Here is a 108,352-nt window from a genome sequence, read left to right on the forward strand (position 1 = left end):
AACATCAATGGCCAGGTTTACCGTGGAGAGCTCCGCCAAGGGCGTCTGGCTCGGGCACAAGGTAATCAGCGAGGCACCGCTTTCACGCACCAGATTGGCGGTGATCAACAGGTCTTTGGAACGTCCGGACTGGGAAATGCAGATTGCCACGTCGGTCGGCTTCAACGTGACGGCTGACATGGCCTGCATGTGCGGGTCGGAATAAGCCGCTGCCGTAAGCAACAATCGGAAGAACTTGTGCTGGGCATCGGCTGCCACCGCGCCCGAGGCACCGAAGCCATAGAACTCGACGCGCTGGGCCTGGGACATGGCCGTAACGGCTTTCTGCAACGCCACCGGGTCGAGCTTTTCACGAACCTCCATCAACGTGTGCAGGGTCGTATCGAAGATTTTCAGGCTGTAGTCGGCGACCGAATCGTCTTCATGAATTGCGAACTGGCCAAAGCTCGCACCGGCCGCCAGGCTTTGCGCCAACTTGAGTTTCAGGTCCTGGAAACCCGAACAACCAATGGCCCGGCAAAAGCGCACGATGGTCGGTTCGCTGATGCCAACGCTGTGGGCAAGATCGGCCATGGAACTGTGCATCACGGCCGCAGGATCGAGCAGTACATGATCGGCGACTTTCAGCTCCGACTTGCGCAGCAGGTGGCGTGACTGGGCGATGTGTTGCAACAGGTTCAAAGGGCTGGACTCTTGTTATGGGCAGGTGCCGGGATGTAGCAATCTTGTAGTTATACTACAAGAAGTGTCTTTATGCCTGTCCAATACGTAACTGATTTAGCCCTGCCAACCTTTGTTTTGGCGGGGAACGCTTCATGTAGCCGCGCCGCGAGGCAAGCGGGGAAAGTTTGAAACGATTCCTCGATCCAAACCGGCGTGCTGTCCTATTTTTGCGCCCCCAACAAGCGAGCCAAGCCTTCAGCGCCGACCGGCCGACTGATGAGATACCCCTGGACTTCATCGCATTGTTCGTTTTTCAGGAAATCGAGCTGCCCTTGCCGCTCCACGCCCTCGGCCACTACCTTGAGTGAAAGCCCATGGGCCATCGCAATGATCGCGCGGGTAATGGCCGCGTCCTCGCCGCCCTCCTCCAGGCCGCGAATGAAGGCTTGGTCGATTTTCACGTAGTCCACCGGAATACGCTTGAGGTAGCTCAGGGAAGAATAGCCGGTGCCAAAATCGTCGATGGCCAGCTTGACCCCCAAATCCCGTAGCTGCTGGAAGGTCGCGATAATGTGTTCAACGCTGTCCAGCAGTTGGCTCTCGGTTAATTCCAGCTCAAGAAATTGCGGCTCCAGGCCGGTTTCTTCCAGCACTTGCCGCACAAGGCTGACTAGCTTGCCCTGGCGCAATTGATGCACCGACAAATTGACCGACACCCTGATCGGCGCGAGCCCCTGGCGCTGCCATTCACACGCCTGCCAGCAGGCCTGGCGCAATACGAACTCACCAATCGGACCGATCAACCCGGTCTCTTCGGCCAGGCCAATGAAATCTCCCGGAGGGACTTGGCCCATGCTTGGGTGGTCCCAGCGCACCAGGGCCTCAGCGGCATTCAGACGACCGGTCGCCAGGCACAATTTGGGTTGGTAAAACACCTTCAATTGCTGTTCTTCCAATGCCTTGCGCAATTGGTTTTCCAACTGCAAGCGCTCTAGTGTGCTGGCCTGCAGGCTATCGGTATAAAACTGAAAGTTATTTCCGCCCAAGTGTTTTGCATGCTGCATGGCCATGTTGGCCTGGCTGACCAGCATGGAAATTTCCCGCGCGTTATCGGGCAACAGGCTGATGCCAATGGATGCGCTGACCACCAGTTCGTGGCCATCGATGGTCACCGGCACGCGGAGTTTGGTTGCCAGCCGGGTCGCAACGCGCGCCAGGCTCGAAAGATTGCCGTAGGCGTCGAACAGCACCGCGAACTCGTCTCCGGACAGCCGGGCGATGGTATCGGCCTCCGGCAGTGCATTGATCAGGCGCCGAGCCATTTTTTGCAGCAACTGGTCGGCGATGTCATGACCGAGGCTGTCGTTGAGCAGCTTGAAACGATCCAGATTGATATGCAGCAGCGCCAGGCTCCGTCGTCCACCCTGACGCACCCGCTGATGGGCTTCTTGCAGGCGCTCGCGGAACAGTGAACGGTTCGCCAGACCGGTCAGTTCGTCGTAATGCGTGAGATAGCGCATCCGCTCCTCGGACTCGCGTCGGGCCGAGAGATCCGCGAAGAAGCCGACGATATGGCTGACGTTGCCCCGCAGATCGCGGACCACGTTCAGCTGCAGCCACTGCGGATAAAGCTCGCCGTTGGCGCGAGCCTCCACCAGTTCGCCCTGCCAGGTGCCGTGTTGCTTGAGCGCTTGGCGAATGATCGAATAGTGTCGGCGGGCATCGCGGCTGCATGGCAGGTCAACCACATTGCGCCCCAGCATGTCGGCGATATTGAACCCGGTCACCCGCGTGAACGCCTGGTTGGCAGCCAGCAACGCGTAGTTCGGGTCGAAGATCACGATGCCTTCGCTGGCCGCCTCGAACACCGTGGCCGCCAGTTGCCGCTGCTGTTCAAGTTCTTTGCTTGCGCTGATGTTTCGCCGGGTGCCGACCATGCGTAGAACCCGACCGCCAGCGCTACGCTCCACGGCTCGACCGCGATCTTCGATCCAGACCCAATGGCCATCGCCGTGACGGACACGGTATTCGATCTGGTAATCCTCGCTACGGCCCTTCAGGTGCTCGACAAGCGCACGCTTGAGCGCAGGAAGGTCTTGCGGATGCAGCCGCGGGGTCAGATGGCTGAGCATCGCCGTGACGTATTCGGGCTCCAGGCCAAACAGTTCCTTGAGTTGGGTGTGGTGGACTTCGTCAGTCTGCAGGTTCCAATCCCAGAGCCCCAGCTCGCTGGCTTTCAGGGCCAGGGCCAGGCGCGCCTCGCTTTTACTCAGGGCTTGGCTGGCCGCGTCCAGCTCCAGGCTGCGTTGCGCCACGCGTTCTTCCAGGCCAACCTGGGCCGCACGCAGCCGGGCTTCGGCAGAACGGCGCTGTTCGACCTCACGCGCCAAGGCCTCGTTAAGCTGCGCGCCACGGGCTTGCGCCTGCTGCAAATGCTCGATCAGGGCCTGGTTCTGAAACCGTCGCAGCATGCCGTTGCGTATCAGCCGGTTGACCTGCCAGGCCACCACACTGAGGAAAACCAGCAGGACCAGCCCAAGCCAGCCCCAACCGAGCTGCTGTTCATCACCGCCCCAGAAAAGATAACCGATTGCCGGCAACAGGCACGGCAAGGTGAAGGACAGGTACGCTGAAAGGCTGACGGCGTAGGCAACGCTGGCCGACAACGTAGCCGCGCCGATCAGGCCAAACGCCCAGGCCTGTTGTTGGAAGCTGTCCGCCGGAACCAGCGCAATGCCGGCCCCGGCCAGCGTCAGGCCGGTCATGGCCGAGCCCAGCAAAAACATGCGCAACCAGATCGGGTGCGCCTGGCGGCTTGGCATCGCCGAATCGAACGCTGCCACCTGGATCACCCGCAGCGCTACCAGCGACAACAACCAGACCAGCCATACGCTGACCAGGAAATAGCGCGATGGCTGCCACAACAGTGCGGCACAGACCAGACCGTTGATCAGCATGAACAGCGTGGGCAGCAGTGAGCCCTGATACAGCAGCCTTGTGCGTTCGACCGCCATTTCCGTGGCGTACTGCTTGTAAATGACCCGCGGCTCAACACAAGGGCCAGCCAGATCGGAATTGAAGGTCATAGTCGATGTTCTTGTTCTTATTCAGGGGCGCATGGTGCACCCGAAACGAGAACCGAGCATACACAAGCCAAAGGCCATCCCACACTGCTCTCGCTCATAAAAATGCTGAAAAAATGGCCATTCCACTGGGCATTGGTGACGCCAGGCGAGCGCCATCCATGCCTGTAGAGGCTGACCAACCGGTCGTCACCAAGCGGTGTTTTGTCGGTTGATGCAAAGCTCGGTTTGCCCGGGGTGGCGCCGCACCCTAGAATGCGCCGATGCGCGATGATCTCTCCCTTCTGCTGAACTCCCTTAACGATGCCCAACGCCAGGCAGTTGCTGCCTCCGTTGGCCGTCAGTTGGTCCTGGCCGGTGCCGGCTCCGGCAAGACCCGAGTGCTGGTGCACCGTATCGCCTGGTTGATCCAGGTCGAGAACGCCTCGCCCCATTCGATCCTGTCGGTGACCTTTACCAACAAGGCTGCCGCCGAGATGCGTCATCGCATCGAACAGCTGATGGGCATCAATCCCGCCGGCATGTGGGTCGGTACGTTCCACGGTCTGGCGCATCGCCTTCTGCGAGCCCACTGGCAGGAAGCCGGCTTGAGCCAGACTTTCCAGATCCTGGATAGCGATGACCAGCAACGCCTGGTCAAGCGGGTCATCCGCGAGCTGGGCCTGGACGAACAACGCTGGCCGGCCCGTCAGGCCCAATGGTTCATCAACGGCCAGAAAGACGAGGGCCTGCGCCCACAACATATCCAGGCCAGCGGCGACCTTTTCCTGGCGACCATGCGCAGCATCTATGAAGCCTACGAGGCGGCGTGCCAGCGTGCCGGCGTCATCGACTTCTCCGAGCTGCTGCTACGGGCCCTGGATCTCTGGCGTGACCACCCTGGCCTGCTGGCTCATTACCAGAAGCGCTTCCGGCATGTCCTGGTGGACGAATTCCAGGACACCAACGCCGTTCAATATGCATGGTTGCGCCTGCTCGCCAAGGGCGGCGACAGCCTGATGGTGGTGGGTGACGACGACCAGTCGATTTATGGCTGGCGTGGCGCGAAGATCGAGAACATCCACCAGTACTCGGCGGACTTTCCCGACGCCGAGGTCATTCGCCTCGAACAGAACTATCGCTCCACCGCCGGCATCCTCAAGGCTGCCAACGCCCTGATCGCCAACAATACCGGGCGCCTGGGCAAGGAACTGTGGACCGACGGCAGCGAAGGCGAGGCGATCAATCTCTACGCCGCCTTCAACGAACACGATGAGGCCCGCTATGTAGTGGAAACCATCGAGAGCGCCTTGAAGACCGGCCTGGCCCGCAGCGACATCGCCATCCTGTATCGCTCCAACGCCCAGTCGCGGGTGCTTGAAGAGGCCTTGTTGCGCGAACGGATCCCTTACCGGATCTATGGTGGACAGCGCTTCTTCGAGCGCGCCGAAATCAAGAACGCCATGGCCTACCTGCGCCTGATCGAAGGCCGTGGCAACGACGCGGCCCTGGAGCGGGTAATCAACGTGCCGACGCGGGGCATCGGCGAGAAAACCGTCGAGGCGATTCGCGAACATGCCCGTCACAGCCATGTGTCGATGTGGGAAGCCATGCGCCTGCTGGTCGACAACAAGGGCGTGACCGGTCGCGCCGCCGGCGCCCTGAAGGCCTTCATGGATTTGATAGAAGACCTGGCTGCCAAGTGCGGGGAAATGCCGCTGCACCTGATGACCCAGACCGTCATCGAGCAATCCGGCTTGATCGCTTATCACGAAGCGGAAAAAGGCGAGAAAGGCCAGGCCCGGGTGGAGAACCTTGAGGAACTGGTCAGCGCCGCGCGCAACTTCGAAACGACCGAAGAAGACGAAGACCTGTCGCCCTTGTCGGCCTTCCTCGGCCATGCCTCCCTGGAGGCGGGCGACACCCAGGCTGACGAGCATGAAGACAGCATCCAGCTGATGACCCTGCACAGCGCCAAGGGCCTGGAATTCCCGTATGTGTTCCTGGTGGGCATGGAGGAAGGCCTGTTTCCGCACAAGATGAGCCTGGAAGAACCCGGACGCCTGGAAGAAGAACGCCGCCTCGCCTACGTTGGCATCACCCGCGCCATGCAGAACCTGGTGATGACTTACGCGGAAACCCGACGTTTATATGGCAGCGAGACCTACAACAAGGTGTCGCGCTTCGTACGAGAAGTGCCGAAAGGTCTTATCCAGGAAGTACGGCTTTCCAACAGCGTCAGCCGTCCGTTCGGCGGCAGCCAGCAGCAAGGCACCAGCAGCCTGTTCGGCGGAAGTGATATTCCGGAAACCGGCTTCAGCCTTGGCCAGGCGGTACGGCATTCGGTGTTCGGCGACGGTGTGATCCTCAACTTTGAAGGCGCCGGTGCCCAGGCTCGGGTGCAGGTCAACTTCAGCGAAGGCAGCAAATGGCTGATGCTGGGGTACGCCAAGCTCGAGGCGATCTAGCGATCTGCATAGAACCTGTGGGAGCGAGCTTGCTCGCGATAGCGGTAGATCAGCCACTATTGATGCTGACTGACACGCCGCCATCGCGAGCAAGCTCGCTCCCACAGTTCGTTCTGGGGAAGCCAGAACATTTCCGATAGAACTTGTCCCTCTTTCCTACAGCCCAAAGCGAACTGGCCTGCTTGCACAGCCGAACCTGAACCTCAGCTGTCACGCAAAAGCCCGAAACACTCTGCCGCTAGCCAGCAACAGTTCAGCTGTGCAACATGGCGCGCGTGCTATCCACAAATGGGAATGCCTTTATATGAAACGTTTTCTTAGCATCGCCATGGCCTTGTGCATCGGCCTGACGATGGCCATCGACGCCAATGCCGCCAAGCGTTTTGGCGGTGGTAAAAGTTCGGGCGCAGCCCCGACTCACCAGACCAGCCAGATGGCGCCGTCCTCTGCCGCCGGGTCCACTGCCGCCACCGCAGGCGCGGCCGGTGCTGCTGGCGCCGCTACCAAGGCCAGCGGTGCTTCGCGTTGGCTCGGCCCCCTGGCCGGTATCGCCGCCGGTGGCCTGCTCGCTTCCATGTTCATGGGCGACGGTTTCCAGGGCATGCAGATCTTCGACATCCTGATCATGGCGGTCATCGCCTTCCTGGTTTTCCGTTTCATCGCAGCCCGTCGTCGCAAGCAGCAGGAGCAGTTCGCTCCGGCCGGTCATGCGCCGATGCAGCGTGAAGTGTTCAACCAGCAGCCTGCCGGCGGTTCGATCTTCGGTGGCGCGGCCGCTCCAGTGGCGCGTCCAGTGATCAATGCGCCCGCCTGGTTCAACGAGCAGCGCTTCATCGAAGCGGCGCGCAGCCACTTCATGTCGTTGCAGCAGCACTGGGACGCGAACGAAATGGACAAGATCGCCGAGTTCGTAACCCCGCAACTGCTGGAGTTCCTCAAGCGCGAGCGGACCGAGCTGGGGGACGGCTACCAGTCCACCCACATCGAGAACCTGCAGGTGCAACTGGACGGCGTCGACGACCGCGCCGATAAGACCATCGCCACCCTGACCTTTATCGGTGTGTCGAAAGATTCCCGCTTCGACCAGGGTGAGGCGTTCAGCGAAAGCTGGAACATGGAACGTGCCCAAGGCGAGAACCAGCCTTGGCTGGTGGCTGGTATCCGCCAGAACGGTTGAACCTTTCCGCGTTTCGCATGTTGAAATAAAAGAACCCCGGCACTTGCCGGGGTTTTCTATTTCGCAGTTGCATCTACGGCGGGCTACTGTATAAACCGCCCATATAAAACCGCGCCATCGAGAAAGAGGATCCCGGACGTGGAAGAAATCATCGAACAATTACGCGAAGCCAACGAACCCGTACCGGTTCCGCTGGAGTTACCTGATGAAGATCTGCTGGTAGAAATCGAAGAGCAGCTATTCATCGATATCCCATTCGTGTTCAGGGAGTTTTTGCTGACCGTCAGCGATGTCGTCTATGGCAGCCTGGAGCCGGTGACCGTTACCGATCCGCAATCCCATACCTACCTGCCGGATGTCGCGGCCAACGCATGGGACGCTGGCGTCGATCGGAGCCTGATTCCGATTTGCCAGGACGGCGACGATTATTATTGCGTCGAAGAAGACGGCACCGTGGTGCTGTGGCAGGCCGAGGAAGAGCTGATCGCCGAGGAGACCTGGGAGTCGGTCTGGCATTGGGCTCGGGACGTCTGGTTGGAAAGCTGATCCGCCAGCCCGTCGCTGGTCAATGCCCGGACGATTCCTTGTGATTGTCCAGCGTATCGAGCAACGCCACCTGCATCCGCGTGTGCAGGCGGACGAACCAGCGCGAGAGCAACGCCGCCACGGCAGTCGCTACCACGGCAATCAGCAACAGCAACTTGTTGGTCGGCAAGATACTGGCCGACAAGGCTGCCAATAGCAGGAAGATCACCAGCAGCGACAGGATCGGGATCACTTCGGCAATCACCCGACGCACGCGCTGGGTGTGGCGGCCGGCCATCTCCGGCTTTACACCCATCTCCGCCAACAACATCGACAATGCCTTGAGCTTGCGGTACGCCGCGATCAGGAACGGCAGCGACAGCAGCAGCGCTGCGCCCCAAATCAGCGCCTTTTGCCAGCTCGGGTCGCTGATCCACGCTTGCAGATAAGCAGCCATCCGCTCGGCGAAGTACCCTCCCGAAACAAAAATAGCGATGACCAACGCCAAGTTGACGCCGACTTGCAGCAGGATTCGCCTGATCATGGAAGCCAGCATGGCGCCCTCGCCCTGGGGCTGGATACTGCGCAACCACTCGCCATACATGCCCAGCACGCGCGCCAGACGTTGCGGTATTACCGATGCCAGCCTGACGGACAACGGATCAGCGGCCCGTATCAGATAAGGCGTCAACAGCGTGGTCAGCACCGAGACAGCCACCGCCACCGGATAAAGGAAATCGCTGGTGACCTGCAAGGTCATCCCCAGCGACGCGATGATGAAGGAAAATTCGCCAATCTGTGAAAGCCCCATCCCAACGCGCAGTGAGGTGCGTCCATCATTGCCGGCGATAAAAGCACCGAGACCACACGAAAGCACCTTACCCAGCACCACCGCACAGGTGATCACGGCGATCGGCCAGGCGTACTGAAGCACTATGGCCGGATCGAGCATCAGCCCGATGGCCACGAAAAAGATTGCGCTGAACAGGTCGCGCACCGGCTCTACCAGCCGCTCGATTTTCAACAGCTGTTGGGACTCGGCCATGATCGCGCCGATCAGGAATGCCCCGAGCACCATGCTGTATTCCAGCTTCACCACCAACAGGCAAAAGCCGAAACAAAGCCCCAATACCGTAATCAACAGCATCTCGTTACTGTCGAATTTCCCCACATAAGCGAGCAACCGCGGTACCAACAGGATGCCGATGACCAACGCCACGACCATGAACAGCGACAGCTTGCCGACCGTCGATAACACCTCGCCCGAACTCACCGTACCGCTGACCGCGATGCTTGAGAGCAATGCGATGATGCCGATGCCAAGGATGTCCTCGACAATGAGGACTCCGAATATCAACTGCGCAAAGCGCTCGTTCTTCATCTTCAGGTCATTCAGCGCCTTGACGATAATCGTGGTCGAGGAAATGGCAAGGATGGCACCGAGGAACAGCGAGTCCATGGCATTCCAGCCGAACCAGCGCCCAATCTCATAGCCGATCCAGATCATCAAGACGATTTCCAGGAACGCCGCGATAAACGCTGTGGCCCCCACCTTGAACAATTTGCGCAGGCTGAATTCCAGGCCCAGGCAGAACATCAGGAAGATCACCCCGAGCTCGGCCAGGGTCTTGATCGTTTCTTCGTCATGGATAAAGCCGAACGGCGGCGTATGCGGGCCGATGATGAAGCCGGCGACAATGTAGCCAAGCACCACCGGTTGCTTGAAACGATGAAACAGTACCGTCACCAACCCCGCCGCCAGCATGATGATCGCCAGGTCTTGTATGAAACTGATGGCATGCATGGCAGCGGCTCCTTGCTGAACACGACTCCATGCGGAGTCGGATAGGTCCGTTTCTCTTGTAGGAAATACCTAGGTGATGGGCGTTTGCAGGTTAACACCAGGACTTCTGGCAAAAAGACGGTGCAATATATGGAAACAGATCCACCGGAGCGTGACGGCTTGCAGCGGCGCAGCGTCCCGATATGAGTGGTTTGTTGTGTCACCACAACCCAACGCCCGCAGAGGCGCCCATCCTGAAATGCTGCCTTGAACCGTGAGAACGTTATGGAACCCGGAAACGCCCAGCTGTCGATGACGGTGTTGATGACCCCCGACATGGCCAACTTCTCTGGCAATGTCCATGGCGGCACCCTGCTCAAATACCTCGATGAAGTGGCCTACGCTTGTGCCAGCCGTTACGCCGGCCGCTACGTGGTGACGCTGTCGGTCGACCAGGTGATTTTCCGCGAGCCGATTCATGTCGGCGAGTTGGTGACTTTCCTGGCTTCGGTGAACTACACCGGCAACACTTCGATGGAAGTGGGCATCAAGGTCGTGACTGAGAACATCCGTGAGCGCTCGGTGCGCCACACCAATAGCTGCTTCTTCACCATGGTCGCGGTGGATGACCAGCGCAAGCCGGCCCCCGTCCCGCCGTTGCAACCGCAGAACAGCGAAGAAAAACGTCGCTATGAACAAGCCCAGCAACGCCGGCAGATTCGCCAGGAGCTGGAGAAGCGCTATCAGGAAATCAAGGCGGACGGGCCTTAACCAGCCAGAAATCCCTGTGGGAGCGAGCTTGCTCGCGATGACGATGTCACAGCAACTCTATGTTGAACGTGAGACCCTCATCGCGAGCAAGCTCGCTCCCACAACGGCTAGCATCGATCAGAGGCTGATCGGCACCGCCTCGAACCGTACGCGGGGGTGGGCGATACGGTCCTGGGCGCGGATCAACTGCAGCTCGTAACTTACGCACGCTTGGGTTTCCAACAGCACCTCATGCACGGCCGCAGCGGTGAATTCGAACGCCGCCACCAAGCTATCCCCCAACAATATCCGCGCCAGGAACAACCCCGACGTGAGGTCGCCCACCCCCACTGGTTGGCGCGGGAACGCCAGCAGCGGACGGCGCAAATGCCAACTGCCATCAGCCGTGACCAGCAGCATCTCGAAGCTGTCTTCGGGCTTGCCGGGGTAGGCCAGATGCTTGACCAGCACGACCTTCGGACCGCGGGCCAGCAGCGCACGGGCCATGGCCAGACAGTCGAGCAATGATTGCGCCTTGCGCCCAGAGAAACTGTCCAGTTCCAGTTGGTTCGGGCACATGATATCGGCCACTGCGGCGGCCTCCTCCAACAGGAACTCGCTGACCTCGGGCGCCACGATACAACCCTTCTCCGCATGTCCCATGACCGGATCACACAGATACAACGCCTTGGGATTGCAACGTTTTATCCGCGCCACACCCGCCAGAATTGCCTGCCCCTGGGCGGCGCTGCCCAGATAACCGGAGAGCACCGCGTCGCAATTGCCCAGCTCGCCTATGGCGGCGATGCCTTCAACCAACAGCGGTATCTGAGCGGGCGCAAGCACTTCACCGGCCCATTGTCCGTATTGGGTGTGATTGGAAAACTGCACGGTATTGAGCGGCCATACGTTTACGCCGACCCGCTGCATGGGAAACACGGCAGCGCTGTTGCCGGCATGGCCAAATATCACATGGGACTGGATGGCAAGCAGATGAGGCGTACGTTTCATGCGGGAAGTTTCCGTAAAACGATTGAAATTCAAGCCGCGCAGTATGCGACTAAACGCAGCCTGTACGACAGACCGGCGACACAGTTAAGCTGATGGCAACTTGTTGGAGCTTTTCGTTCATGCTGACCCTTGGAAATATTTTCGTGCTGATGCTGCTGGCTACCGGTGGCGCCTGGCTGTGGCACAACCATGGCTTGCGCGAGCGCGCCTTGGCGAGGGTTATGCAACATTGCGCCAACCTGAAGATCGAGCTGCTGGACGGCAACGTGGCGCTGCGAAAGATTGGATTCGTAAAGGACGCCAGCGGACGACGGCGCCTGGCACGTGTCTACAACTTCGAGTTCACAGTGACGGGCGAGACCCGTCATTCAGGTACGATCACTCAGTTTGGCGCCCATAGCGCACACATCGAATTGGCGCCTTACCCGATGCCATTCGAAGAAACCCCGCCTACGCCGATTGAATCGGTCCAGACCCGCCCCAGGGCTGAGGTCATCGAGCTCAGCCAATGGCGTCAGGAGCACAATAAATGGAAGCCTTGAAACGCGACTGACTCACGGGAGCCGGCAATTTGCCAAGCTCGTTTGCAGCGCCACCACGTCCTGCGGTTCAGCGAAGATCAATTCGATCCTTGAATCCTGTCGCCACTCGCTGACCTGCCACGTCAACGGCCCACCCTCCATCGCATTGGCCGAGACCCAACCGTCAGCGCTGTGGATAACCATCTTCGCCCGTTTCCATTGCTCGCCGTTGAGCCAGCGCGTCATCGCGGCCGCATCGAAACGCTGGGTGGGATGCCAGCGCCAACCAATACTCCAACCTTCCCCCTGCTGTTGATACAGGCAAATCGGCACCGTCGGATCGGTCCAGATAGCCGGGATTTGCCCTAGCGCTTCAGGTAAGCGCAAGTTATCCACAGCACCATCGCCCCGAGCAGCAATGCCCGGCAATTGATTAATCGGCAATGCAGCCTTGTGCGTCCAATACAAGCCAAGCGCAGGCAACTGGGCGATAACGCGCGCCCGATCGTTGTCGGTGAGGCCTTCGGATTTGTTCAGCACCAGCAATCCGGCATCAACCAACGCCTGTCGTTGTGTATCCGGCAGTGACTTGCCGTCCGCCATCGCTCGGGCATCCAATACCATCACGCAGGGCTGGACAGCCAGCACGCCGAGCCAAGGCGCCGCGTTCAATTGACGCAATAGTTGCGCCGGATGGCCCAGCCCGGAAGGTTCGATGAACAGCCTGTGGGGCCTGGCCTTTTGCAGCAAGCGACCCAGGCCGATCTGAAACGGTGCGCCGTTGACGCAACATAGGCAGCCCCCGGCCACTTCGCCCAATGCGATACCATCGGCGGCCTGGGTCAGCAGCGCGGCATCCAGGCCGACCTGGCCGAACTCATTGATCAGCACCGCCCAGCGCTCATCCGCCGGGCGCTGGGCCATCAGCTGCCTGATCAGGCTGGTCTTGCCGGCACCCAATGGACCGGCGATGACATGGGTGGGGATGTCCTGCAGCATAATGAATGGCTTTGAGTGGAGGTGAAGATGCGAATGATCGGCTGGCTGTTACTGGCTTTGACTTCGAGCCAGGCCATGGCCCAGGCGTGTATCGTACACAGCCAGGCGGAACGGCTCGACGTGAAGGTCTGCCAACAGAACCGCAACATTCCGCAAAAACTGTTCGCCGACGGTTTCTGCCAGCCGAGCCTGGCCGGGCAAAAAGTCGACGTGCAATACGTGGATCAATGCCCTGGCGGCGCATTTGGCATCTGCAGCAACGCCCAAGTCGCCAATATGCCTTATCACCAGGATATTCACTATTACGGCGTGGCAACCGATGCGGCCTATCTCAAGCCGTTTTGCGAAGAGAAAAGCCAGGGCACCTGGCTCAAGCCTTGAGCCAGGTTATCCAGCCTGACGACAATTGGCGCGGCCCGGAACAGAGCCCAGGGAAGCAACGAATCAAGCCGCGACCTCGTCATGCCACGAACCGAACGGGTCCGGTAACAGACGCCAGGCCTCCATGCCCAGCGCCATTTCCGCATCGGTAAGCAGGCAGGCGTCCAGCTCTTCGGTGAGTTGGTCAAAGTCTACATTTTGGCCGATGAACACTAGCTCCTGACGGCAATCGCCTGTCGCCGCCAGCCAGTTCTTCATGATCGTGGTGGTACTGTCCTCATCCTGCGGCCATTGATGTTTCGGCACAAACCGCCACCAACGTCCGGCGAACCCATAACGCATCAAACCGCCGGCCTGGGACCAATTCCCTGCTTCTTCAGGTTTGCTCGCCAACCAGAAAAAACCCTTCGAGCGCAGGAGCCTGCCATTAGGCCAAGGGCGGTCGATAAACGTGAAAAAGCGCTCGGGATGAAACGGCCGACGTGCCCGGTACGCTGTCGAGGCGATGCCATACTCCTCGGTCTCCGGTACAGCCTCGCCTCGCAAAGCTTGCAGCCAACCGGGTGCCTGGGCGGCGCGTTGAAAGTCGAAAAGGCCGGTGTCGAGGATGCTGGCCAGCGGCACCTGGCCCATTACCATGGGGACAATTCGCGCGTGGGTGTTGAGACGCTCCAGGATCGCGATAAGCTCCTCTCGCTCCTGTTGGCTGATCAAGTCGATCTTGCTGATCAGAATCACGTCGGCAAATTCGATCTGTTCAATCAGCAGCTCAGTGATTGAGCGCTCGTCCTCTTCCCCCAGGGTTTCGCCCCGGGACGCAAGGCTCTCGGCGGCGTGGTAATCCAACAGAAAATTAACACCGTCGACCACCGTCACCATTGTGTCCAGACGTGCGACATCGGCAAGGCTCCGGCCTTCGTCATCGCGAAACGTGAAGGTTTCCGCCACCGGCAGCGGCTCGGATATGCCTGTGGATTCGATCAACAGGTAATCAAAACGCCCTTCCCTGGCAAGTTGCCCGACTTCTTCAAGCAAGTCCTCGCGCAATGTACAACAGATGCAGCCGTTGCTCATTTCCACCAGCTTCTCTTCGGCACGATTCAGGGAGACATCTCGCTGGACTTCGGTGCCATCGATGTTGATCTCGCTCATATCGTTGACGATCACCGCTACACGCAAATTGTCCCGGTTGCGCAGGATGTGGTTGAGCAACGTGCTCTTACCGGCACCGAGGAAGCCGGAAAGCACGGTTACGGGAAGGCGATTGGGCATTGGGTATATCCTCATCGATGGCCGTTCCGGCTCGACATGTTGGGGCAGGCTTATTTACGTTATACTATAACAACTATTCCATACCTACCTGCAAACCTTATTGACCGAGATGATCCATGCGCAGCTCTGTGAGATTAATGACAGTAGGTTCGTTATTGCTTTGGACCGTCTACGCGTCAGCTCAAAATCCCCTCTTGGCGAATTGCACCCGCAGCGCGAACTTGCTGGCGTGTGTCGATGGATATGGCAATGCCTACAGCGTCCAGACGAGCGGAAACACTATCTATACGCGCGGATTTGAAGCTGTGAGCCACCGCTATTGGTCCCAAACGAATAGCCGTTATGGCCAGCTCACATTTTTTACTGGCCTGGCATCGGACGGAGAAAGTTGGGTTGGATATAACCGTCGAGTTGGTTGGACGACGATCAACCGCTTTTCAAGCTCTGGCGGGAGCAAAGGCGCGTTCGTGTGCGGTCGCCTCAACGGCTGTCAGGACTCGCCGCGCTGACGTTTCACGTGGAACAGGATTGACAAGTAAAACTCCTTTCATGGGAAAGCTATTCACAAAGATGACGTTATACTATAACGTCGAGTTTTGAATTCTTTGCGGATCACTCATGAATGCGTTAACGCTGCCCGACGTCGCTGCGCAGATTTCACGCCAAGCTCTTCCCCTCGATTGGGTCGGTATGTGTGGAGTTGCTATTCCCGTACTGATTGGCGGCCATCGTCTTCAGGCAAGGGCCGATGCGGGTGTCAGCCTGGATGATCGTGAGGCTCGCGGTATCCACATGTCGCGCTTGTACCTGGCGCTGGAAACGCTCGAAGGTATTGAGCTTTCACCCAGGCTGCTACGCCGCATCCTGCAGCAGTTCCTTGATAGCCACGAAGGCTTGTCCCAGGCGGCGTCATTGAGTATCCACACGGATCTAATGCTCAAACGCCCGGCAATGGTTAGCCCTCTCAGCGGCTGGAAGCGATATCCGGTGAGCTTGGAAGCTAGCTTGAAAGACGCTATGTTCCACGTGGAACTTCGAATTCAGATTCCCTACTCCTCCACCTGTCCGTGCTCGGCGGCACTCGCTCGGCAACTGATTCAGCAGCAATTCGTCGACGACTTCGCAAACAAAACGCTGAAGCACGCCGAGATTCTCGCCTGGCTGGGCTCGTCAAATGGCATCGTTGCCACTCCCCATAGCCAGCGCAGCACGGCAACGCTGACCCTGCGGTTGAACAATGAGATCGAGGAATTACCGCTCCAATCATTCATCGACGCAGCGGAAGCAGCCCTCGGCACCGCGGTACAAACCGCCGTCAAGCGCGCCGACGAACAGGCATTCTCGCTAGCCAACGGCCAAAACCTGATGTTCTGCGAAGACGCCGCGCGGCGGCTCACCACAGCCTTGGCAAAGCCTTCTCTAATCGATGCGCTGACTGTAAGGGTCGTTCACGCCGAAAGCCTGCACGCCCATGACGCCGTGGCCGAATGTAGCTGGACGCGAGGCGCATCATGATTAGCTGCCAAGCCCTGAGCTGGGGCGCTCCCGGACAACCGCTGACACCCCCGCTCACAATGGAGCGACCGGCAGGGAGCCTCACGGCGATCATCGGTGCCAACGGCTCAGGCAAAACCAGTCTTTTGAAGGTATTGGCGGGCCTGCAAAAACCTTTAGCCGGCAAAGCCACCATCAACGTACCCAAGCGCGGCGGCGTTTCATTCCTGCCGCAACAGCAACATCTGGACCGACAATTCCCCATCAGCCTGCAGGAGTTGGTTGCCGCCGGCGCTTGGGGGAGCTCACACACACCGGCGATGCGGCGTCTTCGATTGAAGACCGCGCTAGAAGACTGGGCCCTGAGCGGACTCGAGCAACGCCCCTTGATGGCATTGTCTGGAGGCGAATTGCAGCGCGCTCTGCTCGCCCGACTGAGTCTGGCTGATGCACCGCTGCTGTTGCTGGATGAACCTCATGCTGCCCTGGATGAACAGGGCCAAGCGCTGCTGTGGAAACACCTCCACCGTTGGCATGCCGAGGGCAAGACCGTGGTGCTGGTGTGTCATGACCTGGGCGCCGTACGCGAACATATTCCCCATACCCTGCTGGTGAGCAATTCACGCTGCGTACTGGGCCGAAGTGTCGACTTGATTGCGCAGCAACCCCGCGCTTGGGTGGCCTGATGCTTGCGGCCACTCATTTTTGGCAACCCTTTCAGGAATTCGTCTTCATGCGCCGGGCCTTGCTTGGCGGCCTGGTGTTGGCATGCAGTACAGCGCCGCTGGGCGTATTCCTGATTCTGCGGCGCATGAGTTTGATTGGTGATGCGGTGGCTCACGGCATTTTGCCCGGCGCCGCGCTGGGTTTCTGGATCGCGGGCCTGAGCCTGCCGGCTTTGACGTTAGGCGGCTTGGGCGCGGGTTTGAGCATGGCAGGGCTCGCCGCTTGGATTACCCGACGTACGGGTCTGCGGGAAGACGCCAGCCTCGCAGCGATTTATCCGATTTCCCTGGCGGCCGGCGTGTTGATTCTTGGCTTGGCCGGTAAACGCCTGGACCTGCTGCACTTATTGTTCGGCTCCGCATTGGCGGTGGACGGCCCGACCTTGACCGGCATGCTCTGGGTCTGCGGGGTCAGTCTTGTAACCATGGCATTGATTTATCGACCGCTGCTGCTCGACACCCTGGATCCCCTGTTCCTACAAACAGTCAGCCGCCTGGGTCCGTTGGCCCATGGTGTGTTTCTGACCCTAGTAGTGTTGAACCTGGTGATAGGTTTCCAGGCCATCGGCGCGCTGATGGTAGTCGGCTTGATGATGTTGCCGGCGGCCGCTTCACGGTTCTGGAGCCGACGCCTGCCCGTTCTGATGATGATCTCGGCACTGCTCGGTTGCGTCTCGGTGTGGCTGGGGTTGCTGTTGTCTTTCAATTTCTCGCTTCCAAGCGGGCCGGCCATCGTCCTGGTGGCCGGCGCGTCCTACCTGCTGTCCGTGGTATTCGGTCCGGTGCACGGTCTCCTGCGCCGCCCGCCCATGCTCACATCCCAATGAGGTGTTTCTCGATGCGCGCCCTGCTCCTGCTCTTCAGCTTGATGCTTTCAATGTCCCTGTCTGCCGCCGAAAAACTCAAGGTAGTGACCAGCTTCAGCATCCTTGCCGACATGACCCAACAAGTCGGCGGCGAACACGTCCAGATCATCAACATGGTTGGACCGGACGCCGATGCGCACACCTACGAACCCACGCCCGACGATGCCAAGTCGCTGCTCGGGGCCAAGTTGATTATCAAGAATGGGCTGGGCTTCGAGCCGTGGCTCGATCGCCTGGTGACCAGCACGGAAACCAAGGCTGCGCTGATCAGCGCCAGTCGAGGCGTGATTCCGCGATCACTGAACGAAGATGGCGAGACAGTCCCCGATCCCCACGCCTGGCACAACCTCGCCAACGCGCAGCTGTACGTCAGCAATATCACCAAGGCACTCGAAGCGGCGGATCCAGACAACAAGGCTGATTACGAACGTAACAGCCAGGCGTACCTGAAAACGATCTATGCGCTGCTTGCCGAAGCGAAGGCAAAGTTCGGCGCGCTGCCACCAGGTAATCGCAAGATCGTTACCTCTCACGATGCGTTCGGTTACCTGGGCCAGGCCTATGGCATCGAGTTCATGGCGCCGCAGGGCCTGTCCACCGAACGTGAGCCCTCGGCTGCTGAAGTCGCGGCGCTGATTACCCAGATCCGCCAGGCGAAAGTCAAAGCAGTATTCATGGAGAACATCAAGGACGCGCGCCTGCTCAAACAAATCGCCGATGAAAGCGGCGCGCACATCGGCGGCACGTTGTACTCGGACGCCCTGGCGGCCAGCGGCCCTGCCAGTACGTTTACCGGGTTGTTCGAGTACAACCTCAACACGCTGTACGAGGCGTTGAGCCGGCCGTGAGAGCTCGCAGTTTTCTGAACTGCTAAACACCCAGCGGGAGCCAGCTCCCTCGCAAACAACTCATTACGTCCAACCCGGGTCAGGCCCTCGGCTTGACCGTCCCGCAATCCTGCCCCAGCCAAACGGCACGGGTGTCCAGGCTACCGTTCTGCTGGATACCCGTGGCGTTGAACGTGCCGTTGACCTTGGTGGTGAATTCGCGATCGCTTTGGAAGGTCGCAATACCATTGCCCTGGGCTTTCGGGCAACTGAAGCGAAACTTCCATTGATTGCCGGTGCGCTCGGTGATCTGTTGCTTGCACCCGGATTGCGGATCCTGCAGCGGAATATCATTGGTCTGCACTTGAGCAGGCGTCAGGCAGACCCGAATGCCCTTTCCGCCCATGGTAATGCCTTGTTTCTCGAGCATCGCCCGTTGCTCCGGGGTCATCTGGGTTTGTAGCTGCCCGAGGATCAATTGCAGATCCGGCAGATTCTGGTTATCGACTTTCATATTGCTGGTGGTCAATTCCCACAGTCCCGGTTGAAGCATCTGCGCCTGAGCCACCAGAGGAACCGACAAGCCAACCGCCAAGGCCAAACCCAGCAGACGAACATTCATTGCAAACACTCCAGAGGACAAGTGGCCGTTAGACGCCGCCCGCAGGCTTCGGTTCAGGCCTGCGGCGAGTGAATTAAATAGCGACAATCGTCATGGAACATGGTCTGTTAAGCATTGAAACTTCAGGAGCACGGCTGCCCTATGGATTATTTCGGCCCGCATGTTTTCGGTTATTTGATCGCGCTGCTTCACACCCTGGGTTCAATTGCCGCCGTCCATGCGGTGCTGACAGTGCGAACCGCCCAAGGCTCGATCGCCTGGGCCCTTTCGTTGGTGTTCATTCCCTACCTGACGTTGATTCCATATTTGGTATTTGGCCGCAGTACATTCGATGGCTACATCAAGGCACGCCGGCAAGCCAACGAAGAAATGCGCAAGGCCATCTCCGAGCTGAACTGGCGGCCATGGGTTGAAGAAGCGCTCACCGCGCGCGCCTCCCAGGCTTACGCGTCACTCAGGGCGATGCCGAAACTGGGGCGAGCGCCATGTCTGGCGAACAATCAGGTGCGCCTGCTGGTGAATGGACAAGCCACGTTCGAGGCGATTTTCCAGGCCATCGATAACGCTCGGGAAGCGGTCCTGGTGCAGTTCTTTATCGTCCACGACGACCGACTCGGCCAGCGCCTGCAAGCGTTGCTCCTGAAGAAGGCTGCCGAAGGCGTGGCGGTGTACCTGCTCTATGACCGTATCGGCAGTCATTCCCTACCCCACCGTTATGTCCAGGCGCTGCGCGACGGCGGCGTACACGTCAAGGCTTTCGCCACCCGCAGCGGCTGGCTCAACCGCTTTCAAGTCAACTTCCGCAACCATCGCAAGATCGTCGCCGTGGATGGTGTCTTGGGGTTTGTCGGTGGCCACAACGTGGGCGATGAATACCTGGGCGAGAAACCGCCCTTGGCTCCTTGGCGCGACACTCATGTCGAAGTCCGCGGTCCCGTGGTGGCAAGCATGCAGGAATCGTTCGCCGAAGACTGGTTCTGGGCGGCCCGTTCATTGCCACCGCTGATCCTGCCCGACACCTACCCGGACGGCGGCGTGCTCTGCCAACTGCTAGCCAGCGGACCGGCCGACGCCTACGAAACCTGTTCGCTATTTTTCGTCGAGGCCATCCACGCGGCCAACGAGCGAATCTGGATCACCACACCGTACTTCATTCCCGATGAAGCGGTGTTCGCCGCGCTGCGCCTGGCCGTGCTGCGCGGAGTGGATGTGCGCATCCTGTTGCCGTCGCGACCCGACCATAAGATTGTCTACGCAGCATCCAGCCTTTATGCGTTCGAAGCCGTGCGCGCCGGCGTGCGGGTGTTTCGTTATGAGCCGGGATTCCTGCACCAGAAAGTCGTGCTGATCGATCAAGAGATCAGCGCCATCGGCAGCGCGAACCTGGATAACCGCTCGTTCCGACTGAATTTCGAAGTAATGTTGCTGACTGTCGACATCGGCTTTGCCAGCGAAGTGCAGCAGATGCTCGAGCAAGATTTCGCCCAGGCCCACGAAGTCGCCAAACAAGAAAGCCGGGAGACCCACCGCCTGCAGAAGATTGGCATGCGGATCGCCCGGCTTATTTCCCCGATTCTCTAAGGCGTATAGATATCGTCACGGGTCCAAGGCAAGTCATGGCTTCCATCGGCGTGGGCCTTGACCGCGAGAATCTGGTGCAGATTGATCCAGCCCTTGGCAAAGGCATAGGCGCAACCGGCGAGATAAAGCCGCCAGATCCGCAGGGCCTGTTCCGGCACTTCCTTGGAAGCAGCTTCGAGGTTGTCTTCCAGACGCTCGCTCCAATGATCGAGTGTCCGTGCATAGTGCATGCGCAGGCTTTCCACATCGACAATCTCCAGCCCCGCTTCACTGATCTCGGCAGAGATCATCGACAGGTGCGGCAGCTCGCCGTTGGGGAAGACATATTTCTCGATGAAGTCGCCAGCGCCGCGACCTACCGGGCGGCCGTCGGTGTGCTTGGCCGTGATCCCATGATTCATCACCAAGCCACCTTCGCGCACGGCCCCGAACAGCGTCTTGCAGTACTGCGTCAAATTCGCGTGCCCCACGTGTTCGAACATGCCGACACTGACGACTTTGTCGAATCGACCGTCCTGAGGCAAATCCCGGTAGTCCAACAGCTGCAGCTCGACCTGGTTTTCCAGGCCTTCAGCCTTGACCCGCTCGCGAGCCAAATCCAGTTGAGCTTGGCTCAAGGTAATGCCGAACACCTTGGCACCGAACTCTCGAGCCGCATAACGCGCCAACCCACCCCACCCGCAGCCAACGTCCAGCAGATAATCGCCGGGTTGCAGGCGCAGCTTGCGACAGAGGTGGCGAAACTTGGCCTGCTGCGCCTGTTCGAGGGTTTCGCTGCCGGTCTCGAAATAGGCGCATGAATACGCCATGTCGCTGTCGAGCCAGAGCTGATAGAACGCGTTGGATAAATCGTAATGGTAGGAGATCGCCTTGGCGTCGGTTTCCTTGTCATGGACCGTGCGCACCGGCAGGTTACTGTCGTCTTCGTCCACCAGGGCCTGGCTCAGCTCGTCACAGACTCGAATGACTTCGTGGATCGAGCCTTCAAGTTCGAGCTTGCCTTCGACAAACGCCGCTCCCAATGCATCCAGGCTGGGATGGTTGAATTGCGCAACCATTTGTGGGTCCTTGACCACAATCGTCACGCTGGGGTCATCACCCAGCGCGAATTCATGGCCATCCCAGAGCCGCAGCCGAAGCGGTAGATGCAGATTCTGTAAGGCCGGTGGAAGTTGAGCGAGCATGAAAAATCCCCCTTGTTTCAGACGTCTGAAATGAGGGTAGCCCATCGTAGAAAAATAGCTGGCTATCGAATTTATAGCCTTTTTCTATCGTTCTTCTAAATCTACTGTTTTGAGCAGTAACTGCCTGAAGTGGTGCTACCTCTCGTAGTGACTGCACGCGCCTTCAACAGTTCGCTTAAATGCACAGCCTAGATTTTTGGCAGCGGCTCCTGGAAGCGTAGCAGTCGCCCGGCATTGCCCAGTACCAACAGCGTGCTCAAGTTATGCAGCAACGCCGCGATCATCGCCCCCGCCGCCCCAAGCCAGCCGAATGCGGCGAAAGCAACGATGGCCAGCGTCCAGCCTAGACCAATGATTACGTTGACTTGCAATGTCCGCCGGCACTGCCGACTCAGGCGCACGCAAGTCCCGAGGCGCCGCAGGTCGCTGCCGATCAACACGATGTCCGCCGACGCGAGAGCGATATCCGCGCCACCCGCGCCCATCGCCACGCCGACCACGCCAGCCTTGAGAGCCAATGAGTCATTGATTCCGTCCCCCACCACCATGGGCCGGAAGCCGTGGTCAATCTCGGCCATGACCCGTTGGAGTTTATCTTCCGGCAAAGCCTGCGCTTGCAACTCCTGAATACCAACCTCTTGGGCCAACGCGTTGGCCACGCTCTGGCGATCACCCGTCAACAGCAATTGGCGTCCGAGGCCAAGCGTGCGCAACTCAGTCATTGCCAGCCGCGCTTCCGGCTTGACGCTGTCGGCCAGCAACAGCCAAGCGAGGAATTGTCCGTCCAGGGCCAAGCCGGCGATCGGGCCGTCATGGTTGGGTACGGTCGTGGTCTGAATGCCCAGCCGGGCAAACAACTCGGGACGGCCGAGCGCAGCTTCGCCCTCTCCAGTCATGGCGACCACACCCAAGCCCTGGCGCTCATGAATGTCCGTGAGCGGCAAATATTGATGTTGCTCCACCAGGCCGGCCAGCGCGCGGCTGACCGGATGGCTACTGGCCGATCCAAGACTGGCGGCCAAGGGCAACCACACCTCTGGATCATCTTGGGCCCCTTCGATCGATTGCAAGCGCAAGGTGCCATAGGTCAGGGTGCCGGTCTTATCGATCACCAGCGAAGTCAGATCCGCCAGCTCTTCGAGGAACGCCGAGCTACGGATCAGGATTCCATGGCGAGCTGCAACCGCGATGCCGGCGATCGCCGTGGCCGGCGCCGACAGCACCAAGGCGCAGGGGCACGCCGCCACCAGAACCGCGAGCATCGCCTGGGCATCGTTGGTGACAAACCAGGTCACCGCCGCCAGCAACAACACCAGCACCAGATAGCTGCCGGCGTAGCGCTCCAGCAAGCGAGTGATTGGCGGTTTGGAACGCTCCGCGTTTTGCATCAGCGCGATGACCTTGCCCAGCGTCGACTCATCGCCGATGCGGGTCACCTCAAGGCGCAGCAGACCGTCGAGGTTGATCGCGCCACCAAAGACTTCGACCCCCACCCCCGCCTCCAAGGGCACCGACTCGCCAGTGATGGGCGCGGTGTCGAGGCTCGCCTGGCCGGACAAGACCCGACCGTCCGCCGGCACTCGGTCACCGGCGCGCACCTCCACCACATCGCCGGGCCGCAACGTGCCGTTATCGACTTCGATGATCGAGCCGTCCGCCTGCACTTTGCGGCCCTGGCTGCGGGTCAGTTGACCGAGGGCGTGAATCGCTTCTTGGGAGCCGATGACGCTGCGCTCTTCCAGCACGTGGCCGAAGATCATGATGATCGGCAACAACGCAGCCGTCAGCAGATCGCCAGTGGCCCAGGCACCGAGCATCGCAAGAGCGATCAACTGATCAGTGATGCCATGCAGGCTCGGATAACGCAGGCTGTACCAGGCGGACCGCATTACCGGAACCGCCACCAATAGCGAGGCTGCGCCCAACAGCAACTGACTGACGCCGCTCTGCTCCGGCGACCAGCCGCGCCAGGCCAGACCCAACGCGAGCAAACCGAGGGCGAGCATCGCCAGGGTCAGTTGCCGAGCGGCTGAACGCTGCTCGGCTGAAGACAACATGGGTGAAGCAGCGGCTTGAGCGGTCATTGTCCGGCTCCCTGAATGATCAGACGGGAATCGTCCTTTGGGTCGACCGTGGTCACTGAGTCGGCCTGACGAAGAATGCCCGGCATGCGTTCACGGTACAGGCGCAGCAGCATTTGCGGATCGCTGCCTTGGGCCTTCGCCAACCCCGACACCGAGGCTGTGTCAGCCGACGCCTTGGCGAGCCGTTCGCTGGCCTGGGCATGAGCGACTTGTATCGCACGATCGGCCTCTTGGCGGGATGCCTGGCTTTGCTTCTCGGCTTCAGTGCGGGCATTGGCGACCGCTTTGTCGGCCTGCTGGCTGGCGGTGAGCACGGCGTTGAATGCGTTGACCGCCGGCCCCGGCAGGCTCGATTGCACATCGACCCGGACCACTTCGATGCCCAGGCCCTGCCCTGTCGCGGCAAGTTCAGCCAGCCGTCGGTTGATGCCTTGTACCAAATCGCCGCGCAAGCGTTCACGACGTTCGGCGGCCTGACTGTCGCTGCCCATCAGTTCAGGGCGAGCCACCAGAATGGTGTCCAGGTCCCGCGCGGCAGCAAGCGCCAAGGCACTGCGGGTCGCCAGGCGGTCGAGTGCCGGCAAGACATGCTCGCCCTGCAGAACGAAGGCATAAGGCTCAGTGATCTTGTAGAACACCCGAACATCCAGTTGCACCACGCCCGAATCGCCGGTCAATAAATAACCGGAACCCGCCAGGGCATCACTGACAGGAGAGGCAAAACTGGCCACACGATCCGCTTGCAACGCCGCATCCGAACGCAGCAGATTCTCTACCCTGCGCTCCAGGACTCGGTCCGCTGCCGGGAGCAAGATGACTTGTTCCACGGGACGCGGCCACGCCAATAAAAGTCCCGCATTCTGGATGCGATCAAGCGCACCGAAATGCAGGATCACCGCACGATCCTGCGGGTCGATTTGCCGAACATTCGAAAAGATCCAGGCCAACGCGGCCAGCACCGTGACGGCATAAAGAGCGAGATAAGCCAAGCGCCCCGCCTGGATCCATGGACTCGACAACTCATTTGTTCCACGTGGAACCAAACTCATGGTCGCTTACCGTCTTTCAATTCCTCGGTGGGAGGACCGTCCACCAAGACTCGGAATGGCGCCGCGTCGGTGCGCAGGATCAGCTTGCTACTCGGGCTGACGATCGTGCCCAAGGTGTCCAGCGAGCGCAGCAGATTGTAGAGCTGCGGAGATCCCGCGTAGGCCTTGCCGTAGATTTCGGCCGCTTCGACTCGTGATTGCGCTTCTATGGCAGCGGCCTTGACGGTCGCGTCGGCCTGCAGGACCCGCGCGTCACGTTCAGCCGCTGAGCGAATCTGCGCCGCTTCGCGCTTACCGATGGCCGTGCGCTCCGTGGCGATGGTCTCGCGCTCGGCGCGCATACGGTCCACCGTCGCGTTGAGCGTCACCGAGGGCAAGGTCAGGCGTTCGATGCCAACCTGCAGCACCCGCACGCCGTAGGTCGTGAGCAATTGCTGTTCGATCTGCCGGCGCAGTTGGGTTTCGAAATCGGCTATGCGGACTTTGTTCGCATCGGTATTGACCAGGTTCGCCAAGTCGAAACTGGCGGCCGTGGTTTCCAGGGCTGAGCCGACAAACGTGCGAATCTGCCGCGCGGCTTCATCCGGCTGATTCTGCACTGCACGCATGAAACGCTGCACATTGTCAGGGTCGCCCTGCACCTGCCATGTCACATAAGCCTGGATGATGATTCGCAGACCGTCCCGCGTACCGACATCCTGCAATCCGCTGGAGGTGGTACGCAGCCGCAAGTCCACCGGGATCGCCGCTTCGAACGGTGCCGGCCAGCGCCAGCCAAGGCCCGGCTGCAGCAATACCCGCGCGGGGTTGCCAAAACGCGTAATCACCGTGGCCTCGCCCGAGCGCACTTGCACCAGGCTCGCCGCCGCGATGGCAAACGCCACGAGCAGCCCCGCCCACCCCATCCGTCTCCAGGGAAATGGCCCGGCGGGCTGCGGATCGCCATGATGATGGTGGTGGTGTCCATGGTGATGGCCGGCATGGGCGTGATCGGTATGGTCGTGATGGCCGTGTGAAGAAGACTGGCTCAATGGGCAGCTCCTGGCTGGACAGGGTTACGTGGCGATACGGGGTCTGTCGGCAATGTGAAGGTTCGCAAATCAATGGTCGGCAGGCTGCCGTTGTCGCCGAGGCGGTGGTCGAGGATCAGCAGGCTCGCCTTGCCCAGCCCTTGGCTCAGTTGCCCGAGGTATTGCTCCAGCACAAAGGCATGGCCCGCTGTTGCGTAGGCTTTGCGTTCCGCCTCAAAGCGCAAGTCCGCAGCCTGCGCGGCAGCGTTGATTTCGCGGGCGGCGGCCTCGGCCTGGTCGTGTGCATTGCTGGCCTGCAGTTGCGCCTGGTTGGTTTGCTCCGCAGCGGCGCCGCGCTCCCGGGCGATGAGCGCCTGGGCACCGATCTGCGCGGCTTGTACGCCGTGGTAGGCATTGGCCGCGCCAGCCGGAGGGTGAATCGCCTCGACCACGGTTGCCAGGATTTCCACGCCGCTATCGAGTGACTGCAAGTCGGCCTGCACTGCCTTGCCGATTTCCTCGGCCAGGCTGACCCGGTCGGCACCCAACAATCCGTCCAATGTCCGCGACGCAAACTCATGAACGAGGATGCGGCTGGCGGTGCTGCGGATCAGCGTTGGCACATCGGTGCTGTTATAAGTCGCGGCCAGCGCCGCCGCATCCGTCAGGCCGATGCGGTAGACGAAACGTACATCCATGTTGACGATCTGGAAGCTCTGTTGATCGGCGCGCTGGCTGGCAATGACCTGAGATTTGTCGTTCACGTGGCTAGCGTCCCACAACCTATTGGCAATGGCCGGAGCCGGTCCTTCCGCTGGCGCGGCCTCGGTAGTGACGCGAGCATCGCCGACGCTGGTTGCCAGTTCATGCACGACGCCGTTCTCGACACTCAATACCCTGCCCCACGGCCAAGGCAACCCGACGTGCAAACCCGGGCCGAAAACCTGCGCCGGTTCGCCGAAACGCTCATAAATGCCGCGCGCTTGCAGCGGCACTTCATGCACGCCCGTCAGCAACCAGCCGACCAGCGACACCACCGCCAATACTGGCCAGAACGCCCGGCGCATGTAGCTGAACGCCCAGATCTGGCGCAGGTCGATGCCAAAGCGATTGTGCAACTCATGCTGCAGGGCCAATAGCGGCTGCGGTGGCCAGCGCAGCAGGTCGGCGAGCACACTTCGCCCCAACAATGTTGGCTCCAACGTATCGCGCCGCGGGCTGAATAACGCCAACGCTGCACGAAGCAACAACTCCACCGCCACCAGCCCCGGCAATATGCCCATCAGCACCGCAAGGCGCGCCGGCCAGATCGACGTTTCCCCGGCGAAGAGCAGGCAAAAGGCACCAAGCACGAGGACGATGATCGCCACTCGTGCCAGTTGCGCCAGCGGCCGTGCTTCTGGCCATTCGATCACGGGTTGTTGCGCCAGGTGACGTTCAAACACCAACAAGCCAAACGCCACTGACAACGACAGCACCGCGCCAACACTGGCCGCGACACCGAGGGAAGCAGCCGGTAAAGCCAGGCTCCAGACTTGCTCCAGACTCAGCAGGATCAGCAGCGCCCAGCCACCAAGCCATAAGACAGGCGCGCCGATTTGCTTCAACAAACCGCTCCACCGGGTGCTGATTCGCTCAAGCAGTCGCTCGTAAGCGCCCAGGTTATCAACAGGCTCGCGGGGTATAGGCGAGATATCCACAGCCGGCTGCAATGTCGTGCGGCGCCACTGCGTCACCCACCACGCCGATTGCAGGCCCGCCACCAGTACCCATAGGCCGGCGGTTTGACCGACCAACAAGGCCGGCCACACCGATTGTGGTGAGAACACGCCGATGAAAAACGCCAGCACCAGTGCGAAACCCGCCAGACCGCCCAACGCAAAAGCAATCCGCCTCAAGCGGCGCGCTTGGAAGGCGGCCTGCTGGAAGCGCGGCCATTCGGCCACCTGTGCGTCTTCAACCTCAAGATCGACTTGCATACCACCCCAGCTCGTGGCGACCAAAATCCGGACTGTGGTCTACGCCACCGCCGTTCCGTTACGTGTCGTTACCTTATAACTATTGCTGTGAAATTTCTGTTTTGAATTCTTCACGATAGGCGTTGAGCCTTGACCGTGATCGTTCGACGCGCTCATATTATGATCATAATTTTTTCAGCCATGCGGGAGATCGGTGATGAGCAATTACGACGTGATCATTCTGGGCGGTGGACCCGGCGGCTATAACGCGGCCATTCGAGCCGGACAACTGGGGTTGAAAGCCGCCTGCGTCGAAGGTCGCGCCACCCTGGGTGGCACCTGCCTGAACGTCGGCTGCATGCCCTCCAAGGCGCTGCTCCACGCGTCCGAACTCTACGACGCGGCCAAGGGCAACGAATTCGCTCATCTGGGCATCAACGTCAGCCCTACCCTCGACCTCGCACAGATGATGAAGCAGAAGGACGAAAGCGTGGCAGGCCTGACCAAGGGCATCGAGTTTCTGTTTCGCAAGAACAAGGTCGACTGGATCAAGGGCTGGGGCCATATCGATGGGCCCGGCAAAGTGACTGTGACCGGCGAAGACGGCAACAAGGTTGAGCTAAGCGCCAAGGACATCATTATCGCCACCGGCTCGGAGCCGACGCCGCTGCCGGGCGTGGATATCGATAACCGCCGCATCCTGGATTCCACCGGCGCGTTGTCCTTGGCCGAGGTGCCCCGGCATTTGGTGGTGATTGGCGCAGGCGTCATCGGCCTCGAGCTGGGTTCGGTCTGGCGACGCCTGGGTGCCCAAGTGACCGTGGTGGAATACCTCGATCGCATTTGCCCGGGGACGGATGGCGAGACCGCCAAGACCCTGCAACGGGCCTTGGCCAAACAGGGCATCGAATTCAAATTGAGCACCAAGGTCACTCGCGCGGAGTCCTCCGAAAACGGCGTGCAATTGCAGTTCGAACCCGCGTCAGGTGGCGAGGCACAGACCCTGGATGCCGACTACGTGCTGGTCGCCATCGGCCGTCGGCCTTATACCCAAGGGCTGGGCCTGGAGAACGTCGGCCTGGCGACGGACAAACGCGGCATGCTCGCCAACCAGCGCCACCGCACCGAAGCCCTCGGCGTTTGGGTCATTGGCGACGTGACTTCCGGACCGATGCTGGCCCATAAGGCCGAGGATGAGGCCATGGCCTGCCTCGAACAGATCGTCGGTAAGGCCGGCGAGGTCAATTACGACCTGATCCCGAACGTCATCTACACCCGTCCGGAACTGGCCAGCGTCGGCAGGACCGAAGAGCAGCTCAAGGCCGAAGGCCGCGCCTACAAGGTTGGAAAATTTCCTTTTACCGCCAACAGCCGGGCGAAGATCAACCATGAGACCGAAGGGTTCGCCAAGGTCCTGGCCGATGAACACACTGACGAAATTCTCGGCGTGCATCTGGTCGGGCCGAGTGTCAGCGAGATGATCGGCGAATACTGCGTGGCCATGGAGTTTGGCGCCTCAGCCGAAGACATCGCGCTGATTTGCCACCCGCACCCCACACGCTCGGAGGCGTTGCGCCAGGCGGCGATGAATGTGGAGGGGATGGCGACGCAGATGTAGCACGCGACGATCTCATGGGAGCTTGCTCCCGCTGGGTCTGTAGGAGCTGCGGAGCGAAGCGAGGCTGCGATCTTTCCCCAGCCACTTGAATCTCAAGCGAAAGATCAAAAGATCGCAGCCTCGCTTCGCTCGGCAGCTCCTACACAGTTCCTACAAAGCCCAGCGGGAGCAAGCTCCCTCGCCAAAGGGCCTGTGTTTTTTCTTCAATAAGCGGCGTTACCCCGCCATCCGCGCCTTGCGCTTGCGACGACTGATCAAGGCCAGCGCAACGGCGACCACCAGCACTGCGCCTCCCACTTCCAACCAGATTTTGAATGGCCGCAACGCCGAGCGAACAGGCGCCAGCGCCTGGGTCACGTAGCGCTTGTTGGCCTGGTCGAACGCCGGTTCCGGGCATTGGTGGCCGAAATCCCACGCCCACTCCACATAAGGCCCCTCCTTCACATAACGCTGGTACAGCGCGCTTTGTTCTTCGAGGCTGGAGTTGTAGCCCACTGCCCTGCACAACACCGCCGCGAACGCCTGGCTGGTATGTGGCAAGTGATCGGCGGCCTGGCTCGCCAGCGCCGTGGCGACGAAACGATAGTGGTAGCGCACGTCCGGTTGGGCGGCGCTGGCCTGTTGCCGTTGCACTTCGCCTTCGGCCACCAGCGGACCGACCTTGAGCTCCACCGGTTCAAAACTGTAGTTGCCTTCCAGGCTGGCGTAATCCGGCGCCATTTCGTAGCCCAGCAGCTGCATGCCGGACCGGCGCGCGATGACGGACGCATTGAAATACGCCTCGGCTCGGCGGGTCGGCAACCATTTGGACTCGGCATCCTCACGCAGTTGTCCGTAGGCGCGGGCCTTGGCCTGCAGCTCGGGATTATCGAAATAAGCCGGGGCTTCATCGTAGCGACCTTCGCGCAGCAAACGACGACCCAAGAGGTTGCGCAGATTCGCCGCCACCGACAACGGTACGTAATTGTCTCGATCTTGCTGGCTCAACGGCGGTGGTGCCGGGACCTGGCCATCGACATATTGCTTGAGTTCATCGACGGTCAGCACCCGCTCGGCGACGGTCGCCGCGTCGTACCAATAATTGTACTGGCCGCGATAGAGCTGATCGAAAGCTTGCAGGTAGTCGCCCCGTTGCAGCGCCAGGATCGCGCTTTCGCCGTCGACCCGGCACTTGGGTTGTACTGTTTCGTAGTCCCAGTCCGGTGTGCGTCGGCCGCCCCACGATTCGTCCTTGGGAAATGCCTGGGCGGCTTTGGCATAAGCCGCCGCCGCGGCAGCCTTGTCACCGTCGCGCAGGGCGAGCTTGGCTCGTACCCACCAGGCCAACCCGGTGTCGGCGGCCTTTTCCACAAAGGCTTTGGCACTGGCGTAGTCACCGTGTTGATAACTCACGGCGGCCAAGCGGTCGGCATCCTCCAGGTTGCCTTGGGCACTGGCTTGCAACAGCTTGACGAGGGTTTTCTCCCCGGACGGCTCTTCACCGTCCCACCAGCCAACGCGACTGAGCAGATAAGCCGTCACCAGGCGCTGGACGGCTTTGGCCTTGAGCAACGTGCGCAGGCGTTCTTCCGGCTCGACGCTCAAGCCACCCGCCAACTGCAGCAACGAGCTGTAGCCCACCGGGGAGCCTTGCAGGTTTTGACTCGCGTACAGCCCGATGGCGCTGTCCCAGTCGTCGGCGGTATAGGCCACCCGGGCTTCCTCGCCAAGGCTGGCGACGCCCAACTCCAGCGGGTCGCTGAAACCGGCAATGCTCAGCTCGCGGACCTGGCGGAACGCCTGCCGCGCCTGATCCAGCAACACGGCGGGTTCGCCACTGCCGGCCTCGGCACTCATGGCAAACAATGCGCGGCCCAAGGAATACGCTGCCCAGGTGCTGCGCAGGCGACGCTCGTCGGCCGGCAACGCCAGCAATTGCTGGAATGCCTCGACGGCGCGCTGATGATCGCCCGCATTGAAGGCCGCCGCGCCAACGGCGTACAAGCGCAGCTCGGCGGGCAGATTCGCCGCTTCGGTGGCGACCTGTTCGACATCCCCCAACGCCCGCAGACGCTCGACCACGGCTTGTTGCGGTGGGGTCAGGCCAAGCTGTTCAGCCTTGGTGCGCTGTTCTATGTAGGAAGAGACGTCGTCGTAGCTGTAATCAGGATTGCTCGTTGCCTCCGTGGTCGGCTTCAACCCTGCAATGGCCTGGCCAAGACGGCTGATCTCGAAACGAAAGCTGCCTTCGGGCAGCTCCGCCAAGGATTGGGCGCGGTTATCCAGCAGGCGCAACGGGAATTCCGGTCCGCAGGCCCACGCGTGACCCAACGGCAAACTGAGGCTCAGGCACAGCAGGCGACGAGGCCACTTACGGGTAGACATTGAATCCTCCTTGGTCAATTTTCGTACAGCGCGCCCAGCCGATCGCCCGCTGGGCACCGGCAGCCAAGCGGCCTTCCTGAATGCGGGTGAAGGTAAGCAGTCCGGGGGTTTGTTGCAACGTATAACCGGCCAGGGCATCGACCCCGTCACACGCGCTCACCGCCAGGGTCAGGCGCTGGGGCCAAGGCAGGTCGAGATTGCCTTGGTTCACCAGGCGGATATCGTAGAGGCCATCACGCTCCTCCAGCTGCACGGCCAGGCGGCTTTCCAGGCTGTCGCCACGGGCCACCGCGCCCAGGGTGGTCAGGCTCCAGACCCGCCGGTCCCCCACCAGCGGCAGGCGAAACCAGATCAACCCGCTCAAATGCCTGGGCGGTTCGGCGCGGAGCTTCATCACAAGCCCGGCCACTTGCTGCGGATCGGCCAGCAACTCCCGACGCTCGCCGCCCCGGTCGATCGGCACTTCGCTCTCCACCACAGGCACGCCGCTTTCCTGAGTCAGCAACGCCACGCCGTAGGCCGGCAGCGCCAAGTAGAACGGTCGCGCCGTGACATCGCCCCAGCGCTCGGCCCAGCGCCTGGCCTGTTCAGCGTCAAACAGGCCTTGGCGCGGATCGCTGACCGCATGCACCTGCAGGACACTGCTGTCCACGATCTTCAACAGTTCGGGCAGTTCAGGGCTGCTGAGCCAGGCCGGCAACGCGGTAATGCTCAGTTGCAAGGTCGCTGGCAAGGTTTGCCGGAGCCGGGCGAGGAAGGTCCGATAGGCTGGCAGCCGTGCGTTGCCGGCGTCGTGGTCGATTTCAATCCCCACCGGCGCCAGGCCCTGGGCTTGCCAATCGCCGAGCAATTGCTGGATCTGTGCGATGACATCGTCCTGGTCGAGGGATTTGAGTTGGCCGTCCAGGCGAATCACCGCAATCAGCGGTCGACCGTCAGCCTTGAGCAGCGCCGCATCGATACGCGCGCGACTCCAGCCGGCACCGGGAAACGCCTGCAACGCCAGCACCCGCAGGCTGGAGAAATCGCCACGGCTCTGCCGCAACGCGCCTTCGTGGGCCGGCGTCCATTGGCGTTGCCAGACATAGAGTTGTTGATCGAGTACGGTCGGCGCGGGCTGATCACAGCCGCTCAGAAGCAACGCGGCGAAAGCCAGCGAGAGCCTGTGGATAAAAGTCATGAAGCGTAGCCACCCCGGGAAAGGCTGGCAGATTAACGCTTCCGTGGTCTTACAGAAACCAGCGGCGAAGGCGATTGCACCCTCGCCGCAACCGGGTCGATGCTCAAGCGTCTTTTTGCAAGCCCACCGCGGTACGTGGCATGCCCACGAACCCTGGCAAGGCCTCGATTCGCGCCAGCCATGCGCGCACGTTGGCGTAGTCTTGCAGCGAAACATTGCCCTCGGGCGCGTGGGCGATATAGGTGTAGCCCGCGATGTCGGCAATGGTCGGCGCGTCGCCTGCCAGGTAGGCGCTGTTGCTCAGTTCCTGATCGATGACTTTGAGCAGATTGTGGGACCGGGCAATCACATCCTCGGCGTTGTTCGAAGCACCGAATACCGTAATCAGGCGCGCCGTGGCCGGACCGGCATGCAAAGGACCGGCAGCAACCGACAACCAACGCTGGACGCGGGCGGCGCCGACCGGATCCGTCGGCAGCCAGCGACCGTGGCCGTATTTGTTTGCCAGGTACACCAGAATGGCGTTGGAGTCCGCCAGCACCACACCGTTATCGTCCAGGACCGGCACCTGGCCGAACGAGTTGATCGCAAGGAACTCCGGTTGTTTGTGCGCACCCTTGGCCAAGTCTACGAAGACAATCTCGGTAGGCAGCTCGAGCAGCGAAAGCATCAACTGGACACGGTGTGCGTGGCCGGAGAGTGGGAAGTGATAGAGCTTGATTGGGTTCATGGGTCGACTCCGCTGAGAAATGACGCCATCGTTATGCGGCGTCGATGGAGTCATCTTCTGCTCATGCCCGGCCCTATAGAATCACCTGTAAACGCAATCCATTATTTCTATCAGCGGAACAATGCCTCAACCTTTCAGGGCCGGATGTTCTCGCAGCGCGCTCACCATGAAATCCACGAAACTGCGAACCCGCGCCGGCGCATTGCGCCCGCCCTGGTACACCACATGGATCGGCAGGGGCGACAGCTCGAAGTCCGCCAGGACGATTTCCAGCTCGCCAGCGGCAATGTTGCTCGCCACTTGGTAAGACAGGACCCGCGTCATCCCCAACCCTTGGCACGCCGCGCCAATGGCAGCCTGGTTGGCCGTGACCACCAGTCGAGGCAAGGGCCGGACCGACAGTGGCTGGCCGGCCTCGACGAAGGTCCAGTTCCTGACCTGGCCAATGGCCGAGGACGACACCACGGGCATCCGCTCCAAGTCCTGCGGGTGCTCAGGTCGGCCATGACGGGCGAAAAATTCGGGAGAGCCACACACCACCCGTCGCACCTCACCGACACGGACGGCGTGCAGGCTGCTATCGGGCAACTCGCCGATGCGCACCGCAACGTCGATGCCCTCTTCCACCATGCTGACCGTGCGATCCAACAGCAAGGCGTTGACGCAAACCTCGGAAAAGCGCCCCAGGTAATCCACCAGCACTGGCGTGACGAACAATTGCCCGAACAGCACCGGCGCGGTAATGGTCAGTTGCCCACGAGGCTGGGCGTGACTCCCCGCTGCCGAGTCCTCGGCTTCCTGCAAATCCCCGAGGATCCGTCGACAGTCATCGAGAAAGCGCTGGCCAGCTTCGCTCAGGTAGACATTGCGCGTGGTCCGCACCAGCAGCGGCGTACCGATGCGTTGTTCCAGCGCCGCCACCGCCCGCGTCACGCTGGCGGCCGACAGGCCCAAGCGTCGCGCGGCCGCTGAAAATCCGGAATCCTGGGCCACGGCGACAAACACCTGCATCTCCTGGAACCTGTCCATCCACCCTCCGATGAGAAATCTTGAAACAAGATTAAACACGCCTGAAAGCCGCGCAGTACCGCCATTGTAGAGGTGTTGGCCAGCGAACCGCAGCCAACCGGAGGGTCATGGGCCAAAAATGGCTGCTGCGCTTGGTACCATCCCTCACAGTTTTGTGACTCTTTAATGACCAAATGCAAAATCCTGTGGGAGCGAGCCTGCTCGCGAAAAGTTGTATGGGCCGATATCGATGTTGGCTGATACGACGTTTTCGCGAGCAGGCTCGCTCCCACAGGGTTTGTGTGTTTGCTGGATTGGTTTGAACAAAAGGCCCGTTTCCGTGAAAGTTTTTTATCGAGCGCTGACTCATCCACTCGCGACCCTCCTCGCGCTGGCCGGATGCGTGCTCTTCGTCCCCATGGGGCTGCGCCTGGTTCTTGGCTGGTCCGACCTGCTGGGCTATCTGTCCGACATCGCCATCGGCACCTTGCTGATCGTATTGCTGCATCGACGCCCGTGGTGGCTGGCGTTACCACTATTGTTGGCCTGGACCACGCTGATGTTGGCCAGCAGCGAGCTGGTCAGCGCGGTCGGACGGATGCCAACGCCGTCGGACATCCAATACCTGACCGACCCGCAATTCGTCGAGAACTCCACCAGCGGGGGCTTCGCTCATCCCTGGCTCGCCGCCGTCCAACTGGTCGCGTTGGCGCTCTGGCTGGCGGTCCACTGGATCAATCGGAGCCGCCGGGCGCCCGGCTTGTCGCGCCATGCCTGGGCTCTGCCAGTGGTGTTTTTGCTGGCCCACGGCACGGTGCAAACCTGGCGGCCCAGCGAGGCGGACCAGTGGAACCTGTTCAACCTGCCCCACCAGCTCATGACGGCAGGCCTCGCCACCGGCCAGGCGCACATTCAACAATGGGTCGCTGGCGATACCGAGGAACCGCTTCCCCCCATGGAAGGGCTGACCCGACTGGATCTTGAAGGGCAAAAGCTGCTCGCCGCGCCGGGCCGCGCGCGCAACGTCCTGGTCATCACCCTGGAAGGCATTCCCGGCGCTTATCTGGAAACCAATCGCCTGGCCTTGAAAAGCAGCTATCAGGAAAACCTGATGCCACGCCTCAGCGCCTGGGCCGAGCGCGGAATGAATACGCCCGACTACGTGTTGCACAGCCACCAGACCATCCGCGGCCTGTACGCCATGCTGTGCGGCGACTACGACAAGCTCGACAACGGCACGCCCAAGGGCGTCGAAATGCTCAACCAGAGCCTGCGCAACCAGGCCTGCTTGCCTGCCCAATTGCGCCAGAACGGATTCTCGACCCACTTCCTGCAGGGCGCCGGCCTGCGGTTCATGGCCAAGGACCGGATCATGCCGCACATCGGCTTCGACACGACCCTGGGCATGGAATGGTTCACCCGGCCTGCCTACCTGGAGTTTCCCTGGGGCAAGGACGACAAGACCTTCTTCGAAGGCGCGCTGGATTACGTCGGGCAACTGCAACAGGCGGATAAACCCTGGATGCTCACGCTGCTGACGGTAGGCACGCACCAACCCTATTCAGCGCCAGAGGATTACCTGGAGCGCTACGACACCGCCAAGCAGGCCGCCGTGGGCTATCTGGACGACGCGTTGGATAGCTTCCTCGCCGGCCTGGAACGCCAGGGCATCCTGGAAAACACCCTGGTGGTCATCACCTCGGATGAATCCCACGGCATCGACGACGTACGCCTGGCATCGTCCTGGGGCTTCAATCTCATGTTGGCGCCCGAGCCAATGCCGCGCCTCAAGCAAGGGGTTCACGGCCATGTCGACCTGACGGCTTCGGTGCTCGATTATTTCGGTTTCGAAGTGCCGGCTGCGCTGTCCGGTCGCTCGATGTTCAGGGACTACGCGACGGGCCGGGAAATCATGTCGTTCACCAACGGCAAGCTGCGCTATCACGATGGCAAGGGCACCTTCACCGAGTGTGACTTCCAACAACACTGCCTCGACTACAGCAGCGAAGGTTTCATCGCCGACAGCGCCACCTACCTGGGGCAATACAGCGGCCAGCGCGCGAGACTGGTCAGTGCGCGAGCGACAGCCCTGGACCAGACGCTGTTCACCACACCCTTGAACCAACGCTACCAGTTCGGCAGCGCGGAAAAGATCCCATTGCCGGCCCAGGTGTCCAACGACTGGACCGACAATCTGATCGGCGCCCAGTACCTGGAAATGCCCAAGGGCACCCGCACGCGCGTCAGCCTGAGCATCCGCGCGGTAGACGCGGACCACGCCGCGTACATATCCCTCAAGGCCAAGGAGTTCGAGCGGGACGTGCCGATGGATTTGCCCAACGATGTCCAGGTGACCACCGATCAGCCGCTGGTGATGGACATCCATTTCGATAACCCGCAGCCACGCAAGGCGTTCTCCTTCCATCTGCTCGGTCATGGGACAGGCGCCATCGAAATCAGTGATTTCAGTGTCGTGACTGAACTGCCGGAACAGTTGGACCAGCCGGAATACCTGGACGATATGCGGGACGACAGCGAGGCCCAATCCAGTTGAGTAAACGCGCCGCCAAGACAGCAACGCGTTTGGGTCAATCGCTGATCAATTGCATAATCTCGAAAGCGTTCAACGCCGCACCGCGCAGCAACTGGTCGCCGCTGATGAACAAATCCAGCCCATGCTCGCCGTAGACCAGGTTGTAGCGAATCCGCCCGACCTCCACCGCGTGCTTGTAGGTCGAAGTCATGGGCATCGGATAAGCACCGAACTCGGGTTCGTCCACCACTTCTACCCCCGGCGCGTTGCGCAGCAGCGCTCGCACCGCGTCCAGCGACGGGATGGGTTTGTTGAACCGCAGGCTGAGACTCTCCGCATGGGAGCGCAAGGTCGGCACCCGCACTGCGGTGGTGCTGATCGTCAGATCCGGTTCGTCCAGGACCTTGCGCAACTCCCACACCACTTTCATTTCTTCGCGGGTATAGCCATTAGCTTCGAACGAATCGACCTGGGGAATCACGTTGAATGCCAAGTTATGGGCGAAGTGCTCGCTGTCATCGCGGTCGCCGTAGTCGCTGAAGGATTTGGCCTTCTCGCGCAGTTCCAGCATTGCCGGCTGCCCGGCACCGCTGGCGGCCTGATACGTGGAGATGATCGCGCTCTGCAACCCGAACGCGTCATGCAGCGGCCCCAGCACCATCAATGCGATGGCCGAAGAGCAATTGGGATTGGCGATCAGTTTCTCACCCCCGTAACGCCGCCCATTGATTGGCGGTACGAGCAGTGGAATCTCGTTGTGGTAACGGAACGCCGAGGAGTTATCAATCACATGAGAGTTTTCAGCCAGGCGCTCACCGTATTCCAAGGCAAAGGTACCGGAAACACACAGGAAAACGACATCGCATGAGGCGCAACCTTCAATCGAGAAAGGCTCGATCAGATGGCATGTCTTACCCACCGCCAAGCTCTTTCCGGCCGAACGTCCCGACGCCATGCAGACCACTTCATAATCGGTATCTTCGAGCAATTGCAGCAGGGTCATGCCCACTGCACCCGTGCAGCCCACCACAGCGACTTTCTTCAATTTCGTTCTCCTTGCCTTCTTTGCGAGGTTCCACCGTCGAGGTTTCGCCGATTTCCTGGCGACGATTGTAGGAAGGCAAAGCTGTCCGCTACAGTGCAGCGCAAGACAATAAACGGTGGAATTTCGCCAAATGCACGCTCATCCCGGAACCGTGGCGATCCTCGTTTACGAAGGCCTGTGCGTATTCGAGTTTGGCATCGCCCTGGAGATATTCGGCCTGCCTCGTCCGGAGCTGGACGTCCCGTGGTACGACCATCAGATCGTTGCCGTCGACCCAGGACCGATGCATGCGCTGGGAGGCCTTCGAATAGCCGTCGATGCCGGGCTCGAAGCCCTCGATCAAGCGCACACCATCATCATCCCGGGCTGGCGCAGCCACCACGAGCCGCCTCCCGAAGCGCTGTTGCAGGCACTGCTCCGCGCCCATGCCCGCGGCGCTCGCTTACTGTCCATCTGCTCAGGCGTGTTCGCACTGGCCGCTACCGGGCTGCTCGATGGACAGACCGCGACCACGCATTGGCAATTTTCATCCGTGCTGGCCGAGCGATTTCCCCGGATCACCGTTGACCCGAACGTGCTTTACGTCGATGCCGGGCAGTTGATCACTTCAGCTGGCAGCGCCGCAGGCATTGACGCCTGCCTGCATCTGATCGCCCGGGATTTCGGTACGCATGTCGCCAACTCGGTGGCCCGGCGCCTGGTCATGGCACCGCAACGAACCGGTGGCCAATCGCAATTCATCTTGGCACCTGTGGATAAGTCACCGCGCAACGAACTGACACGCATCCTGCAATGGGTCCGCGAGCATCTGGACCAGCCTCTGAACGTGTCCGACCTGGCTGCTCGCGTCGCCATGAGCGAGCGGACCTTCTCGCGGCGCTTTGTTGAAATCACCGGCCTGCCGCCCAAGGTCTGGCTGCAACAAGAGCGTTTGAACCGGGCAAGGGAGCTGCTGGAGAACACTGATCAGCGCACAGCCTGCATCGCCCAGGCCTGTGGGTATCGGTCGGTGGAGAGCTTCCGGGCGGCGTTCCGCAATGCGGTGGGTTTACCGCCCTCAGCCTATCGCGAGAGATTCGGTACCGCTGAGGCCCGCCGATTCAGTCCAGCAACCGATGCAACTTGGCGTACTGCAATAACATGATGGTCTTGCCGTCACAGATTTCACCGGTCTCGATCATGCCCAGGGCCTGATCGAGTGGCATTTCCAGCACTTCGATCTCCTCCCCCTCGGCCTCAAGCCCGCCACCTTCGTGTTGCTTGTCTTCGTCGAAGTATTCCCCGACAAAAAAATGGATCCGCTCGGTCACCGAGCCCGGGCTCATGAACGCCTCGAATACCTTGCGCACGTCCTGGACGACATAGCCGGTTTCTTCCTGGGTTTCCTTGCGGACGCAGGTCTGCGGATCATCGTTGTCCAGCAGGCCGGCGCAGGTTTCGATCAACAGGTCGTCGTGCCCATTGACGAACGCCGGGAAGCGGAATTGCCGGGTCAACACCACGGTCTGCTTGGCTTTGCTGTAAAGCAGGATGGTGGCGCCGTTGCCGCGGTCGTAGGTTTCGCGCGTCAGTTCGCGCCATTGGCCGTTACGGCCCAGGTAATCGTAGGTGGTCTTGCGCAGGATGTACCAATTGTCCGAGAGGACCTCGACGTGCTTGATGCGTACGCGGTCCTTGATGCTGCTTGCCTGGGTCATTTTCCACTCCGTTCGAGACCAAAGCCCCATTTAAACCTATTACAACGATACCGGAACGCGGGGCAGTGCTCGCTTGTGGGCGGTCTTGAGGTAAGCGCGCTCAATGATCTGTCGCGCCTTAGGCGACACCTCTTCGCCCATCAGGTACGCATCGATTTCCTCGTAGTTGCAGCCATACGCCACTTCATCCAACTTGCCGGGCGCCAGGTCCTCCAGATCAGCGGTCGGCGCCTTGCGCACCAGGTACGCCGGAGCGCCCATCGCGTCAGCCAATAATCTCACCTGGGTCTTGGTCAGCCCGGACAACGGCGCCAGGTCGCACGCGCCGTCGCCAAATTTGGTGAAAAAGCCCATCACCGCCTCTGCCCCATGATCGGTGCCGACCACCAATCCGTTGCTCAAATTGGCAATGGCGTATTGCGCCAGCATCCGGGCCCGGGCCTTGGCGTTGCCTTTGGCAAAGTCGGTGAGTTCGGCCGAAGGCTGCAGGCCATCGATGGCAACGCTGTCCATCAAGCCGTCGACACACGCGGCGATGTTGCTGGTGGTGATCAAGTCCGGCCGGATGAAATCCAGGGATGCCTGGGCGTCCTGCTCGTCGGCCTGGGCCTTGTACGGCAGCCGGACGGCGATGAATCGCGCCGCGTAGTCTTCACTGCGCAATTGCTCCACCGCCAACTGGCACAGGCGGCCAGCGGTGAGCGAGTCGACGCCGCCACTGATCCCCAGGACTAGGGATTGGCAACCCGATTCGCGCAGGATCTGCTTGATGAACTCGACGCGGCGGGCGATTTCAGTGGCTTCGCCGCCCGGTCTGAGCTGGCGATCGATGCCCAGTTCCCGGGCAATGCGTTCTTGCTGAAACGAAGTCATATCAGGCTCCCAACTGTGGATTGATCAGGGCGACGTTGAACACTTGAGCGGCGTACCGCAGGAACGAGGCGTCCTCGCAGACGTTCTTGATCGGATCATCGGAGAACTTCACCACCGGCTCGCCGTGGACCCGCACCAGTTTCATGACGATGCTCAGCGGTTCGACACCGTCGACATCGCAGGCCAGGCTGGTGCCCATGCCGAAACCGAACCTGGCCTTGCCGCGAACGTGACGCAGGATCGGCAGGCATTTTTCAAAATTGAGGCCATCGGAAAACATCAGGTCCTTGGTCCGCGGGTCGATGCCCAATTCCTGGTAGCGCCCCAGCACCTTGTCAGCCCAGACGATCGGGTCACCGGAATCCTGGCGCAGGCCGTCATAGAGCTTGGCAAAGTACAGGTCGAAATCCTTGAGGAAAAAATCGGTGCTGATGCAGTCCGTCAGGGCGATACCGAGGCGGCCGCGATACTCGTGCACCCAGTTTTCCAACGCCGCGTTCTGGCTCTCGCGCAACCGCCCGAGTTGCTGGTGCACCATCAACCACTGGTGAGCCATGGTGCCGATCAGGGGCAGATCGAATTCGTAAGCCAAGTGAGCGTTACTGGTGCCGACGAAGACCCCGGGAAAGTCGCTGCGCATGACGTTCACCACTTCACGCTGGGCCCTGAACGACAGCCGCCGCCGGGTGGAGAAGTCTGAAACCCGAAACTCGGCGAGTTCTTCACGGCTGGCATTCTTCTCCAGCCATTCAAACTTCTGATACAGCTTGCGGGTCACGTCGTCCAGCTCGACTTCAGGGTATTTCTCGCGGTTGCGCAGCTCGCTGACCATCGCCAATACCGGCTGCTCGAACATGATGCAGTGCAGCATCGGACCACGGACGCGGATGTGCAGTTGGCCGTCGACCTCCGAAACGTGGATGTAGCGCAGATTGAAGCGAAACAGTCCGAGAAACTGTTCGAAGTCCGGGGTCAGGTATTCACGGAAGCGCTTGTTGAACAGAAACCGCTGCTCGCCCTCGCGCAGTTGCAACCCGGCCAGTTTCTCCAATTCGACACGAATATCCGGAATCAGGTGACCGAGCCGCTCCTTGGAACGGACGATGAATTGGTATTCCACCTCGACATTCGGGTGCTGGTGCAAGACCGCCTGCATCATGGTGAAGGTGTAGTAGTCGGTATCCAGAAGACTCTGGATGGTGCCGCTGTTTGTATCGAATGCACTGTCCATGTCTCTTCCTTATGCGTTTGCCTGGCGGAGGGTTTCTTCACGCGTCGCGGCCACCGCGACGCCCGCTTGCTGCATGCCCTGAATGGCTTGAATGGCGCCCTCCTCACTGATCGCTCGGCAGGCCGGGAGGTGAATGATCACCTTGAAGCCAGCGGCGGCCAGTTGCAGCGCGGTGGTCTTGACGCAGAAATCCAGCGCCAGCCCGCCGACAATCACCTGCTCCACGCGCTGAACTCTGAGGTACTCGATCACCCCGGTGGACAGCTTGCCGTGCAGGTCGTGGTAGCAGGCGCCGTACGGGTGCAATTCCGGCTCGACGCCCTTCCAGACGAAATAGTCGTAGTCGTAAGGGGTCGGCAGTTGATCCAGCAAGGCGAAACCTTCGGTGCCTGGAACGCAGTGGCTGACCCAGGTGATGTCGGCGTGTTCAAGCCCGGTCGGCACGAACATCTTTGAATGATCGGCGACCACCCAAGGGGCCATGGGCGAATGGGCGTCCTTGCTACCGATGCGGAGGCTGGCCAGGGATGCGATGAAATTCAGCTCACCGGCAATCTGGTCACCGCCCGGCACCGGAAGTTCGTCAGGGCATAGCGGTGTGAAGCTCTTTTGCGCGTCGACGTCGAAGGAAGCTGTTTTCCGGGTCAGGCTGTTCATGCTGGGTCTCTCCTCTTCATGGGCACGAGAGTATATGTGATGTACTTTCATGACAAGCCAGTCGCGTAAATATTTTTGATTAACCGTACCAACCCTTCTACAGATAACAGGGTAAATCAGGTTTACATCAAAAAGATTTTGCTTGTAGAGTACACGTCATGTACCAGAAGAGGATAAGCCATGCTCGAGATTGCGCTTTATGGCGGCGCCTTCAATCCCCCGCACGCCGGCCATGCCCAGGTGATGATCGAGGCTTCACGCATGGCCAGGCGCGTGCTGGTGGTCCCCAGCTTTCGGCATCCCCACGGCAAGCAAATGGTCGACTATGAGGTTCGCCTGAAGTGGCTGGAATCGATCGTGGAAAACGTTCAGCCGCTGTGCTGCGCCGAAGTGCGCGCAAGCCGGGTGGAACAGGTCGTGGCCCGTGGCGTTGAAGGCGCCATCTACAGCTACACCCTGCTGGCCCATCTCGCCGACAGCCTGGCCCTGGACGGCAAGCGGATCGCGTTGGTGGTAGGTCGGGATGTCGCGGATCAGCTGACGACCTTCTATCGCGGCCAGGAATTGCTGGAGCGCTTTTCCATTCTTTGCGTCGAGGAAAAGATCCATGTGCGCAGCACGGTGGTTCGCGAACGACTGGCCTTGGGCAAGCCGCTGCCCAGCGACTGGATAGCTCCGGGCATGAACCCGTTAAACTATGACCTTTACGCTACTCACGGAAATCGACATGCCCACTAGCACAGCCCCCGCGCGCGGTTATCTGCACACCATCGACCTTTGTGTGCTGCGCTTCTGCCGGGAGACCCAGGCGCTGGAAATCCTCCTGAACCGACGGGAAGCCGAGCCGTTCGCCGGTCATTGGGCGTTGCCCGGGATCGTGGTCAATGGGGACGTCGAAGATCTCACGCTGAATGACGCTGTGGAGCGCCTGCGCAATTCAAGCAAGGTTGGCATGCCGCTGGCCTGGATCGAACAGGTCGGCACCGTCGGCGATGCGTTCCGCGATCCACGCTGCTGGTCGTCCTCGACGTTCTACCTGGCGATTGCCAGTGAGGCGGTCCAGCTCGCCGAACACCAGGGATTTTTTCCCCTCACGGACGTCGCTGACGCCTCGATCAAACTCCCTTTCGATCACAACAGCCTGGTGGCGGCGGTTCAGGAACGATTGTTGTCCAAAGCCCTCTACAGCAGCCTGCCGCTGATGTTCCTGGGCCCTGAATTCAGCGCGCCGGAAGCGGTGGATATTTTCTCCGTGGTGCTCGGCCGTCCGGTGCTCAAGACCAGCATGCGCCAGCGTCTGCTGAAAATGACCGAGGCAGGTTATCTGCAGGAAACCGGCCGCAAGAAAAGCGGCGACGGCGGGCGGCCGCAACGCACGGTGGAGAATCTCAAGCCGGCCAGCGTTTACCTTTTTGATCGGTGTTTTCTGGAGTAGGGATTAGCGGGCTAGCGTGAATGCTGGCGCCATCCGCTCCTGCTCATTGCCTGAGATTCCAAGATAACGCGCAATCCTGGGCCATTTACTGATGACGCCCCGGAACCTATCTATGGTTTGTCTGGCATCGTCAGCAGAGACGCGGAAGTAGCCAGCCACACTCATTGCCAAATCAAGGTCCATGGCGTTATCCACCTCTGAAACGTTTAGTCTCAAGCCAGTGTCGCCAGGGACAGGGTTCATGTCATATGCAGGCGAAAGACGCCAACCGCGTCCTGGCTCCAACAGGAAACCATGGTTGCGTAGATGGTCGTCAGTATTCGAAACCAGCATGTTGAAGACAATTCTTCGCCAAAGCTCGGGAAGATCTACGTTGGGGGCTGCTCCCTCCCTCACCAACACCTCTGCAATTTCCAGATAGCTCGCCCCTGTCTCATGCCCGTCACCATCCTGGTGGTCCGTCAGGGTCATCGCTGAAGAAAAATGAAGTCGCCCACCCTTGGCTGTTCTGTCAAAGCGCTTGACCATGAAACAGTGATGCTCGCTCCCATACCGTTGCGCTTTTCCTTCAGCAACATTTAGCCCACACCCCTGGCCCAATGTATTGACGACCATCTCCCAGCCGCCCACGTCGTGAGTGTCCTTATTGCTGGGAAATTTCCCTATCCAGAGTGCTTGATCATCGTCTACCACACTTGCCTTGGGTCTTGCCCCACCCAACGAGCCACCAGGGGCAATGAGCATTCGAATCCAGTCCTGACCATGGGCCCCCCGATCCTCTCCAGCTTCAAATCGACGTGAAGCCTCTTCAAGCTCACGCATACGGGCCATTGGTGGCGCGGCTTGCTCCACATGGTCGTCAAGAAACGCTCCTTCTTCCTCAACTTTGTAACGCAGCCCCCCTACCCGGTAAGCGTCATGAACGCCGATAAGGTAGTCCGAGTCAAATAGCCGCGCGTCCTGCGATACAAAGCCGGCTCTCTTATCTCGCTCCAAGCGACGATCCATCAGCAGCCGTCCCCATCGATCAGGCGAGGAATCCGATACGCACCCAAAGCAATTTCGCGCTGGATACTGCCGCCCTTCGTAAGGTTGAATTCGAGGGTCGATCGCAACCTGGGTATGAATCGTTTGAAGAGCAGCCTGCGCGTATTCGAACTCCATACGCTCGGATCCAGCCAATCTTCGAGAGTGGAGAGTCCCAAGCAGTACCGGTGCCGTGTCATTCCAGTCTGCGTAGACGAAAATCCTTTCAGGCATCATCGTCCCCTAGAAGCTTCTTAGCCAGTTCCGAGCTTGTCTGGCTCCGACTGACAACCGCACTCGACATAGCGAGGTTTTCTTGCGCTGAGACGCTGATAAGGTTATCTCGATGAAATTGACCAGGTAGCTGTCCTTTCGGCTTGATGTGCTCGACTGTGGAGCGCCTCTTCAATTCAGAATCTTGCAGATCACGGCCTAACTCATCCGTGTGTGCGAGTAACTCAAAGTCCTTCTCCAACCCCAGGACTACTAACACCGACATGTAAGCCCCGATGGTCACAGCAGGGCTGCCACTCTCCAAGGCCCTCAACGTAGGCGCGCTCATACCTGCCCGCGCAGCCATTTGCGCCGCAGTGATCTTACGGCGCTTACGAGCCAGCTCGATCCGTTCGCCAAACTGGCGCAGGAGCCGCTCAGCTGACGGCATGAGAGGTGCTGTTTTTTTTGGCATGTCAGTATTTTTTCAATTTCTTCGTTAATTTGAAAAAATACTAGCACAGCTATCGTCGAAGTACGCTGGATGAAGCTAAATATGAAAGTATTTTTTCACAACCCATAGAATAATCGATAAATACTTTCAGACCTCTGCATGTCTTTACTCGACCAGGAAGCCAGCAGCGACCGTCTGAATCACTTCAGCCCGGCAGTAAAGACCTTGCCCGGATTCATCAGCCCCGCCGGGTCCAATGTGCGCTTGATGGCCCGCATCAACTCGATCTCCAGTGGATCCTTGAAGCGAGCCGCCGCCTCAGGCTTGGCTTGTCCCAGGCCATGCTCGGCGCTGATGCTGCCGTTGAAGGCACTCGTCATCCGGTAGATGACCTGCATGATCGCCTGGTCCCGCGCCTTGAACGAGGCGTCTGCGTCGCCGATCGGCTTGCTGATGTTGTAGTGCAAATTGCCGTCGCCCATGTGGCCATAGGAAACGATGCGCACGCCCGGAAAGTCCTGTTGCAGCGCGCGATCGGTGCGCTCGATGAATTCCGGTATGCGGCTCACGGGTACGCTGATGTCATGCTTGAGGCTGGGGCCTTCATGGTTCTGCGCCTCGGAAATACCTTCGCGCAGCGCCCACAGCGCGGCGGCCTGCGCCTGGCTGCTGGCCAATACCGCGTCGATAACCCAACCGCGCTCGAAGGCATGGGCCAGGCCGTTTTCCAGCAACAGCGCCAAAGGCGCATCGGGGACCGTGTCGCGCAGTTCGATCAAGGCGTACCAAGGGTGCTTCGCTTCCAGGGGATCCGTGCAGCCGGCCACATGGTCCAGGACGAAATCCAGGCTCTGGCGCGACATCATTTCGAAGCCCGTCAGGCGATCGGCGCAAAGGCTGCGGATATGACCGATCAAGTCCACCGCCGCTTGCGGCGAAGGCAGCGCGACCCAGGCTGTCGCCGTGCTGTGGGTTGCCGGAAACAGTTTCAGCACCGCCGCGGTGATGATGCCCAGCGTCCCCTCCGAGCCGATGAATAAATGCTTGAGATCGTATCCGGTGTTGTCCTTGCGCAAGCCCCGCAAACCGTTCCAGACGCGGCCGTCCGGCAGCACCACTTCCAGGCCGAGGGTCAACTCACGCATGTTGCCGTAGCGCAGCACCGCCGTGCCGCCGGCGTTGGTCGCCAGATTGCCGCCCACCGAGCAACTGCCCTCCGCGCCCAACGACAGCGGGAACAGACGATCGGCCTGGCTGGCGGCCTCTTGCAGTTGCTGCAGGATTACCCCGGCCTCGACCGTAATGGTTTCATTGGCCAGGTCGATTTCACGGATGCGCTTCATCCGGGTCAAGGACAACACCACTTGGCTGCCTGAGGCATCGGGGATCGAGCCGCCACACAAGCCGGTGTTGCCGCCCTGGGGCACCAAGGCAACCTGGGCGTCATGGCAGATGCGCACAACCTCGGCCACTTCTTCAGTCGTGGCCGGGCGCACCACCAGCGCGGCCTGGCCTTGATAGGCGTTACGCCAGTCCGTCAGATAGCTGTGCATCAATTCAGGGTCGCGCACCAATCCCGCTTGCCCGACCACTTGCTCGATGCGCTGGAGCACTTGATCGCTCAACGATGACATCTCTTCCCCCCGGTTATGGACGCTGCCCGAACTCGGCCTGACCAGCCGTCCAGCCCGCCACGCGCTCGCTCAAGGACAGTCCAAGGCCAGGCCGGGTGGGCACCAACATGCGCCCATCACGGGTTTCCATACGTTCGTTGAACAGCGGCTCCAGCCATTCGAAATGTTCCACCCAAGGCTCGCGGCTGTAGGTGGCGGCCAGGTGGATATGCAGTTCCATGGCAAAGTGCGGGGCGATCATCAGCCCCGCTTGCTCGGCCAATGCCTGGACCTTGAGATAAGGGGTGATGCCGCCGACACGGGGCGCGTCGGGCATCAGGTAATCGGCCGCGCGCAGCTTGATGAACTCCCAGTGCTCGGCCACGCTGGTGAGCATTTCACCGGTGGCGATCGGCGTGTCGAATTGCTGGGCCAGCGCGGCATGACCTTCGGCATCGTAGCAATCCAGCGGTTCCTCGATCCAGACCAGGTTGAACGGCTCGAGGCGTCGGCACATGCGCTGCGCGGTAGGTCGGTCCCATTGCTGGTTGGCATCGACCATCAAGGGGAAGTCATCCCCCAAATGTTTGCGGATGCTGCTGACGCGGTGCAGATCCAGCGCCTGGTCAGGCTGGCCGACCTTGAGCTTGATCCCGCCGATGCCTTTTTCCCTGGAGATGTCGGTGTTGAGCATGAGTTGATCAAGCGGTGTATGGAGGAATCCACCCGACGTGTTGTAGCACTGGACAGAATCGCGATGAGCGCCGAGCAAGCGCGCCAGCGAAAGATTGGCCCGCTTGGCTTTCAAGTCCCACAAGGCAACATCAAATGCACCGATCGCCTGGGTCGCCAGGCCGCTGCGCCCCACCGAGGCACCCGCCCAGCAGAGTTTGTCCCACAGTTTGGAGATGTCGCTGGGGTTTTCGCCGATGAGGCTGGGGGCGACTTCCTGGGCGTGGGCGAATTGCCCCGGGCCGCCAGCGCGCTTGGAGTAGCTGAATCCCAGGCCATGGTGGCCGTCCCTGGTTTCGATTTCCACAAACAGAATGGCGATTTCGGTCATTGGCTTTTGCCGGCCGGTCAGCACCTTGGCGTCGCTGATGGGGTTGGCCAACGGCAGGTAAACCGAGGCCACGCGCACCCAGGCAATGCGGTCGTCGTCGGCGGACAGTTGAGGCGTGTCTTGCATGGCTATGCTCCGAACGTTTGGGTTTGGCTGCTGCAACACGGGCGTGTTGCAGCAGCCAATGCGGTGGGCTAGCTGCGCATCAGTTCAATCGCAGCACTCTTGCGGTTGCGAATGACCGTCACCAAATGCCAGGAAATGGAGGCGGCGGCCAGGATGAGGAAGCCTGCCGAAATGGGGTTGGTCAGGAAGCCGCCGAAATTGCCATCGGACAGCATCAGGCCTCGGCGCAAGTTGGTTTCGGCCATCGGCCCGAGGATGAAACCGATGATGAACGGTGCGATCGGCAAACCACTTTTGACGAACCCGTACCCCAACAAGCCAAACAGCAGCACCGCCCAGACATCGAAGATCCGGCTGTTCAGGCCAAAGGCACCGACCACGCAAAGCACCAGGATAATCGGCAGCAGGATGTGCTTGGGCACCGCCAACAGCTTGATGAACATGCGCAGGCCGTAGAACTCGAGCACCAGCATCAGCACGGAAGCGAGGATCAGCGCGGCGAAGATCGTGTAGACCAACGGTGCCTGGCTGATGAACAGCAGGGGGCCGGGCTGGATGCCATGGATCATGAAGCCACCGAGCATGACCGCCGTGGTGGTATCGCCGGGAATGCCCAGCGTCAGCAGAGGAATCATCGCGCCGCCGATACCCGCATTGTTTGCCGTTTCGCTGGCGACCACGCCGTCGATCTTGCCTTTGCCGAACTCCTCCGGCGTCTTGGAACGTTTCTTCGCCACAATGTAAGAGACGATATTCGACGTGCCGGCACCGATGCCGGGCAAGATGCCGATGCCCAGGCCGATCAACGAAGAACGGGTGGCATTAGGCAATTGGCCGACAAACTCTTTCATCGAGAAACCAAAACCTTTCACGCCTTTCATGCTGACGTGCTGGGGTTTGGCCCGGTGGCTCAAGCGCGCGCTCTCGGCGAACTTCAGCACTTCGGCGACGGCGAACATACCGATCATCACGGTCAGCATGGCGAAGCCGCCATTGAGGCTTGGCAAGTCAAAGGTGAAACGACGGATCGCCTCGACCGGGGCGATACCCACGGTGGAGAAGGCGAAACCCAAGGCACCGGCAAACAAGCCTTTGACCAGCGAGCCGGTGGACAGCGTAGCGATCAACGTCAGCGAGAAGATCGCGATGGAGAAGTATTCGTGCGGCCCAAAGCTCAGGGCCAGTTCCGCCAGGATCGGAGCGATAAACATCAGCGCCGCAATACTGAAGATCGTGCCGAGGAACGAGAACACCACGCCAATCCCAAGGGCCTTGACGCCATGGCCTTGTTTCATCAGCGGCCAGCCATCGAACGTCGTCGCGATGGAGGCCGGCGTACCCGGTATGTTGAGCAATATCGCCGATATCAGCCCTCCCGAGGTGGCGCCGACGAACAGCGCCACCAACAACGCCAGGCCAGGGCCTGGTCCCATCGAATAAGTCAGTGGCAAGCACAACGCGATTGCCATGGTGGCCGACAGCCCGGGCACCGCACCAAAAACGATCCCCACCGCGACGCCGAGGGTGATCAGGAGAAAGACGTAGGGTGTCAGTACGGCTGCGAAGCCTGTTTGCATGAGCTCAATCATGGCCGTCCCCTAGAAATCCAATAGACCGACTGGCAGGAGCAAGTCGAAACCATGACGAAAGATGTAAAAGATCAGGACCGCCGAGACGACGGCGATCAGCACGTATCGCAGGTGCTTGACCTTCTGATCCGCCGGGGTCAGCACGATGAACTGGACATACAGATAAAGCGCGGTCGTGATCAGGAAACCCACCGGCTCCATCAGCGCCGTGTAGAGCAGCACCAATGCCAAGGTCTTGAAGACGGTTGGATAGTCGATCGCCTCGGTTTTTTCCGAAGGTTCGGCGCGTTTATCCGGCAGCTTTCGCCACATCCACAACTGCAATGCGCCCAGCAGGCACAACGAGACGGCGAGCACCCACGGCACAAACGCGGCATCGATCGATCCGCGACGCGGCAGGTTCATGGTCAGGACCAGATAAGCCACGCCGGCGCCAAGCATCGCCAGGCCGGCGATCAGCTCGTTTCTTTTGTAGGAATCCATACAGGCTCCTGTCATTGATAAGGACGGGGATCGGACGCCTGCCAGCGCGGCACGCGCCCGAACCGTTACGCAAAATTATTTGGCTTTACGCATCTCGTCCTTGAACTGCATGAAGTTGTCGCGGGTCTTGTTCAACGTGGCGATGGCTTCTTCGGTGCCCTGGAAGCTGACCGGCTGCTTGAACGACTTCTTCAGCTCCTCGGCGTATTCCGGCTCTTCGGTGATTTTTTTCATGGTGTCGGCCATTTTCTTGACGATGGCCGGGTCAGTGCCTTTCGGGAAAGCGACAACGTAAGGCTTGTCCAGGACCAGGTCGACGCCTTGCTCCTTGAAGGTCTTGACGTCGCCCAGCAGCGCGTTGCGTTCGGCGTTGGGCTGGCCCAGGGCGCTCATCTTGCCGCTGGAGATATAGTCCTGGACCGAGCCATAGCTGATGGCGCCCAGATCGATGCGCTTGCCCAGCAAGGCGACGATTTTTTCGGACACGGTGCCGCTGTCGACCATTTTCAGTTTCACGCCGGCGAGCTTCTCGAACATCAGGCCTTGCAGGTGCGAGAAGTTGCCCATCTCGGTGCCGTAAGTGATGGTGCCGGGCTTGGCCTTGGCCTTCTCGATCAACTGGTCGAGGGTGTCGATGCCCGAGCTTTTCGCCGAGACGAACACCGCGCCTTTGTCGACGCCGGCGATGCAGGAGATATCGAACGCATCGAAGCGGTCTTCGGACAGTCCAGCCACCTCGTTGACGATCAACTGGCCAGTGTGGGTAAACAGAATGGTGTTGCCATCCGGCGCCGCGCTCTTGACCGCATCGGCAGCAATCGTCCCGCCCCCGCCGGCCATGTTGGTGACAACCATGGTCTTGCCAGTGACCTTGGTGAAGTATTTGGCCATCATCCTTGCGTTGAAATCGGTGTCACCGCCGGCGTTGGCGATCACCACCACTTGCACCGGACGGCTTGGCCAGTTGCTGGCGTCGGCGGCCATTGCGGTGCCGGCGGTGAGGCTCAGAAACGAGGCGATCAAAGAGGCGCAGAGTGTTTTCTTCATTATTGTTCTCCGGGTGCTGCCATTCATTGGGGGATTGAAGCTGAACGAGAAACGGACACGCCTGGTGGTAACGCCTGAAGGGACAGGCGAAGGCGCTTGGGTGTGTAAATCGAGAAGTTTGGCAGTAGCTGCGAGCCCGCTCGGGGCTCCTGGGATAGGAAAGAAAGCGTCCGGCGCACGGCGTTAAAGCGTGAGACCGATGGACTGCGCCCTCTCTGGGCGGCAAATGCAGAAGACATGGCTGCACCTTTTGGTTTTTATTATTTTTTGATGTCATACGTTGTCGTATGACTGGATATCATCACCTCTACCCCATGTTGTCAACGCAGTTGTTCCGCGACTCCCCGGGAATACGACGAACAGGGTTGGGTAAAAAGCTCGAATTCGGATTTCCTTGCTGATCCAAACGGCGAGACCCTTTTAATCGCGGCAATAAAAAACCCCCTGGATTCAGGGGGTTAGTTCGGTCAGCGGGCCAGGCTCCAACCGTCAGGCTGGAAGACTACTGTGCCGCCGCGCCACGCAGTTATTCAACCGTTACCGATTTTGCCAGGTTACGCGGCTGGTCCACGTCGGTGCCCTTGAGCACGGCCACGTAGTAGGACAACAACTGCAGCGGGATCGTGTAAAGGATCGGCGACAGGATGTCGTGGATATGTGGCATGTGCACCACGTGGGTACCTTCGCCATTAGTCATGCCAGCCTTCTCGTCCGCGAAAACCACCAACTGGCCGCCACGGGCGCGCACTTCCTGCAGGTTGGACTTGAGCTTTTCCAACAGCTCGTTGTTCGGCGCCACGGTGACGACTGGCATGTCGTTATCCACAAGCGCGAGCGGGCCGTGCTTGAGTTCACCCGCCGGGTAGGCCTCGGCGTGAATGTAGGAGATTTCCTTGAGCTTCAAGGCCCCCTCCATCGCCACCGGGAATTGGGCGCCACGACCCAGGAACAGGGTGTGGTTCTTCTCGGCGAACAGCTCGGCGATTTTCTCGACGGTGCTGTCCATCGCCAAGGCTTCGCCCAGGCGAGCCGGCAAGCGGCGCAGCTCTTCTACAAGCTTGGCCTCGACGCCTTCCGCCAACGTGCCGCGCACCTGGCCCAGGGACAGGGTCAGCAACAGCAGGCCCACCAGTTGCGTGGTGAACGCCTTGGTCGACGCCACGCCGATTTCACGACCGGCCTGGGTCAGCAGCGTCAGGTCGGACTCACGCACCAGCGAGCTGATGCCGACGTTGCAGATTGCGAGGCTGGCGAGGAAACCCAACTCCTTGGCGTTGCGCAGGGCGGCCAGGGTGTCAGCGGTTTCGCCCGATTGAGAGATGGTCACGAACAGGGTGTCGGGCTGCACGACCACCTTGCGGTAGCGGAACTCACTGGCGACCTCGACCTGGCACGGGATACCGGCCAGCTCTTCCAGCCAGTAACGCGCAACCATGCCGGCGTGGTAACTGGTGCCGCAAGCAACGATCTGTACATTGCGAACCTTGGCGAAGAGCTCGGCTGCCTGGGGGCCAAAGGCCTGGACCAGCACTTGTTCCTGGCTCAGGCGACCTTCGAGGGTGCGCTGCACAACGGCCGGTTGCTCATGGATTTCCTTGAGCATGTAATGGCGGAACTCGCCTTTGTCGGCGGCTTCGGCGCCGTCGCGGTACTGCACGGTTTCACGCTCGACGCTTTTGCCATTGAGGTCCCAGATCTGCACGCTGTCGCGGCGAATCTCGGCGATATCGCCCTCTTCCAGGTACATAAAGCGGTCAGTGACCTGGCGCAGCGCCAGTTGGTCGGACGCCAGGAAGTTTTCGCCAAGACCCAGGCCGATGACCAACGGGCTGCCGCTGCGCGCCGCGACCAGGCGATCCGGTTGTTTGGCGCTGATCACCGCCAGGCCATAAGCACCATGGAGTTCCTTGACCGTGGCCTTGAGCGCCACGGTCAGGTCCGCCAGATCCTTGAGCTTGTGGCTGAGCAAATGGGCGATGACTTCGGTGTCGGTGTCCGAGGTGAACACATAGCCGAGTGCCTTGAGCTGTTCGCGCAAGGCTTCATAGTTCTCGATGATGCCGTTGTGCACCACCGCCAGGTCGCCGGAAAAATGCGGATGGGCGTTACGCTCACACGGCGCGCCATGGGTGGCCCAGCGGGTGTGGGCGATGCCTAGGCGACCGATCAACGGCTCAGCGTCCAGCGCTCGTTCCAGCTCGCTGACCTTGCCCGGACGACGCATGCGTTCGAGCGTCTCATCATTGGTGAACACCGCCACGCCGGCACTGTCGTAGCCGCGATATTCGAGACGCTTGAGGCCTTCAAGCAGGATGGCCGTGATGTTGCGTTCAGCAACGGCGCCGACAATTCCACACATGCTATTTCTCCTGGCTGACAGACGCGCAGATGACATTGATGCCGCGGGCCTGGATCTGATCGCGTGCCTCCACGGGCAAGCGTTCATCGGTAATTAAGGTATGGACGCTGCTCCACGGCAGTTCCAGATTGGGGATCTTGCGGCCGATCTTGTCGGCCTCCACCATCACGATCACTTCGCGGGCGACCTCAGCCATTACCCGGCTCAGGCCCAGCAGTTCGTTGAAAGTGGTTGTGCCACGCGCCAGATCGATACCGTCGGCACCGATGAACAACTGGTCGAAGTCATAGGAACGCAGCACTTGCTCGGCGACTTGGCCCTGAAAAGACTCGGAATGCGGATCCCAGGTACCGCCGGTCATCAACAACACCGGCTCATGCTCCAGCTCGCTCAAGGCATTGGCGACATGCAGGGAATTGGTCATCACCACCAGCCCCGGCTGATTGCCAAGTTGAGGGATCATGGCGGCAGTGGTGCTGCCACTGTCGATGATGATGCGCGCATGTTCGCGGATCCGCTTCACGGCGGCCCGGGCAATGGCTTGTTTGTACTTGGAAACGGCCTGGGCGTTATCGGCCACCAGTTCCTGCGGCATCGGCACTGCGCCACCGTAGCGACGCAGCAGCAGACCGTTGGTTTCCAACGCGGCCAAATCCTTGCGAATCGTAACTTCGGAGGTTTCGAAGCGCTTGGCCAATTCATCCACGCTGACTTCGCCCTGCTCCTGAAGCAAGGCAAGGATATTGTGGCGACGCTGTGGTGTGTTGCGCTTTGACATGGCGGCTTAAGTTTCGATTCGAAAGATAACGTAAGCAATCAAAACCTATTGAAGCGATGTCGTCAAGGCGCCAGCAGAAAAATTCAGAAATTACGCGGCACTGTGGGAGCGAGCCTGCTCGCGAAAGGGTGCGTCAGTAAAAACACTATGGACTGACGCTCCGCATTCGCGAGCAGGCTCGCTCCCACAGACGGGATTGTGGATAACTTCAGGGCTTCTTGATCTTCTCCGGTCGCTTCCAGCCATCGATATTGCGCTGGCGCGCCCGGGCCACAGCCAATTGGCCGTTATCCACATTCTGAGTAAGGGTCGAACCTGCCGCCGTGGTTGCACCGCTGGAGATATCCACAGGCGCCACCAAGGAATTGTTGGAGCCAATGAAGACGTCTTCACCCAGCACGGTTTTCCACTTGTTGGCGCCGTCGTAGTTGCAGGTGATGGTACCGGCGCCAATGTTAGTGCGAGCGCCAACTTCAGCGTCACCCAGATAGGTCAGGTGTCCGGCCTTGGCGCCCTCGCCCATGTGGGCATTCTTCAGCTCGACGAAGTTACCCACATGCGCTCGGGCTTCCAGCACGGTACCGGGACGCAGGCGCGCAAACGGACCGGCATCACTGCCCTCTCCCATGACGGCGCCGTCAAGATGGCTGTTGGCCTTGACCACCACGCCTTTGCGCAGGGTGCTGTCCTTGATGACGCAGTTAGGGCCGATGACCACGTCGTCTTCGATGACAACCTTGCCTTCGAGAATGACGTTGATGTCGATGACCACATCGCGACCCACGCTGACTTCACCACGTACGTCAAAACGCGCCGGGTCGCGCAGGGTCACGCCTTGAGCCATCAGACGGCGAGATGTACGCAATTGGTAGTGGCGCTCCAGCTCGGCGAGTTGCCGGCGATCGTTTGCGCCCTGCACTTCCATGGCATCAAGCGGCTGCTCGGTGGCGACCACCAGCCCATCGGCAACGGCCATGGCAATCACGTCGGTCAGGTAGTACTCGCCTTGGGCATTGTTGTTCGACAGACGACTCATCCAATCGCCGAGGCGCTCAGCCGGCACCGCGAGAATGCCGGTATTGCCTTCGGTGATCGCGCGCTGGGCTTCGTTGGCGTCCTTCTGCTCGACAATCGCCGTGACTTGGCCTTCAGCATTGCGCACGATGCGGCCGTATCCGGTCGGATCATCCAGCTCGACCGTCAACAGACCTAGCTGCTGTGGCGCAACATGCTTGAGCAAGCGCTGCAACGTTTCGACTTCGATCAGCGGCACGTCGCCGTAGAGAATCAGCACCGTGTCAGCCGTGATGAACGGCACGGCCTGGGCCACCGCATGGCCGGTGCCGAGTTGCTTGTCTTGCAGGACAAAATTCAGATCATCCGCCGCCAGCTGTTCCCGCACCGCATCGGCACCATGGCCGATCACCACGTGGATGCGCTGTGGATCAAGTTGCCTCGCGCTGTGGATAACATGACCAAGCATGGAATTACCGGCGACCGGGTGCAACACCTTGGGCAACGCCGAACGCATGCGGGTGCCCTGACCGGCCGCGAGAATAACGATTTCGAGAGACATGACTGGCTACCAATCCTGGGTGGTCAGCGGCTGTGACCAGATGATGAATGTCGGAAAAAGAAAAAAGGGTAGCCGAGGCTACCCTTTTTAATCAATCGCACAGGAAGCAGACGGCTTAGCCGCCGAACTTCTTGCGGATCTGCTGGACGGTACGCAGCTGGGCTGCGGCCTCGGCCAGACGTGCGGCAGCAGAACCGTAATCGAAGTCCGCGCCTTTTTCATGCAGAGCCTTCTCGGCGGCCTTGACGGCCTCCTGAGCAGAGGCTTCGTCCAGGTCGGCAGCACGTTGCACGGTGTCGGCAAGAACCTTGACCATGTTCGGCTGAACCTCGAGGAAACCACCGGAGATGTAGAACACCTCCCTGTCCCCGCCCTGCTTGGTCAGAGTAATCGGACCTGGCTTCAAGCTGGTGATCAGCGGTGCGTGACCCAGGGCGATACCAAGATCACCCAGCTCACCGTGCGCAACCACAAACTCGACCAGACCGGAGAAGATTTCCCCTTCCGCACTGACGATATCGCAATGGACTGTCATAGCCATCTGATTGCCTCAACCTAAATTAGCGCCCGTTTCCGGGCGCCGGGATTACAGTTTCTTGGCTTTCTCGATCGCTTCTTCGATGCCGCCGACCATGTAGAACGCTTGTTCTGGCAGGTGGTCGTAGTCACCGTTGAGGATGCCTTTGAAGCCAGCAATGGTGTCTTTCAGGGAAACGTATTTGCCCGAGGCACCGGTGAAGACTTCAGCCACGAAGAACGGTTGCGACAAGAAGCGCTGGATCTTACGAGCACGGTTTACCAACTGCTTGTCGGCTTCCGACAGCTCGTCCATACCCAGGATCGCGATGATGTCCTTCAGCTCTTTGTAGCGCTGCAGCACGTACTGGACGCCGCGAGCGGTGTCGTAGTGCTCCTGGCCGATCACGTTCGGGTCCAGCTGGCGCGAAGTCGAGTCCAGTGGATCTACCGCTGGGTAGATACCCAGGGAAGCGATGTCACGGGACAGAACGACAGTGGCGTCCAAGTGAGCGAAGGTGGTCGCTGGCGACGGGTCGGTCAAGTCGTCCGCTGGTACGTATACCGCCTGGATCGAGGTGATCGAACCTTGCTTGGTCGAAGTGATGCGCTCTTGCAGCACGCCCATCTCTTCAGCCAGGGTCGGCTGGTAACCTACTGCCGAAGGCATACGGCCCAGCAGTGCGGATACTTCGGTACCGGCCAGGGTGTAACGGTAGATGTTGTCGACGAACAGCAGAACGTCGTTACCTTCGTCACGGAACTTCTCGGCCATGGTCAGGCCGGTCAGGGCTACGCGCAGACGGTTTCCCGGCGGCTCGTTCATCTGGCCGTAGACCAGTGCCACTTTGTCCAGAACGTTGGAATCCTTCATCTCGTGGTAGAAGTCGTTACCCTCACGAGTACGCTCACCCACACCGGCGAACACGGAATAACCGCTGTGCTCGATGGCGATGTTACGGATCAGTTCCATCATGTTTACGGTCTTGCCTACACCGGCACCACCGAACAGACCGACTTTACCGCCCTTGGCGAACGGGCAAACCAGGTCGATAACCTTGATGCCGGTTTCCAGCAGCTCGTTGCCACCAGCCTGTTCAGCGAAGGTTGGCGCAGGACGGTGAATGCCCCAGCGCTCTTCGGTGTCGATCGGGCCAGCTTCGTCGATCGGGTTGCCCAGTACGTCCATGATCCGGCCCAGGGTCGCTTTACCGACCGGTACGGAGATGGCTGCGCCAGTGTTGTTGACGTCCAGACCGCGCTTCAAGCCTTCGGTGGAGCCCATCGCAATGGTACGAACCACGCCGTCGCCCAGCTGCTGCTGAACTTCCAGGGTGGTTTCGGCGCCTTGAACCTTCAAGGCGTCGTAGATGCTCGGTACGCTGTCGCGTGGGAATTCCACGTCGATAACGGCGCCGATGATTTGAACGATACGTCCGCTACTCATAGCTGGATCCTCTGAATATTTGAACCGTTAAACCGCGGCAGCGCCGCCGACGATTTCCGAGATCTCTTGGGTGATCGCAGCCTGACGCGCCTTGTTGTAGATCAGCTGCAAATCGCTGATCAAATCACCGGCGTTGTCGGTAGCGTTCTTCATCGCGATCATCCGCGCCGCTTGTTCAGCTGCGTTGTTCTCGACCACCGCCTGGTAGACCTGCGACTCCACGTAGCGGACCATCAAGCCGTCAAGCAGCTCCTTGGCATCCGGTTCGTAGAGATAGTCCCAGTGGTGCTTGAGTTCATGTTCCGGGGTCGCCACCAGTGGAATCAACTGCTCCACGGTCGGCTGTTGCGTCATGGTGTTGATGAACTTGTTGGATACCACGGACAGGCGGTCGATCCGGCCTTCCAGGTAAGCATCCAGCATCACCTTGACGCTGCCGATCAGGTCATTGATCGACGGTTCTTCACCCAGGTGGCTGATAGCAGCGACGACGTTACCGCCGAAGTTGCGGAAGAAAGCCGCACCCTTGCTACCGACCACGCACAGATCGATCTCGACGCCTTGTTCGCGGTTTACCGCCATGTCCTTGACCAGGGCCTTGAACAGGTTGGTGTTCAAGCCACCGCACAGACCACGGTCACTGCTCACCACAACGTAACCGACGCGCTTGACGGCGCGGTCGATCATGAACGGGTGGCGGTATTCCGGGTTGGCGTTGGCCAGATGACCAATCACCTGGCGGATGCGCTCCGCATAAGGACGGCTAGCAGCCATGCGCATTTGTGCCTTGCGCATTTTGCTGACCGCCACTTTTTCCATGGCGCTGGTAATCTTTTGCGTGCTTTTGATGCTCGCAATCTTACTGCGAATCTCTTTTGCGCCTGCCATGTAACACCTATCAGGTTAGCAAGCGGGAGCCTTGCGGCTCCCGCTGCGGCTTACCAGGTTTGGGTGGCCTTGAACTTCTCGATACCGGCTTTCAGGCCAGCGTCGATTTCGTCATTGAAGTCACCTTTAACGTTGATCTTGGCCATCAAATCGGCGTGATCGCGGTTGAAGAAAGCAATCAGCGCTTGTTCGAAGCTGCCGATCTTGGCGATTTCAATGTCAGTCAGGAACCCACGCTCAGCGGCATACAGCGACAGCGCCATGTCAGCGATCGACATCGGCGCGTATTGCTTCTGCTTCATCAGCTCGGTAACGCGCTGACCATGCTCAAGTTGCTTACGGGTCGCTTCGTCCAGGTCAGAAGCGAACTGGGCGAATGCCGCCAGTTCACGGTACTGGGCCAGGGCGGTACGGATACCACCGGACAGCTTCTTGATGATCTTGGTCTGAGCGGCACCACCCACACGGGATACCGAAACACCAGCGTTAACTGCAGGGCGGATGCCCGAGTTGAACATGGCCGATTCCAGGAAGATCTGACCGTCGGTGATGGAAATCACGTTGGTCGGAACGAACGCGGAAACGTCGCCAGCCTGGGTTTCGATGATCGGCAGAGCGGTCAGGGAACCGGTCTTGCCAGTCACGGCGCCGTTGGTGAACTTCTCGACGTACTCTTCCGAAACGCGGGATGCGCGCTCCAGCAGACGGGAGTGGAGATAGAACACGTCGCCTGGGTAGGCTTCACGGCCTGGTGGACGGCGCAGCAGCAGGGAAATCTGGCGGTAGGCCACTGCTTGCTTGGACAGATCGTCATAAACGATCAGCGCGTCTTCACCGCGGTCGCGGAAGTATTCGCCCATGGTGCAACCGGAGTACGGTGCCAGGAACTGCAGGGCAGCCGATTCGGAGGCGCTGGCGGCAACGATGATGGTGTTGGCCAGTGCACCGTTCTCTTCCAGCTTGCGAACCACGTTGGCGATGGTCGATTGCTTCTGACCGATTGCCACGTAGACGCAGAAGATACCGCTGTTCTTCTGGTTGATGATCGCGTCGATCGCCAGAGCGGTCTTACCGATCTGACGGTCACCGATGATCAGCTCACGCTGGCCACGGCCGACTGGGATCATGGCATCGACAGCCTTGTAGCCAGTCTGTACAGGCTGGTCTACCGACTTACGCCAGATCACGCCTGGAGCAACTTTCTCGACCGCATCGGTCTCGGTGTTGTTCAGCGGACCTTTGCCGTCAACTGGGTTACCCAGTGCGTCGACTACGCGACCCAGCAGTTCCTTACCGACTGGAACTTCGAGGATGCGGCCGGTGCACTTGGCGCTCATGCCTTCAGCCAGAGTCGTGTACGCGCCCAATACCACGGCACCTACAGAGTCTTGCTCCAGGTTGAGGGCCATACCGTAGACGCCGCCCGGAAACTCGATCATCTCGCCGTACATGACGTCGGCCAGACCGTGAATCCGCACGATGCCGTCAGATACGCTGACGACAGTGCCTTCGTTACGGGCTTGGGAGGTCACATCGAGCTTTTCGATGCGGCCCTTGATAATTTCACTTATTTCGGAAGGATTGAGTTGCTGCATTGCTCTGCTGCCCCTTCAAACTCAAGATTTCAATGCTTCGGCAAGTTTCGCGATTTTGCCGCGAATCGAGCCATCGATAACCAGGTCGCCGGCGCGGATTACAACGCCCCCTATGAGGGACTTGTCTTCCTCGACTTGCAGGCGCACTTCCCGGTTGAGTCGTGCACTGAGAACCTTGGCGAGTTTGTCTTGCTGTTCTTGGTTCAATGCAAAAGCACTGGTCACTTCCACGTCTACCGACTTCTCTTGCTCGGCCTTGTACAGGTCGAACAGAGCGGCAATCTCCGGCAGAAGCGGGAGACGGTCGTTTTCGGCAACGACGTGAATGAAATTCTGTGCCTTGGCATCGAACTTGTCGCCGCACACGTCAATGAACGTGGCGGCCTTTTCTGCGCTCGTCAGTCGCGGGGCCTTGAGCACGCGCTGCATGGTGTCGTCTTGCGACACCGCTGCTGCCAGGCCGAGCATGGCTGACCAATTGGCCAGTTGCTGGTGGGCCTGAGCGTGCTCGAAGGCCGCCTTAGCGTAAGGTCGGGCCAACGTGGTCAGTTCTGCCATGATCGCCCTCGCTTAGATTTCAGCAGCCAGTTGGTTTACCAGCTCTGCGTGCGCGTTTTGATCGATTGTGGCACCCAGGATCTTCGAAGCACCGCCAACGGCCAGGCTACCCACTTGGGCACGCAGCGCGTCTTTGACACTGTTGAGTTCCTGTTCGATCTCGGCTTGAGCCTGAGCCTTCACACGGTCAGCTTCGACGCGAGCCTGTTCACGGGCTTCGTCGACAATCTGGGTACCGCGTTTCTTGGCTTGCTCGATGATTTCAGCTGCCTGAGCTTTCGCTTCGCGCAGTTGCTGACCCACTTTCTCATGGGCCAACTCCAGGTCGCGAGCTGCACGGCTGGCAGCGTCCAGACCATCAGCGATCTTCTTTTGACGTTCGTGCAATGCCGCAATGACCGGAGGCCATACGAACTTCATGCAGAACAGTACAAAAATCAGGAACGCAACGGACTGGCCAATCAGGGTCGCATTAATGTTCACGCCAACACCTCGCAGTTACGTTGTCCATCACACCAATCTACTCGAGACATCCGAGTAATTAGCCAGCGATTTGACCAACGAACGGGTTCGCAAAGGTGAAGAACAGAGCGATACCAACACCGATCATGGTTACGGCGTCGAGCAGACCGGCAACGATGAACATCTTGACTTGCAGCATTGGGACCATTTCTGGCTGACGCGCTGCGCCTTCCAGGAACTTGCCGCCCAGCAGGCCGAAACCAATTGCGGTACCCAGTGCGCCCAGGCCGATCAACAGTGCAACAGCGATAGCGGTTAGACCAACTACAGTTTCCATCTTTCCTCCCGACTTTTACGTCGTATGGTTTAGGTTTTTTAGATTAAAGCGGTAAAACAAATCGTTTCTCAGCCCGTACCGGGCTCCTTCCCGTGTGACCGGGAAGGACATCAGACTAGTCGAGACTGGCCTTAATGGTTTTCTTCGTGCGCCATCGACAGGTAGACGATGGTCAGCATCATGAAGATGAACGCCTGCAAGGTGATGATCAGGATGTGGAACACAGCCCACGCCCATTGCAGCACCACGCCCAGGCCGCTGAGCCAGAGCAGGCCGCTGCCGAACATCACAGCGATCAGGATGAACACCAGCTCGCCGGCATACATGTTGCCGAACAGACGCAGTGCCAGAGAGATTGGCTTGGCGATCAGGGTCACGAATTCCAACAGGAAGTTCACCGGGATCAGCAGGGCCTGAACCAGGATGTTCTTGCTGCCGAACGGGTGCAGGGTCAGTTCGCCGATGAAACCGCCGATGCCCTTGACCTTGATGCTATAGAAAATAATCAGCGCGAAAACCGAGAACGCCATGCCCAGGGTCGCGTTCGGGTCGGTAGTCGACACGGCGCGGAATGGGATGTGGTGGTCACCGGAGATCAGGATGGCCAGCTGAGGAATCCAGTCGACCGGTACCAGGTCGACGGCGTTCATCAGGAACACCCAGACGAAGATGGTCAGTGCCAGCGGTGCGATTACCGGGCTACGGCCATGGAAGCTGTCTTTCACGCTGCCATCGACGAATTCGACCAATACTTCAACGAAGTTCTGCAGTGCACCAGGCTGACCGGAAGTCGCCTTCTTTGCCGCCATGCGGAAAAGAAGAACGAAGATCAGACCCAACGCGACCGACCAGCCGAGGGTATCGACGTGGAAAGCCCAGAAGCCCATTTCTTTAGCTTCTGCTGCGGTGTGAGCAAAGCCCCAGCCGCCATTGGGTAGCTGACCGAAGGTCAGGTTCTGCAAGTGGTGCTGGATATAGCCCGAAGCGGTTGTCTCTGCCATGGTTGCCTCAAACGCCCTAAGGTCTCGAAAGTCTTGTTCTCATTAGCAGGGGAGCGAACCAACTGACCATCTGGGTCAGCAGGAACACGCCGAATACAGCCAGCGGCGCCAGTGGCTTCACACCTGCGAACGTCAGTGCAAACAGCACTGCCGTCAAAATCAATTTCCCCGCCTCGCCAGCATAAAAAGACCGGACGATGGCTTGGGCTGCTCGGGCGCCGGAAAACCGAAAGGCCCTGTGAGCAAAGTAAATATTGGGAAGCAAGGCTATCAGGCCTCCGCAAAGACCCGAGTATCCGGCGACGACTCCTTTCCATTGCCAGAGCGCCAACGCGGCGATCAGGACAACGACGAACTGGGCCATCAAAACCGGGAAAACTGCCAGGCGATGGAACGGCAAGCGGTTTGGCGTGCGTGTTTCCATCGCTTTTGCTCTCCAATGGTCGGCTGCCTGAATTCACTAACTTGGCATAATTTGTGCCGACAAAATGCGCGCAGAGTATAGGGGCGGTTCTGCCCCTATTCAACCTTCAGGTAGTGATTTCCGACTGCGCGCTACAAGGGCAATTGTTTCAGCGAATGTGTGCAAGGACACCTTGCAGCTCGTCGAGAGAGTTATAGCCGATCACCAACTGCCCCTTGCCCTTCTTTCCGTGGCGAATCTGCACCGCAGAGCCTAGGCGCTCGGCCAGGCGCTGTTCCAGGCGAGCGATATCCGGGTCAGGTTTTGGCGCCTCGACAGGGGCCGGTTTACCGCTCAACCACTGACGAACCAGTGCCTCGGTTTGGCGCACGGTCAGACCGCGTGCGACAACATGTCGCGCCCCTTCAACCTGTTGATTTTCCGGTAAACCGAGCAATGCCCGGGCATGACCCATTTCCAGGTCGCCATGGGACAGCATGGTCTTGATGACTTCAGGCAAGGCAATCAACCGCAGCAGGTTGGCGACCGTTACCCGGGACTTGCCCACTGCTTCGGCCACTTGCTGCTGGGTCAGTTGGAATTCCTGCTGCAGGCGCTGCAGGGCCACGGCCTCTTCCACCGGGTTGAGGTCTTCGCGCTGGATGTTTTCGATCAACGCCATGGCAATGGCCGCTTCGTCCGGCACATCGCGGACCATCGCCGGGATGGTTTCCTGACCCGCCTGCTGGCTGGCGCGCCAGCGGCGTTCGCCGGCGATGATCTCGAAACGCCCATTGGCGATCGGCCGGACTACGATCGGCTGCATCACACCCTGGCTCTTGATCGATTGCGCCAGTTCTTCCAGCGCTTGCGGGTCCATGTCCCGGCGTGGCTGGTACTTGCCTCGCTGGATCAGGTCCAGCGGCAAATGTTGCAGTTCGCGCTGATCGACCTGAACGGCCTGCTCTTCCAGCGAACTGACAGTCGGACCGCTGAGCAGCGCATCCAGTCCACGTCCGAGACCTCGTTTCTTGACGGCCATGGGGTTTCCTTAAGTTGGCTGGGCTGCAGCGATGCGTGGTTGGCGGCGCTGACGGCGAACCATCTCGCCCGCCAGGGCCAGGTAGGCCAGCGCACCACGGGATTGTTTATCGTAGGCCAACGCCGGCATGCCGTAGCTCGGCGCTTCGGCCAGGCGAATGTTCCGCGGTATGACCGTGTCGTACAGCTGCTCGCCGAAATGCTCCTTGAGCTGAGCCGATACGTCGTTCATCAGGCTGAGGCGCGGGTCATACATGGTCCGCAATAACCCTTCGACTTTCAGCTCCGGGTTCAGCAACTCGGCAATGCGCTTGATGTTATCCACAAGGTCGCTCAGCCCTTCGAGGGCAAAGTACTCGCACTGCATGGGGATAATCACCCCATCGGCGGCCACCAAGGCGTTGAGCGTCAACATCGACAGCGACGGCGGGCAGTCGATCAGGATGTAGTCGTAATTCTCGCGGACCGGCGCCAGCGCGCTGCGCAGGCGGCTTTCCTTCATCTGCATTTCCAGCAGGACCACTTCAGCCGCAGTCAGGTCGCGGTTGGCCGGCAGCAATTGATAACCGCCATGCTCGGAGAAATGCATGGCCTGGCCCAGATCGCATTCGCCGATCAGGACGTCGTAGATGGAGTTCTCCAAGCCATGTTTATCCACACCGCTACCCATGGTGGCGTTGCCCTGTGGATCGAGATCGATCAACAGCACCCGGCGCTTGGTCGCGACCAGGGATGCTGCGAGGTTGATACAGGTGGTGGTCTTGCCCACACCACCCTTCTGGTTCGCTATCGCGAATACCTTAGCCATTCTTGCTTGTGTTCCCAATCATGCCGTGCGGCGCAGTATCAGCAGATGGCGTTGGCCTTGGCAACCGGGTACGGCCAAGGCGTGTTCGCTATCGAGGTGGAAGTCTGCCGGCAATGCTACCAGCTCATCGGCCGGATGAACGCCCTTCATTGCCAGCCACCGCGTATTGGTATCGCCCAAGTGGCGAGTCCAATTGCTGAAGTTCTCCATGCTGCTGAACGCCCGGGAAATGATCCCGTTGAACGGCTCAGCCGGCTGGAACGCTTCGACGCGGCTGTGGATAACTTGCAGGTTATCCAGTTTCAGTTCAAGTTTGACCTGGGTCAGGAAGCGAGTTTTCTTGCCGTTGCTGTCCAGGCAGGTCACTTGCGAGTCGGGAAACAGGATCGCCAGCGGGATACCGGGCATGCCGCCGCCACTGCCAACGTCCAGCCAACGTCCGTTCTCGATGAAGGAGATTACGCTGAGGCTGTCGAGCAAATGCCGCGAAACCATTTCATCCGGATCGCGCACCGCGGTCAGGTTGTAGGCCTTGTTCCATTTGATCAACAGCGCCAGGTAAGCCAGCAATTGCGCGTGCTGGGCTTCGGTCAGGATGACGCCGAGCTGACGGGTACCTGTGGATAACTCTTCAGCGTGTTGCGAGGTGACCATCGAACTCAAGCGCTTTGCTCCAACTGGCGGCCCGCGCCGCGTTTTTTCAAATGAATCATCAACAGCGAAATCGCCGCCGGGGTGACACCAGGGATGCGCGATGCCTGGCCCAGGGTTTCTGGACGCGTTGCGCCGAGCTTGCTCTGGATTTCTTTCGACAACCCGGAAATGCCGGTGTAATCGATATCCACAGGCAGCTTGGTGTCTTCGCTGGCGCGTAAACGGGCGATTTCATCCTGCTGCCGATCGATGTAACCGGCGTATTTGGTCTTGATCTCGACCTGTTCGGCGACCTGTGGGTCTTCCGCACCCTGGCCAGTTACCTCCACCAACCCGACATAGTCGATTTCCGGACGGCTCAACAGGTTGAGCAGGTTGTATTCATGGGTCAGCGGCGTGCCGAATTTTGCCGCAATGGCATCGCCCTGCTCGGTACCCGGACGAACCCAGGTACTTTTCAGGCGCTGCTCTTCCAGCTCGATATTCTCGCGTTTCTTGCAGAACGCGGCCCAGCGCGCGTCATCCACCAGACCCAACTCGCGGCCTTTCTCGGTAAGGCGCAGGTCGGCGTTGTCTTCACGCAGGATCAGGCGATATTCGGCACGGGACGTAAACATCCGATACGGTTCCTGGGTACCCAGGGTAATCAGGTCGTCCACGAGCACACCGATGTATGCCTCATCGCGACGCGGGCACCAACTGTCTTTGCCCTGGGCACGCAGGGCCGCGTTGGCACCAGCCAGCAATCCTTGGGCGCCGGCTTCTTCGTAACCGGTAGTGCCGTTGATTTGCCCAGCGAAGAACAGACCACCAATAGCTTTGGTTTCCAGGCTGTACTTCAGATCGCGCGGATCGAAGTAGTCGTACTCGATCGCATACCCCGGACGCATGATGTGCGCGTTTTCCATGCCACGGATCGATTGCACGATCTGCAATTGCACGTCGAACGGCAGGCTTGTGGATATCCCGTTCGGATACAGCTCATGAGTGGTCAAACCTTCCGGCTCGATGAACACCTGATGGCTTTCCTTGTCGGCAAAGCGATGGATCTTGTCTTCGATCGACGGGCAATAGCGCGGGCCGACACCTTCGATTTCACCGGCAGCGGAATACATCGGCGAACGATCGAGGTTCGCCGCGATGATTTCGTGGGTGCGGGCGTTGGTATGGGTAATCCAGCAACTGACTTGCCGTGGATGCTGTTCCTTGTTGCCCATGAATGACATCACTGGGATCGGCGTATCGCCAGGCTGCTCGGTCATCACCGAGAAATCCACGGATTTGCCGTCGATGCGCGGTGGCGTACCGGTTTTGAGACGCCCGACACGCAATGGCAACTCACGCAGACGGTGAGCCAGAGCAATCGATGGCGGATCACCCGCGCGACCACCGGAAAAATTCTGCAAACCAATGTGGATAAGTCCACCGAGGAAGGTCCCTGTGGTCAACACCACGGAATCGGCGAAGAAACGCAGGCCCATTTGTGTGACGACACCACGTACCTGGTCCTGCTCGACGATCAGATCATCGGCTGCTTGTTGAAATATCCACAGGTTCGGTTGGTTTTCCAGGATCTCGCGGACCGCGGCCTTGTACAGCACTCGGTCGGCCTGTGCGCGGGTAGCGCGCACCGCTGGGCCTTTGCGGCTGTTCAACACGCGAAACTGGATGCCGCCTTTATCAGTGGCGATGGCCATCGCGCCGCCAAGGGCATCGATTTCCTTGACCAAATGGCTTTTGCCGATGCCACCAATGGCGGGGTTGCAGCTCATGGCGCCGAGGGTTTCCACGTTATGCGTCAACAACAGGGTTTTCGCGCCCATGCGTGCTGATGCAAGTGCTGCCTCGGTACCGGCATGACCGCCGCCGATGACGATCACTTCAAAACGGGAAGGGAAATCCACCACGCACCTCGTGCCTGCTTTATTCAGGTAATTCGGAAATAGGTATTGAGTCTGGTCCTGGGGCGTTTTTCGAGCCAGGTCGGCAAGTATAGGGACTTCGCCCTTTCTAAAGAACCCTTTGCACAAAATTTAACCAGCTGTGGAGAACTCGCGGTTAAAAAAATAAAAAAGAAAGAAATTTATAAAATCTTTGTTTTTATGTTTATTCTTACTGCCCACCCTTTCTGTGGATAAACATCTGCGTGCCTTGATTTACGCTATGTACAGAGATTGGAAACCCTGTGGTCATGTACCCGGGAGGGGCTTGGATAACCGGTGTAAGCCTGTGGATGAATGGGATGGTTATCCACAGAGGCGGTTATCTCCAGTTTTGAGGGCCGCTTATCAACTGACCTCAATGGCAGTTATTCACAGAGCTTAATCCACAAAAAACAGCCGCCAGGGGTCAGCCGCAGCGCCCACAGGCAAGCCGCCATCAAGGGCAATCGATCAATGAAAAAAGAGGAAGAACCGGGTTTGTGTTGTGCTCGATAGGTTTACGAGAACAAACCCGGTTGGAAAGGCTGGGCTATTTACCGATGCAGAAGCTGGAGAAGATTCGACCCAGCAAGTCATCTGAGCTGAAGGCGCCGGTGATCTCACCGAGGGAATGTTGTGCCTGCCGAAGGTCTTCGGCCAACAACTCACCCGCCCCTGCCAAGGTCAGCTGCGCGCGGCCATGCTCCAGGGCGGCGCTGGCGTGGCGTAGCGCTTCAAGGTGCCTGCGGCGGGCACTGAAGCTGCTCTCCGACGTCTGTTCATAACCCATGCAGGCCTTGAGGTGGTCGCGCAGCAATTCCAGTCCCTCGCCCGCCGACTTTGCGCTGAGGCTGATAGTCACGTGGCCATCTTCGCTGACTTCAAGCGCAATCGCTTCTCCGGTCAGGTCGGCCTTGTTGCGGATCAGGGTGACTTTCGCTGGATCCGGGCGTACTTCGAGGAATTCCGGCCATAAGGCAAAAGGATCGTCCGCCTCCGGCGCGGTGGCATCCACCACCAGCAATACTCGGTCGGCTTCGCTGATGGCCTTGAGTGCTCGTTCGACACCGATTTTTTCCACCTGGTCATCGGTGTCGCGCAGTCCTGCGGTATCCACCACATGCAGCGGCATGCCATCAATGTGGATATGTTCGCGCAATATATCCCGCGTGGTGCCGGCGATTTCGGTGACTATCGCAGCCTCTCGACCGGCCAATGCGTTGAGCAAACTGGACTTGCCTGCGTTAGGGCGTCCGGCAATCACCACGGTCATTCCATCACGCAACAAGGCACCCTGCCCGGCCTCGCGCAGTACTGTGGATAATTCATCACGGACCTTATCAAGCATATTCAGCACGTGGCCATCGGCAAGAAAGTCGATTTCCTCTTCCGGAAAGTCGATCGCGGCCTCGACGTAGATCCGCAGGCCAATCAATTGTTCGGTGAGATTATGCACACGCTGGGAAAAGGCTCCTTGCAAGGAACGCAACGCGTTGCGGGCAGCCTGTGAAGAACTGGCTTCGATCAAGTCGGCAATCGCTTCGGCCTGGGCCAGGTCGAGCTTGTCGTTAAGGAATGCGCGTTCGCTGAATTCTCCCGGCCGGGCCAGGCGGCAGCCCAGTTCAAGGCAACGTTTGAGCAGCATGTCCAGGACAACCGGGCCGCCATGTCCCTGCAATTCCAATACATCTTCGCCGGTGAACGAATTGGGCCCTGGAAAATACAAGGCGAGCCCTTCATCAAGCACCTGCTGCTGCGAATCGAAAAAAGGGCCGTAATGAGCAAACCGCGGCTTGAGTTCACGACCGCTGATTGCCTTGGCCGCGACACCGGCCAGGGGCCCCGAAATACGGACGATGCCGACACCACCGCGCCCTTGGGCGGTGGCAACGGCGGCGATAGTTTCACGCGGTGTACTCATAAACCGGTATCCAGACAAAAGTGGCAGATAGCAAAACGCCCCACTAGGGGGCGTTTTGTGTGGTTATCCACAGAGCAAGTTACGCCTCGGCTTTTTTCGTAGCCGCTTCGATCTTACGCGTGATGTACCACTGCTGGGTGATCGACAGCACGTTGTTCACAACCCAGTACAGCACAAGACCCGCCGGGAACCAGAGGAAGAAGAAGGTGAAGATGATCGGCATCATCTTCATGACCTTCGCCTGCATCGGATCCGGAGGCGTTGGGTTCAGTCGCTGTTGGATGAACATGGTCGCGCCCATGATGATCGGCAGGATGAAGAACGGATCCTTGATCGACAGGTCGGTTATCCACAGCATGAACGGTGCCTGACGCATCTCCACGCTTTCCAGCAGAACCCAATACAGCGACAGGAACACCGGCATTTGCACAAGAATCGGCAAGCAACCACCCAGCGGGTTGATCTTCTCCTTCTTGTACAGCTCCATCATGGCCTGGGACATTTTCTGCCGGTCATCGCCATGTTGTTCTTTCAAGGCGGCCAGTTTCGGTGCCACTGCACGCATACGCGCCATGGATTTGTAGCTGGCGGCCGACAGTGGGAAGAAGATCCCCTTGATCAGCATGGTCAGGAAAATGATCGACCAGCCCCAGTTACCCACGATGCTGTGGATATGTTGCAGCAGCCAGAAAATCGGCTGGGCGATGAACCACAGGAAACCGTAGTCGACGGTCAGTTCCAGGCCTGGGGACAACTCTTTCAGTACCGCCTGGCTTTTCGGGCCAGCGTAGAGAATGGCACTGGTTTCGGCCTTGGCACCTGGCGCAGCGGTCAACGCCGGGCCGGTGTAACCGATAATGTAGTTGCCTTTACTGTCTTTACGCGTCTGGACGATATTGCTCTCGCCTTTCTGCGGGACCCAAGCAGTTACAAAATAATGCTGCAGCCAGGCAACCCAGCCACCTTGGACGGTTTCTTTCAGCTGAGCCTTGTCCATGTCTTTCATGGACACTTTTTTGTACGGCTCCGAACTTGTCCACAGGGCAGCACCCAGATAGGTCGCGGTGCCAGTGGCGGTGCTGGAAGATGGATCGGAGCTGGCGTCACGCTTGAGCTGGGCAAACATCGCGCCAGACCAGGTCTGGGCACTCTGGTTGTCGATCAGGTAGGACACGGTTACGTCATACAGGCCACGCTTGAGCGTGAAACGCTTGATGTAGTTGACGCTGTCCTTGCTGAACTTCAGGTCTACGACCAGTTGATCCTGGCCATCAGCCAGTTGATAAACCTTCTTCTCGGCGGAATAAACCGGACGACCGGCCGGGCTTGCATCCGGACCGTTGGCCCCGATCAAGCCACTTTGTGCCAGATAGGTACGTTCGTTGCCGTTATCGAACAACTGGAACGGGATTTCCGGATGATCCTGACGGCGCGGATACAACGGCAGCTTCAATTGAGCGACGTCGCCGCCTTGTGGATCGATCGCCAGCTCGAGCACGTCGGTCTTGATCTGGATAAGATCCTTGCTCGCAGCCACAGGCGCTTCGGCTGGAGCACTGGTATCGCTTGCCGCGCGTGGGACATCGTCATTGCTGGCGGTGTTATTGCCAGCCGTCGTGTCCGGCAGGCTCGGTGCGGTATTGCTGGCTGCAACATTCTGAGTCGGCAGGGCAGCCTGGCCATAGTCCTGGTTCCATTTAAGGACCATGACGTAGGACACGATTGCCAGGGCGACGATCAGGATCGTGCGTTTGATATCCATGATTACTCGGCCATCGAAGAAGAACGGGAGGTAGGGATAGGCGGAACCGGGTCATAACCGCCGGGATTCCACGGATGACAGCGACCTAAACGACGAAAGGTCAGCCAGCCACCGCGCAGGAGGCCATGATTTTCTATGGCTTCGTACGCGTAGCAGGAACAACTGGGGTAGAAACGACAGTGACTGGCCATCAAAGGACTAATGGCGTAGCGATAAAACTGGATCGGAACGAGTGCCAGTTTACGCATCGTGACTGTCTACCCCTACAGTTTCGGTGTTGACTGCTGGTACCGGCTTATTACGGGCCAGTCGCTTCCAGAGCTTGCCGAAATGCTGAATCAATTCGGGGTTTTCTACGTCACCCAAACCTTTGCGCGCGACGATAACTATGTCCCAGCCGACCAGTGAATCCTGGTTCAGGCGAAACGATTCGCGCATCAGACGTTTGAGGCGATTGCGCTGAACGGAGAGCTTGACGCTCTTTTTCCCGATAACCAGCCCGAGTCGGGGGTGATCGAGATCGTTGCTGCGCGCAAGGAGCAGGAGATTTTTCCCCGGAACCTTGCCGGTAGGGGAGTCAAAGACTGCCTTGAAATGCCGGGGTGTAAGCAGACGCTTTTCCCGACTGAAGTCCTGACTCACCTCCAGTGCCGGATTATCAAACTGCCAGACGCGCACGACCTTTGGCGCGACGACGCGACAGGACGGCACGACCGTTCTTGGTAGCCATGCGAGCACGGAAACCGTGGGTACGAGCGCGTTTGATAGTGCTTGGTTGGAAAGTACGTTTCATGTCGTGTTACCTGGTTCGTCCACAACGGGCCGGAATGGCCCCCGTTTTAAGAGACCGGGGATTCTAGAGAAAGCAAGCCTCTAGGTCAATTTCCAACCAGCGTTTCCTTTAAATAGATGTCCAGGCGCTTTCGGCTGATTCGTCACACAGCGCTAGATATAGAAATAAAGAAGGGAATTATTTAAAGCTTTTCTGTAAAGCTTATAAAAGCAAGGTCGGCACCTATCTGTGGATAACTGCTAGGAGGCCTTGTAATCCGCCATGTACAGAGAATGACAACTACGCGGGAAAGCAGTGTTCAGCCTGTGCTGCGCTGTCGGATAAGCTGTGGGTGGAATGGCCATTTACCCACAGACGGTTTATCCACTGAGTTGACCCCCCACTTGTGCAACGACCTCAGGCCGGGTTATCCACAGAGCTTATCCACCGACCGCCCGTCGCCTTTCGTTCACCTAAAACATTGATAAATCATTGTCGACCGACAAGCCGCATGTGGATAAGTGAGCGACTGATCGCTACAATGGCCGCTTGTTTTTGCCTCACCGGCTTTCAACTTAGGGGATGTCCGTGTCAGTGGAACTTTGGCAGCAGTGCGTGGAGCTTTTGCGCGATGAGCTGCCTGCCCAACAATTCAACACTTGGATCCGTCCGCTACAGGTCGAAGCCGAAGGCGACGAATTGCGCGTCTATGCGCCAAACCGTTTCGTCCTAGACTGGGTGAATGAAAAATACCTGGGCCGGGTCATGGAACTGCTCGACGAGCATGGCAATGGCATGGCGCCTGCGCTGTCCTTATTAATAGGCAGCAAGCGCAGCTCGGCACCCCGCGCCGCGCCCAATGCGCCGCTGGCTGCTGCCGCAGCTTCCCAGGCCCAGCAGGCAGCCCCGGCACCGGTCAACAACCATGCCGCCCCGGCGCCCACGCCCGCCCCGAGCAAACGCAACGCGCAAAAGGTTGCCGAAGTCAGCGAAGAGCCCTCTCGGGACAGCTTCGACCCAATGGCCGGCGCCAGCTCCCAGCAGGCACCGGTGCGGGCCGAACAGCGCACCGTCCAGGTCGAAGGCGCCCTCAAGCACACCAGCTACCTGAACCGGACGTTTACCTTCGAGAATTTCGTCGAAGGTAAATCCAACCAGTTGGCTCGCGCGGCGGCCTGGCAGGTGGCGGACAACCCCAAGCACGGCTACAACCCGCTCTTCCTGTATGGCGGCGTTGGCTTGGGTAAGACCCACTTGATGCACGCGGTGGGCAACCATCTATTAAAGAAGAATCCGAATGCCAAGGTCGTCTACTTGCATTCCGAGCGTTTCGTGGCCGACATGGTCAAGGCCTTGCAACTGAACGCGATCAACGAGTTCAAGCGTTTCTACCGTTCGGTGGACGCCTTGCTGATCGATGACATTCAGTTCTTCGCCCGCAAGGAACGCTCCCAGGAAGAGTTTTTCCACACCTTCAACGCATTGCTTGAAGGCGGGCAGCAGGTCATCCTCACCAGCGACCGTTACCCGAAGGAGATCGAAGGCCTCGAGGAACGCCTCAAGTCACGCTTCGGTTGGGGCCTGACGGTTGCCGTCGAGCCGCCGGAGCTGGAAACCCGCGTCGCGATCCTGATGAAGAAGGCCGACCAAGCCAAGGTCGAACTGCCTCATGACGCCGCGTTCTTTATTGCACAGCGTATTCGCTCGAACGTGCGTGAACTCGAAGGCGCCCTCAAGCGGGTGATCGCTCACTCGCACTTCATGGGACGCGATATCACCATCGAGCTCATCCGTGAATCCTTGAAAGACTTGTTGGCGCTGCAGGACAAGCTGGTATCTGTGGATAACATTCAGCGTACCGTTGCTGAATACTACAAGATCAAGATTTCCGACCTGCTGTCCAAACGCCGTTCGCGTTCGGTAGCTCGTCCGCGCCAAGTGGCCATGGCCCTGTCCAAGGAACTGACCAACCACAGCCTGCCGGAAATCGGTGATGTGTTTGGCGGACGCGACCACACCACCGTGCTGCACGCCTGCCGCAAGATCAACGAACTTAAGGAATCCGACGCGGACATCCGCGAGGACTACAAGAACCTGCTGCGTACACTGACCACTTGATGACCAATAGCGCAGCTTATTAAGGCAAGGGACTAGACCATGCATTTCACCATTCAACGCGAAGCCCTGTTGAAACCCCTGCAACTGGTCGCGGGCGTCGTCGAACGCCGCCAGACCTTGCCGGTACTTTCCAACGTGCTGCTGGTTGTCGAAGGCCAGCAATTGTCGCTGACCGGTACCGATCTGGAAGTCGAACTGGTCGGTCGTGTGCAACTTGAGGAACCGGCCGATCCGGGTTCCATCACCGTGCCGGCGCGCAAGCTGATGGACATCTGCAAGAGCCTGCCCAACGATGCGCTGATCGACATCAAGGTCGATGAGCAGAAGCTCGTGGTCAAGGCCGGTCGCAGCCGCTTCACCCTGTCCACCTTGCCCGCCAACGATTTCCCAACTGTGGAAGAAGGCCCGGGTTCGCTGACCTGCAGCCTGGACCAGAGCAAATTGCGTCGCCTGATCGAACGCACCAGCTTCGCCATGGCCCAGCAGGACGTACGTTACTACCTCAACGGCATGCTCCTGGAAGTGTCTGCCGGCGTTATCCGTGCTGTTGCCACTGATGGTCACCGCCTGGCCATGTGCTCGATGCAGGCCGATATCGGTCAGCCGGATCGCCACCAGGTGATCGTGCCGCGCAAAGGTATCCTGGAGCTGGCCCGCCTGCTGACCGAGCCCGACGGCAACGTCAGCATCGTGCTGGGTCAGCACCACATCCGCGCCACGACCGGAGAATTCACCTTCACTTCGAAACTGGTGGACGGCAAGTTCCCTGATTACGAGCGCGTGCTGCCCAAAGGTGGCGACAAGCTGGTGCTGGGCGATCGTCAGGCCTTGCGCGAAGCCTTCAGCCGTACCGCGATCCTCTCCAACGAGAAGTACCGTGGCATTCGCCTGCAACTGGCCAATGGTCAGCTGAAGATCCAGGCAAATAACCCGGAGCAGGAAGAAGCGGAAGAAGAAGTGGGCGTTGAGTACAACGGCGGCTCCCTGGAAATCGGTTTCAACGTCAGCTACCTGCTCGACGTGCTGGGTGTAATGACCACCGAGCAGGTTCGTCTGATCCTGTCCGATTCCAACAGCAGTGCGCTGGTGCAGGAGTCCGACAACGACGATTCGGCTTACGTTGTCATGCCGATGCGTCTGTAATCATGCTCAGCAGAAGCTAGATGTCCTTAAGTCGCGTCTCGGTCACCGCGGTGCGCAATCTGCACCCGGTGACCTTCTCCCCTTCCCCCCGCATCAATATCCTTTACGGCGCCAACGGCAGCGGCAAAACCAGCGTCCTGGAAGCCGTGCACCTGCTTGGGCTTGCCCGTTCGTTTCGCAGCGCCCGCCTGTTACCGGTCATCCAGTACGATCAACTGGCGTGCACGGTGTTCGGGCAGGTGGAATTGGCGGAAGGCGGCCACAGCGCCCTAGGGATTTCACGGGATCGTCAAGGCGAGTTCCAGATCCGCATCGACGGGCAGAACGCCCGCAGCGCTGCGCAGCTGGCAGAGATCCTTCCTTTGCAGCTGATAAACCCGGATAGCTTCCGCCTGTTGGAAGGCGCGCCGAAGATCCGCAGGCAGTTCCTCGACTGGGGTGTGTTCCACGTGGAACCGCGTTTCATGGCGACTTGGCAACGTCTGCAGAAGGCGCTGCGCCAGCGAAACTCTTGGCTGCGACATGGTACACTTGACGCCGTTTCGCAAGCGGTTTGGGACAGGGAACTGTGCCAGGCCAGCGCTGAAATCGATGAATACCGCCGTGCTTACATCAAAGCCTTGAAACCGGTCTTCGAGCAGACCTTGAGCGAACTGATTGAGCTTGAGGGCCTGACGCTCAGCTATTACCGAGGCTGGGACAAGGACCGGGAATTGAGTGCCGTGCTGGCTGGCTCGCTGCAGCGTGACCAGCAGATGGGACACACCCAGGCTGGGCCACAACGCGCTGACTTGCGTCTTAGATTGGGCGCACATAACGCCGCGGATATTTTGTCCCGGGGGCAGCAGAAGTTGGTGGTGTGCGCCTTGCGTATCGCCCAAGGGCATCTGGTCAGCCAGGCCCGTCGCGGTCAGTGTATTTATCTGGTGGATGACTTGCCGTCCGAGCTGGACGAGGCCCACCGCCGCGCGCTGTGCCGCTTGCTGGAAGACTTACGCTGCCAGGTATTCATTACCTGTGTAGACCACGAATTATTGAGGGAAGGCTGGCAGACGGAAACGCCAGTCGCTCTGTTCCACGTGGAACAGGGCCGTATCACCCAGACCCACGACCATCGGGAGTGAAGGCATTGAGCGAAGAAAATACGTACGACTCAACGAGCATTAAAGTGCTGAAAGGCCTGGATGCCGTACGCAAACGTCCCGGTATGTACATTGGCGACACCGACGATGGTAGCGGCCTGCACCACATGGTGTTCGAGGTGGTCGACAACTCCATCGACGAAGCCCTCGCCGGTTATTGCGACGATATCAGCATCATCATCCACCCGGACGAATCGATCACCGTTCGCGATAACGGCCGTGGCATCCCGGTAGACGTGCATAAAGAGGAAGGTGTCTCCGCCGCCGAGGTCATCATGACCGTCCTCCATGCTGGCGGTAAGTTCGACGACAACTCCTACAAGGTTTCCGGCGGCTTGCACGGCGTAGGTGTCTCGGTGGTGAACGCACTGTCCGAAGAACTGGTTCTGACTGTTCGCCGCAGCGGCAAGATCTGGGAACAGACCTATGTCCATGGAGTGCCTCAGGCACCGATGGCGATTGTCGGCGACAGCGAGACCACCGGCACCCAGATCCATTTCAAGGCTTCGAGCGAAACCTTCAAGAACATTCACTTCAGCTGGGACATCCTGGCCAAGCGGATTCGTGAACTGTCCTTCCTCAACTCCGGCGTCGGCATCGTCCTCAAGGACGAGCGCAGCGGCAAGGAAGAGCTGTTCAAGTACGAAGGTGGCCTGCGTGCGTTCGTTGAGTACCTGAACACCAACAAGACCCCGGTCAACCAGGTGTTCCACTTCAACGTCCAGCGTGAAGACGGCATCGGCGTAGAAATCGCCCTGCAGTGGAACGACAGCTTCAACGAGAACCTGTTGTGCTTCACCAACAACATTCCGCAGCGCGACGGCGGTACTCACTTGGTGGGCTTCCGTTCGGCGTTGACCCGTAACCTGAACAACTACATCGAACAGGAAGGCCTGGCGAAGAAACACAAAGTCGCCACTACCGGTGACGATGCCCGTGAAGGCTTGACGGCGATCATCTCTGTGAAGGTCCCGGATCCGAAGTTCAGCTCCCAGACCAAGGACAAGCTGGTGTCTTCCGAAGTGAAGACCGCGGTCGAACAGGAAATGGGCAAGTACTTCTCCGACTTCCTGCTGGAGAACCCGAACGAAGCCAAGCTGGTGGTCGGTAAGATGATCGACGCCGCCCGTGCCCGTGAAGCGGCGCGCAAGGCTCGTGAGATGACTCGCCGCAAAGGCGCGCTGGACATCGCCGGCTTGCCGGGCAAGCTGGCCGACTGCCAGGAAAAGGACCCTGCCCTGTCCGAGCTGTACCTCGTGGAAGGTGACTCTGCTGGCGGATCCGCCAAGCAGGGTCGCAACCGTCGTACCCAGGCCATCCTGCCGCTCAAGGGCAAGATCCTCAACGTCGAGAAGGCGCGCTTCGACAAGATGATTTCCTCCCAGGAAGTCGGCACGCTGATTACCGCGCTGGGCTGTGGCATCGGTCGCGAAGAGTACAACATCGACAAGCTGCGCTATCACAACATCATCATCATGACCGACGCCGACGTCGACGGTTCGCACATCCGTACCCTGCTGCTGACGTTCTTCTTCCGCCAGTTGCCGGAGCTGATCGAGCGCGGCTACATCTACATTGCCCAGCCGCCGCTGTACAAGGTCAAGAAAGGCAAGCAAGAGCAATACATCAAAGACGACGACGCCATGGAAGAATACATGACGCAGTCGGCCCTGGAAGACGCGAGCCTGCATTTGAACGAGGACGCTCCGGGCATTTCCGGTGAAGCCCTTGAGCGCCTGGTGAATGACTTCCGCCTGGTGATGAAAACCCTCAAGCGCCTGTCGCGCCTGTACCCACAGGAACTGACCGAGCACTTCATCTACCTGCCAGCCGTCAGCCTGGAGCAACTGTCCGATCACGCAGCGATGCAGGATTGGCTGGCCCAGTACGAAGTACGTCTGCGTACCGTGGAAAAATCTGGCTTGGTCTACAAGGCCAGCCTGCGCGAAGACCGTGAACGTAACGTCTGGCTGCCGGAGGTCGAACTGATCTCCCACGGCCTGTCGAACTACGTCACCTTCAACCGCGACTTCTTCGGCAGCAACGACTACAAGACAGTTGTATCCCTCGGCGCGCAACTGAGCACGCTGCTGGACGAAGGTGCATATATTCAGCGCGGTGAGCGCAAGAAAGCCGTGACCGAGTTCAAGGAAGCCCTTGAATGGCTGATGGCCGAAAGCACCAAGCGCCACACCATCCAGCGATACAAAGGGCTGGGTGAGATGAACCCTGATCAGCTATGGGAAACCACCATGGATCCGGGCTCGCGTCGCATGCTGAAAGTCACCATCGAAGACGCCATTGGCGCGGACCAGATCTTCAACACCCTGATGGGTGATGCGGTCGAGCCACGTCGTGACTTCATCGAGAGCAATGCCCTGGCGGTGTCTAACCTGGATTTCTGATCCTTGCGCAGCACCCCGTTCCAACAAAAAGCCAACGCACATGCGTTGGCTTTTTTTTTACGCTTGAAAACAGCTGCCTTCTTTCTAACCCAAGTGGCCCTTTAAGGGGTAAGCAGGTAACACCCTGGCATAAAGCCTTCATTCTAAATGAGTTACGAATCTTGGAAGAGTCCCGGATTACGGGAGCTTCAAATATTCTGGCGCAAAATTTGCGTGTTTAATAACTTACACATCGTTTCTTTAAATTTACAGAAAGCGATGGGACGAGATGGTACGAAAAAATCCAAATACCAAGGGTAGTCTCAATGAGTGGTACGCAAACTTTCGATAATCTGGAGCAAGGGCTCAAGCCCCGTCATGTGACGATGCTCTCCATCGCCGGTGTGATTGGCGCAGGACTGTTCGTCGGTTCCGGCCATGCGATTGCAGCGGCCGGTCCAGCCGTGTTGTTGGCCTACGCTGCTGCGGGTGCGTTGGTGGTGCTGGTGATGCGCATGCTGGGCGAGATGGCGGTGGCGTCGCCGGACACCGGCTCCTTTTCTACCTATGCGGACCGGGCGATCGGTCGTTGGGCAGGCTTCACCATCGGTTGGCTCTACTGGTGGTTCTGGGTCCTGGTCATTCCGTTGGAGGCCAACGCTGCCGCAACGATCCTGCATGCCTGGTTCCCGAACGTGGCCATATGGGCTTTCACGCTGGTCATTACGTTGCTGCTGACCGTCACGAACCTGTTCAGCGTGAAGAACTATGGCGAATTCGAATTCTGGTTCGCCCTGGTCAAAGTGGTAGCGATCATTGGTTTCGTCGGTCTTGGCTTGCTGGCGATATTCGGTTTACTGCCCACTAGCCAAGTCAGTGGTGTTTCGCACCTGTTCGATACCCAAGGTTTCATGCCAAACGGCATGGGCGCGGTACTGGGCGCGATTCTTACCACGATGTTTTCATTCATGGGCACCGAGATCGTGACCATTGCCGCTGCCGAATCGAAGAACCCTGGCCAGCAGATTTCCAAGGCAACCAACTCGGTGATCTGGCGGATTGGCTTGTTCTATCTCGTGTCCATCTTCATCGTCGTGGCCTTGGTGCCGTGGAACGACCCGCTCCTGGCCAGTATCGGCTCGTATCAGACGGTGCTTGAACGCATGGGTATCCCCGATGCCAAGCTGATCGTTGATATCGTCGTCCTGGTTGCGGTAACGAGTTGTCTGAACTCGGCACTGTATACGGCGTCGCGGATGATGTTCTCGTTGGGCAAGCGTGGTGATGCGCCAGCTGTTTCCCAGCGCACCAACAAAAGCGGTACGCCTTATTGGGCCGTGATGCTGTCGACCGGTGCGGCCTTCCTGGCGGTGTTTGCCAACTATGTAGCTCCGGCCGCGGTGTTCGAATTCCTGCTTGCCAGCTCGGGCGCCATTGCTCTGCTGGTTTACTTGGTCATCGCGGTTTCACAGCTGCGCATGCGCAAGCAACGAATGGCTCGCGGTGAAAAAGTTGCCTTCAGCATGTGGCTGTTTCCAGGCCTGACCTACGCAGTGATCGTCTTTATCGTCGGGGCCTTGACCATCATGCTGTTCCAGGAAGCCCATCGTGTAGAGATCCTGGCGACAGGACTGCTAAGCGTATTGGTGGTGCTGTTCGGCGTGTTGATGCAGCGTCGCCGGATCGCAAAATCGGGAAGGTTGGCGCAGACGATCGGGTGATATCCACTGTGGCGAGGGAGCTTGCTCCCGCTGGGCTGCGTAGCGGCCCCTTTTGTGAGTGCTTCGCACTCAAGCGGGAGCAAGCTCCCTCGCCAATCTTTAACTCGCCACCGACGTCTCACTCCCCGCCGCCACACTCTCCAATCGATACCCATAGCCATAGATCGTCAGCAACTGCCAACCCCGATCCGCCGTCAGCCCGAGCTTGTTGCGCAGGCGATAGATATGGGTGTCGAGCGGACGAGACGAGGTCATTTCCTCGTGGGTCCAGAAGCGCTCATAAAAATACTCACGTGACAGCGGCCGGCCCAGGTTGGCGAACAGGCAGCGGGCCAGGCGGTACTCCCGCTCGGTCAGGCTGATGGGAATGCCGGCACGGGTGACGGTCAGTTCCGCATCGTCGAATTCCAAGTCATTGAAGACCAGCACCTCGCTGGCCGGAGTGCGTTGCAAGTTGTGGCGGCGTAGCACTGCGGTGACCCGGGCCTTGAGTTCGTTGGGGCGGAACGGTTTGCTGACGTAGTCGTCCGCACCGGCGTTGAGGGCCTGGACGATATCATGCTCACCGTCGCGGCTGGTGAGCATGATGGCGGCCGGCGGCGAGTCCATGTGCTCGCGCGTCCAGCGCAGCAAGGAAAGGCCGCTGATATCAGGCAATTGCCAATCGAGGATCAACAAGTCGAAGGTTTCCCGCCGCAATTGCCGTAACAGGTCTTCGCCTCGTTCAAAGCTATGCAGGGTCCAGGCTTGCTCGTTCCTGCTAGGGATTTGTTGCAGTGTCTGTTCTACCCGGCGCAGTTCGGCCGGTTCATCGTCCAGTATGGCGACACGCATGGAATGCGATTCCTTGATCTCGAAAGTAACGGACATCTTCAGGTGGCAATGAGCGTCTGCCAGAGACTGATTCGTTGTCATTGACCCGTCGCTGGCTGCGACAATACCGGCTCGCGGCACAGAGGGAAAGGCAGCAGCGCGCCACCCATCGCGTCCGTTATAGTCGTGTGCTTTCAACAGGTCGGCGTGATGGCGGCCCGTGAAGATATCCACAGTCCTTGAGTTCGGCCAGGAGGCCTATGAGTAACCAGCGTCGCCGTGAGAGTCGTGAGCCCACCCAGGTCCAGCGGTTGTTCCGCCAGTTGGTGCGGGAGTGGTTGTGGATAAGTCTGCTGCTGTTGCCGTTGACGGCCTTGCTGTCATTGAGCAGTCAATCAACGGGCAATCAATCAGGCGCTGCGTTGTTGTCGGTGTGCCTGGTGGGTGGGGTGTTGGGTTTGTTGCTGTTGCGTCCGCGCCTGGCCCTGTGGACAACAGTGGGCGGCATGAGCCTGGCCCTGCTGATGAGCGCTGTGCTGGGCGCGCAGGGTTGGTGGTGGTCGCCCATGGCCAGTGTGCTGGGCATCATGTTCGGCTACTTGATTTGGAATTGGCGACGCTTAAGCGTGGTGTTGGCCTATTTCGGCTGGGAGCTGGCACGCCTGGATGCGGAGCCCAAGGTCTTCCCGGAACGTCGTCGTACTTCGTACACCGGCAGCGATCGTTTGCAGGGGCAGATCATGGCCCTGGAACAAGCCATGAGCCGAACCCGCGACACCCGGCGCTTCATCGCCGACGGCCTGGAATACCTGCCCGTGGCGACCATGATCAGCGATCCTCAAGGCAAGTTGCTGCTCGGTAATCGCAAGGCGCGTGAGCTGTTCGGCCATGGTCTGGCGGGCGGCGATGTGCTCGAACATCTCGCGCAATTGGGTTATCCCGGGCTGGAGCATCGGGCGTATCACCGGTTATCCACACTGCCCTTGGTAGAGTTTCGCGACATTCGCGAGCGAAGCTTGCGCCTGGAACGGGCGGCGCTGTTCCCGGTTGATGGCGATGCGCCGATTGGCTGGCTGTTGAGCCTCACCGACCTGAGCGCCGAACGTGAGGCGGAAGAACAGCGTAGCGTCATGCTGCGTTTCCTCTCCCATGATCTGCGCGCGCCTCATTCGGCGATCCTCGCGCTGCTCGATGTGCAGCGGCACCAGGCGGGCGGCGATCATCCGCTGTTCGACCAGATCGAGCGCCAGGTACGTCGAGCCCTGGACCTGACCGAGGGGTTCGTGCAATTGGCCAAGGCGGAATCCGAGGCGTATCAGTTCCAACCCACGCTGTTCGCGATGCTGGTGCTGGATGTGCTCGACCAAGCGCTACCCATCGCCCAGGCAAAGCGCATCCAGTTGGTTCATGAACTGGAAGATGAAGAGGCGATGGTGAGGGCGGATCAATCGTTGCTGACCCGTGCGCTGTTCAATCTGCTGGAAAATGCCATCAAATACAGCCCGCCCAACGCCTGCATTTCCCTGCAGGTGCATTGCGCATCGGGCTGGTTGATCTGCAATGTCGCCGACCAGGGCAAAGGCATCAGCGCCGAAGAACTGCCGGACCTGTTCAGCCAGTACCGACGATTTTCGTCGGCCCAAGGGGTTGATGGAATTGGCCTGGGTTTATCGATGGTCAAGGCCGTGGTTGACCACCACGAGGGGAAGATCGAGTGCTACAGCGTGGTGGGCAAGGGCACGACGTTCAGCCTGCGCTTCCCGTTGCTGGAAAATTAAAAGAAATCTGCCAGGCGGATCTGTTTCTGGCGAAGCCCAACCGCGACATGAGCGTCTCAGCACGCTGATTCGGATTACCTATACAGTTACGTGCCTTTCAGTTGGGCTTGCTTAACATGTTTATGCTCGAGGTTCGTACTATAGATCAACACTCGGCCGGTCCAGAGTAGGCGGGGCGCCGTTGCACAAGTGTCGGCCACGAATCTAGCGTCGTCCAATCGATGCCTTTTTCTAGTTCAAATCGGCAGACAGACCCGAGAATCAATAACTGCGTCTGAATGGCCTGCTCAGCGGCGGCGCTATACCCCCACGGGACCGCGTCCAAGTCCTGGAGGAGAGACGCTAATATCTTCTGGTCAAGACGGTCACTAAATCGAGCGACCAAAAAATGTTTCGCGCGGCGAAATCGAACTCCGGTGCCGACCAGTTCCTCAGCCAGGGACGATGCGCCACGGCCCACCACAGCAATTTCGGGGGCATGCCGCACGATCATCCCCGGCATTCCCGATAGCATTGACAAGCCCCTCGTCACGACGTGCCGGAGTTCATCCGCCAGGTCCGAGCGTTTGAACAGGCAGGCTGCGATCAGGTCATCGCCGATATTGAAGGCGTCTCTCCCGGCGAGTTCCGAAAGCGTTTTGCTCGGCCACTTCGCCGCCAGGAAAAGGCTGGCCTGCCGGAGCGACTCATAGCGTTCGTACCACAGCTCATCGTCCTCGGTTTCCACATTCAGCCAGCGCGCATACCCGTCAATCAAGCCCCGGCAATAATTGAACCCCCTGCGCTGACAACGTAAGAGCAGACCACGAACGATTCGGCTGCGTGCTATAGCGGCGATCGTCGACGACATTGGTAGGGCGTGCAAGGCGACGTACTGCGACGCGTCTTCAAGCACCGCACGATGTCCTATTAGGGTGCTGAGTATTGCCTTCCATTCCAACCCGTCGAAATGTTCTGAGAAGATGTCGACGGCTTCGTTGGCGACATACGAGAAATCATAAGAGGCGTCGAATAGCAAACGCGTGGCGACCACAAAGTGCCAGAGACGCTCGTAGTCCCAAGGATCTGATCCTTGCGCATTGAGACGAATGAACAGCGTCCAGGTACCTAGCACCCGCTCGCGCCGGATCGTCAGTGCTGGGAACATCCAGGCGCGGAATCGATCGAGGAATATCTCAAACGCCAGGATCCGCGCGATTTCGCTGTCGGGACAATCAGGCGGCTCCGTCCACTCTACCGTGATCTGCCGCGGCGTGAACACGTAGCTCGCCTTGTGCGTTCCCATCGGTATCTGGATCTCGAGCAACTCTCGCTCAAAACGCAGAACTTTCGTCGAGCGACTACTAAACGTTGAGCAGAAGCGTTCGAGCGCTTGTACACGTAGTGGAAGCCCCTGCGTATCAAGCCGTAGTCCCGCCAGGGAGAATTGGTGGAGGAGATTGTGTAGAACGTGCGGATTCTCGTACCTCTGCAGTGTCTCGCGGGAATCCATGATGGTGTCAAACTCGAACTGCCAGTTACGGTCCTGTATTTCGAATGACTTGGGGATCGCTTCATCAGTCCACTGACGCAGCCAAATTTGAAAGCGCTGAAGCACTGCGACATCGCGCTCAGGCAGCGATTCGATGCTCAGGAACTCAATCCACCGTAGCATCACTATGAGGTAGCGGCGGTAGCTGCTAGGGTCGCCCTCCTCCACCGTGCGTCCTAGCAGTCCTTTCAATGAGGCGTCATAAGTTTCAACTAGCGATCCCCTGATCTGCTCGGCGACGTTTTCGAGACCAGACTCGTACAGCGCCCCCCGAAGCATCAAATAGGAATCGTTGAGTTGCTGAGGAAGGTGCTCCGATGCGTCGCCCCCGGACACAATCCCCCTAAACAACGCTACTGACTGCCGGAACGCATCCACCGGCTCAAGGATTGTGGGATTGGCGAGAGCCTGTCGCAGAAGCAGGATCCCACTTGCAATTGGCAATTCCAATGAACGGATGGATACCATCGCATCGACAAACAAACCGTCTTCACTATCGAGCGCCAACGCGTTGAGGTAGGAGATGGCTTCATTCGGCACATAAACCGGGAGTCGCGCACATTCTGTCTTGACGAAGGCTACGCTTTCAAGAATCAATACGGCGTTGTCGCGCCGAAACACCGTCAGTTGTACGACGGCCGAATCGAGCAGACGGCGCAAAGTTTGCGGCGGCGCCCAGGACGCCGCGGCCTCACAGTCAAGCAGTGCCATGACGATTCGAAGGTCACCACTGGAGACCAATGTGCGTGTTGCGGGCGATAGCGCGAACAGTGTAGGCAGTTTGCGCTGTGGCGCATCCTCTGACACCCGGACAGCACGTTCGTAGTCTCTGGCAAACTCAGTGGATGCGCAGCATTCGCCGGCATACCCCAGGTGCTTTGATCGCCAGATTGCCCCGAGCAGAGAGGGAGATTCCACCACTGCGTCGGCGCGTTGCATCCATCTGGCTTGCATTGGCTGCTCGCTACGTGCGAGCAGCTGTTCCCTGACTTCTTGCGCGACCGGCAGATGACGTAACTGAGAAAGGACTTCGACGCAGTCTCGCGTCAGCTCGCCGCCAGGAAACAGCACCTCATCGGTGAAGACGCACGCGCAGCCGTCGGGCAACACCAACTCTCGGCAACGCTCACTTTGAATTGATCTCAGCATCGTCGAGTCACCGAGAATGCAGGTACCGCGGTCAAGAACAACGCAATCTGCTTCGGCTCGCATACGTCGAGTGTCCATCCTGACGCAGGTAATTTTTTGCTGCCGGAACATGATACCCGCGTGTTCCTCCGCATTGCCTTCGTCCACGACCACCACCGCCACGTCGGCCTGCTCCCGCGTGTTGAACGCGAGATACCGGCGCCAGGCGCTCATGAGATCCGGCGCGACTAATGCGCGGCCCGAGGATTGTGCCCCCAGTATCAACAAGCTCGCGTCTGCGACGTCGTAGCGCCCGGTCAATGTTTCTCGGCATGCGTCAGTCAACACATCACGGTCGCGAAAGGCATCATCGGGATGCGCCGGCCGCGCCTGCAACAGATGTAACCGTTGTACCGTCGTCTCGCGCAGATGGCGTCCGCGCCAGAGCCTGAGGTCTGAGCAAGCCGGGCGTAATGCTAGAGTTGTCGCCCGCGAGCCAGTATTTTGAGCGCTGGCGAAGCCGAAGCCGATCGTATGTGCAACGTTCATTAACTGTGAGTTTCTCGGCATGACGGTGGTCACGGACACGAAGCCAAGTGTTGTCTCAAGGCCCCATTCGCAATCGATCACCGTGAAGCCAAATACCTGCATCAGTTCGTTACACACGGCCTCCATGTGATCAAGAACTGCCGTGTCCAAATACGGCGAATGATCGTGACCGACATCGCCGCAGACATCGATCTTCAGCAGCGGCTGCACAAAGCATGGGATTGCCCCGTCATGGTCGTAACGCCCAGAAAGTGCGAGCTGGCGTCGTGCATGCTCGGTCGATTCACTCATGGCCACAGCGGCAATGCACCGTATCAGTGCTTGCGGCTCGGGACATATCAGGCTTTCGTAGCCGCCGGCATTGACTTGATCCGCCAGGTCCTCATTACCCGCACTACGCACGATCCACGGCGCGGGACCACAAACGTCCATCACGCTTCGCGTCATCTGCGGAAAAGCTTTTTCTAAAGCGGTTGCGTAGATCGATACCGCATCATCTGTTTGTCCCTGGTTTCCCGCCCCTGCGTTTGGCAATGGGGCGATCGGAAAGATAGGTAGGACAAGACTACCCAGTGATTCGATCTTCCGAATGTGCAGAAGCCGATCCAGCTTGGGTCCGTAGAGCCGTTCTTCGTCTGTAGTCATGGTTTTAGCACGCAAAATTCGATGAATAGGGTGGCGCAGCATGGATGGGCCAGCAACTGGGATATCTCAGCATCACGGCACTTTCGGCGCAGGTGCGTCTTCATTGGGCCGAGCACTTTCATTTTGGCTCGCCCAGGAATCCACCGCTCTGGTGAGCCCATAACCTCGCGTAAAGACCACCTCGCGCAAGCAACGTCATATGATCACCCTGTTCGATAACACGTCCCTCATCAAGCACGATCAAACGGTCCATTGACGCGATGGTGGACAGTCGGTGTGCGATCGCGATCACGGTCTTGCCTTCCATTAGCTGAAAAAGACTTTTCTGGATGACAGCTTCGACTTCGGAATCAAGTGCACTGGTCGCCTCGTCGAGCAGGAGGATCGGTGCGTCCTTCAGCATCACGCGCGCAATGGCGATACGCTGACGTTGTCCACCCGAGAGTTTGACGCCGCGCTCGCCTACATGCACCTCGTAACCGCAGCGTTTGCTCGCATCGCCGAGATTTTGGATAAAGGTATGTGCCTCTGCGCGCCGGGCAGCCACCTCAATCTGCGCGGGTGTCGCGTCGGGTCTACCGTAGGAAATGTTGTCGGCTACCGACCGATGCAGAAGCGAGATGTCTTGCGTGACCATGCCGATTTGGCTGCGCAACGAATCCTGCGTAGCGTTTGCGATGTTCTGCCCGTCGATCAGAATGCGACCGCTTTCTAGATCGTGGAAGCGCAACAGCAAGTTCAATAGCGTCGACTTGCCAGCCCCTGATCGGCCAACCAGGCCAATCTTTTCACCGGGCCTGACTGTGAGGTTCAGATCGTCGATCACGCGTCGACCGTTTTCGGCGTAGCGGAAGTTCACCCCTTCGAAGCATACCTCGCCACGGGTTGCTGCAAGCGTGACGGCGCCAGGTATATCGAGAACGGCAGGTGGGATTGATAGCATCTTCATGCCGTCCTGTACTGTGCCGACGTTCTCGAATAGGCTGGTCATCTCCCACATGAGCCATTGCGACATACCCTGCAGGCGCAACGCCATAGCGGTGCCAGCGGCGACGGCGCCCACTCCCACGGCACCTTCTGACCATAGCCACAATGCGGCTCCTGCCGTGCCAATCGTGAGTCCGATGCTTAGGAGATGGTTGACAATTTCAAAGGCGCTCACCAGCCGCATCTCACCATAGCCAGTGCGCATGAATTCGAGCATTGCCTCGCGCGCGAATCCTGCCTCGCGCTGCGTGTGAGAGAACAGTTTGACAGTGGCGATGTTGGCATAAGCGTCGGTCACGCGTCCCGTCAACAGCGCACGCGCATCAGCCTGCTCCTTACCAAACCTGCCAAGACGAGGCACGAAATAGCCCAACGCGGCACCGTAGAGGACGAGCCAGATCAAGAAGGGCCATACTAGTTGCGCATCGAGCACGCCAATCAGAATGATCACGGTCGCCACGTATACACTCATAGCGACCATGACGTCGGCCAACACGAAAATGGTTTCGCGGACTGCAAGTGAGGTTTGCATCACTTTGGCGGTGATACGACCTGCGAATTCACCCTGATAGAAGGCCATGCTCTGCCCCAGCATCAACCTGTGGAAGTTCCACCGCAGGCGCATGGGCAGGTTCACCGTTAGGGTCTGATGCTTAACGAACGTCTGCAGCGCCACTACTGCAATGCTCACCACCATTACGGCGACCAGCCATAGTAAGGTCTCGCCGCGCTCAGCCCACAGCCGCGACGGCACTTGCACGCTGAGCCAGTCGACTATGCGTCCGAGCATGGCAATCAGCAGCGCATCCAACGCCGACATAATCATCGTGAGTGCCGCCATAGCGGTGATCTTGCCGCGTACGCCCTGCGTACAAGCCCAAATAAAGGCGAAGAACCCCTGGGGTGGCAGGAATGGTTTTGTGGTAGGGAACGGGTAGAGTAATTTTTCAAAGAAGCCGAGCAAAATATAGCCTCACTGACAGTCTGAGACTGATGACACACGCCCTACTGGACAGGGCGCAGTGTTTTGTCATACCGAAGACAATGCGATAAAAGCGCCGGGCGCATATCCGCTCAAGCACAACGGTTATCGATTAACCTAGCTACCTTTTCAAAGGCGATAGCCACATGTTCTATCGCGCTCGCATCGGCCAGCAGCATGCGGTGAGGCAAAGCGATGCAGGACCTGGAAAAGTCTTGCGCTATAGGCAATTGATAGCGGGATGGATCGACCGCATCGGTGAATGTCTTGCCCAACTCGAACCGGTTTCGAGAGAATGGCTTGTAGAGACGATTCAGATTAAGCGCGCTGTACATCGTCTTGCAGGGCAGCCGGATTTCTGCAGACAGCGCCGTAGCGAACTGCTCTGCACCATGTGTCTCAACAATTGACTGTGGCAATCGCACCACATAGGTGTAATGCGCCCGCTCCGTGGTACGAGGGGCGGTAGCTTGTGGCAGGAAACCAAGAGACACCAGAAAGTTGTCCAGAGTGGCGGCATTACGACGTCTATGTGCCAGTTGCTCGTCCAACATCTCCAGTTGTGCCACCAGGACGGCAGCATGAAATTCCGAGAGACAGTGGTTGTTGCCCATGATCTCCGCGCTCTCGACCAGTGCCATCTCATCCATTCCAGGCGGCTGCGCAGAGAGCGTTCGGCCGTCGGCCCGCAGATGTGCCAAGCGTCGTGCTAGGCACGCGTTGTTAGTAATCACCGCCCCGCCCTCGCCGCTCGTCAGCAGCTTGCTGTGCTGCATCGAAAACGTACCGGCCGCGCCGAAGCAACCAACATGCCGACCGGCGTACCGGGCTCCATGTGCCTGGGCGCAATCTTCGATCAATGGGATGGCGTGCGCCTGGGCGATAGCCACCAGGCGATCCAGGTCGGCGACTGCCGATCCAAGATGGACCACAGTAATAGCTCGCGTACGCGACGTGATTGCGCGCTCAACGGCCACTGGATCAAGGCAACCGGTCTTGGGGTCCACGTCGGTCAGGACGGGAATAGCATTGATCCCAAGTACTGCGGATGCCGATGCGACCCAGCTCACACCTGGTACGATCACCTCATCGTGCGCCCCAACTTCACAGGCCTCCAACGCCATGCTCAAGCTGGCGGTACCCGTCGAGGACGGCACGCAATACCCTGCTCCAGTGTATTCGGCAAACGCCTGCCCGAAACGCTCTTCCCAAGATGGCTGCCCACGGTATTGACCACTGATGGACCATCGGTGGCTACCGAGCACGGCGTTGACATTACGTTTGGTGTTCTCAGTGCTCTGAGGCCAATTGGGCCAATTACCATCGTGGACCGTAGCTCCTCCATAAATTGCTAGCTTTTCCAACATCGATACCTCCGTCAATCAGGGTTAATTCGGTCTGTCCATGACGGTCATGGAGTCAGGCCAACGGTTGTTCTGGATTCTTTCGCTAGAACGGATTCAATTCAGGCGGCGCCACAGACGCTCTGCATATCGTGCGGTGCCGGTGCCGACACGGCCGGCATGTAGCAGCATCTCGGCAATAGTTGATGCACTGGTCTGTGAGCGGTAGCCCCACATGTCTTCGCATTTGCTTTCCAGCACCACTTCGATGTTGGCCGTTATTGCGGGTGCCAGACCTTGAATGGTGAGCTGTCTTTCGAGTTCCGGAAGCGACAAGCTCGAACTGTAGGGAGTGTCTTCGTAATAAAGGACGTCGACGTGATCCAGCGTATCTGCGGCAACTCGTACGATCTGATGATCGATATGACCGCCAAGACCGCACGGAGCAAACACAACCTGAGGCATCCGACATGCCACGGCGTTTCGGATCAAGTTCACCACGCCCTCGGTCCTCGGATCATCGCTGGCGGCGGTGCTGAGTTCCGTAGCTTCGTCATATCCCATTGCAAAGCTGTCCGGGCAGGGCAGAAGGTCGTAATCGATCCACCGTCGCGCGCAATACGCACGGTCCTCCTGCTCCCGCTCTGCCGATATCGCATCTGTGGATTTCGCGCGCGAAGCCTTCGTCAATGCCCATCCGCTGTGGCCGAAGATTGTCATCAGATGGAGATCTGCTCGCATGGAAAGCCGCGCCACGATGCCGCCTATGGAGTAGGCAACATCGTCAGCGTGCGGCGAGAGCATCAGGATTCGCTTACCCAGCATTGATTCCAGGGATGACGGGATCATCGCTCCTCCTTGATCCAACGAATCGCTTCCTCAACGGGAACGACATCGTTGGCTCCGTCTATCATGCGAAAGGCGGCCTGGAAGCGCCGCTGCGGGCTGATAGACGCGGGGTAGCTTCTTCCAAAACACTGCGAAGTGGCTGTAAGTCCTTTCTCAAAACGGTCCAGCAATTCGTCAAGTACATCGCTGGTCGCGAGTGAGACTGTTTGATTGTCACCTTCGTATAAAAGCAGGCCCGCCATGGCGAAATTCGTATATAGGGTCTGATCCAGGGCCTCGGTGGCACCCACGATTTGCAGCATCGGACCATCGCCAAATATCTCGATTGGCAGCTCGCTACGTCGCACGATATTACGCATCTCTGCAGCCAGGGTGGCTCCGCACTGGACTAATCGCTGGTAACCGTCGTGGTTGTCCATGTAGTCCAGCGTTGCCAACGCCGCTACGATCGGGATCGTGTCAAAATAGGCCGTATAGGTGAACTCCTTTGCCGCAGCCATCACATCGGATCGGCCCACCAGACATGACAGCCGGTGGCCATTCGCCAAACCTTTGGCGAAGGTATACAGATCTGCATGGAAGCCCACCGTCCCTGGAAATTTGGAGGCACGCATCGAGCGGTAGCCTTGCTTGACGTCATCGCAACACAGCAGTACCCCCTCATGCTTAGCGATCTGCGCCAACCGACGAAGCGTATCCGGTTGCAGGTGGATGTAGTCGGGAGACAAAATCACCAAGGCTGTTTGTCCTCGATGCTGCTCAAGCAACTGTTCGAGCAATTCCGGCACAAAGTAGAAATCAATGACGCCACTCGCATTGGCTTCCAGCAGGTGGTCGCTCCTCGCCCAATAGTCGCCCCAGCCGTGATATCCCGCGCTCGCAATCACGTGCCGTCCCGTGAATTGCCGCGCAACCTGAACAGCGGCACGGCAGGCTTCCGTCCCTGTGCTGAACAGGGCAAGTCGTGCTTCGTCCATTTCGACGTCGTCGATGATCCGATTTGTGAGCGTCTCATGCAGATTGCTCCAGCACGTCGCCGACGCCAGCCCGCTGTGGAGATGGTGCGCAATAGCTGAATTCACAGCCGGGTGGTGGTGCCCAAGCGTGACGCTACCTTTACCATTCATCAGGTCGATGTATTGCTTGCCGTCCGATAGCGTCACCTTGGCGCCACTGGAACTGACGGCGCGAAGCCTGGGCTGTGCGGTGTAGATGTCGGTTACGATATGGTGAGGTCTGTCCATGTTATTTCCCGGAAGATGTGTCGATCTCGGCCAACTCGGAGGTTGTCCTAATCAATTGACGGAAATCTTCGCAGAAAGTGATGCGTCCCCTGTCGCTAGGGATTCTCACGCTGCGCACTCTTGACTCGATGATCATCAAGGCAGCCAGGGACAAGCTCCCCCGGACGCTCCACCAAGCGAGACCGCACAGGGATGCGAGTTGTCTAGCGTCTTCGATCTTCAGGCGATTCTCGAGAATGAAAGCTGCCAATTCCAGCTCGGGAAAACTGATGTCGCCCCAGTTTGCTTCCAGTTGAAAGCGATGAAGTTTTCCGTGTCGGTCAACCTGCCAATGCCAGCCACCACTGCTATAACGCAGGGACGAACGGAACGCTCTACCCTCCCGTCCGGGCCACGGTACCGGCTCCGTTAGAAACGCTCTCAGTGGCTCAGCTATCTCTTGGAGCGGATCGAAACTGAAACGCTCTTGCATGACCCCTACAATTGCCGACCAGCGCGGATCAAGCGTCATGACCACAGGGCTGTGGTATGTATGCGCAAGGGTCTGCCATTCAGGGACGGCCAGCCAGTTTGCCGCTTGAAGCAGTAAGTCGGCTCGGTTCGGCGGGCTTGCAGTATGGAATTGCTCTTGGAATGACCGCGTGACGCCGATGTCAGCCGTAATGGCATAGCCGTCAACCAACCAGGTTTCACTAGTAGACCTCATCCTCCGCAGGCGATCGAACTCAGCACGACCGAACACGCCTTCACCGATGAATCGCAGATGTAACAACGCATCACCGTCAGGTCCAAGAATTTCGATCGGCGTCTTGCGTGGGTTCACCAGAGGCCGATGTCCATTCAGGACTCCTGGGTCATTCCATGGGAGCCAGGCGCGACCGAACCCGTAACGCACCTCACCTTGTGGGCACCGGAAGTGCATTTGCGCTTGGGCCGGGAGCGAAGGTATGCCCGCTGTCTCCCGCAGTCTTGCGATAAATTCAGGTTGTTCTCTAGGTAGTAAGCATTCCCAAAGCCGTGGCGCACGCACGTCGCGCCTCATGTACGACGGTGAGTGTGTTGGCATCGAGCGACTTGTCGGACCGCGCCAAAGCTTTCCAACGCTCGAAAACCATAGATCGATGCCGGGCTCGCGCAACGGCTCCGCGACAAGTTCGATGGTGGCCCCGGTATCCGGCCGGTCGTCCACCACTACGACCACAGGGGCGAGTCGGTGCTCCAACCAGGCCCAAACGGTTTCCAAGCCATCAAGCGTTGGGGATCCTTCTCGCGGGCGCACCGTACACCAGTGCACGTCGGCGGCACCCAATCCGGTCAGGACTACCTTCCAGAGCGGAGCAAGATATGCTCCACCGGTGCGGATCCCAACAATTAGGAAGGCCCTATCAAGGCCCACTTGCGCAGTTAATCGATCAACGTCGTCGGCAATCAGTTCGAGATCGGCAAGGTCGTAGCCGCAGCACTCTGGGATCGGCAGGTGAAGCATTTTACTAAGGGAAGCGGGGGACGAGTTTAAATGGAGCGCGACACTTGCATAAGCAAGGTGATCGATGTTTTCGGATGCGGCAGCTATTCGGCCTAGCATCACTTGTGCGGCGCAATCGGCTTCGCATTCGGCGCGGCGAAGTTGCTCTTCGATTTGTTCCATCGTCGTATCGGCGAGTACGCCGTTTAGTCTACTCACAGCGAGCAGATCGGCCCAAAATTGCACACTGGCGCAAGCCACCAGGTACAGGTCATGGGTTCCAGGGGCGGCAGCGGCGCGCAGGCGACTCAGTACTCGCCCGATATCGATGTGCAACAGTCCTACGGGACCCGACTGAGTAGGCTGGTTAACAAGAAGGTTGTTCATAATTATCACATATAGAGATCCGTGATCGCGTCGGTCGCGAGAGACCCACGTAGCTAGTGATCGGCAGGCCCGTCATGGTCCAGGATATGAAGAGTGCACTTGTCACGGCTGACTTTCCCCGACGACAAGGTCTTTGATGTTTGTTAAACAATCTTCAATGCAAGACTGAATTAGCGAGGCTTCGACTAATATCAACGGCCTACCAAGGGGGCCGGCCGGAACGCCCAAATCATCCAGCAGGATCATGGCAACCTGGTCAGGACGAGCGCAGACATAACCCCGCTTGTTGTCCGTGAGCAACAGCGCCATCACTGCGGCGACAGTCACTCCGATTGGTAACCGAACCATTAGTCCGTTACGTCTGAGTAGACGATGATGAAGGTTCCGGCCCGAGTCACTCAGCCGTCCTAGACGACGAGCAGCTTCGGCAGCAACGATCATTCCAAGGCCGACGGCTTCTCCATGCGGTATTCGGCCTTCTGCCGCTAGTTCGATTGCATGACCAACAGTGTGGCCATATTCGAACACGAGGGCCTCTCTGCGCTCGTATTTGTCGGCCCTCATCACTTTTTGCTTTGCAAGCAAACCTGCCTTGACAATGACCATTAGTTCCGTATCGGAATAATATGCGTCTGGCTTCAAACCACTTTCTAGCAGTGGAATGTTCTCGGTGGCCACGGTCAATGCGTTTTTTATGATCTCGCACATGCCGGACCGAATTTGCGTCGCCGGAAGTGTTCGAAGAAAATTGATATCAATCAGAACAGCTGTGGGTTTGTGAAAGCAGCCCAGCAAATTTTTACCTAGAGATAAGTTCACTGCCTGTTTGAGTGAGGCTACTGAGTCTGCCGCCGCTATTAATGTCGTAGGTACATGTACAAGACGAATACCTCGAAAAAGCAACGCGGCTATTAACCCACCGAGATTTCCGATGAGCCCACCACCCATGGCGACGATTACGCTGCTTCGATCAATACCAGCGCGCACCATTTCTTGTGCAAAATGCTCGACAGTTTTCAAGGATTTAAATGATTCGCCGTTGTCGACGACCCAAAGGCTCGAAGAAGTTTGAGCCGTTAGCTCCTCGTACAATACGTCCGCATGCAACTGACTGACAGTTCTATCCGTAATCACGTGATAGCTTGAGGCACCGAGTTCACGTAACCTGGATATGATTTCATCCAGACATCGCACGCCGATCCACACCGGATAATGCTCATCTTCGAATTGAAGCTGCAAGTTATGCATAAGACTCTCTCCAGTTATACACCGACATTGATAGCCGCGAGGCTGCTTATCGTTACCGTGCCGGAAGCTGGCTGCTGGCTGCTATTTTTGCCCAGATCACAGAACGCTGACTTGCGAATCATGCCTATATGACAAACGCGTCACGCATACGAAAATCCAGGATCTATGGAACAAGCACAGTTCTCTATTCGTATACCTGCACCGAACAAGCGCTGGCACTTGAACTTTCAATCTAGTTGAAGTTGGTGTGCTGTCAATGAATGGAGATAGTATGTTACATCTCTGTGGCGATATCTGGACAACGCCAAAAAATTTTATTCAGAAACGCCTTACAAAGGCTTAGGAAAGAGGCTACGCCTTAATGTCACATTTCTATTTGTAAAAAATTAAATTTACAAATTTTCAATTCTCACGATTTGCTTCTCTGCTAAGGTTGTTTTACTTTCACAGAAAGAGCGAGCCTTCTCAAAGGCGTTAGCTATTATTCGATAATATGTAGATTCAGTACATGTTGGGTGGTGCTACTCAATAAGTTGGCATTTGCGTGCCTTCATGTAAATCACGTCAGAGGACGTCTCATGATAATGACTTCTCCTATGGATCAGTACTTCGAAGATCGTCCACTCGGTGCTTCCCATTTGCATGGATTACGGTCAAATACTCTATTAGATGATCCCTTTGACGTGGTCATTATTGGTAGTGGGGCAGCTGGTGCGGTTGCTGCAGACACCTTTGTTCGCGCTGGGCTTCGTACCCTCATGTTGGAGGAAGGAGTGCGACTCAAGACTAGTGCGAAGAATGCGGACGTTGACGCGCAGACTGAGCACGCATTGGCCGGCAATTGCGCTCAAGGGTGGAGTTCGCAGGGATGGCCATGGAGCACGCGTAATCTTGGCGGTGGCACGGTTTTCTATGGTGGGGCCTCGTTTCGGTATACCGAATTCGATTTCGATCCCAGCGAGCGCATCCGTGTCGAGGGGCTACCGGTGAAATGGCCCATCGGCTCTTCCGATCTGGCTCCTTTCTACACCGAGATAGAGTCGATTCTCTCCATTGATCGAACTGGGTTCGAATGCAAGCGAACCCAGGCTCCAATTACTTTGAGCCTGCCCGCAGAACATCTTTGGGAAGGGGCCCTCCAGCTCGGTCTGTCTCCCCGCTCAACCCCTGTAGCGATAGACCGCAGCCGGTGCGACCACTGCTCCTTATGTATCACGGCACAGTGCACACGCGGTGCCAAGCGCGATGTGGTGAATTCCTTGCTCGGTCCTTTGGCTGACATGCCTAATTTGCTGCTGTTGACTGGTGTGAAGGCCATGGCGCTGACGCAGGAACGCTGCAATCGCGCCAGCTCGGTCCGGTGCATGGACACTACAACAGGTCAAGTTCGTTCCATCCGCGGGCACCGTTTTGTGCTGGCCTGTAATGCAATTCAAACCGCCGCGCTACTGCTGCGCTCGGTCTCGTCTCTCGCACCAAGGGGGCTCGGCAACGAGCACGATATGGTCGGTCGGGGTCTTTGCATGAAGCTCAGCGAATATTCGCAAGGTGTCGTGAATGTAGACCGGCAAGAAGTTGACGATCATCCAATAGGTTATCGGGGGCCATTCTCGACGATTTGTACGTTTGATCATTATCTGGACGACCGCTGTCCGACTGGTGTTGGCGGGCTGATCTACGAAGCCAAGCATGACGACTACAGCCTGATTCCGGACGATGGTCTGGTATTGCGCGTGGAAACCATTCTTGCTGATCATCCGTCTCTCGGGAATCGGGTCCGGCTCTCCAGCAGTACGGACTCATGGGGACTGCCGCGGTTGATGATCGACTATACGACGAGCTCAAAAGATCTGGCACGCCTAGCATATATGGTGGAGCGCTCAGCTGATTGGCTTAAGGCCTCTGGCGTAAGGAATATCCAATATGAGGCCTCGAACTTCGCAATGGGAAGTACTCACCTGCACGGCACCTGTCGCGCTGGTAATGACCCACGAACGTCGGTGGTGGATCGGGAAGGAAAGCTCCATTCGGTGGATAACGTCTACGTAGTGGATGGTAGCTATATGCCCTACCCCGGCGGAGTGAATCCTACTCTGACCATCCAGGCCAATGCCCTGAGAATTGCTCGCCAGATAGTCCGCGATGCAGCGGGTCATTTGAGCGTCTTGGGAGGCGCTGCCGTCCTTCCTTAACTGAATCATTCAGAAAGTGGACACAATCATGACACCCCATTTCATTCGTCAACTTGTTATTCACACTATTTGCAATGTGACCGGCGAGACTCCTGAAAGCATTACGGGCCTCGATAGGGTTGAATTGAATACACGTGATTGGGAGCAGGTCTTTAGCCGGTTGGAAACGACGCTTGATATCCAGACTGGCATGTTGACTTCTACCGAGCGCGCGATATCTATCGATGCGTTGACGCATGTGCTGCTCGCCAGACTAACAGACAACATCATCACCTAACCGATGCGTGTTCGGAGTCGTCGTAAGTCATTACCACGGTGCGAGCCCACTCATTTAGAAGGCTGTAGACGTCGCATGATGTTTGGTTGCGCGTCTCTGCACTCCTGAACTGCCCTCGGCCCTAATTCATATATCAAAGGCCTGATTGTTATGAAAGTTTTAAAGCTGACACCCTTTTTTCATCATCCGGACGCTGATTCATGGCCGGTGGCGTATGACTCGGTAGGCGGCATGCAGGTTCAGACTTGGAGACAAGCCGTTTGGCTTGCTCAGGAAGGGATCCATCAACACGTCATGACGATTGGCTTTCCCGGATTGCCCAAGCTGCGACAGCTGCATCCGTTTCTATGGATTGAGCGCATGTTACTACCCATGCCGCAGATACGATCTGAGTTCAGCGGTTTGATAGGGCTAACGCAATCGTGGGCGCTGGCAACGTTGTCTGCGTTGCTCCAAAAAGGGCACAACAGTGATTTCGATGTCATTCATGCGCATCTCGATGGACAAATTCCGGCACTGCTCGTCGCCTATTTAGCGCCTAGATTGTTACGACGGCCCCTGATTCTGACGGTGCACTGTTCTCGTCTCGCGGTCTATACGCCGCATTCCTGGCTGGACATGCTTCAGCACCGCTTGGCCCGGTGGCTAGAACGCAAAGTCGTGAGCACGGCCTTCGCGGTAGTCACCCTTACCCAACGAACCGCCTCCGAACTCTCGCGTGATGCTCGTCATATCGAGATCGTCCCCGACGTGGTCGACACCATACAATTCGCGCCGCCCCAGCAGGAAGGACTAGCTGCATTCCGAGAACGTTATGACCTGCGGCGGAAAACGGTGGGTTTTGTCGGCCGCATTGCGAAAGAAAAGGGGTGGCAGCATCTCATTCCCCTCGCTCAGGCCCTTCGCGAGCAAGAGTGCGAGTTGCTGATCGTCGGTGACGGGACACAACGGGATCGGCTACGGCACGCCATTAATAAGGCTGGGCTGCAAGACTGGGTGACGATCACGGGGTTTATTCCCAACCATGAAGTGCCTCTGGCGATGGCGGCTTGCCGTTTGATCGTGATGCCGTCAGCGTATGAAGAGTTTGGGGGAGCCAGCATTGAAGCGCTAGCTATCGGTGTTCCGGTAGTGGCGTTTGCCGTTGGTGGTCTTCCAGAAATTCTTCGCGGCATAACTCCCGACCTGTTGATCGCTCCGGAGGATACGTCCGCTCTGATTGCAAAAGTCAATGCAGTGCTGGCCGGGCACCATTCGGGAAGTATCGATCCGGCTCGGCTGCGCGCCTACGTCGAGCAACGTTATGCCCCAGCCGCGATGGGCATGCGAATCCTGGATCTATATCGATTAGCGTTGATCAACTCTACAAAGCCAGCCAAACCATAAGTGCCGCTGCCCAGTAACTGCACGGTACTGTCAAAGCTCACCCAATGGAATACGACCCGCCACGGAGTATTTTCTATGTCGCTGATTCACCTCCCCAATACCATTTCTGCACCAGAAGTGGTGCAGTGCTTGCGCGAGCACGGCTACGCCATCATCGACAAACTCGTACCCGGCACTGCAATGGATCGCATCGCCGAAGAGCTCGAGCCCTATACCGCAGTGACGCCTTTCGGACCCGACGGCATTCTTGGCAGGCGGACCAAACGTACAGGCGGTCTGGTTGCGAGATCTGTTGGGGTGCGAGAATTGATTCTCGATCCAACTATCATTGAGACCACACGACGTTTTCTTTCTCACGCTACGACGTTTCAGATCCATTGCACGCAGGTTGTATCTATTCATCCTGGTGAAAAAGCACAGACGCTGCATCAAGACGAGGTAGCTTGGGACATGTTCCCGTTCCCCAACGACTATCACGCGCAATGCAACACGCTGTGGGCCATGACTGACTACACCGAAAGGATGGGTGCCACGCGTATCGTACCCGGCAGTCACCGAGCGGGACGCAGCGTAGAATTTGAGTTCGCGGAAAGCTTCCCCGCAGAGATGGAAAAGGGATCGGTGCTTATCTATGACGGAAAGGTTTACCACGGTGGCGGAGCCAATCGCTCCGACCGAGTCAGGTCGGCAATTAACCTGACTTATGCGCTCGGCTGGCTTCGGCAAGAGGAGAATCAGTTCTTGTCTTGCCCGCTGGAGATTGCTCGTACGCTGCCAGATGAATTGCTGCGTCTTATGGGCTATCAGTGCGGAGCGTTCGCCTTGGGCTATGTCCATGGGTTCGAGGATCCGATGACGGTATTGGGGCGCAGCCAACCTGGAAAAATCGTGGGCGCGGAGTTAATGCTGAGGGCTGAACAGACCGAGGGCCGTAGGTCTTTCCTGCGGGAAGAAAAATTCGATCAAGATCATTTATGAAGCGGGTACGGACCTACCGGCGCTTAACCAAAGTTGTTTTCTAAGCATTGCCTAGTCGCAGCTGGGTTTGAAGGCTGCGATTTTTTGCTGCTATAAAAACTTATGCACCTGAGCGTAGCTTTTATGTGTTTATGAAATATGTATTAAAAACAAAGACCTATAGCATAAAAGCGACGGATTTTTAAAAAACGGTACACAGGTTATCCACAGATCTCAAACAGCGGCTTGTTCCGTGGATACTTCCGCGACAGGGCCGGGAGGAAGCGAGCCCATGTCCCGTTGTGCCTGTTCGTTCCAGGCTTGTACGCGATCATTGAGATCAGCGATGGCGCGGGGCCCAGTGCCCTCTGCGTACATCGGCTTGCCGATAACCACTGTAATGACACCCGGTTTTCTGACCCAGCCAGCCTTTGGCCAGAATTTGCCTGCATTGTGTGCAATCGGCAGCACCGGCAAGGACGCGTTTACCGCCAATGCTGAACCGCTGCGGGAAAACTTGCCGATCGTCCCATAAGGCACGCGAGTCCCCTCAGGAAAGATCAGGACCCAAACGTTGTCCTTGAGCAGCACGTCGCCTTTTTGCGCGACCTGCTTGAGCGCAACCTTGGGATTGTCACGATCAATGGCAATCGGGCGCAGCATCGCCATGGCCCAGCCGAAGAACGGCACGAACAGCAGTTCACGCTTGAGGACCTGGCTCAACGGCTCGAAGTAGGCGGAAAGAAAGAATGTTTCCCAAGTGCTTTGGTGGTTGGACTGGATGACACAAGGCCGGTCAGGCACGTTCTCGGCACCCTTCACTTCGTAACTGATACCCAGCAATACCTTGCTTAACCAAAGGGCGCAGCGGCACCAGTAAACGTTGATGAAGCGGTAGCGCGTCTTGAACGACATGAACGGCGCGACAAAAAAACTCAAGGTGCACCACAGCAAGGAGCTGGTGCCCAACAGCAGGTAAAAGAGAAAGGTTCTGATGGCCTGCAGTATCGACATAGCGGCGTTTACCATTGCGGGCAAGGCCCGCCTGCTTAAGCGCTTCCCGAACAATCCTTGATCAGGATGTCTGGGAGCTCTAATTGTGGATAAGTTCAGCGGCAATCGCCGCCAGGTCGTCAAAAATCAAGGTGCCCACCGGTAGGGTCTTGCCCAGAGTCTTCTCGCCTTTCCCGGTCTTTACCAAAACTGGCTGACAATCGACGGCCTTGGCCGCCTCCAAGTCACCGAGGCTGTCGCCGACAAACCAGACACCCGATAGTGCAACGCCGTAATGCGCGGCGATAATTTTCAACATGCCTGGCTTCGGCTTGCGGCAATCGCAACCTTCGTCCGGTCCGTGCGGGCAATAGACGATCAAGCCAACCTCCCCGCCCTGCTCTGCCACCAGGTCGCGCAAGCGCTGATGCATGGCATCGAGGACGGCGAGTTCGTAGTAACCGCGAGCGATGCCCGACTGGTTGGTGGCAACCGCCACCGTCCAGCCGGCCTTGCTCAACTGCGCGATGGCCTCGATGGAACCGGGCAGCGGCAACCACTCCTCCACCGATTTGATGTAAGCGTCGGAGTCGTGATTGATCACTCCGTCCCGATCGAGAATCAGCAGTTTCAAGATTTACCCCAGCAGCGAAATATCGGCAACACCGAGGAACAACCCACGCAGTCGCGCCAGCAGCGCATAGCGGTTCGCCCGAACGTTGGCATCTTCAGCGTTGACCATCACCGCTTCGAAAAACGCATCCACCGGCTCACGCAACGCCGCCAGGCGCGCCAGGGTTTCACTGTACTGACGCGCCGCTGCCATCGGCTGGACCGCCTGGTCCGCCTGCTGGATCGCCGAGTACAGGGAAAACTCGTTGGCGTTGTCGAAATACTTGGCTTCGACGGTGGCCGCGATGTTGCCTTCGGCCTTGCCCAGCAGGTTCGACACCCGCTTGTTCACCGCCGCCAGCGCAGCCGCTTCCGGCAGTTTGCGGAACGCCTGTACCGCTTGCACGCGCTGGTCGAAGTCCAGGGCCGAACCCGGTTTCAGGGCGCGCACCGACAAGTAGGTCGCAACGTCGACGCCTTCATCTTCATAACGCGCACGCAGGCGGTCGAAGATGAATTCCAGCACCGCATCGGCCAGGCCGGCAGCCTTGACCTTGCTGCCGAACGCATTGACGGCGAAGGCCACGGCGTCGTTCAGGTCCAGGTCCAGCTGCTTATCGATCAGGATCCGCAGCACGCCCAGCGCCGCACGACGCAAGGCATACGGGTCCTTGCTGCCGGTGGGCAGCATGCCGATGCCGAAGATGCCGACCAAGGTGTCGAGCTTGTCGGCGATCGCCACGGCCGCGCCGGTCAGGGTGGTCGGCAGTTCAGCGCCAGCACCGCGCGGCATGTACTGCTCGTTCAGGGCCAGCGCTACATCTTGCGGCTCGCCATCGTTGAGGGCGTAGTAGTAACCGGCGACGCCTTGCATCTCCGGGAACTCACCGACCATCTCGGTGGACAGGTCGCACTTGGACAGGATGCCGGCACGGGCTGCGCGCTGGGCGTCGCCGCCGATGCGTGGGGCAATGAACGCCGCCAGTTTAGAAACGCGCTCGGCCTTGTCGTAGACGCTGCCGAGTTTTTCCTGGAACACCACGTTGCGCAGGCGCTCGTTGAAGCTTTCCAGGGGTTGTTTCTTGTCCTGCTTGAAGAAGAACTCGGCATCGGTCAGGCGCGGGCGAACGACTTTCTCGTTGCCGGCGACGATCTGCTGCGGGTCCTTGCTTTCAATGTTGGCGACCGTAATGAAGCGCGGCAGCAACTTGCCTTCAGCGTCCAGCAGGCAGAAGTATTTCTGGTTGTCCTGCATGGTGGTGATCAGCGCTTCCTGGGGCACTTCAAGGAAACGTTCCTCGAACGAGCACACCAGCGGCACCGGCCATTCCACCAGGGCGGTCACTTCGTCCAGCAGGTTGGCCGGCACGATGGCGGTGCCTTCCTGCAGGGTGGCCAGCTCTTCGGTGCGCTTGCTGATTAGCTCGCGGCGTTCGTTGGCGTCGGCCAGCACATAGGCGGCGCGCAGGTCGGCCAGGTAATTGGCCGGCGAGGTGATGCGCACGCTTTGTGGGTGATGGAAGCGGTGACCGCGAGAATCACGACCGGCCTTCTGGGCGAGGATCGTGCAATCGATGACCTGGTCGCCGAGCAACATCACCAGCCACTGGGTCGGACGCACGAACTCTTCCTTGCGCGCGGCCCAGCGCATGCGCTTGGGAATCGGCAGGTCGTTCAGGGAATCTTCGACAATGGTCGGCAACAGGCTGGCGGTCGGCTTGCCCTTGATGCTCTGGCTGTAGCGCAGCTTGGGACCGCTCTGGTCGATTTCGCTCAGGTCCACGCCACACTTCTTGGCGAAGCCCAGGGCGGCCTGGGTCGGGTTGCCGTCGGCGTCGAACGCGGCCTGGCGTGGCGGGCCATCGAGGTTGATGCTGCGATCAGGCTGCTGGGTTTCCAGGGCGGTGATCAGCACGGCCAGGCGGCGCGGCGCGGCATAGACGTGTTTGGTTTCGAAGTTCAGGCCAGCGGCTTGCAGGCCTTTTTCAATGCCGGCCAGGAACGCATCGGCCAGGGTGTTCAGGGCTTTGGGTGGCAGTTCTTCGGTGCCCAGTTCAACCAGAAAATCTTGAGCACTCATTGTGCAGCCTCCAGCTTAGCCAACACTTCATCACGCAGGTCCGGGGTCGCCATCGGGAAGCCCAGCTTGGCACGGGCCAGCAGGTAGGCTTGCGCAACGGAACGCGCCAGGGTGCGTACACGCAGGATGTATTGCTGGCGCGCGGTCACGGAAATCGCCCGGCGTGCGTCCAGCAGGTTGAAGGTATGGGACGCCTTCAACACCATTTCATAGCTCGGCAGCGGCAGCGGCTGGTCCAATTCGATCAGGCGCTTGGCTTCGCTTTCATAGAAATCGAACAGTTCGAACAGCTTGTCGACGTTGGCGTGTTCGAAGTTATAGGTCGACTGCTCCACTTCGTTCTGGTGGAACACGTCGCCATAGGTCACTTTGCCGAACGGGCCGTCGGCCCACACCAAGTCGTAGACCGAATCCACGCCTTGCAGGTACATGGCCAGACGTTCGAGGCCATAAGTGATCTCACCGGTCACCGGGTAGCACTCGATGCCGCCCGCTTGCTGGAAGTAGGTGAACTGGGTCACTTCCATGCCGTTGAGCCAGACTTCCCAGCCCAGGCCCCAGGCGCCCAGGGTCGGCGATTCCCAGTTGTCTTCGACGAAACGAATGTCATGCACCAACGGGTCGAGGCCGACGTGCTTGAGGGAGCCCAGGTACAGCTCCTGGAAGTTTTCCGGGTTCGGCTTCAGCACCACTTGGAATTGGTAGTAATGCTGCAGGCGGTTCGGGTTTTCGCCGTAGCGGCCGTCAGTCGGGCGGCGGCTGGGCTGCACATAGGCGGCGTTCCAGGTTTCCGGGCCGATGGCACGCAGAAACGTGGCGGTGTGGAAAGTGCCGGCGCCTACTTCCATATCGTAGGGCTGAAGTACCACGCAACCTTGCTCGGCCCAGTATTGCTGGAGGGCGAGGATCAAGTCTTGGAAGGTACGCACGGCTGGCGTAGGCTGGCTCACGAAATTCACCTGTTTCTTGGGCTGCGATTTAAAGAGCGGGAGTATACCCGATTCGTTCGTGCGCACGCCCCCTGGAGCCTTATGCCACGCTGCTTTTGGTGTTCTGACGATCCGTTGTACATGGCTTATCACGATCAGGAGTGGGGCACGCCGCTGCGCGATGCGCAGGGTTTGTTCGAGTTGCTTTTGCTCGAAGGGTTCCAGGCCGGGCTGTCCTGGATCACCGTTCTGCGCAAACGCGAGCGCTACCGGGAAGTGTTGTACGGCTTCGACGTACAGCGCGTGGCGCAAATGAGCGACGCGGAAATCGATGACCTGATGCTCGATCCGGGCATCATCCGCAACCGTCTCAAGCTCAAGGCCGCCCGGCGCAATGCCCAGGCCTGGCTGGCGCTGGAAGACCCGGTAGGGTTCCTCTGGTCGTTCGTGGGCGACAAGCCCATCATCAACCATTTCAAGGATCGCACCGAAGTGCCGGCCATTACCCCCGAAGCGCTGGCGATGAGCAAAGGTTTGAAAAAAGCCGGATTCACCTTTGTCGGGCCGACCATCTGCTACGCCTTGATGCAAGCCTCGGGCATGGTCATGGACCACACCCAGGATTGCGACCGCTACGCCGAGTTGGCAAACGGCGGTTAGAATAGCCGGCTCGCAACACGCCCATGAATTCAGGAGTCACCTGTGGATAAGTTGAAAGGCGCCTTGCTGGTCGGCGCTCTGCGATTGTTTGCGCTGCTGCCCTGGGGGGCGGTGCAAGCGGTGGGCTCGGCCATTGGCTGGTTCATGTGGAAATTGCCGAACCGTTCCCGCGACGTGGTGCGGATCAACCTCGCCAAATGCTTTCCAGAAATGGACCCGGCCGAGCGCGAGCGCCTGGTTGGCCAGAGCCTCAAGGACATCGGCAAATCCCTGACCGAAAGCGCCTGCGCTTGGATCTGGCCGGCCCAGCGCTCCATCGAACTGGTGCGCGAAGTCGAAGGCCTGGAGGTTCTAAAGGAAGCACTGGCGTCGGGCAAAGGCGTGGTCGGCATCACCAGCCATTTGGGCAACTGGGAAGTGCTCAACCACTTCTATTGCAGCCAGTGCAAACCGATCATTTTCTATCGTCCGCCCAAGCTCAAGGCAGTGGATGAATTGCTGCAAAAGCAACGTGTGCAACTGGGCAACAAAGTCGCGGCGTCGACCAAGGAAGGCATCCTCAGCGTCATCAAGGAAGTGCGCAAGGGCGGCCAGGTGGGCATCCCCGCCGACCCGGAACCGGCCGAATCTGCCGGTATCTTCGTGCCCTTCTTCGCCACCCAGGCCCTGACCAGCAAGTTCGTGCCGAACATGCTCGCGGGTGGCAAAGCGGTCGGTGTCTTCCTCCACGCCCTGCGCCTGCCGGACGGTTCCGGCTACAAAGTCATCCTCGAAGCCGCCCCGGAAGAGATGTACAGCACCGACACCGAAACCGCCTGCGCTGCCATGAGCAAGGTGGTCGAGCGTTACGTACGCGCCTACCCGAGCCAGTACATGTGGAGCATGAAACGCTTCAAGAAACGCCCGCCGGGCGAGGCGCGGTGGTACTGAAAGCGGGGAATCAATTCTGGCAATGGCCTTACTGGTGGCAAGGATCCCTCGCCACAACCACAATGCCTTGGCCTGCACGGAACCCGTGGCGAGGGAGCTTGCTCCCGCTGGGCGGCGCAGCAGCCCGCCCCCCTAAAGCTCGGTCCCCCGCTGTCGATAACCCGATGTATCCGCCAATCATGGACCGATGAAATGGAATTCTCTGTTAGCTCTGCCGCTATCTCCCCCGCCAACACTAACCTCTCCCGCTCCGACCAGAAGCTGGTAACCAATCCTCCTGCGGACGCCGTAAAGCAGCTGACAAGCGCCGGCCCTGCAGCGATCTACCACCCCAGTGAAGAAACCCAGACCATGGTGGAATCGCCAGTGGTGATCGAAACCTGGATCGGTCGCTCCCAATCGCCAGACTTCCCTCGATTCGCCGCGATTACCGAGAGCGCGAAAAACACCCTGAGAAGCTCTTTCGAGACGTTCCAGTCAACGCTGTCGGCAACCCATCCGGACCTGGCCGGCAAGAAATATGGCTTCACCGTCGAGGCCGATGGCCGCTTGAAGGTGCTCAACACAGCCGGTCAGCTCAGCAGCGCGGACACCCAGCGGCTGACCGATCTGCTCAATGAGTCCACTGATCTGAAAGCCGCCGCCGTTGCGTTCCGCGACGCCTCTATCGACATGGTCGACGCCGACTCGCCCTGGTCCGGCAGCTACCTGGGCCGCTACAACCTGACCCAGGAAAACTTCGCCAACACCATCGATCTGGCGCCGATGCTCAAACGCGCCGGCTCGGTCCCTCCCCAGGAGTTTTCGGACGGGTTGTTTTTCAACCAACTGGCGTACAAAGGCGAACGGGCGACGCGAGAGACGGAAGCCGCAATGCTTGAGCGGCGTGCTGCGCAGCGATTCAGCGCGCAAGCCTGAAAGCTGGCTCGACCGAACCCCGTGGCAAGGGAGCTTGCTCCCGCTGGGCTGCGCAGCAGCCTCCCACGACAACAAAACACCACCACCCCTGTGGGAGCGAGCCTGAACTGGTCAAGTAATCCCGGACACCGATTACGGTGTTTATGCCGCTTTTTGCTCCATGG

91 protein-coding genes are annotated in these 108,352 nt (G+C 58.9%); 30 read left to right on the forward strand and 61 right to left on the reverse strand.

Annotation, left to right across the window (positions count from 1 at the left end):
* Together FHK92_RS05040 and FHK92_RS05045 are read right to left on the reverse strand one after the other, a co-directional pair.
* Nucleotides 1–681: SIS domain-containing protein (locus FHK92_RS05040; RefSeq protein ID WP_181287111.1), on the reverse strand; the 681-nt coding region annotated here is incomplete at its 3' end.
* Between the two features lie 203 nt (nucleotides 682–884).
* The gene (locus tag FHK92_RS05045) at nucleotides 885–3,749 is read right to left on the reverse strand and encodes an EAL domain-containing protein (RefSeq protein ID WP_181287112.1); all 2,865 of its coding nucleotides are present in this window, start codon (nucleotides 3,747–3,749) and stop codon (nucleotides 885–887) included.
* A gap of 260 nt (nucleotides 3,750–4,009) precedes the next feature.
* Between FHK92_RS05045 and uvrD the strand changes: the two genes are divergently transcribed.
* From uvrD to FHK92_RS05060, 3 genes are all read left to right on the forward strand, one after another.
* A complete protein-coding gene (uvrD, locus tag FHK92_RS05050) occupies nucleotides 4,010–6,193 on the forward strand; it encodes a DNA helicase II (RefSeq protein ID WP_181287113.1) in 2,184 nt (727 codons plus the stop codon).
* 304 nt (nucleotides 6,194–6,497) lie between these two features.
* Nucleotides 6,498–7,370: a Tim44 domain-containing protein gene (locus FHK92_RS05055; protein WP_181287114.1), complete on the forward strand. Its 873-nt coding sequence runs from the start codon at nucleotides 6,498–6,500 to the stop codon at nucleotides 7,368–7,370.
* A 138-nt stretch (nucleotides 7,371–7,508) separates the two neighbouring features.
* Nucleotides 7,509–7,916, forward strand: a complete 408-nt coding sequence (locus FHK92_RS05060; RefSeq protein WP_003187120.1) for an SMI1/KNR4 family protein — start codon at nucleotides 7,509–7,511, stop codon at nucleotides 7,914–7,916.
* 19 nt (nucleotides 7,917–7,935) lie between these two features.
* On the opposite strand, the gene FHK92_RS05065 is transcribed toward FHK92_RS05060, so the two are convergent.
* Nucleotides 7,936–9,699: a cation:proton antiporter gene (locus FHK92_RS05065; RefSeq protein ID WP_181287115.1), complete on the reverse strand. Its 1,764-nt coding sequence runs from the start codon at nucleotides 9,697–9,699 to the stop codon at nucleotides 7,936–7,938.
* Nucleotides 9,700–9,963: 264 nt separating this feature from the next.
* On the opposite strand from FHK92_RS05065, the gene FHK92_RS05070 reads away from it, so the two are divergent.
* Nucleotides 9,964–10,449 (forward strand): acyl-CoA thioesterase, encoded by a 486-nt coding sequence (locus FHK92_RS05070; RefSeq protein WP_181287116.1) that lies wholly within the window; start codon nucleotides 9,964–9,966, stop codon nucleotides 10,447–10,449.
* A gap of 117 nt (nucleotides 10,450–10,566) precedes the next feature.
* Here FHK92_RS05070 and pdxY read toward each other — a convergent pair whose 3' ends face one another.
* Nucleotides 10,567–11,439, reverse strand: a complete 873-nt coding sequence (gene pdxY / locus FHK92_RS05075; RefSeq protein WP_181287117.1) for a pyridoxal kinase PdxY — start codon at nucleotides 11,437–11,439, stop codon at nucleotides 10,567–10,569.
* Nucleotides 11,440–11,558: 119 nt separating this feature from the next.
* On the opposite strand from pdxY, the gene FHK92_RS05080 reads away from it, so the two are divergent.
* Nucleotides 11,559–11,981 carry a DUF3301 domain-containing protein gene (locus FHK92_RS05080; protein ID WP_181287118.1) on the forward strand — a complete coding sequence of 141 codons (423 nt, stop codon included), beginning with the start codon at nucleotides 11,559–11,561 and terminating at the stop codon, nucleotides 11,979–11,981.
* Between the two features lie 12 nt (nucleotides 11,982–11,993).
* Here the strand turns inward: FHK92_RS05080 and FHK92_RS05085 are convergent, their stop codons facing one another.
* Nucleotides 11,994–12,959 carry a CobW family GTP-binding protein gene (locus FHK92_RS05085; protein ID WP_181287119.1) on the reverse strand — a complete coding sequence of 322 codons (966 nt, stop codon included), beginning with the start codon at nucleotides 12,957–12,959 and terminating at the stop codon, nucleotides 11,994–11,996.
* Nucleotides 12,960–12,986: 27 nt separating this feature from the next.
* On the opposite strand from FHK92_RS05085, the gene FHK92_RS05090 reads away from it, so the two are divergent.
* Complete coding sequence (locus tag FHK92_RS05090; protein ID WP_181287120.1) at nucleotides 12,987–13,340, forward strand: NADH:ubiquinone oxidoreductase; 354 nt, start codon at nucleotides 12,987–12,989, stop codon at nucleotides 13,338–13,340.
* Nucleotides 13,341–13,403: 63 nt separating this feature from the next.
* Here FHK92_RS05090 and zigA read toward each other — a convergent pair whose 3' ends face one another.
* Entirely contained in the window at nucleotides 13,404–14,612 is a 1,209-nt protein-coding gene (zigA, locus tag FHK92_RS05095; protein WP_181287121.1) for a zinc metallochaperone GTPase ZigA, read from the reverse strand.
* A 116-nt stretch (nucleotides 14,613–14,728) separates the two neighbouring features.
* On the opposite strand from zigA, the gene FHK92_RS27740 reads away from it, so the two are divergent.
* The 5 genes from FHK92_RS27740 (at nucleotide 14,729) to FHK92_RS05115 (ending at nucleotide 18,545) form a co-directional block, all read left to right on the forward strand.
* Nucleotides 14,729–15,121, forward strand: coding sequence for a glutamine synthetase (locus tag FHK92_RS27740; RefSeq protein WP_258232590.1), 393 nt, complete (start codon nucleotides 14,729–14,731; stop codon nucleotides 15,119–15,121).
* A gap of 109 nt (nucleotides 15,122–15,230) precedes the next feature.
* Complete coding sequence (folE2, locus tag FHK92_RS05100; protein ID WP_181287122.1) at nucleotides 15,231–16,127, forward strand: GTP cyclohydrolase FolE2; 897 nt, start codon at nucleotides 15,231–15,233, stop codon at nucleotides 16,125–16,127.
* Nucleotides 16,124–16,792, forward strand: a complete 669-nt coding sequence (locus tag FHK92_RS05105; protein ID WP_181287123.1) for a metal ABC transporter ATP-binding protein — start codon at nucleotides 16,124–16,126, stop codon at nucleotides 16,790–16,792. Before folE2 ends, FHK92_RS05105 begins: the two co-directional genes overlap by 4 nt.
* Complete coding sequence (locus FHK92_RS05110) at nucleotides 16,792–17,658, forward strand: metal ABC transporter permease (RefSeq protein ID WP_181287124.1); 867 nt, start codon at nucleotides 16,792–16,794, stop codon at nucleotides 17,656–17,658. The genes FHK92_RS05105 and FHK92_RS05110 overlap by 1 nt, the downstream gene beginning before the upstream one ends.
* An 11-nt stretch (nucleotides 17,659–17,669) precedes the next feature.
* Nucleotides 17,670–18,545, forward strand: coding sequence for a metal ABC transporter substrate-binding protein (locus FHK92_RS05115; protein WP_181287125.1), 876 nt, complete (start codon nucleotides 17,670–17,672; stop codon nucleotides 18,543–18,545).
* A 79-nt stretch (nucleotides 18,546–18,624) separates the two neighbouring features.
* On the opposite strand, the gene FHK92_RS05120 is transcribed toward FHK92_RS05115, so the two are convergent.
* Complete coding sequence (locus FHK92_RS05120; RefSeq protein WP_181287126.1) at nucleotides 18,625–19,146, reverse strand: DUF3617 domain-containing protein; 522 nt, start codon at nucleotides 19,144–19,146, stop codon at nucleotides 18,625–18,627.
* A 141-nt stretch (nucleotides 19,147–19,287) separates the two neighbouring features.
* On the opposite strand from FHK92_RS05120, the gene cls reads away from it, so the two are divergent.
* Entirely contained in the window at nucleotides 19,288–20,727 is a 1,440-nt protein-coding gene (gene cls, locus FHK92_RS05125; RefSeq protein ID WP_181287127.1) for a cardiolipin synthase, read from the forward strand.
* Here the strand turns inward: cls and cfaB are convergent.
* The 5 genes from cfaB to FHK92_RS05150 form a co-directional block, all read right to left on the reverse strand.
* Nucleotides 20,724–21,911 carry a C17 cyclopropane fatty acid synthase CfaB gene (cfaB, locus tag FHK92_RS05130; RefSeq protein ID WP_181287128.1) on the reverse strand — a complete coding sequence of 396 codons (1,188 nt, stop codon included), beginning with the start codon at nucleotides 21,909–21,911 and terminating at the stop codon, nucleotides 20,724–20,726. The two genes, cls and cfaB, sit on opposite strands and share 4 nt — an antisense overlap.
* A gap of 188 nt (nucleotides 21,912–22,099) precedes the next feature.
* Nucleotides 22,100–23,995: a cation-translocating P-type ATPase gene (locus tag FHK92_RS05135; RefSeq protein ID WP_181287129.1), complete on the reverse strand. Its 1,896-nt coding sequence runs from the start codon at nucleotides 23,993–23,995 to the stop codon at nucleotides 22,100–22,102.
* Nucleotides 23,992–25,044: an SPFH domain-containing protein gene (locus FHK92_RS05140; protein WP_181287130.1), complete on the reverse strand. Its 1,053-nt coding sequence runs from the start codon at nucleotides 25,042–25,044 to the stop codon at nucleotides 23,992–23,994. Before FHK92_RS05140 ends, FHK92_RS05135 begins: the two co-directional genes overlap by 4 nt.
* Nucleotides 25,041–26,075: a protease modulator HflC gene (gene hflC / locus FHK92_RS05145; protein ID WP_181287131.1), complete on the reverse strand. Its 1,035-nt coding sequence runs from the start codon at nucleotides 26,073–26,075 to the stop codon at nucleotides 25,041–25,043. Before hflC ends, FHK92_RS05140 begins: the two co-directional genes overlap by 4 nt.
* Nucleotides 26,072–28,033: a protease modulator HflK gene (locus tag FHK92_RS05150; protein ID WP_181287132.1), complete on the reverse strand. Its 1,962-nt coding sequence runs from the start codon at nucleotides 28,031–28,033 to the stop codon at nucleotides 26,072–26,074. The genes hflC and FHK92_RS05150 overlap by 4 nt, the downstream gene beginning before the upstream one ends.
* Nucleotides 28,034–28,229: 196 nt before the next feature.
* On the opposite strand from FHK92_RS05150, the gene lpdA reads away from it, so the two are divergent.
* Nucleotides 28,230–29,630, forward strand: coding sequence for a dihydrolipoyl dehydrogenase (gene lpdA, locus FHK92_RS05155; protein ID WP_181287133.1), 1,401 nt, complete (start codon nucleotides 28,230–28,232; stop codon nucleotides 29,628–29,630).
* Nucleotides 29,631–29,846: 216 nt separating this feature from the next.
* Here lpdA and FHK92_RS05160 read toward each other — a convergent pair whose 3' ends face one another.
* From FHK92_RS05160 to FHK92_RS05175, 4 genes are all read right to left on the reverse strand, one after another.
* Nucleotides 29,847–31,994 (reverse strand): tetratricopeptide repeat protein, encoded by a 2,148-nt coding sequence (locus FHK92_RS05160; protein WP_181287134.1) that lies wholly within the window; start codon nucleotides 31,992–31,994, stop codon nucleotides 29,847–29,849.
* Complete coding sequence (locus FHK92_RS05165) at nucleotides 31,981–33,174, reverse strand: DUF3142 domain-containing protein (protein ID WP_181287135.1); 1,194 nt, start codon at nucleotides 33,172–33,174, stop codon at nucleotides 31,981–31,983. Before FHK92_RS05165 ends, FHK92_RS05160 begins: the two co-directional genes overlap by 14 nt.
* A gap of 103 nt (nucleotides 33,175–33,277) precedes the next feature.
* A complete protein-coding gene (locus tag FHK92_RS05170; protein WP_181287136.1) occupies nucleotides 33,278–33,904 on the reverse strand; it encodes a glutathione S-transferase family protein in 627 nt (208 codons plus the stop codon).
* Between the two features lie 126 nt (nucleotides 33,905–34,030).
* Nucleotides 34,031–34,933 carry a LysR family transcriptional regulator gene (locus FHK92_RS05175; RefSeq protein WP_181287137.1) on the reverse strand — a complete coding sequence of 301 codons (903 nt, stop codon included), beginning with the start codon at nucleotides 34,931–34,933 and terminating at the stop codon, nucleotides 34,031–34,033.
* A 319-nt stretch (nucleotides 34,934–35,252) separates the two neighbouring features.
* On the opposite strand from FHK92_RS05175, the gene FHK92_RS05180 reads away from it, so the two are divergent.
* Nucleotides 35,253–37,466, forward strand: coding sequence for an LTA synthase family protein (locus FHK92_RS05180; protein WP_181287138.1), 2,214 nt, complete (start codon nucleotides 35,253–35,255; stop codon nucleotides 37,464–37,466).
* 34 nt (nucleotides 37,467–37,500) lie between these two features.
* On the opposite strand, the gene FHK92_RS05185 is transcribed toward FHK92_RS05180, so the two are convergent.
* On the reverse strand, nucleotides 37,501–38,490 hold the full coding sequence (locus tag FHK92_RS05185) for an aspartate-semialdehyde dehydrogenase (RefSeq protein WP_181287139.1): 990 nt from the start codon (nucleotides 38,488–38,490) through the stop codon (nucleotides 37,501–37,503).
* Between the two features lie 130 nt (nucleotides 38,491–38,620).
* Between FHK92_RS05185 and ftrA the strand changes: the two genes are divergently transcribed.
* Nucleotides 38,621–39,634, forward strand: coding sequence for a transcriptional regulator FtrA (gene ftrA, locus FHK92_RS05190; RefSeq protein WP_181287140.1), 1,014 nt, complete (start codon nucleotides 38,621–38,623; stop codon nucleotides 39,632–39,634).
* On the opposite strand, the gene nudK is transcribed toward ftrA, so the two are convergent.
* Genes nudK through FHK92_RS05210 form a run of 4 tightly spaced genes read right to left on the reverse strand, consistent with a single transcriptional unit; the run spans nucleotide 39,591 to nucleotide 42,948 of the window.
* The gene (gene nudK, locus FHK92_RS05195; protein ID WP_181287141.1) at nucleotides 39,591–40,187 is read right to left on the reverse strand and encodes a GDP-mannose pyrophosphatase NudK; all 597 of its coding nucleotides are present in this window, start codon (nucleotides 40,185–40,187) and stop codon (nucleotides 39,591–39,593) included. The two genes, ftrA and nudK, sit on opposite strands and share 44 nt — an antisense overlap.
* A gap of 39 nt (nucleotides 40,188–40,226) precedes the next feature.
* Nucleotides 40,227–41,060: an ammonia-dependent NAD(+) synthetase gene (gene nadE, locus FHK92_RS05200; RefSeq protein ID WP_181287142.1), complete on the reverse strand. Its 834-nt coding sequence runs from the start codon at nucleotides 41,058–41,060 to the stop codon at nucleotides 40,227–40,229.
* Nucleotide 41,061: 1 nt separating this feature from the next.
* Nucleotides 41,062–42,291 (reverse strand): nicotinate phosphoribosyltransferase, encoded by a 1,230-nt coding sequence (gene pncB / locus FHK92_RS05205; RefSeq protein ID WP_181287143.1) that lies wholly within the window; start codon nucleotides 42,289–42,291, stop codon nucleotides 41,062–41,064.
* A gap of 9 nt (nucleotides 42,292–42,300) precedes the next feature.
* Complete coding sequence (locus FHK92_RS05210; protein ID WP_181287144.1) at nucleotides 42,301–42,948, reverse strand: nicotinamidase; 648 nt, start codon at nucleotides 42,946–42,948, stop codon at nucleotides 42,301–42,303.
* Nucleotides 42,949–43,128: 180 nt separating this feature from the next.
* Here FHK92_RS05210 and FHK92_RS05215 point away from each other — a divergent pair, with 180 nt between their 5' ends.
* Entirely contained in the window at nucleotides 43,129–43,686 is a 558-nt protein-coding gene (locus tag FHK92_RS05215) for an adenylyltransferase/cytidyltransferase family protein (RefSeq protein ID WP_181287145.1), read from the forward strand.
* Nucleotides 43,676–44,383, forward strand: coding sequence for an NUDIX hydrolase (locus FHK92_RS05220; protein ID WP_181287146.1), 708 nt, complete (start codon nucleotides 43,676–43,678; stop codon nucleotides 44,381–44,383). The genes FHK92_RS05215 and FHK92_RS05220 overlap by 11 nt, the downstream gene beginning before the upstream one ends.
* 3 nt (nucleotides 44,384–44,386) lie before the next feature.
* Here FHK92_RS05220 and FHK92_RS05225 read toward each other — a convergent pair whose 3' ends face one another.
* The 28 genes from FHK92_RS05225 to rpmH form a co-directional block, all read right to left on the reverse strand.
* Entirely contained in the window at nucleotides 44,387–45,643 is a 1,257-nt protein-coding gene (locus FHK92_RS05225) for a type II toxin-antitoxin system HipA family toxin (RefSeq protein WP_181287147.1), read from the reverse strand.
* On the reverse strand, nucleotides 45,636–46,097 hold the full coding sequence (locus tag FHK92_RS05230; protein ID WP_181287148.1) for a helix-turn-helix domain-containing protein: 462 nt from the start codon (nucleotides 46,095–46,097) through the stop codon (nucleotides 45,636–45,638). The genes FHK92_RS05225 and FHK92_RS05230 overlap by 8 nt, the downstream gene beginning before the upstream one ends.
* Before the next feature lie 179 nt (nucleotides 46,098–46,276).
* The gene (locus FHK92_RS05235) at nucleotides 46,277–47,710 is read right to left on the reverse strand and encodes an FAD-binding oxidoreductase (RefSeq protein ID WP_181287149.1); all 1,434 of its coding nucleotides are present in this window, start codon (nucleotides 47,708–47,710) and stop codon (nucleotides 46,277–46,279) included.
* A 13-nt stretch (nucleotides 47,711–47,723) separates the two neighbouring features.
* Complete coding sequence (locus FHK92_RS05240) at nucleotides 47,724–48,878, reverse strand: L-talarate/galactarate dehydratase (protein WP_181287150.1); 1,155 nt, start codon at nucleotides 48,876–48,878, stop codon at nucleotides 47,724–47,726.
* 68 nt (nucleotides 48,879–48,946) lie between these two features.
* Nucleotides 48,947–50,467, reverse strand: coding sequence for a tripartite tricarboxylate transporter permease (locus FHK92_RS05245; RefSeq protein ID WP_030139041.1), 1,521 nt, complete (start codon nucleotides 50,465–50,467; stop codon nucleotides 48,947–48,949).
* A 9-nt stretch (nucleotides 50,468–50,476) separates the two neighbouring features.
* Nucleotides 50,477–50,950, reverse strand: a complete 474-nt coding sequence (locus FHK92_RS05250; protein ID WP_181287151.1) for a tripartite tricarboxylate transporter TctB family protein — start codon at nucleotides 50,948–50,950, stop codon at nucleotides 50,477–50,479.
* A gap of 75 nt (nucleotides 50,951–51,025) precedes the next feature.
* Nucleotides 51,026–51,997, reverse strand: a complete 972-nt coding sequence (locus FHK92_RS05255) for a tripartite tricarboxylate transporter substrate binding protein (protein ID WP_181287152.1) — start codon at nucleotides 51,995–51,997, stop codon at nucleotides 51,026–51,028.
* Nucleotides 51,998–52,523: 526 nt separating this feature from the next.
* Nucleotides 52,524–54,356, reverse strand: coding sequence for a glutamine--fructose-6-phosphate transaminase (isomerizing) (glmS, locus tag FHK92_RS05260; protein WP_181287153.1), 1,833 nt, complete (start codon nucleotides 54,354–54,356; stop codon nucleotides 52,524–52,526).
* A 1-nt stretch (nucleotide 54,357) separates the two neighbouring features.
* Nucleotides 54,358–55,134: a DeoR/GlpR family DNA-binding transcription regulator gene (locus tag FHK92_RS05265; RefSeq protein ID WP_181287154.1), complete on the reverse strand. Its 777-nt coding sequence runs from the start codon at nucleotides 55,132–55,134 to the stop codon at nucleotides 54,358–54,360.
* Nucleotides 55,135–55,342: 208 nt separating this feature from the next.
* Nucleotides 55,343–56,710 (reverse strand): bifunctional UDP-N-acetylglucosamine diphosphorylase/glucosamine-1-phosphate N-acetyltransferase GlmU, encoded by a 1,368-nt coding sequence (gene glmU, locus FHK92_RS05270; RefSeq protein ID WP_181287155.1) that lies wholly within the window; start codon nucleotides 56,708–56,710, stop codon nucleotides 55,343–55,345.
* Between the two features lie 115 nt (nucleotides 56,711–56,825).
* Nucleotides 56,826–57,251 (reverse strand): F0F1 ATP synthase subunit epsilon, encoded by a 426-nt coding sequence (locus FHK92_RS05275; protein ID WP_030139035.1) that lies wholly within the window; start codon nucleotides 57,249–57,251, stop codon nucleotides 56,826–56,828.
* 45 nt (nucleotides 57,252–57,296) lie between these two features.
* Nucleotides 57,297–58,673 (reverse strand): F0F1 ATP synthase subunit beta, encoded by a 1,377-nt coding sequence (gene atpD, locus FHK92_RS05280; RefSeq protein ID WP_003187186.1) that lies wholly within the window; start codon nucleotides 58,671–58,673, stop codon nucleotides 57,297–57,299.
* 27 nt (nucleotides 58,674–58,700) lie between these two features.
* Nucleotides 58,701–59,561: a F0F1 ATP synthase subunit gamma gene (gene atpG / locus FHK92_RS05285; protein WP_181287156.1), complete on the reverse strand. Its 861-nt coding sequence runs from the start codon at nucleotides 59,559–59,561 to the stop codon at nucleotides 58,701–58,703.
* Between the two features lie 50 nt (nucleotides 59,562–59,611).
* Nucleotides 59,612–61,156, reverse strand: coding sequence for a F0F1 ATP synthase subunit alpha (gene atpA, locus FHK92_RS05290; protein ID WP_024777788.1), 1,545 nt, complete (start codon nucleotides 61,154–61,156; stop codon nucleotides 59,612–59,614).
* A 21-nt stretch (nucleotides 61,157–61,177) separates the two neighbouring features.
* On the reverse strand, nucleotides 61,178–61,714 hold the full coding sequence (locus tag FHK92_RS05295; protein ID WP_003187192.1) for a F0F1 ATP synthase subunit delta: 537 nt from the start codon (nucleotides 61,712–61,714) through the stop codon (nucleotides 61,178–61,180).
* A 12-nt stretch (nucleotides 61,715–61,726) separates the two neighbouring features.
* Nucleotides 61,727–62,197 (reverse strand): F0F1 ATP synthase subunit B, encoded by a 471-nt coding sequence (locus FHK92_RS05300; RefSeq protein ID WP_030139033.1) that lies wholly within the window; start codon nucleotides 62,195–62,197, stop codon nucleotides 61,727–61,729.
* A 58-nt stretch (nucleotides 62,198–62,255) separates the two neighbouring features.
* Entirely contained in the window at nucleotides 62,256–62,513 is a 258-nt protein-coding gene (gene atpE, locus FHK92_RS05305) for a F0F1 ATP synthase subunit C (RefSeq protein WP_003097235.1), read from the reverse strand.
* Between the two features lie 131 nt (nucleotides 62,514–62,644).
* A complete protein-coding gene (gene atpB / locus FHK92_RS05310; protein ID WP_003207096.1) occupies nucleotides 62,645–63,514 on the reverse strand; it encodes a F0F1 ATP synthase subunit A in 870 nt (289 codons plus the stop codon).
* 16 nt (nucleotides 63,515–63,530) lie between these two features.
* Complete coding sequence (locus FHK92_RS05315; protein WP_039593179.1) at nucleotides 63,531–63,938, reverse strand: F0F1 ATP synthase subunit I; 408 nt, start codon at nucleotides 63,936–63,938, stop codon at nucleotides 63,531–63,533.
* 148 nt (nucleotides 63,939–64,086) lie between these two features.
* On the reverse strand, nucleotides 64,087–64,959 hold the full coding sequence (locus FHK92_RS05320) for a ParB/RepB/Spo0J family partition protein (protein WP_181287157.1): 873 nt from the start codon (nucleotides 64,957–64,959) through the stop codon (nucleotides 64,087–64,089).
* Between the two features lie 9 nt (nucleotides 64,960–64,968).
* The gene (locus FHK92_RS05325) at nucleotides 64,969–65,766 is read right to left on the reverse strand and encodes a ParA family protein (protein ID WP_030139029.1); all 798 of its coding nucleotides are present in this window, start codon (nucleotides 65,764–65,766) and stop codon (nucleotides 64,969–64,971) included.
* An 18-nt stretch (nucleotides 65,767–65,784) separates the two neighbouring features.
* A complete protein-coding gene (gene rsmG / locus FHK92_RS05330; protein WP_181287183.1) occupies nucleotides 65,785–66,420 on the reverse strand; it encodes a 16S rRNA (guanine(527)-N(7))-methyltransferase RsmG in 636 nt (211 codons plus the stop codon).
* A 5-nt stretch (nucleotides 66,421–66,425) separates the two neighbouring features.
* Nucleotides 66,426–68,324 carry a tRNA uridine-5-carboxymethylaminomethyl(34) synthesis enzyme MnmG gene (gene mnmG, locus FHK92_RS05335; protein WP_181287158.1) on the reverse strand — a complete coding sequence of 633 codons (1,899 nt, stop codon included), beginning with the start codon at nucleotides 68,322–68,324 and terminating at the stop codon, nucleotides 66,426–66,428.
* Nucleotides 68,325–68,892: 568 nt separating this feature from the next.
* Entirely contained in the window at nucleotides 68,893–70,263 is a 1,371-nt protein-coding gene (mnmE, locus tag FHK92_RS05340) for a tRNA uridine-5-carboxymethylaminomethyl(34) synthesis GTPase MnmE (protein WP_181287159.1), read from the reverse strand.
* A 79-nt stretch (nucleotides 70,264–70,342) separates the two neighbouring features.
* On the reverse strand, nucleotides 70,343–72,025 hold the full coding sequence (gene yidC / locus FHK92_RS05345) for a membrane protein insertase YidC (protein WP_181287160.1): 1,683 nt from the start codon (nucleotides 72,023–72,025) through the stop codon (nucleotides 70,343–70,345).
* Between the two features lie 2 nt (nucleotides 72,026–72,027).
* The gene (gene yidD / locus FHK92_RS05350; protein ID WP_010465488.1) at nucleotides 72,028–72,273 is read right to left on the reverse strand and encodes a membrane protein insertion efficiency factor YidD; all 246 of its coding nucleotides are present in this window, start codon (nucleotides 72,271–72,273) and stop codon (nucleotides 72,028–72,030) included.
* Nucleotides 72,266–72,667, reverse strand: coding sequence for a ribonuclease P protein component (gene rnpA / locus FHK92_RS05355; protein ID WP_030139024.1), 402 nt, complete (start codon nucleotides 72,665–72,667; stop codon nucleotides 72,266–72,268). The genes yidD and rnpA overlap by 8 nt, the downstream gene beginning before the upstream one ends.
* Before the next feature lie 16 nt (nucleotides 72,668–72,683).
* A complete protein-coding gene (gene rpmH, locus FHK92_RS05360) occupies nucleotides 72,684–72,818 on the reverse strand; it encodes a 50S ribosomal protein L34 (protein ID WP_003213577.1) in 135 nt (44 codons plus the stop codon).
* Nucleotides 72,819–73,385: 567 nt separating this feature from the next.
* On the opposite strand from rpmH, the gene dnaA reads away from it, so the two are divergent.
* The 5 genes from dnaA to gabP all read left to right on the forward strand — a co-directional run bounded on the left by dnaA (nucleotide 73,386) and on the right by gabP (nucleotide 81,305).
* Complete coding sequence (gene dnaA / locus FHK92_RS05365) at nucleotides 73,386–74,915, forward strand: chromosomal replication initiator protein DnaA (protein ID WP_181287161.1); 1,530 nt, start codon at nucleotides 73,386–73,388, stop codon at nucleotides 74,913–74,915.
* Between the two features lie 39 nt (nucleotides 74,916–74,954).
* Nucleotides 74,955–76,058 carry a DNA polymerase III subunit beta gene (dnaN, locus tag FHK92_RS05370; protein ID WP_003196145.1) on the forward strand — a complete coding sequence of 368 codons (1,104 nt, stop codon included), beginning with the start codon at nucleotides 74,955–74,957 and terminating at the stop codon, nucleotides 76,056–76,058.
* Nucleotides 76,059–76,078: 20 nt separating this feature from the next.
* Nucleotides 76,079–77,182: a DNA replication/repair protein RecF gene (gene recF / locus FHK92_RS05375; protein ID WP_181287162.1), complete on the forward strand. Its 1,104-nt coding sequence runs from the start codon at nucleotides 76,079–76,081 to the stop codon at nucleotides 77,180–77,182.
* A gap of 5 nt (nucleotides 77,183–77,187) precedes the next feature.
* Nucleotides 77,188–79,605, forward strand: coding sequence for a DNA topoisomerase (ATP-hydrolyzing) subunit B (gene gyrB / locus FHK92_RS05380; protein ID WP_181287163.1), 2,418 nt, complete (start codon nucleotides 77,188–77,190; stop codon nucleotides 79,603–79,605).
* 305 nt (nucleotides 79,606–79,910) lie between these two features.
* Complete coding sequence (gene gabP / locus FHK92_RS05385) at nucleotides 79,911–81,305, forward strand: GABA permease (protein WP_181287164.1); 1,395 nt, start codon at nucleotides 79,911–79,913, stop codon at nucleotides 81,303–81,305.
* Nucleotides 81,306–81,404: 99 nt separating this feature from the next.
* On the opposite strand, the gene FHK92_RS05390 is transcribed toward gabP, so the two are convergent.
* Nucleotides 81,405–82,139: a response regulator transcription factor gene (locus FHK92_RS05390; RefSeq protein ID WP_181287165.1), complete on the reverse strand. Its 735-nt coding sequence runs from the start codon at nucleotides 82,137–82,139 to the stop codon at nucleotides 81,405–81,407.
* A gap of 239 nt (nucleotides 82,140–82,378) precedes the next feature.
* On the opposite strand from FHK92_RS05390, the gene FHK92_RS05395 reads away from it, so the two are divergent.
* Nucleotides 82,379–83,896 (forward strand): sensor histidine kinase, encoded by a 1,518-nt coding sequence (locus FHK92_RS05395; RefSeq protein ID WP_181287166.1) that lies wholly within the window; start codon nucleotides 82,379–82,381, stop codon nucleotides 83,894–83,896.
* A gap of 145 nt (nucleotides 83,897–84,041) precedes the next feature.
* Here the strand turns inward: FHK92_RS05395 and FHK92_RS05400 are convergent, their stop codons facing one another.
* The 7 genes from FHK92_RS05400 to FHK92_RS05430 form a co-directional block, all read right to left on the reverse strand.
* Entirely contained in the window at nucleotides 84,042–87,791 is a 3,750-nt protein-coding gene (locus FHK92_RS05400; protein ID WP_181287167.1) for a hypothetical protein, read from the reverse strand.
* Nucleotides 87,792–87,867: 76 nt separating this feature from the next.
* Nucleotides 87,868–89,700: an ABC transporter ATP-binding protein gene (locus FHK92_RS05405; protein ID WP_181287168.1), complete on the reverse strand. Its 1,833-nt coding sequence runs from the start codon at nucleotides 89,698–89,700 to the stop codon at nucleotides 87,868–87,870.
* Between the two features lie 110 nt (nucleotides 89,701–89,810).
* Nucleotides 89,811–91,085, reverse strand: a complete 1,275-nt coding sequence (locus FHK92_RS05410) for a DegT/DnrJ/EryC1/StrS aminotransferase family protein (RefSeq protein WP_181287169.1) — start codon at nucleotides 91,083–91,085, stop codon at nucleotides 89,811–89,813.
* 93 nt (nucleotides 91,086–91,178) lie between these two features.
* Nucleotides 91,179–91,910 (reverse strand): PIG-L deacetylase family protein, encoded by a 732-nt coding sequence (locus FHK92_RS05415; protein WP_181287170.1) that lies wholly within the window; start codon nucleotides 91,908–91,910, stop codon nucleotides 91,179–91,181.
* Nucleotides 91,907–93,154, reverse strand: coding sequence for an aminotransferase class III-fold pyridoxal phosphate-dependent enzyme (locus FHK92_RS05420; protein ID WP_181287171.1), 1,248 nt, complete (start codon nucleotides 93,152–93,154; stop codon nucleotides 91,907–91,909). Before FHK92_RS05420 ends, FHK92_RS05415 begins: the two co-directional genes overlap by 4 nt.
* Nucleotide 93,155: 1 nt before the next feature.
* Nucleotides 93,156–95,006 carry a hypothetical protein gene (locus FHK92_RS05425; protein WP_181287172.1) on the reverse strand — a complete coding sequence of 617 codons (1,851 nt, stop codon included), beginning with the start codon at nucleotides 95,004–95,006 and terminating at the stop codon, nucleotides 93,156–93,158.
* 102 nt (nucleotides 95,007–95,108) lie between these two features.
* Nucleotides 95,109–96,254 carry an iron-containing alcohol dehydrogenase gene (locus FHK92_RS05430; protein ID WP_181287173.1) on the reverse strand — a complete coding sequence of 382 codons (1,146 nt, stop codon included), beginning with the start codon at nucleotides 96,252–96,254 and terminating at the stop codon, nucleotides 95,109–95,111.
* A gap of 596 nt (nucleotides 96,255–96,850) precedes the next feature.
* Here FHK92_RS05430 and FHK92_RS05435 point away from each other — a divergent pair.
* The 4 genes from FHK92_RS05435 (at nucleotide 96,851) to FHK92_RS05450 (ending at nucleotide 101,087) form a co-directional block, all read left to right on the forward strand.
* Complete coding sequence (locus FHK92_RS05435; protein WP_181287174.1) at nucleotides 96,851–98,446, forward strand: GMC oxidoreductase; 1,596 nt, start codon at nucleotides 96,851–96,853, stop codon at nucleotides 98,444–98,446.
* A gap of 28 nt (nucleotides 98,447–98,474) precedes the next feature.
* Nucleotides 98,475–98,723: a DUF6137 domain-containing protein gene (locus FHK92_RS05440; protein WP_181287175.1), complete on the forward strand. Its 249-nt coding sequence runs from the start codon at nucleotides 98,475–98,477 to the stop codon at nucleotides 98,721–98,723.
* Nucleotides 98,724–98,873: 150 nt separating this feature from the next.
* Complete coding sequence (locus FHK92_RS05445; RefSeq protein WP_181287176.1) at nucleotides 98,874–100,109, forward strand: glycosyltransferase; 1,236 nt, start codon at nucleotides 98,874–98,876, stop codon at nucleotides 100,107–100,109.
* A 75-nt stretch (nucleotides 100,110–100,184) separates the two neighbouring features.
* Nucleotides 100,185–101,087, forward strand: coding sequence for a phytanoyl-CoA dioxygenase family protein (locus tag FHK92_RS05450; RefSeq protein WP_181287177.1), 903 nt, complete (start codon nucleotides 100,185–100,187; stop codon nucleotides 101,085–101,087).
* Between the two features lie 213 nt (nucleotides 101,088–101,300).
* On the opposite strand, the gene FHK92_RS05455 is transcribed toward FHK92_RS05450, so the two are convergent.
* The 4 genes from FHK92_RS05455 to glyQ form a co-directional block, all read right to left on the reverse strand.
* Nucleotides 101,301–102,080: a lysophospholipid acyltransferase family protein gene (locus FHK92_RS05455; protein ID WP_181287184.1), complete on the reverse strand. Its 780-nt coding sequence runs from the start codon at nucleotides 102,078–102,080 to the stop codon at nucleotides 101,301–101,303.
* Nucleotides 102,081–102,159: 79 nt separating this feature from the next.
* Complete coding sequence (gene gmhB / locus FHK92_RS05460) at nucleotides 102,160–102,693, reverse strand: D-glycero-beta-D-manno-heptose 1,7-bisphosphate 7-phosphatase (RefSeq protein ID WP_181287178.1); 534 nt, start codon at nucleotides 102,691–102,693, stop codon at nucleotides 102,160–102,162.
* 3 nt (nucleotides 102,694–102,696) lie between these two features.
* On the reverse strand, nucleotides 102,697–104,751 hold the full coding sequence (gene glyS / locus FHK92_RS05465; protein WP_181287179.1) for a glycine--tRNA ligase subunit beta: 2,055 nt from the start codon (nucleotides 104,749–104,751) through the stop codon (nucleotides 102,697–102,699).
* Complete coding sequence (gene glyQ / locus FHK92_RS05470) at nucleotides 104,748–105,701, reverse strand: glycine--tRNA ligase subunit alpha (protein ID WP_022641565.1); 954 nt, start codon at nucleotides 105,699–105,701, stop codon at nucleotides 104,748–104,750. Before glyQ ends, glyS begins: the two co-directional genes overlap by 4 nt.
* An 81-nt stretch (nucleotides 105,702–105,782) precedes the next feature.
* Between glyQ and FHK92_RS05475 the strand changes: the two genes are divergently transcribed.
* The 3 genes from FHK92_RS05475 to FHK92_RS05485 all read left to right on the forward strand — a co-directional run bounded on the left by FHK92_RS05475 (nucleotide 105,783) and on the right by FHK92_RS05485 (nucleotide 108,188).
* The gene (locus FHK92_RS05475; RefSeq protein WP_181287180.1) at nucleotides 105,783–106,340 is read left to right on the forward strand and encodes a DNA-3-methyladenine glycosylase I; all 558 of its coding nucleotides are present in this window, start codon (nucleotides 105,783–105,785) and stop codon (nucleotides 106,338–106,340) included.
* A gap of 42 nt (nucleotides 106,341–106,382) precedes the next feature.
* Nucleotides 106,383–107,270, forward strand: coding sequence for a lysophospholipid acyltransferase (locus FHK92_RS05480; RefSeq protein WP_181287181.1), 888 nt, complete (start codon nucleotides 106,383–106,385; stop codon nucleotides 107,268–107,270).
* Nucleotides 107,271–107,462: 192 nt separating this feature from the next.
* Nucleotides 107,463–108,188, forward strand: coding sequence for a hypothetical protein (locus tag FHK92_RS05485; RefSeq protein ID WP_181287182.1), 726 nt, complete (start codon nucleotides 107,463–107,465; stop codon nucleotides 108,186–108,188).
* Nucleotides 108,189–108,352 lie beyond the last annotated feature (164 nt).

Source organism: Pseudomonas brassicacearum subsp. neoaurantiaca (assembly GCF_013608025.1).
Classification (GTDB): Bacteria; Pseudomonadota; Gammaproteobacteria; order Pseudomonadales; family Pseudomonadaceae; genus Aquipseudomonas.

Bases quoted from the DNA above. Each gene is read 5' to 3' on its own strand.
- FHK92_RS05045 (WP_181287112.1), bottom strand. From the start codon at position 3,749: ATGACCTTCAATTCCGATCTGGCTGGCCCTTGTGTTGAGCCGCGGGTC.
- uvrD (WP_181287113.1), top strand. From the start codon at position 4,010: ATGCGCGATGATCTCTCCCTTCTGCTGAACTCCCTTAACGATGCCCAA.
- FHK92_RS05055 (WP_181287114.1), top strand. From the start codon at position 6,498: ATGAAACGTTTTCTTAGCATCGCCATGGCCTTGTGCATCGGCCTGACG.
- FHK92_RS05065 (WP_181287115.1), bottom strand. From the start codon at position 9,699: ATGCATGCCATCAGTTTCATACAAGACCTGGCGATCATCATGCTGGCG.
- FHK92_RS05070 (WP_181287116.1), top strand. From the start codon at position 9,964: ATGGAACCCGGAAACGCCCAGCTGTCGATGACGGTGTTGATGACCCCC.
- pdxY (WP_181287117.1), bottom strand. From the start codon at position 11,439: ATGAAACGTACGCCTCATCTGCTTGCCATCCAGTCCCATGTGATATTT.
- FHK92_RS05080 (WP_181287118.1), top strand. From the start codon at position 11,559: ATGCTGACCCTTGGAAATATTTTCGTGCTGATGCTGCTGGCTACCGGT.
- FHK92_RS05085 (WP_181287119.1), bottom strand. From the start codon at position 12,959: ATGCTGCAGGACATCCCCACCCATGTCATCGCCGGTCCATTGGGTGCC.
- FHK92_RS05090 (WP_181287120.1), top strand. From the start codon at position 12,987: ATGCGAATGATCGGCTGGCTGTTACTGGCTTTGACTTCGAGCCAGGCC.
- zigA (WP_181287121.1), bottom strand. From the start codon at position 14,612: ATGCCCAATCGCCTTCCCGTAACCGTGCTTTCCGGCTTCCTCGGTGCC.
- FHK92_RS27740 (WP_258232590.1), top strand. From the start codon at position 14,729: ATGCGCAGCTCTGTGAGATTAATGACAGTAGGTTCGTTATTGCTTTGG.
- folE2 (WP_181287122.1), top strand. From the start codon at position 15,231: ATGAATGCGTTAACGCTGCCCGACGTCGCTGCGCAGATTTCACGCCAA.
- FHK92_RS05105 (WP_181287123.1), top strand. From the start codon at position 16,124: ATGATTAGCTGCCAAGCCCTGAGCTGGGGCGCTCCCGGACAACCGCTG.
- FHK92_RS05110 (WP_181287124.1), top strand. From the start codon at position 16,792: ATGCTTGCGGCCACTCATTTTTGGCAACCCTTTCAGGAATTCGTCTTC.
- FHK92_RS05115 (WP_181287125.1), top strand. From the start codon at position 17,670: ATGCGCGCCCTGCTCCTGCTCTTCAGCTTGATGCTTTCAATGTCCCTG.
- FHK92_RS05120 (WP_181287126.1), bottom strand. From the start codon at position 19,146: ATGAATGTTCGTCTGCTGGGTTTGGCCTTGGCGGTTGGCTTGTCGGTT.
- cls (WP_181287127.1), top strand. From the start codon at position 19,288: ATGGATTATTTCGGCCCGCATGTTTTCGGTTATTTGATCGCGCTGCTT.
- cfaB (WP_181287128.1), bottom strand. From the start codon at position 21,911: ATGCTCGCTCAACTTCCACCGGCCTTACAGAATCTGCATCTACCGCTT.
- FHK92_RS05135 (WP_181287129.1), bottom strand. From the start codon at position 23,995: ATGACCGCTCAAGCCGCTGCTTCACCCATGTTGTCTTCAGCCGAGCAG.
- FHK92_RS05140 (WP_181287130.1), bottom strand. From the start codon at position 25,044: ATGAGTTTGGTTCCACGTGGAACAAATGAGTTGTCGAGTCCATGGATC.
- FHK92_RS05150 (WP_181287132.1), bottom strand. From the start codon at position 28,033: ATGCAAGTCGATCTTGAGGTTGAAGACGCACAGGTGGCCGAATGGCCG.
- lpdA (WP_181287133.1), top strand. From the start codon at position 28,230: ATGAGCAATTACGACGTGATCATTCTGGGCGGTGGACCCGGCGGCTAT.
- FHK92_RS05160 (WP_181287134.1), bottom strand. From the start codon at position 31,994: ATGTCTACCCGTAAGTGGCCTCGTCGCCTGCTGTGCCTGAGCCTCAGT.
- FHK92_RS05165 (WP_181287135.1), bottom strand. From the start codon at position 33,174: ATGACTTTTATCCACAGGCTCTCGCTGGCTTTCGCCGCGTTGCTTCTG.
- FHK92_RS05170 (WP_181287136.1), bottom strand. From the start codon at position 33,904: ATGAACCCAATCAAGCTCTATCACTTCCCACTCTCCGGCCACGCACAC.
- FHK92_RS05175 (WP_181287137.1), bottom strand. From the start codon at position 34,933: ATGGACAGGTTCCAGGAGATGCAGGTGTTTGTCGCCGTGGCCCAGGAT.
- ftrA (WP_181287140.1), top strand. From the start codon at position 38,621: ATGCACGCTCATCCCGGAACCGTGGCGATCCTCGTTTACGAAGGCCTG.
- nudK (WP_181287141.1), bottom strand. From the start codon at position 40,187: ATGACCCAGGCAAGCAGCATCAAGGACCGCGTACGCATCAAGCACGTC.
- nadE (WP_181287142.1), bottom strand. From the start codon at position 41,060: ATGACTTCGTTTCAGCAAGAACGCATTGCCCGGGAACTGGGCATCGAT.
- pncB (WP_181287143.1), bottom strand. From the start codon at position 42,291: ATGGACAGTGCATTCGATACAAACAGCGGCACCATCCAGAGTCTTCTG.
- FHK92_RS05210 (WP_181287144.1), bottom strand. From the start codon at position 42,948: ATGAACAGCCTGACCCGGAAAACAGCTTCCTTCGACGTCGACGCGCAA.
- FHK92_RS05215 (WP_181287145.1), top strand. From the start codon at position 43,129: ATGCTCGAGATTGCGCTTTATGGCGGCGCCTTCAATCCCCCGCACGCC.
- FHK92_RS05220 (WP_181287146.1), top strand. From the start codon at position 43,676: ATGCCCACTAGCACAGCCCCCGCGCGCGGTTATCTGCACACCATCGAC.
- FHK92_RS05225 (WP_181287147.1), bottom strand. From the start codon at position 45,643: ATGCCTGAAAGGATTTTCGTCTACGCAGACTGGAATGACACGGCACCG.
- FHK92_RS05230 (WP_181287148.1), bottom strand. From the start codon at position 46,097: ATGCCAAAAAAAACAGCACCTCTCATGCCGTCAGCTGAGCGGCTCCTG.
- FHK92_RS05235 (WP_181287149.1), bottom strand. From the start codon at position 47,710: ATGTCATCGTTGAGCGATCAAGTGCTCCAGCGCATCGAGCAAGTGGTC.
- FHK92_RS05240 (WP_181287150.1), bottom strand. From the start codon at position 48,878: ATGCAAGACACGCCTCAACTGTCCGCCGACGACGACCGCATTGCCTGG.
- FHK92_RS05245 (WP_030139041.1), bottom strand. From the start codon at position 50,467: ATGATTGAGCTCATGCAAACAGGCTTCGCAGCCGTACTGACACCCTAC.
- FHK92_RS05250 (WP_181287151.1), bottom strand. From the start codon at position 50,950: ATGGATTCCTACAAAAGAAACGAGCTGATCGCCGGCCTGGCGATGCTT.
- FHK92_RS05255 (WP_181287152.1), bottom strand. From the start codon at position 51,997: ATGAAGAAAACACTCTGCGCCTCTTTGATCGCCTCGTTTCTGAGCCTC.
- glmS (WP_181287153.1), bottom strand. From the start codon at position 54,356: ATGTGTGGAATTGTCGGCGCCGTTGCTGAACGCAACATCACGGCCATC.
- FHK92_RS05265 (WP_181287154.1), bottom strand. From the start codon at position 55,134: ATGTCAAAGCGCAACACACCACAGCGTCGCCACAATATCCTTGCCTTG.
- glmU (WP_181287155.1), bottom strand. From the start codon at position 56,710: ATGTCTCTCGAAATCGTTATTCTCGCGGCCGGTCAGGGCACCCGCATG.
- FHK92_RS05275 (WP_030139035.1), bottom strand. From the start codon at position 57,251: ATGGCTATGACAGTCCATTGCGATATCGTCAGTGCGGAAGGGGAAATC.
- atpD (WP_003187186.1), bottom strand. From the start codon at position 58,673: ATGAGTAGCGGACGTATCGTTCAAATCATCGGCGCCGTTATCGACGTG.
- atpG (WP_181287156.1), bottom strand. From the start codon at position 59,561: ATGGCAGGCGCAAAAGAGATTCGCAGTAAGATTGCGAGCATCAAAAGC.
- atpA (WP_024777788.1), bottom strand. From the start codon at position 61,156: ATGCAGCAACTCAATCCTTCCGAAATAAGTGAAATTATCAAGGGCCGC.
- FHK92_RS05295 (WP_003187192.1), bottom strand. From the start codon at position 61,714: ATGGCAGAACTGACCACGTTGGCCCGACCTTACGCTAAGGCGGCCTTC.
- atpE (WP_003097235.1), bottom strand. From the start codon at position 62,513: ATGGAAACTGTAGTTGGTCTAACCGCTATCGCTGTTGCACTGTTGATC.
- atpB (WP_003207096.1), bottom strand. From the start codon at position 63,514: ATGGCAGAGACAACCGCTTCGGGCTATATCCAGCACCACTTGCAGAAC.
- FHK92_RS05315 (WP_039593179.1), bottom strand. From the start codon at position 63,938: ATGGAAACACGCACGCCAAACCGCTTGCCGTTCCATCGCCTGGCAGTT.
- FHK92_RS05320 (WP_181287157.1), bottom strand. From the start codon at position 64,959: ATGGCCGTCAAGAAACGAGGTCTCGGACGTGGACTGGATGCGCTGCTC.
- FHK92_RS05325 (WP_030139029.1), bottom strand. From the start codon at position 65,766: ATGGCTAAGGTATTCGCGATAGCGAACCAGAAGGGTGGTGTGGGCAAG.
- rsmG (WP_181287183.1), bottom strand. From the start codon at position 66,420: ATGGTCACCTCGCAACACGCTGAAGAGTTATCCACAGGTACCCGTCAG.
- mnmE (WP_181287159.1), bottom strand. From the start codon at position 70,263: ATGAGTACACCGCGTGAAACTATCGCCGCCGTTGCCACCGCCCAAGGG.
- yidC (WP_181287160.1), bottom strand. From the start codon at position 72,025: ATGGATATCAAACGCACGATCCTGATCGTCGCCCTGGCAATCGTGTCC.
- yidD (WP_010465488.1), bottom strand. From the start codon at position 72,273: ATGCGTAAACTGGCACTCGTTCCGATCCAGTTTTATCGCTACGCCATT.
- rpmH (WP_003213577.1), bottom strand. From the start codon at position 72,818: ATGAAACGTACTTTCCAACCAAGCACTATCAAACGCGCTCGTACCCAC.
- dnaN (WP_003196145.1), top strand. From the start codon at position 74,955: ATGCATTTCACCATTCAACGCGAAGCCCTGTTGAAACCCCTGCAACTG.
- recF (WP_181287162.1), top strand. From the start codon at position 76,079: ATGTCCTTAAGTCGCGTCTCGGTCACCGCGGTGCGCAATCTGCACCCG.
- gabP (WP_181287164.1), top strand. From the start codon at position 79,911: ATGAGTGGTACGCAAACTTTCGATAATCTGGAGCAAGGGCTCAAGCCC.
- FHK92_RS05390 (WP_181287165.1), bottom strand. From the start codon at position 82,139: ATGCGTGTCGCCATACTGGACGATGAACCGGCCGAACTGCGCCGGGTA.
- FHK92_RS05395 (WP_181287166.1), top strand. From the start codon at position 82,379: ATGAGTAACCAGCGTCGCCGTGAGAGTCGTGAGCCCACCCAGGTCCAG.
- FHK92_RS05400 (WP_181287167.1), bottom strand. From the start codon at position 87,791: ATGCTGCGCCACCCTATTCATCGAATTTTGCGTGCTAAAACCATGACT.
- FHK92_RS05410 (WP_181287169.1), bottom strand. From the start codon at position 91,085: ATGTTGGAAAAGCTAGCAATTTATGGAGGAGCTACGGTCCACGATGGT.
- FHK92_RS05415 (WP_181287170.1), bottom strand. From the start codon at position 91,910: ATGATCCCGTCATCCCTGGAATCAATGCTGGGTAAGCGAATCCTGATG.
- FHK92_RS05420 (WP_181287171.1), bottom strand. From the start codon at position 93,154: ATGGACAGACCTCACCATATCGTAACCGACATCTACACCGCACAGCCC.
- FHK92_RS05425 (WP_181287172.1), bottom strand. From the start codon at position 95,006: ATGAACAACCTTCTTGTTAACCAGCCTACTCAGTCGGGTCCCGTAGGA.
- FHK92_RS05430 (WP_181287173.1), bottom strand. From the start codon at position 96,254: ATGCATAACTTGCAGCTTCAATTCGAAGATGAGCATTATCCGGTGTGG.
- FHK92_RS05435 (WP_181287174.1), top strand. From the start codon at position 96,851: ATGGATCAGTACTTCGAAGATCGTCCACTCGGTGCTTCCCATTTGCAT.
- FHK92_RS05440 (WP_181287175.1), top strand. From the start codon at position 98,475: ATGACACCCCATTTCATTCGTCAACTTGTTATTCACACTATTTGCAAT.
- FHK92_RS05445 (WP_181287176.1), top strand. From the start codon at position 98,874: ATGAAAGTTTTAAAGCTGACACCCTTTTTTCATCATCCGGACGCTGAT.
- FHK92_RS05450 (WP_181287177.1), top strand. From the start codon at position 100,185: ATGTCGCTGATTCACCTCCCCAATACCATTTCTGCACCAGAAGTGGTG.
- FHK92_RS05455 (WP_181287184.1), bottom strand. From the start codon at position 102,080: ATGTCGATACTGCAGGCCATCAGAACCTTTCTCTTTTACCTGCTGTTG.
- glyS (WP_181287179.1), bottom strand. From the start codon at position 104,751: ATGAGTGCTCAAGATTTTCTGGTTGAACTGGGCACCGAAGAACTGCCA.
- FHK92_RS05475 (WP_181287180.1), top strand. From the start codon at position 105,783: ATGCCACGCTGCTTTTGGTGTTCTGACGATCCGTTGTACATGGCTTAT.
- FHK92_RS05485 (WP_181287182.1), top strand. From the start codon at position 107,463: ATGGAATTCTCTGTTAGCTCTGCCGCTATCTCCCCCGCCAACACTAAC.